At 57.8% G+C, this 115,343-nt stretch carries 97 protein-coding genes, 3 tRNA genes and 1 pseudogene (1 of these 101 running past the window's edge); 28 read left to right on the top strand and 73 right to left on the bottom strand.

Features of this window, described 5'->3' with window-relative positions; genetic code table 11:
* The 5 genes from DYI22_RS00505 to DYI22_RS00485 all read right to left on the bottom strand — a co-directional run.
* Window positions 1-417 carry the 5' end (the start) of a formyl transferase gene (locus tag DYI22_RS00505; protein WP_213476075.1) on the bottom strand. The gene continues 492 nt to the left of window position 1, outside the view, so only the first 417 of its 909 coding nucleotides appear in the window; its start codon is at window positions 415-417; its stop codon lies off the left edge, out of view.
* 22 nt (window positions 418-439) lie between these two features.
* Entirely contained in the window at window positions 440-1,516 is a 1,077-nt protein-coding gene (locus tag DYI22_RS00500; protein ID WP_213476074.1) for a GNAT family N-acetyltransferase, read from the bottom strand.
* Window positions 1,517-1,612: 96 nt separating this feature from the next.
* Complete coding sequence (locus DYI22_RS00495; RefSeq protein WP_213476073.1) at window positions 1,613-1,840, bottom strand: hypothetical protein; 228 nt, start codon at window positions 1,838-1,840, stop codon at window positions 1,613-1,615.
* Between the two features lie 67 nt (window positions 1,841-1,907).
* Entirely contained in the window at window positions 1,908-2,762 is an 855-nt protein-coding gene (locus DYI22_RS00490; protein WP_213476072.1) for a cupin-like domain-containing protein, read from the bottom strand.
* A gap of 172 nt (window positions 2,763-2,934) precedes the next feature.
* Window positions 2,935-3,567: a hypothetical protein gene (locus tag DYI22_RS00485; protein ID WP_213476071.1), complete on the bottom strand. Its 633-nt coding sequence runs from the start codon at window positions 3,565-3,567 to the stop codon at window positions 2,935-2,937.
* A gap of 26 nt (window positions 3,568-3,593) precedes the next feature.
* Here DYI22_RS00485 and DYI22_RS00480 point away from each other — a divergent pair, with 26 nt between their 5' ends.
* The 7 genes from DYI22_RS00480 to DYI22_RS00450 all read left to right on the top strand — a co-directional run bounded on the left by DYI22_RS00480 (window position 3,594) and on the right by DYI22_RS00450 (window position 22,035).
* Window positions 3,594-4,274: a 4'-phosphopantetheinyl transferase family protein gene (locus tag DYI22_RS00480; protein ID WP_213476070.1), complete on the top strand. Its 681-nt coding sequence runs from the start codon at window positions 3,594-3,596 to the stop codon at window positions 4,272-4,274.
* A 112-nt stretch (window positions 4,275-4,386) separates the two neighbouring features.
* Complete coding sequence (locus tag DYI22_RS00475) at window positions 4,387-11,019, top strand: polyketide synthase (RefSeq protein ID WP_213476069.1); 6,633 nt, start codon at window positions 4,387-4,389, stop codon at window positions 11,017-11,019.
* Window positions 11,020-11,025: 6 nt separating this feature from the next.
* Complete coding sequence (locus DYI22_RS00470; RefSeq protein ID WP_213476068.1) at window positions 11,026-17,478, top strand: non-ribosomal peptide synthetase; 6,453 nt, start codon at window positions 11,026-11,028, stop codon at window positions 17,476-17,478.
* Between the two features lie 53 nt (window positions 17,479-17,531).
* On the top strand, window positions 17,532-18,347 hold the full coding sequence (locus DYI22_RS00465) for an alpha/beta fold hydrolase (RefSeq protein WP_213476067.1): 816 nt from the start codon (window positions 17,532-17,534) through the stop codon (window positions 18,345-18,347).
* Window positions 18,332-19,186, top strand: coding sequence for a hypothetical protein (locus DYI22_RS00460; RefSeq protein ID WP_213476066.1), 855 nt, complete (start codon window positions 18,332-18,334; stop codon window positions 19,184-19,186). The genes DYI22_RS00465 and DYI22_RS00460 overlap by 16 nt, the downstream gene beginning before the upstream one ends.
* Window positions 19,183-20,286: an acyltransferase family protein gene (locus DYI22_RS00455; RefSeq protein ID WP_213476065.1), complete on the top strand. Its 1,104-nt coding sequence runs from the start codon at window positions 19,183-19,185 to the stop codon at window positions 20,284-20,286. Before DYI22_RS00460 ends, DYI22_RS00455 begins: the two co-directional genes overlap by 4 nt.
* A gap of 192 nt (window positions 20,287-20,478) precedes the next feature.
* Window positions 20,479-22,035, top strand: coding sequence for a hypothetical protein (locus DYI22_RS00450; RefSeq protein ID WP_213476064.1), 1,557 nt, complete (start codon window positions 20,479-20,481; stop codon window positions 22,033-22,035).
* Between the two features lie 42 nt (window positions 22,036-22,077).
* On the opposite strand, the gene DYI22_RS00445 is transcribed toward DYI22_RS00450, so the two are convergent.
* The 4 genes from DYI22_RS00445 to DYI22_RS00430 form a co-directional block, all read right to left on the bottom strand.
* Window positions 22,078-23,241 (bottom strand): DegT/DnrJ/EryC1/StrS family aminotransferase, encoded by a 1,164-nt coding sequence (locus tag DYI22_RS00445; RefSeq protein ID WP_213476063.1) that lies wholly within the window; start codon window positions 23,239-23,241, stop codon window positions 22,078-22,080.
* A 21-nt stretch (window positions 23,242-23,262) separates the two neighbouring features.
* Complete coding sequence (locus tag DYI22_RS00440; protein WP_213476062.1) at window positions 23,263-24,393, bottom strand: glycosyltransferase family 2 protein; 1,131 nt, start codon at window positions 24,391-24,393, stop codon at window positions 23,263-23,265.
* Between the two features lie 88 nt (window positions 24,394-24,481).
* The gene (locus DYI22_RS00435; protein ID WP_213476061.1) at window positions 24,482-25,810 is read right to left on the bottom strand and encodes a phenylacetate--CoA ligase family protein; all 1,329 of its coding nucleotides are present in this window, start codon (window positions 25,808-25,810) and stop codon (window positions 24,482-24,484) included.
* A 14-nt stretch (window positions 25,811-25,824) separates the two neighbouring features.
* Complete coding sequence (locus DYI22_RS00430; protein WP_213476060.1) at window positions 25,825-26,748, bottom strand: glycosyltransferase; 924 nt, start codon at window positions 26,746-26,748, stop codon at window positions 25,825-25,827.
* A 406-nt stretch (window positions 26,749-27,154) separates the two neighbouring features.
* Between DYI22_RS00430 and DYI22_RS00425 the strand changes: the two genes are divergently transcribed.
* Entirely contained in the window at window positions 27,155-28,024 is an 870-nt protein-coding gene (locus tag DYI22_RS00425; protein WP_228300718.1) for a polysaccharide deacetylase family protein, read from the top strand.
* Window positions 28,021-29,151, top strand: a complete 1,131-nt coding sequence (locus DYI22_RS17605; RefSeq protein WP_213476059.1) for a glycosyltransferase family 4 protein — start codon at window positions 28,021-28,023, stop codon at window positions 29,149-29,151. The genes DYI22_RS00425 and DYI22_RS17605 overlap by 4 nt, the downstream gene beginning before the upstream one ends.
* Here the strand turns inward: DYI22_RS17605 and DYI22_RS00415 are convergent.
* The 5 genes from DYI22_RS00415 to DYI22_RS00395 form a co-directional block, all read right to left on the bottom strand.
* Entirely contained in the window at window positions 29,121-30,125 is a 1,005-nt protein-coding gene (locus DYI22_RS00415; protein ID WP_213476058.1) for a hypothetical protein, read from the bottom strand. The genes DYI22_RS17605 and DYI22_RS00415 overlap by 31 nt on opposite strands.
* Before the next feature lie 82 nt (window positions 30,126-30,207).
* On the bottom strand, window positions 30,208-30,933 hold the full coding sequence (locus tag DYI22_RS00410; protein ID WP_228300717.1) for a sulfotransferase family 2 domain-containing protein: 726 nt from the start codon (window positions 30,931-30,933) through the stop codon (window positions 30,208-30,210).
* A 20-nt stretch (window positions 30,934-30,953) separates the two neighbouring features.
* Complete coding sequence (locus DYI22_RS00405; protein ID WP_213476056.1) at window positions 30,954-32,756, bottom strand: ABC transporter ATP-binding protein; 1,803 nt, start codon at window positions 32,754-32,756, stop codon at window positions 30,954-30,956.
* A gap of 33 nt (window positions 32,757-32,789) precedes the next feature.
* Window positions 32,790-33,593, bottom strand: coding sequence for a polysaccharide pyruvyl transferase family protein (locus tag DYI22_RS00400; RefSeq protein ID WP_213476055.1), 804 nt, complete (start codon window positions 33,591-33,593; stop codon window positions 32,790-32,792).
* On the bottom strand, window positions 33,586-34,728 hold the full coding sequence (locus DYI22_RS00395; RefSeq protein ID WP_213476054.1) for a glycosyltransferase family 4 protein: 1,143 nt from the start codon (window positions 34,726-34,728) through the stop codon (window positions 33,586-33,588). Before DYI22_RS00395 ends, DYI22_RS00400 begins: the two co-directional genes overlap by 8 nt.
* Window positions 34,729-34,907: 179 nt before the next feature.
* On the opposite strand from DYI22_RS00395, the gene DYI22_RS00390 reads away from it, so the two are divergent.
* A complete protein-coding gene (locus DYI22_RS00390) occupies window positions 34,908-36,056 on the top strand; it encodes a glycosyltransferase family 4 protein (RefSeq protein WP_213476053.1) in 1,149 nt (382 codons plus the stop codon).
* On the opposite strand, the gene DYI22_RS00385 is transcribed toward DYI22_RS00390, so the two are convergent.
* The gene (locus DYI22_RS00385) at window positions 36,028-36,921 is read right to left on the bottom strand and encodes a sulfotransferase (RefSeq protein ID WP_213476052.1); all 894 of its coding nucleotides are present in this window, start codon (window positions 36,919-36,921) and stop codon (window positions 36,028-36,030) included. The two genes, DYI22_RS00390 and DYI22_RS00385, sit on opposite strands and share 29 nt — an antisense overlap.
* A gap of 325 nt (window positions 36,922-37,246) precedes the next feature.
* Between DYI22_RS00385 and DYI22_RS00380 the strand changes: the two genes are divergently transcribed.
* Window positions 37,247-38,164, top strand: coding sequence for a hypothetical protein (locus DYI22_RS00380; RefSeq protein ID WP_213476051.1), 918 nt, complete (start codon window positions 37,247-37,249; stop codon window positions 38,162-38,164).
* A 216-nt stretch (window positions 38,165-38,380) separates the two neighbouring features.
* Here the strand turns inward: DYI22_RS00380 and DYI22_RS00375 are convergent, their stop codons facing one another.
* Both DYI22_RS00375 and DYI22_RS17660 read right to left on the bottom strand, forming a co-directional pair.
* Entirely contained in the window at window positions 38,381-39,460 is a 1,080-nt protein-coding gene (locus DYI22_RS00375; protein WP_213476050.1) for an O-antigen ligase family protein, read from the bottom strand.
* A 205-nt stretch (window positions 39,461-39,665) separates the two neighbouring features.
* The gene (locus DYI22_RS17660; RefSeq protein ID WP_416234536.1) at window positions 39,666-40,190 is read right to left on the bottom strand and encodes a low molecular weight phosphatase family protein; all 525 of its coding nucleotides are present in this window, start codon (window positions 40,188-40,190) and stop codon (window positions 39,666-39,668) included.
* A 164-nt stretch (window positions 40,191-40,354) separates the two neighbouring features.
* Here DYI22_RS17660 and DYI22_RS00365 point away from each other — a divergent pair, with 164 nt between their 5' ends.
* Together DYI22_RS00365 and DYI22_RS00360 are read left to right on the top strand one after the other, a co-directional pair.
* Window positions 40,355-41,530, top strand: coding sequence for an ATP-grasp domain-containing protein (locus tag DYI22_RS00365; RefSeq protein WP_213476048.1), 1,176 nt, complete (start codon window positions 40,355-40,357; stop codon window positions 41,528-41,530).
* Window positions 41,531-41,537: 7 nt separating this feature from the next.
* Window positions 41,538-42,707 (top strand): hypothetical protein, encoded by a 1,170-nt coding sequence (locus DYI22_RS00360; protein WP_213476047.1) that lies wholly within the window; start codon window positions 41,538-41,540, stop codon window positions 42,705-42,707.
* Here DYI22_RS00360 and DYI22_RS00355 read toward each other — a convergent pair.
* The 22 genes from DYI22_RS00355 to DYI22_RS00250 all read right to left on the bottom strand — a co-directional run bounded on the left by DYI22_RS00355 (window position 42,668) and on the right by DYI22_RS00250 (window position 70,158).
* Complete coding sequence (locus DYI22_RS00355; RefSeq protein ID WP_213476046.1) at window positions 42,668-43,708, bottom strand: polysaccharide deacetylase family protein; 1,041 nt, start codon at window positions 43,706-43,708, stop codon at window positions 42,668-42,670. The two genes, DYI22_RS00360 and DYI22_RS00355, sit on opposite strands and share 40 nt — an antisense overlap.
* Window positions 43,709-43,768: 60 nt before the next feature.
* On the bottom strand, window positions 43,769-44,890 hold the full coding sequence (locus DYI22_RS00350; protein ID WP_213476045.1) for a glycosyltransferase family 4 protein: 1,122 nt from the start codon (window positions 44,888-44,890) through the stop codon (window positions 43,769-43,771).
* Between the two features lie 7 nt (window positions 44,891-44,897).
* Window positions 44,898-45,875, bottom strand: coding sequence for a GNAT family N-acetyltransferase (locus DYI22_RS00345; RefSeq protein ID WP_213476044.1), 978 nt, complete (start codon window positions 45,873-45,875; stop codon window positions 44,898-44,900).
* Complete coding sequence (locus DYI22_RS00340) at window positions 45,875-47,182, bottom strand: FemAB family XrtA/PEP-CTERM system-associated protein (protein ID WP_228300716.1); 1,308 nt, start codon at window positions 47,180-47,182, stop codon at window positions 45,875-45,877. The genes DYI22_RS00345 and DYI22_RS00340 overlap by 1 nt, the downstream gene beginning before the upstream one ends.
* A 27-nt stretch (window positions 47,183-47,209) precedes the next feature.
* On the bottom strand, window positions 47,210-48,079 hold the full coding sequence (locus DYI22_RS00335) for an XrtA system polysaccharide deacetylase (RefSeq protein WP_213476042.1): 870 nt from the start codon (window positions 48,077-48,079) through the stop codon (window positions 47,210-47,212).
* Between the two features lie 41 nt (window positions 48,080-48,120).
* On the bottom strand, window positions 48,121-49,359 hold the full coding sequence (locus DYI22_RS00330; RefSeq protein ID WP_213476041.1) for an outer membrane beta-barrel protein: 1,239 nt from the start codon (window positions 49,357-49,359) through the stop codon (window positions 48,121-48,123).
* Window positions 49,360-49,399: 40 nt separating this feature from the next.
* Window positions 49,400-50,365 (bottom strand): polysaccharide biosynthesis protein, encoded by a 966-nt coding sequence (locus DYI22_RS00325; protein WP_323132839.1) that lies wholly within the window; start codon window positions 50,363-50,365, stop codon window positions 49,400-49,402.
* Window positions 50,296-51,825 carry an XrtA system polysaccharide chain length determinant gene (locus DYI22_RS00320; protein ID WP_213476040.1) on the bottom strand — a complete coding sequence of 510 codons (1,530 nt, stop codon included), beginning with the start codon at window positions 51,823-51,825 and terminating at the stop codon, window positions 50,296-50,298. Before DYI22_RS00320 ends, DYI22_RS00325 begins: the two co-directional genes overlap by 70 nt.
* Before the next feature lie 47 nt (window positions 51,826-51,872).
* Window positions 51,873-52,514: an XrtA/PEP-CTERM system exopolysaccharide export protein gene (locus tag DYI22_RS00315; protein WP_213476039.1), complete on the bottom strand. Its 642-nt coding sequence runs from the start codon at window positions 52,512-52,514 to the stop codon at window positions 51,873-51,875.
* Window positions 52,515-52,572: 58 nt separating this feature from the next.
* Complete coding sequence (locus DYI22_RS00310; protein ID WP_213476038.1) at window positions 52,573-53,985, bottom strand: TIGR03013 family XrtA/PEP-CTERM system glycosyltransferase; 1,413 nt, start codon at window positions 53,983-53,985, stop codon at window positions 52,573-52,575.
* Between the two features lie 177 nt (window positions 53,986-54,162).
* Window positions 54,163-54,846: a PEP-CTERM sorting domain-containing protein gene (locus DYI22_RS17390; RefSeq protein ID WP_228300715.1), complete on the bottom strand. Its 684-nt coding sequence runs from the start codon at window positions 54,844-54,846 to the stop codon at window positions 54,163-54,165.
* A 133-nt stretch (window positions 54,847-54,979) separates the two neighbouring features.
* Window positions 54,980-56,464 (bottom strand): bifunctional 2-methylcitrate dehydratase/aconitate hydratase, encoded by a 1,485-nt coding sequence (locus DYI22_RS00300; RefSeq protein ID WP_213476037.1) that lies wholly within the window; start codon window positions 56,462-56,464, stop codon window positions 54,980-54,982.
* Between the two features lie 96 nt (window positions 56,465-56,560).
* On the bottom strand, window positions 56,561-57,748 hold the full coding sequence (prpF, locus tag DYI22_RS00295) for a 2-methylaconitate cis-trans isomerase PrpF (protein WP_213476036.1): 1,188 nt from the start codon (window positions 57,746-57,748) through the stop codon (window positions 56,561-56,563).
* Window positions 57,745-60,357, bottom strand: coding sequence for a Fe/S-dependent 2-methylisocitrate dehydratase AcnD (acnD, locus tag DYI22_RS00290; protein ID WP_213476035.1), 2,613 nt, complete (start codon window positions 60,355-60,357; stop codon window positions 57,745-57,747). The genes prpF and acnD overlap by 4 nt, the downstream gene beginning before the upstream one ends.
* Window positions 60,354-61,484 carry a 2-methylcitrate synthase gene (prpC, locus tag DYI22_RS00285; protein WP_213476034.1) on the bottom strand — a complete coding sequence of 377 codons (1,131 nt, stop codon included), beginning with the start codon at window positions 61,482-61,484 and terminating at the stop codon, window positions 60,354-60,356. Before prpC ends, acnD begins: the two co-directional genes overlap by 4 nt.
* Before the next feature lie 124 nt (window positions 61,485-61,608).
* The gene (prpB, locus tag DYI22_RS00280) at window positions 61,609-62,496 is read right to left on the bottom strand and encodes a methylisocitrate lyase (RefSeq protein WP_213476033.1); all 888 of its coding nucleotides are present in this window, start codon (window positions 62,494-62,496) and stop codon (window positions 61,609-61,611) included.
* A 64-nt stretch (window positions 62,497-62,560) separates the two neighbouring features.
* On the bottom strand, window positions 62,561-63,241 hold the full coding sequence (locus DYI22_RS00275; RefSeq protein WP_213476032.1) for a GntR family transcriptional regulator: 681 nt from the start codon (window positions 63,239-63,241) through the stop codon (window positions 62,561-62,563).
* 133 nt (window positions 63,242-63,374) lie between these two features.
* Window positions 63,375-64,961, bottom strand: a complete 1,587-nt coding sequence (locus DYI22_RS00270; RefSeq protein ID WP_213476031.1) for a glucan biosynthesis protein — start codon at window positions 64,959-64,961, stop codon at window positions 63,375-63,377.
* Window positions 64,962-64,998: 37 nt separating this feature from the next.
* Entirely contained in the window at window positions 64,999-67,110 is a 2,112-nt protein-coding gene (gene mdoH / locus DYI22_RS00265) for a glucans biosynthesis glucosyltransferase MdoH (protein WP_213476030.1), read from the bottom strand.
* Complete coding sequence (locus DYI22_RS00260; RefSeq protein WP_213476029.1) at window positions 67,103-67,357, bottom strand: hypothetical protein; 255 nt, start codon at window positions 67,355-67,357, stop codon at window positions 67,103-67,105. Before DYI22_RS00260 ends, mdoH begins: the two co-directional genes overlap by 8 nt.
* Before the next feature lie 7 nt (window positions 67,358-67,364).
* Window positions 67,365-68,918 carry a glucan biosynthesis protein G gene (locus tag DYI22_RS00255; RefSeq protein WP_213476028.1) on the bottom strand — a complete coding sequence of 518 codons (1,554 nt, stop codon included), beginning with the start codon at window positions 68,916-68,918 and terminating at the stop codon, window positions 67,365-67,367.
* A gap of 124 nt (window positions 68,919-69,042) precedes the next feature.
* Window positions 69,043-70,158 (bottom strand): ShlB/FhaC/HecB family hemolysin secretion/activation protein, encoded by a 1,116-nt coding sequence (locus tag DYI22_RS00250; RefSeq protein ID WP_213476027.1) that lies wholly within the window; start codon window positions 70,156-70,158, stop codon window positions 69,043-69,045.
* A 350-nt stretch (window positions 70,159-70,508) separates the two neighbouring features.
* On the opposite strand from DYI22_RS00250, the gene galU reads away from it, so the two are divergent.
* Window positions 70,509-71,345, top strand: coding sequence for a UTP--glucose-1-phosphate uridylyltransferase GalU (gene galU / locus DYI22_RS00245; RefSeq protein WP_213476026.1), 837 nt, complete (start codon window positions 70,509-70,511; stop codon window positions 71,343-71,345).
* A 13-nt stretch (window positions 71,346-71,358) separates the two neighbouring features.
* Here the strand turns inward: galU and DYI22_RS00240 are convergent, their stop codons facing one another.
* Window positions 71,359-71,775, bottom strand: coding sequence for a helix-turn-helix domain-containing protein (locus tag DYI22_RS00240; protein WP_213476025.1), 417 nt, complete (start codon window positions 71,773-71,775; stop codon window positions 71,359-71,361).
* A 157-nt stretch (window positions 71,776-71,932) separates the two neighbouring features.
* On the opposite strand from DYI22_RS00240, the gene DYI22_RS00235 reads away from it, so the two are divergent.
* On the top strand, window positions 71,933-72,811 hold the full coding sequence (locus DYI22_RS00235) for a RibD family protein (RefSeq protein ID WP_213476024.1): 879 nt from the start codon (window positions 71,933-71,935) through the stop codon (window positions 72,809-72,811).
* On the opposite strand, the gene DYI22_RS00230 is transcribed toward DYI22_RS00235, so the two are convergent.
* From DYI22_RS00230 to DYI22_RS00215, 4 genes are read right to left on the bottom strand one after another with little or no spacing between them, the layout of a single operon-like run.
* Window positions 72,786-73,736: a lysylphosphatidylglycerol synthase transmembrane domain-containing protein gene (locus DYI22_RS00230; RefSeq protein ID WP_213476023.1), complete on the bottom strand. Its 951-nt coding sequence runs from the start codon at window positions 73,734-73,736 to the stop codon at window positions 72,786-72,788. The genes DYI22_RS00235 and DYI22_RS00230 overlap by 26 nt on opposite strands.
* Window positions 73,729-75,654: a glycosyltransferase gene (locus DYI22_RS00225; protein WP_213476022.1), complete on the bottom strand. Its 1,926-nt coding sequence runs from the start codon at window positions 75,652-75,654 to the stop codon at window positions 73,729-73,731. Before DYI22_RS00225 ends, DYI22_RS00230 begins: the two co-directional genes overlap by 8 nt.
* Window positions 75,641-76,039 (bottom strand): 6-pyruvoyl trahydropterin synthase family protein, encoded by a 399-nt coding sequence (locus DYI22_RS00220; protein WP_213476021.1) that lies wholly within the window; start codon window positions 76,037-76,039, stop codon window positions 75,641-75,643. Before DYI22_RS00220 ends, DYI22_RS00225 begins: the two co-directional genes overlap by 14 nt.
* A 38-nt stretch (window positions 76,040-76,077) precedes the next feature.
* The gene (locus tag DYI22_RS00215) at window positions 76,078-77,124 is read right to left on the bottom strand and encodes a zinc-dependent alcohol dehydrogenase (RefSeq protein WP_228300714.1); all 1,047 of its coding nucleotides are present in this window, start codon (window positions 77,122-77,124) and stop codon (window positions 76,078-76,080) included.
* Window positions 77,125-77,255: 131 nt separating this feature from the next.
* Between DYI22_RS00215 and DYI22_RS00210 the strand changes: the two genes are divergently transcribed.
* The 6 genes from DYI22_RS00210 (at window position 77,256) to DYI22_RS00185 (ending at window position 82,195) form a co-directional block, all read left to right on the top strand.
* Window positions 77,256-77,981 carry a CDP-alcohol phosphatidyltransferase family protein gene (locus DYI22_RS00210; protein ID WP_213476020.1) on the top strand — a complete coding sequence of 242 codons (726 nt, stop codon included), beginning with the start codon at window positions 77,256-77,258 and terminating at the stop codon, window positions 77,979-77,981.
* Window positions 77,978-78,583 carry a YceI family protein gene (locus DYI22_RS00205; RefSeq protein ID WP_213476019.1) on the top strand — a complete coding sequence of 202 codons (606 nt, stop codon included), beginning with the start codon at window positions 77,978-77,980 and terminating at the stop codon, window positions 78,581-78,583. Before DYI22_RS00210 ends, DYI22_RS00205 begins: the two co-directional genes overlap by 4 nt.
* 139 nt (window positions 78,584-78,722) lie before the next feature.
* Window positions 78,723-79,793 (top strand): hypothetical protein, encoded by a 1,071-nt coding sequence (locus tag DYI22_RS00200; protein ID WP_213476018.1) that lies wholly within the window; start codon window positions 78,723-78,725, stop codon window positions 79,791-79,793.
* Between the two features lie 83 nt (window positions 79,794-79,876).
* Window positions 79,877-80,965: a hypothetical protein gene (locus DYI22_RS00195; protein WP_213476017.1), complete on the top strand. Its 1,089-nt coding sequence runs from the start codon at window positions 79,877-79,879 to the stop codon at window positions 80,963-80,965.
* Between the two features lie 148 nt (window positions 80,966-81,113).
* Window positions 81,114-82,064, top strand: a complete 951-nt coding sequence (locus tag DYI22_RS00190) for a DMT family transporter (protein WP_213476016.1) — start codon at window positions 81,114-81,116, stop codon at window positions 82,062-82,064.
* A gap of 54 nt (window positions 82,065-82,118) precedes the next feature.
* Window positions 82,119-82,195, top strand: a tRNA-Val gene (locus DYI22_RS00185).
* A 57-nt stretch (window positions 82,196-82,252) separates the two neighbouring features.
* On the opposite strand, the gene DYI22_RS00180 is transcribed toward DYI22_RS00185, so the two are convergent.
* Window positions 82,253-82,777, bottom strand: coding sequence for a lipocalin family protein (locus DYI22_RS00180; protein WP_213476015.1), 525 nt, complete (start codon window positions 82,775-82,777; stop codon window positions 82,253-82,255).
* 133 nt (window positions 82,778-82,910) lie between these two features.
* Here DYI22_RS00180 and DYI22_RS00175 point away from each other — a divergent pair, with 133 nt between their 5' ends.
* Window positions 82,911-83,732: an RluA family pseudouridine synthase gene (locus tag DYI22_RS00175; protein ID WP_213476014.1), complete on the top strand. Its 822-nt coding sequence runs from the start codon at window positions 82,911-82,913 to the stop codon at window positions 83,730-83,732.
* A 49-nt stretch (window positions 83,733-83,781) separates the two neighbouring features.
* Here DYI22_RS00175 and DYI22_RS00170 read toward each other — a convergent pair whose 3' ends face one another.
* The 5 genes from DYI22_RS00170 to dapA are packed head-to-tail and all read right to left on the bottom strand — an operon-like array spanning window position 83,782 to window position 88,347.
* A complete protein-coding gene (locus tag DYI22_RS00170) occupies window positions 83,782-84,789 on the bottom strand; it encodes an NAD-dependent epimerase (RefSeq protein ID WP_213476013.1) in 1,008 nt (335 codons plus the stop codon).
* 14 nt (window positions 84,790-84,803) lie between these two features.
* Entirely contained in the window at window positions 84,804-85,544 is a 741-nt protein-coding gene (locus tag DYI22_RS00165; protein ID WP_213476012.1) for a TIGR04219 family outer membrane beta-barrel protein, read from the bottom strand.
* Between the two features lie 34 nt (window positions 85,545-85,578).
* Window positions 85,579-86,292 (bottom strand): phosphoribosylaminoimidazolesuccinocarboxamide synthase, encoded by a 714-nt coding sequence (gene purC / locus DYI22_RS00160; RefSeq protein WP_213476011.1) that lies wholly within the window; start codon window positions 86,290-86,292, stop codon window positions 85,579-85,581.
* Window positions 86,293-86,336: 44 nt separating this feature from the next.
* The gene (gene bamC / locus DYI22_RS00155; protein WP_213476010.1) at window positions 86,337-87,434 is read right to left on the bottom strand and encodes an outer membrane protein assembly factor BamC; all 1,098 of its coding nucleotides are present in this window, start codon (window positions 87,432-87,434) and stop codon (window positions 86,337-86,339) included.
* 34 nt (window positions 87,435-87,468) lie between these two features.
* Complete coding sequence (gene dapA / locus DYI22_RS00150) at window positions 87,469-88,347, bottom strand: 4-hydroxy-tetrahydrodipicolinate synthase (protein WP_213476009.1); 879 nt, start codon at window positions 88,345-88,347, stop codon at window positions 87,469-87,471.
* 74 nt (window positions 88,348-88,421) lie between these two features.
* Between dapA and DYI22_RS00145 the strand changes: the two genes are divergently transcribed.
* Entirely contained in the window at window positions 88,422-88,889 is a 468-nt protein-coding gene (locus DYI22_RS00145) for a peroxiredoxin (RefSeq protein ID WP_213476008.1), read from the top strand.
* On the opposite strand, the gene DYI22_RS00140 is transcribed toward DYI22_RS00145, so the two are convergent.
* Both DYI22_RS00140 and DYI22_RS00135 read right to left on the bottom strand, forming a co-directional pair.
* Window positions 88,886-89,965 (bottom strand): AI-2E family transporter, encoded by a 1,080-nt coding sequence (locus DYI22_RS00140; protein ID WP_213476007.1) that lies wholly within the window; start codon window positions 89,963-89,965, stop codon window positions 88,886-88,888. The two genes, DYI22_RS00145 and DYI22_RS00140, sit on opposite strands and share 4 nt — an antisense overlap.
* Window positions 89,966-90,011: 46 nt before the next feature.
* Window positions 90,012-90,239 (bottom strand): sulfurtransferase TusA family protein, encoded by a 228-nt coding sequence (locus DYI22_RS00135; RefSeq protein WP_213476006.1) that lies wholly within the window; start codon window positions 90,237-90,239, stop codon window positions 90,012-90,014.
* A 213-nt stretch (window positions 90,240-90,452) separates the two neighbouring features.
* Here DYI22_RS00135 and DYI22_RS00130 point away from each other — a divergent pair, with 213 nt between their 5' ends.
* A complete protein-coding gene (locus tag DYI22_RS00130; RefSeq protein WP_228300713.1) occupies window positions 90,453-91,871 on the top strand; it encodes a M48 family metalloprotease in 1,419 nt (472 codons plus the stop codon).
* A 15-nt stretch (window positions 91,872-91,886) separates the two neighbouring features.
* Here the strand turns inward: DYI22_RS00130 and nadA are convergent, their stop codons facing one another.
* The 14 genes from nadA to aspS all read right to left on the bottom strand — a co-directional run bounded on the left by nadA (window position 91,887) and on the right by aspS (window position 103,054).
* Window positions 91,887-92,948 (bottom strand): quinolinate synthase NadA, encoded by a 1,062-nt coding sequence (nadA, locus tag DYI22_RS00125; RefSeq protein WP_213476005.1) that lies wholly within the window; start codon window positions 92,946-92,948, stop codon window positions 91,887-91,889.
* 115 nt (window positions 92,949-93,063) lie between these two features.
* Window positions 93,064-93,139 (bottom strand) — tRNA-Lys (locus DYI22_RS00120).
* Window positions 93,140-93,190: 51 nt separating this feature from the next.
* A tRNA-Lys gene (locus tag DYI22_RS00115) sits at window positions 93,191-93,266 on the bottom strand.
* Window positions 93,267-93,349: 83 nt separating this feature from the next.
* Window positions 93,350-94,129, bottom strand: coding sequence for a tol-pal system protein YbgF (ybgF, locus tag DYI22_RS00110; RefSeq protein ID WP_213476004.1), 780 nt, complete (start codon window positions 94,127-94,129; stop codon window positions 93,350-93,352).
* 22 nt (window positions 94,130-94,151) lie between these two features.
* A complete protein-coding gene (gene pal / locus DYI22_RS00105) occupies window positions 94,152-94,721 on the bottom strand; it encodes a peptidoglycan-associated lipoprotein Pal (protein ID WP_213476003.1) in 570 nt (189 codons plus the stop codon).
* A gap of 75 nt (window positions 94,722-94,796) precedes the next feature.
* Complete coding sequence (gene tolB / locus DYI22_RS00100) at window positions 94,797-96,122, bottom strand: Tol-Pal system beta propeller repeat protein TolB (RefSeq protein ID WP_213476002.1); 1,326 nt, start codon at window positions 96,120-96,122, stop codon at window positions 94,797-94,799.
* 18 nt (window positions 96,123-96,140) lie between these two features.
* The gene (gene tolA, locus DYI22_RS00095) at window positions 96,141-97,106 is read right to left on the bottom strand and encodes a cell envelope integrity protein TolA (RefSeq protein ID WP_213476413.1); all 966 of its coding nucleotides are present in this window, start codon (window positions 97,104-97,106) and stop codon (window positions 96,141-96,143) included.
* Window positions 97,107-97,190: 84 nt separating this feature from the next.
* Window positions 97,191-97,637, bottom strand: coding sequence for a protein TolR (tolR, locus tag DYI22_RS00090; RefSeq protein WP_213476001.1), 447 nt, complete (start codon window positions 97,635-97,637; stop codon window positions 97,191-97,193).
* A gap of 40 nt (window positions 97,638-97,677) precedes the next feature.
* Window positions 97,678-98,370: a protein TolQ gene (gene tolQ, locus DYI22_RS00085; RefSeq protein WP_213476000.1), complete on the bottom strand. Its 693-nt coding sequence runs from the start codon at window positions 98,368-98,370 to the stop codon at window positions 97,678-97,680.
* Window positions 98,371-98,373: 3 nt separating this feature from the next.
* Entirely contained in the window at window positions 98,374-98,841 is a 468-nt protein-coding gene (locus DYI22_RS00080) for a YbgC/FadM family acyl-CoA thioesterase (RefSeq protein WP_228300712.1), read from the bottom strand.
* Window positions 98,834-99,862 (bottom strand): Holliday junction branch migration DNA helicase RuvB, encoded by a 1,029-nt coding sequence (gene ruvB, locus DYI22_RS00075; protein ID WP_213475998.1) that lies wholly within the window; start codon window positions 99,860-99,862, stop codon window positions 98,834-98,836. Before ruvB ends, DYI22_RS00080 begins: the two co-directional genes overlap by 8 nt.
* 158 nt (window positions 99,863-100,020) lie before the next feature.
* The gene (gene ruvA, locus DYI22_RS00070; protein WP_213475996.1) at window positions 100,021-100,653 is read right to left on the bottom strand and encodes a Holliday junction branch migration protein RuvA; all 633 of its coding nucleotides are present in this window, start codon (window positions 100,651-100,653) and stop codon (window positions 100,021-100,023) included.
* A 30-nt stretch (window positions 100,654-100,683) separates the two neighbouring features.
* Window positions 100,684-101,208: a crossover junction endodeoxyribonuclease RuvC gene (gene ruvC, locus DYI22_RS00065; RefSeq protein WP_213475995.1), complete on the bottom strand. Its 525-nt coding sequence runs from the start codon at window positions 101,206-101,208 to the stop codon at window positions 100,684-100,686.
* 19 nt (window positions 101,209-101,227) lie between these two features.
* Window positions 101,228-103,054, bottom strand: a complete 1,827-nt coding sequence (gene aspS / locus DYI22_RS00060; RefSeq protein ID WP_213475993.1) for an aspartate--tRNA ligase — start codon at window positions 103,052-103,054, stop codon at window positions 101,228-101,230.
* A gap of 184 nt (window positions 103,055-103,238) precedes the next feature.
* Between aspS and fabR the strand changes: the two genes are divergently transcribed.
* Window positions 103,239-103,862 carry an HTH-type transcriptional repressor FabR gene (fabR, locus tag DYI22_RS00055; RefSeq protein ID WP_213475991.1) on the top strand — a complete coding sequence of 208 codons (624 nt, stop codon included), beginning with the start codon at window positions 103,239-103,241 and terminating at the stop codon, window positions 103,860-103,862.
* Here fabR and DYI22_RS00050 read toward each other — a convergent pair.
* The 7 genes from DYI22_RS00050 to guaB all read right to left on the bottom strand — a co-directional run bounded on the left by DYI22_RS00050 (window position 103,859) and on the right by guaB (window position 111,064).
* Window positions 103,859-104,383, bottom strand: coding sequence for a hypothetical protein (locus tag DYI22_RS00050; protein ID WP_213475990.1), 525 nt, complete (start codon window positions 104,381-104,383; stop codon window positions 103,859-103,861). The genes fabR and DYI22_RS00050 overlap by 4 nt on opposite strands.
* Before the next feature lie 231 nt (window positions 104,384-104,614).
* Window positions 104,615-105,040 carry an HIT family protein gene (locus DYI22_RS00045; protein ID WP_323132838.1) on the bottom strand — a complete coding sequence of 142 codons (426 nt, stop codon included), beginning with the start codon at window positions 105,038-105,040 and terminating at the stop codon, window positions 104,615-104,617.
* Between the two features lies 1 nt (window position 105,041).
* Window positions 105,042-106,385, bottom strand: a complete 1,344-nt coding sequence (locus DYI22_RS00040) for a UDP-glucose dehydrogenase family protein (RefSeq protein ID WP_213475989.1) — start codon at window positions 106,383-106,385, stop codon at window positions 105,042-105,044.
* A 40-nt stretch (window positions 106,386-106,425) separates the two neighbouring features.
* Complete coding sequence (gene galE / locus DYI22_RS00035) at window positions 106,426-107,421, bottom strand: UDP-glucose 4-epimerase GalE (protein ID WP_213475987.1); 996 nt, start codon at window positions 107,419-107,421, stop codon at window positions 106,426-106,428.
* Window positions 107,418-107,939, bottom strand: a complete 522-nt coding sequence (gene tadA / locus DYI22_RS00030) for a tRNA adenosine(34) deaminase TadA (RefSeq protein WP_213475986.1) — start codon at window positions 107,937-107,939, stop codon at window positions 107,418-107,420. The genes galE and tadA overlap by 4 nt, the downstream gene beginning before the upstream one ends.
* Before the next feature lie 18 nt (window positions 107,940-107,957).
* Entirely contained in the window at window positions 107,958-109,535 is a 1,578-nt protein-coding gene (gene guaA / locus DYI22_RS00025; RefSeq protein WP_213475984.1) for a glutamine-hydrolyzing GMP synthase, read from the bottom strand.
* A gap of 65 nt (window positions 109,536-109,600) precedes the next feature.
* Complete coding sequence (gene guaB / locus DYI22_RS00020) at window positions 109,601-111,064, bottom strand: IMP dehydrogenase (protein ID WP_213475983.1); 1,464 nt, start codon at window positions 111,062-111,064, stop codon at window positions 109,601-109,603.
* Between the two features lie 214 nt (window positions 111,065-111,278).
* Here guaB and xseA point away from each other — a divergent pair, with 214 nt between their 5' ends.
* The 3 genes and pseudogenes from xseA (at window position 111,279) to DYI22_RS00005 (ending at window position 115,152) form a co-directional block, all read left to right on the top strand.
* Window positions 111,279-112,637 carry an exodeoxyribonuclease VII large subunit gene (gene xseA / locus DYI22_RS00015; protein ID WP_213475982.1) on the top strand — a complete coding sequence of 453 codons (1,359 nt, stop codon included), beginning with the start codon at window positions 111,279-111,281 and terminating at the stop codon, window positions 112,635-112,637.
* Between the two features lie 80 nt (window positions 112,638-112,717).
* Window positions 112,718-114,622: pseudogene (locus DYI22_RS00010) on the top strand (propionyl-CoA synthetase); the annotation flags it as partial.
* Window positions 114,623-114,942: 320 nt separating this feature from the next.
* Window positions 114,943-115,152 carry a cold-shock protein gene (locus DYI22_RS00005; protein ID WP_091853604.1) on the top strand — a complete coding sequence of 70 codons (210 nt, stop codon included), beginning with the start codon at window positions 114,943-114,945 and terminating at the stop codon, window positions 115,150-115,152.
* Window positions 115,153-115,343: the final 191 nt, after the last annotated feature.

The following is a 115,343-nucleotide window of genomic DNA, read 5'->3' as shown; positions in this document are numbered from 1 at the left end:
GAGCAATTCTGCCCGCAAAATGGACGCGCCGCATACGGCGATGACCTGTGGCTGCAGCCGACGAATCCACTCAACGTTTTCTGGATCGTTGATCCCGTTGACACCCCTGGTGTGAAGCACAGGCAGATCGTAGGCGGTGTTCAGGGCCCGCCCCTCCTCTCCGAAATCCAGGCTGTTTTCCGGGCGATTGTAATCCTGATGCTTGTCGATAAGGCGCCTGTCCAACACCTCGAATACTTTGCGGACAAAGACGCCCGGCTGTGACAGGTATTTGAGTGATTTTTTTGCCAGTGAGGATCGGTCCCGCGGTGGGATCTGGTTCTCGACCACAATGCCGACCACATCAAGAGACTTCGCCAACTGATTGGCAAAAAAGATGTCCGATTTATCCTGGCTGACTATAACCAGCGTTCGCATGGATGGTTTCTCCGGTAGGGGGTCAGGCCGCCCTGTGTGTGCGCGGTTTCTTGCCAAGCAGTCGTTTCACAACAGGAATAACCCGGTATTCCAGATAATAGAGCGCTCTCAATGCCGCGCTGCTGCCAAACACCTCGATCGTGCAGAACTCGGCGTACTCGGAGGTCCAGTTGCTCAGGTACCAGTAATCGTCAGCGCAGGTGTAGTACTGACGTGCCGACTGGCTATCAAACAGATGCTTGAGCACGGTGTACTCCAATACCGAACCTGGCGAGAAGGCTTTGAAGGACTGATCGTAATCCGCCCGGATCGGATAAACCACGCCGCCATCGGCAAGGTGCAACTCGAAGGCGACCGGCTGCCCGGCCCGGCGCATAATCCAGGCGCTTAGTCGTCCGGAGTTGCCGAAGGTTTCGGTCAGGCGCAGAAGGAACTGGCGGCTTCGATCATTGGATTTAAGGTCGTTACCAATGCCCGCTTTCCAGCTATTGGCGGAGATGGTGACCAACTCGTCGATCACCGGCTGGTCGGATGAGGTAATCACTTCCTGATCAACCTGGAAGCCGCCGTCTGCATGATAGCGATTGAGCTTGTGCCGCAGGCTCCGTTTCAGTTTTTTGGGTCTGGCACCGAAAAATGCCTGCCAGTCACCGTTGATGGGAATCACCGGGGTGAGCAGGCTCGGCTTCTCGCCGACATACTCATGCCCTAACCCGCTCTGATCCAGCAGAAACGCCCGCAACTCACTGTGCCTGGGGATCTTGAAGAACAGGCCGACTTCATTCGGTTCCACACGGGTCAGCAGCTCAAGGGCGCGGCGCTTCTGGTCTGCACTCAGCTGCGGGTGAACAACCACCATTGAGTACGGACTGTGGCCGTTGGCAGCCAGCTTCAGCAACGTTACCGGGATACCGCGGTAACTTTCCCGGCCTCTCAGGAGGGGGGCTACGCCAACCAGTCGCTCGTTGTGGAAAACACATCGGAATTCCATCTGCTCTCTGGCAGCAAAGGCATTCAGCCAGGAACTCAGCCACGCGTGAGAGAGCGGAACCGGAACCGGATCCAGTACCCCAATTAACTCATCCCACTGGGATTGCATGTTGCAGAACTCATCCAGTGTTCTAATTACTCTAAGTTCCACAGTCGTTAACGTTCCCGGGTTTCGATGAAGGCATTGAGTATTTTTGCCAAGGCTTTAAAGCGATTTGCGCTGCAGGTTTCTGCTTTTATTGATCACTTTCCAGAAGTTGGCTTTAGTTCGATCTCGCCGCTCATACCGGCTAACCGGGGTTAGCTTGAGGAAGTGCATTTGCGCGAGCGCCTCCAGCTGAAGCGACGGATGCTCCTCAAGACCATGCCTCACCGTGAAAGCACTGGAATCCAGTTGTTTGCAGTCAATTCTGTCCTTGAACACCATAACCATGGTTCACTCCTGTGTAGGCCCCTGTCATTAACGCACCGTTACCCCGCGAACCCCGGCGTTTCTGTCCTTACGCCGCCGACAGTTTGTGCTTCACTTTGCGAAGCTGATCCAGCACATCAATGGCTCGCCGCTTGATCCAGAAGTTCAGCAGGGGTTGTTGCATCCAGTCAGACACCCGATTCTGCAGCCAGAAATAATTGACCGATACATTCCTGCCCTCGGCTTCAATGAAGTGCCAGGTCCCGGCCGGGATGAACAATGCCTGCCCTTCTTCCAGCCAACCGGTGATGCCCTGCGCCTTTCGTAATTTCGGGTGTTGTGCAAAGTCCGGGTGCTGACAATCGACGCGGCTATCAACCACCCGGTTCTCCAGCAGCGCCCGCAGACTGAAGGGGCTGTAGGCATACATGCAGTCGCTCTGGTCCGGGGAGAACAGGATGAAGCGTTTGCGCCCTTCCAGCATCATCAGCAGGCTGTGCGTCTCGTCGTAGTGCAGCAACGATTTATTCTGGCCTGGGCCGATGTACAGGTTAGACACACGGAACCCCGATTCCGGCACGAACGCCGGGAGGTTGACCGCGATGGATGACGGCAGGTCCTCTGAAACCCCCCGCCCCCGCAACGGCTCCAGTGCATAACCGTCATGGGTCGTTTCCATGACATCGTCGAAATCCGTTATCGGTATGCGCTCAAAGCCAAGGTAGTGAAAAATCCCGTCGGCGGACTTGCGCTGGATTCGTATGGATTTCAAGGCGTTGCGGAAATAGTCGTAGTTCCATTCCCGGGTGAACGGCAAAGCCTCCCGGATGCCGCTGAGCAGCACCGGCTGACGGCGGCGAAGGTAGGGAGCCAACCCGTCTTCTCGAGTCGGAAAAGGGACCGTTTCGATGGTTTCCGGGCCGGAAAGATCAAATAGGCTCATCGTGAATTCCTTTTTCAACGATTTATTGCGTCCGATTCTGCCCGTGTAAAAGACTGCTCCTGCTTTTACATCCAATGGTCAGTTTAACGTTAACAATATGTCATGGACGAAAAAGCTGCAAGCATCGTCAGGCCCTGCAGAATAAGAGTTTTCACCCATGACGGAAGAACCGTCAAACTTGCGGAAATTCATCTCCCAGACGATCAAATTCCCGTTGCGCAGCGACTATTTTTCCATTGCGCCAAGCCAGGCTGAAGAGGCTGCGGTTCAGAATGCGGGCGCTCAGGTAAGAAAACTCTCGCTGAAAGCCCGCCTTGGCCAGAGCCTGGCGTGATGCGCCGTTCCCGGTATCCACGGCCACCAGCGCCAGCGTGGCATCCGGGTATCCGCCATGGATGATCCCGGTGAGCAGTGTGCGGAAACACCCCCGGCCGCGGAAAGCCGGGTCCGTTGCGCAATCCCAGATGTAGAAACCACAGTGAGGGACCACCAGCCTGAGGTCGTGCAACACGCCCACCCGCGTGCCGGACTCCGCGACCCAGCCATAACACACTGGCTGCTCCTGAATGAACAGCTCGTACAGGGCATTGCCATTACCGGTACGGCGAAGAAACTCCTGTTCCGACCACGGCAGATCCGTCCGATACCGGTTGGTTCTGCGAATTACTTCGCCGCCGCCTTCATGCCCCGAACCCGGCTGCGACGAGCCATTGGCAGGCTGTGCCAGCAGAATCCCCGACTTCACCTCAATCAGGCGGTTCAGTCGTCGCTTGAATACACGTGCCCACCGCCGTAGAGTTTTCAAGGCCGTTGCGTCTCCGGGAAAAATTCATGACATTCCATATCTGTCCTCAAAATATAGCCATTGAAAAACGTTTGCGAGCATTTACCCGCATCCCGGTGTATTTTTCCGCCGGTGGCCTGACGCAGTCCGGATCGGACTTCCCGGCGGAACGGCAGTTGATGGCACGGGCCAGCGAAAAACGGCAGCGGGAGTTCTATTCTGGCCGCCACCAGGCAAGGCTGGCGATGCACCGGGCGGGCACCCCTCCAACCGCGGTGCTTCGCGGCGAATTGGGTAATCCGCTATGGCCTGCCAATGTCGTGGGTTCCATCACCCACGACCACTCGCTCGCTGCCGCCATGGTCTGCCCCGCAAACGGCGTGAGAGGCGTCGGACTGGACCTGATTGAGGATCCCGACCAGGTCACGGACAATCTCGCCGAACAGATCATGCACCCCAATGAAGCGGCGCTGCTGCAGACACTTTATCCAGACCTCCCTGCAGCCGGCGTCGCCTTCAGCATCAAAGAGTCGGTGGTCAAAGCCGTTTCCCTTTTCATGGGCCGCTATGTGGACCTGCTGGAGATTCGTCTCTCTCGCCCGGGCGATACCTTGCTGGCAGAAGTGGATGGCCTGCCGGACGTTCTTCCGTGCGCGGTTTTCCCCACTGAAATAGGACTCATTACCAGCTGCATTTACATCTCAAAACCCGGCTCCAGACCCCGGTAAATATACCTTTCGCGGTTTTCAGATCTTCCTAGCACAACCCGGGGGGCTATGCTAATTTACATAATGTAACAACTGCCCCATGTATGAATCTCTATCTAAGGACGGCAAAGAGATGAATGCAACCAAGTCTTCCGATGCAGTGCCGGGTTTTTTGGCCAGTTTCCAGCAGACAGTCGAAGCCTTCCCAGAAGCAACGGCAATTTCCTGTGGAGCGGAGTCCAGCGGTGGCCCCAACATCAGCTACTGTGAACTGGATCGTCGTGCCCGGATTCTTCAGGCAGAACTGGCAGGCTATGGGGTAACGCCGGGCTCTCCCATCGCTATCCACACTCACGACCGGGCATTGGCCATTACGGCCATGATTGCCATTCTCCGGCATGGATGCCCGTATCTACCGCTTGATCCGCTCTACCCTCAGGACCGTCTTGAATACATGGTCAGCCACGCTGACGCGGCGCTGACGATTACAGACAACGACGATTTCCGCTCGCCTGTCGGTGACCACCTGGATCTGCGCGACTTCTCGTTTGAGCTAACCCGGGAACAACCGCCCTGCCCGCCGATCACGCCGGAGAGCAACGCGTACGTCATCTATACCTCTGGCTCCACGGGGAAACCCAAGGGTGTGTTGATGAATCACGGCACCCTGGACAACCTGATCCACTGGCAGAACCGGCGTTACAGCGACGGCACCTGCTACCGGACGCTTCAGTTCTCTGCGCTCGGTTTCGATGTCTCGTTCCAGGAAATCTTTTCCACCCTCACTCAGGGCGGCACCCTTTACCTGATCAACGATGAGATCAAGCAGGATTTTCACCGTTTGCTCGATTTCATTGATGAGCATCGGATCGAGCGTATTTTCCTGCCTTACATCGCGCTTCTTCAGCTGGTGATGTGGGCCAACCGCCTGCAACGCTATCCGTCATCGTTGCGCGAGGTGATCACTGCCGGAGAACAACTGGTGGTGAGCACAGAGCTGCGAACCGCGTTCAATGCCCTCGAGAAGGTGGTGCTCTGCAACCAATACGGCCCCTGCGAAACCCACGTGGTCAGTGAGCACGTGTTGAATTGGCCCGCCGATCACTGGCCGGCGCTGCCGCCCATCGGCAAGGCCATTGATCGGGCCCGGCTGCTGATTCTGGATGAACAACAGCATCCGGTGCCCGCCGGTGAAGTCGGCGAACTTTACATCGCCGGGCCGGTACTCGCCCACGGCTATATCAACAGCCCCGATCAGACCGCACAACGGTTCGTCACGGTACCGGACGACGACAGCGATCAACCGATACGGGCTTACCGCACCGGTGATCTGGTGAGTCTCGATGAATCCGGCGAACTGCTCTACCGGGGCCGGATCGACAATCAGGTGAAGATCAACGGTTACCGGGTAGAGCTCAGCGAAGTCGAAGCCAGGCTGCTGGACACCGGTCTGGTGGATGAAGTTGCGGTGGCGGTACGCGACCTCAGGGGCCAGAAAAAACTGGTAGCGTTTGTTACCGGCACTGCCGGAGCGACCAATTCAGATCGGGCGCTGCGCACAGCCCTGGAAAAGACCGTGCCGGCCTACATGATCCCCTCGCAGTACCATTGGCTGGAAGCCCTCCGCAAAACGCCTTCCGGAAAAATCGATCGCAAATCCATGGTTGAAGCGCTTGAGCAGCCCTCGCAAGCGGCGGAAACCGGCACTGAGACAGCCACCGAAACTCTGCTGGCGATCATCCGCGCGGAAATGGCGATCCCGGGTCTGAATGCCGAGGACAACCTGCAGGATCAGGGGATGGATTCCCTGGCCGCGAACCGCATAGCCGCAGCCTTTCATGAAAAGCTCGGCCTGAGCGTACCGGTCTACGCCCTGTTTCAGTACCGCACCTTGGGACAGTTTCTCGATTACGCAGTCTCCCGCGCTGCGGTCCGCGTGCCGCAGCAGCAATCGCATAATGATGCCAAGGGCATCTCACCCTCGTCGCGGGCTGTCGCCATCATCGGAATGGCAGTGCGGGTGCCCGGCGCCAGCTCGCTTGAAGCTTTCTGGCGTAACCTCGTGGAAGGTCGTGAGAGCATCACCTTCTTTGGCGCGCCGGGCCAGGCCGAAGAGATCGTCAATGCCCGCGGAATTCTGGACGACCCGCTCGGGTTTGATGACCGCTTTTTTGGGGTCAGCCCCATTGAAGCGCAATTCATTGATCCGCAACAGCGCCTGTTGCTGGAACTGGCCTGGCACGCGCTGGAGAACGCCGGCTGCGACCCCGAGCAGTTTGCCGGACGCATCGGTGTCTATTGCGGCACCGGCAACAACAGCTATTACCTGAACCATGTTCTGAAAAACCCCGAGAAACTTGAGGACTACGGCCCCCTGCAGGCCATGGTGGCCAACGAGAAGGATTATGCCGCCACGCGACTGGCCCACAAGCTAAATCTGGTTGGCCCGGCGCTCAGCATTCATACCGCCTGCTCCACCTCTCTGGTCGCCGTGGCCGAAGCGGTCGAAGCCATTCGCCATGGCCGCTGCGACATCGCCATCGCCGGCGGTGCATCCCTGACCTTCCCCCAGCAACAGCCCCACACCCACCAGGAAGGCAGTATCTACACCCGTGACGGCCATACCCGCCCCTTCGACCACAACAGTTCCGGCACAGTCTTCAGTGACGGGGGCGGACTGATCGTGCTCAAACGCCTCGAAGAGGCGCAGAGGGATGGCGACCATATCTACGCGGCCATCAGCGGCGTCGCCGTCAATAACGACGGTGCCGAAAAAGGCAGTTTCTCCGCCCCCAGTGTTCAGGGGCAGAAATCCGTTATCCTCGGCGCTATCCGGGACGCCGGCCTCGACGCCGCCAATATAGGCTATGTCGAGGCCCATGGAACAGCCACGCCGATTGGCGACCCCATCGAAGTATCGGCGCTGAGCGCAGCCTTTGCCGAATTCACGCCCAGCACCGGGTTTTGCAAGCTCGGGTCGGTAAAAAGCAATGTCGGCCACCTGACCGCAGGGGCCGGCGTGATCGGTTTGATCAAATGTGCCTTGGCGATTGAACACGGCAAAGTACCTCAGTCGATCAATTTCGAGACGGCGAACCCGGAACTGAACCTGCCCGACACCCCGTTTGTCATTGCCAACAGCACCAGTGACTGGACTGATCCGGTTTCACAACGGGTCGCCGGCGTCAGCTCTTTTGGCATCGGAGGTACCAACGCCCACGCCGTTCTGCGAGGTGTGGAACCCGCCCAGTTGCCGCATCGCGAGTCAGCGCCAGGCTGGGTGCCACTGTGTTTCAGCGCGCAGTCGGGCAAAGCACTGGCTGATCTGCTGGCATCATACGAACCGGTATTCAGTGAGATGGACAGCGAATCCGCCAGGTCCGATCTTGCCACCGCGCTTATTCACGGCCGTCGCAGCTTCCCATTTCGCCGGGCCCTGGACCAGTCTGCATCGGTTGATGACCTGAAGTCCGCTGCACAGGAGGCGGATGACACCGAACCGGCCATGAAATCTCCAACTGTGGTTCTTGCCTTCCCCGGTCAGGGTTGCCAGGTTGCAGCAATGGGGCGGTCTCTTTACCGGCAGGTGCCGGCCTTCCAGCAGGCGATGGATGAATGTGCCGCGATCCTTAATGCAGAACACGAGCTGGACATCCACACCCTGATGTTCGAATCCGGCGACTCTCTTAAAGAAACCAGCAAGACGCAGATCAGCTTGTTCTGCATAGGTTATTCCCTGGCCTCGGTTCTGACCCGCCTGGGCATACAGCCCCGAGCGGCCATCGGGCACAGCATTGGCGAGCTGGTTGCGGCCACGGTGGCCGGCGTGTTTGATCTGGCCACAGCTGTGCGGGTGGTGATGACCCGGGGCCAGATGATGCAGGCCCAGCCTTCCGGTGCCATGCTGGCGGTACGGGCCGGGCGTGAGCAATTGATGCCACTACTGACCGAAGACGTGGTGCTGGCCGCAGAGAACACCCCCGATGCCTGCACACTGTCGGGGCCACACGAGGCCATCGAGGCGTTCCGCGCCACGCTTGAAGAACAGGGTATAAAATACAAGGCCCTGAATACCTCCCACGCGTTTCATTCACCGTCCATGGGCGCGGCAAGCAAAGGCTTTGCGGAAGCTCTCAGTGATATTTCCCTGAAACCACCGCGCTTCCCGTTTATCTCCTGTGTCACCGGGGACTGGATCACCGAGGATCAGGCGACCGACATTGGTTACTGGGCCAACCAGATTCGCCAGCCCGTACAATTTCGCACCGGTGCCCAGACCATCGGCCAGCTGAAACAACTGGTTTTGCTCGAGTGCGGCCCCCAGGCCACGGTTTCGGGCATGGTTATGCAGACCCTGGATGACAAGAGTGATCTAGCCCTGATACCGCTGCTTCCGGAGGCCGGAACAGCGGACGTGGAACTGACATCTTTCAGCCGCGCACTTGGCCAGGCCTGGTGTTCCGGGCTGCCTGTCGAATGGCCGTGCGGGAAGCGTGCCCCGGGCCTCGCCGCGCGATTACCGGGGTACCCGTTCCAGCACCGGACCCATGTAATAGAACCGTTGGGTGATGCGCCGGTGCAGGACACAGTATCTCAGCCTCTGGCCGCGGCAACGGCGCAGCACCAGCTCCATCAGACTTCGTTGCTCACAGACCCCGAATCCCAACCGACCCCCTTGGCAGGACCCGCCATGAAAGACGCTATTAAGGAACAATTGCGCACGCTGTTTACCGACATTTCCGGTATTGATCTCAGCCAGGCTGACGGCGAGGCCACCTTCTTTGAGCTGGGGCTGGATTCGCTGTTGCTTACCCAGTCCACCCTCAAGCTCAAGAAGAAGTTCAAGGTGAGCATTACTTTCCGCCAGTTGCTCAATGACTGCGGCAACCTGAACAAACTGACTGACTACCTGATCGATCAAGGCGTGCAGGCTGAAGGCACCGCCGCTGCATCGCCTGCAGCAAATACGGCGGCTGTGGCCGGCGCAAGCCAACAGGCACCACTGGCCGCGCCAGTGCATGGACTTACCGCGACCACCGGATCCCTGCCAGCGGTTTCCGGTGACGTCCAGGCTTTGCTCCAGCAACAGATGCAGTTAATGCAGGGGCAACTGGCGTTGCTGTCGTCACTCTCCGGGCAGGCAGCTCAACCTGGGGCAAGTGCCGGTAGCAGGGGCAATCAGACGACTGGTGACAGCCATCCGGCGAAACACGAGCCAACCACCGCCCTCAAGCCCTTTGGCGCCGGCACCCGGATTAACGTCAAACGCAGCAACGACATGACGGACACCCAGCGGGGAAATTTCCAGACGCTTTGCGACCGTTACAACCGCCGATTCGCAAAATCAAAGCAGTTTGCCCAGGACAACCGGAAACACCTGGCGGACCCGCGGGTCGTATCCGGTTTTCGTACCGTGATCAAGGAAGTGGTCTACCCCATTGTGGTCGAACGCTCGGAAGGCCCTTACCTCTGGGACATTGATGGCGGCAAGCTGATCGACGTGACCTGCGGATTTGGCAGCAATTTCTTCGGCAATTCAGCGCCGTTTATCAAGGATGCCATAGCCCGGCAGCTCGACATCGGCTACGAGATTGGCCCGCAGCAACCCCTGGTAGCGGAAGCCTCCCGCCTGTTCTGCAAGATCACCGGTAATGAGCGGGTAGCCTTCTGCAACACCGGCTCCGAAGCCGTGCTTGGCGCCATGCGGCTGGCCCGAACCGTCACTGCCAAGGAAAAAGTGGTGATCTTCGAGAACGATTACCACGGCATTCACGACGATGTCATCATCACCCGCGGCGCCAATGGCTATGCGGTTCCGGCAGCGGCCGGGATTCCCGAATCCGCTGCGGCCAACATGATTGTCCTCGACTATGGCAGCGACGCCTCGCTCGATTATATCCGTGACCACGCCGACGAAATCGCCGCAGTATTGGTTGAGCCGGTACAGAGCCGCAACCCGGACCTGCAACCCAAAGCCTTCCTGGAAAAGGCCCGCAGCCTCTGTACCGACCAGCAGATCGCCCTGATTTTCGATGAGGTCATTACCGGATTTCGCATTCATCCCCGCGGCGCCCAGGGCTACTATGGCATCGACGCCGACATCTGCACCTACGGGAAAATCGTCGGCGGCGGCATGCCTATTGGCGCCATTTCCGGCAAGGCCCGTTTCATGGACGCTCTGGACGGTGGCCAGTGGCAATTCGGAGATGACTCGACACCGGAAGTGGGCGTGACCTATTTCGCGGGCACATTCGTTCGTCACCCGCTCACGATGGCAGCCGCCGTCGCGGTATTGGAACGTCTGGAATCCGAACCGGGCCTGCAGGAGGCGCTGAATCAGCGCGCAGATGAGATGGTCGGCGAGATCAATCAATACGCCCGGATGGTCGGTGCACCCCTGAAAATCGAGCACTGTGGATCCATGTGCAAGATCAAGATTCCGCAGGATATCGCCTTCGAAGAACTGATCTACATCCTGTTGCGCGAAAAAGGCATCCATGTCTGGGACGCCCGCCCGATGTTCATTACCACCGCCCACAGCGATGAAGACCTGGCAGCCATCACCAGGGCGTTCAAGGAAGCGATGGATGAAATGATCGCCATGGAGTTTTTTCCGGTGACCGGCAAATCCCCGGAAGCCAACGCCACCCCCGGGCTGAAACCGCCCGTCGCCGGAGCCCGGCTCGGACGTGACGAGTCTGGCAAAGCGGCCTGGTATATCCCCTCGAAGACCAATAACAATCAATTCGAAAAGTGGGCAGGTTGAACGCTTATGAATACAGCCGTATTGACTCACGTTAGCCGTCACGATCCTTTCAGATTCGGTGAACTGGAAGGCACCATCGAAACCACGGAGTCCCAACGGGAGGTATGGCTTGCCGCGCAGTTTGGCTCGGATGCCAGTGCGTCCTTCAATGAATCGGTTTTCCTGCGCTTGCGCGGCCCCGTCAATGAGCAAGCCTTGATGGCCGCCCTGACGGCACTGTGGCAGCGCCATCAGGCCGTTCGCGGGTGTTTCAGTGACGACGGCGAGGAAATGGTCATCTATCGCGATCGGCCGACGCCTGTTCATCTGCACGACTACGTTGCGTTGCCGGTTGGCGACAAACAGGCAGCGCTGGAACAGATTGCCAGGGACGCGGTGACCGAACCGTTCGACCTTTTTGATGGCCCCCTCGCCCGCTTTGATGTTATCCGTTTTGAAGCTACCGACACCCGCGTGCTACTCACGCTGCACCATTCGGTGTGTGATGGCTGGTCCCTCTATATCCTGGCCAGCGAACTGGGCGGTCTCTACAGCGGGGCGTGCGATCCGTCCCAATCAACGGGTCTGGAACCGGCACCATTGTTCAGCGACTACGCGCAGTGGGAGAGAAGCGAAGAGACCCGGGCCCTGAGGGAAGAGAGCATAGCCTACTGGACCCGGCGTTTCGCCGGCGGCATCCCCAGCCTCGAACTGCCCTGCGACCGGCCCAGGGCTCTGAGCCGAAGTTTCTCTGCCTATCGGCTCGACAAACCGATGCCGATGGACCTGCTCGGTGACCTGAAGAAACTGGCAGCGAAAAACAGCAGCACCATTACCACGACTCTGCTGGCCGCGTTTGCCGCCTACCTGAACCGTATATCCGGCAGTGAAGATATCGTGCTTGGCATCCCCTTCGCCGGACAGATGGCGAAAGAGGAACACAGCCTTGTCGGCCACTGCGTCAACATCATTCCGCTGTACCTCACCGTAACCGCGGAGGATTCGTTCAGCACGCTGCTCGCCAAAGCTCAGAAGAGCATGCTGGAAGCGTTCGAACATCAGTACCTGACCTACGGCACACTGTTGCAGACACTGGGGGTGGCGCGGGACCCTTCCAAGCCCCCGCTGGTTTCCGTGCTGTTTAACGTGGATCAGGCGAACGAATCGGATTTCCGCTTCGCTGGCCTGGATACACAGTTCGAATCCAACCCGCGTGCCTTTGAGAACTTCGACCTGAACCTGAACATCACCCTGTCCGATCGCGCAGCAATCATGGAGTGCACCCACAACCTGCAACTGTGGAATACCGGCACCATGGACCGTCGGATGGACGAGCTGTTGTTGCTGCTGCGCGAGGTGCTGGAACAGCCCTCGGCCAATCTCCAGCAGCTCGACCTGCTGACCGAACGGGATCGAGACCTGTATCAATCGCAATGGCAGGCGGTTCAGCGCGATTATGATCTCGCCAACACGAGCCTGCATGGCCTGATTGAATCCGCCGTTGACCGGTTCCCGGACCGAACCGCGCTGGTGTTTGAAGATACCCGGATCACCTACCGCGAGCTCGACGAGCGCGCCAATCGGTTGGCCCACTGGTTGATCGCGCGGGGCGTGGGTTCGGAGACCATCGTGCCGATTCTGATGGACCGTTCGCCGGAAATGCTGGTGGCCATCAATGCCATACTCAAGGCCGGTGGCGCGTATCTTCCTCTGGACCCTGAACACCCGCAGGATCGCCTCGCGTTTATCATTGATGAAGTGAAAGCGGCGTTTGTACTCACGCTCCAATCCCTGAGCAGCCGCACCCCGGCCACCGTTGAGGCGATTCCGATCGACGCCGGCGCACTCGACCTCAGCGCCATGCCCGCCGATCGGCCGCTACGGCCCTGCGCACCGGACCAGCTGGCCTACGTCATATACACCTCCGGCTCCACCGGCAACCCCAAAGGCGTGATGCTTGAACATCAGTCCATCTGCAACCACATGCTGTGGATGCAGGACACCTTTGACCTCGGTGAGTCCGACGCGGTCATGCTCAAAACGCCCTACACCTTTGACGTGTCGCTGTGTGAGCTGTTCCTGCCCCTGATGACGGGGACACCGCTGGTGATCGCGAAACCCGGCGGTCACAAGGATCCGGAGTATCTGGTGGATCTGGTGAACCGCCAGGGCATCACACACATTCATTTTGTACCGTCACTGGCCTACCTCTTCCTGGATGTCTGCGATCAGGCACGCTGCCCTACCCTGCGTCGTTTCCTGCTTACCGGTGAAGCGGTCAGCGCCGAACTGGAATCCCGGTTCGTCAGTAACTTCCCCGAGGCAGAATGCTGGAATCTCTATGGGCCTACCGAAGCCGCAGTCCATGCGAGCAGTTGGCTGTGCGGCCAGGAAGCGTCGAACCACTCGGTGTCGATCGGTAAAGCGCTGCCCAACACCCGGCTGTATGTCGTCGACAGCCAGATGAATCTGCTCGGGCCCGGTCTGGTCGGCGAATTACTGATTGGCGGCGTCCAGGTCGCCCGCGGTTATATCAACCGGCCGGAGCTGACAGCCGAACGGTTTATAGACGATCCGTTCTCCAACGAACCCTTCAAAGCGTACCGCACCGGCGATCTGGTCAAGCTGCGGGATGACGGCGCGCTGGAATACATCGGCCGCAATGACTTCCAGGTGAAGCTGCGGGGCCTGCGCATTGAACTCGGCGAGATCGAATCGGTGATCCTCCGTTACCCGGGCATCACACAGTGTGCCGTGCTTGCGCGAGAAGACCGCAAAAACGATCAACGTCTGGTGGCGTACATCGTCGCCAAGCCGCAACTGGCCAACTGGCTGTCGGACCTGAAAGCCCACATCGCCCAGTCGCTCCCGGACTATATGATGCCGCAGCATTTCATACAGCTGCCGGCGTTACCCCTGACCTCAAGTGGCAAGGTAGATCGCAAATCCCTGCCGGCACCGGACCTTACCATCAGCGAAAACAGCCGTTACGAAGCGCCCCAATCCCGACTGGAAGCCTCCCTGAGCGAACTCTGGGCCGGCATACTTGGCGTGCAGTCCGTTGGCGTAACCGCGAACTTTTTTGATCTTGGGGGCCACTCCCTGCTGGGCACGCAGATGCTGGCACAGGTGAAAACCCAGCACGGCGTCAGCCTTGGCCTTGGCAAACTGTTTGAAGCGCCAACCGTGCGCACCATGGCCAGGCTCATCGAGCAGAACCAGGCCAGCGGCCAGCAGGCCAGCGCCGTACAACCGGTCGACAGGGACACCGTGGTCTACGCCACGCCCCAGCAACAGGTCTGGTACCTGTACGAGAAAATCGTTCCGGAATCCTTTGCCTTCAACCTGCCCGCGATTTTCCGCTTCCAGGGTAACCTCGATGTCGCAGCGGTGGAACGGGCACTCGATACCATCATGCAGCGCCACGACATTCTGCGAGCCAACTTCCTCAATCAGGACGGTCAGGTTCAAATCGTCACCAATGACGAACGATCCCTTGCGCTGCCCGTTCAGCCGCTGTCAGCTTTTGGCGTGAATGAGGTGAGCGAGCTCGAAAAGGCCCTGAGCGATCAGGTGGCCGTGGGGTTCGAAGTAGAAACCGACGCTTTGTTCAACGCCCGGCTTATTGAGGTGAGCGAGCAGGATCATATTCTGTTCATTATGGTTCACCACCTGGTGTTCGATGGCTGGTCCTTCGATTTGCTGCTCAAGGAAATGTGTACGCTCTACAATGCCTATACCAGGGGGCTGTGCAATCCGCTGCCGCCGTTGCCCGTGCAGTTCCGGGATTATGCCCACTGGCAGCATCAATGGCTCGAAGGTGATGCCCTGGAGGCTCACCTGACTTACTGGAAAGAAACCCTCGGTGGCGAACTTCCCGTGCTGAACCTGCCACTGGATTTTGAACGGCCCTACGTTCAACCCCACCGCTGCAAGGGCGTCAAATTTTCGATTGATCAGGCGTCCGTGGAATCGCTTGAGGGCATGGCGGTGCGACATCAAACCACCGTCTTCATGGTTCTCATGGCCCTGTATGTGCTGATGCTCCACCGCTTCAGCCGGCAAACGGATCTGATTGTCAGCCTGCCAGTGTATGCCCGCAACCAGGAAGAGCTCAGCGGAGTTATGGGCCCACTGATCAACGCCCTGGCCTGCCGATTAAACCTCCAGGGCGTGCATACGCTGGACGGGCTCATTCGCCACGTGAAGGAAACCCTGCTCGGCGCCATGGAACATCAGGAGGTGCCTTTCGAATCAATCGTCCGCGCCATCAATCCGCCGCGTGACTCGTCTCGCAATCCGGTTGCGCAAACTCTGTTTAACTATCAGGACGTCCGCAACCGGCAGGACCAGATGGACGATATTCAGCGCTCCCAGATCAATCTCGACCGGGTGGGCGTCGAAACGGATCTGGACGTCTGGTTCAAACGACATCTGCACGGCATCGAGGCGGGCTTTGAGTACCCGGTAGAACTCTTTACACGTGAGACAATCGAGGCATTTGTGACCAGCTTTACCAACAGCATCAAGGCCATCGTCGACGCGCCGGAAGCCGCCCCCCTCGAGCGGTTCACCGGTGCAAGTGAGCATGAGCTGGCGTCGATTTCCGAATGGAATCGGACAGAATCGAAGTACCCGTTTGAGCAGGGTTTTCTGTCGGACTTCCAGCGCCAGGTCAGCGACAACCCGGACAACACCGCCTGCATTGCAGGGGAACACAGTGTCACTTACCGCCAGCTGGATCAGCGTGCCAATCAGCTGGCCCGTTATTTTGCCGACCATGGTATCAAACACGGAGAGATCGTCGCCCTGCTGCTGGAACGAAACCGGGACCTCCCTGCCACAGTCATCGCTTTATGGAAATTGGGCGCCGCCTATGTGCCGCTTGATCCCGCCTATCCCCAGGAGCGGATCAAGGCCATTCTGGACGTTGCCGAAGCCAGGACACTGGTGACCCATAGCGGGCACGCAGGTGCCTGTGAGGCGGTGGGGGTTCAACTCCTGGTTCTCGATCAAGACGCCGACGACATCAACAACACGGACTCCAGCGCCCTGGCAACGGCGCTGACACCCGAACAGTTGGCCTACGTTATCTTCACGTCCGGCTCCACCGGCGTGCCGAAGGGCGTCGAGATCAGCCACGGGGCACTGCATAACTTCCTCCGTGCCGTTGCGCGGGAGCCCGGCCTACAGGCGGACGACAGGCTTCTCGCCATAACCACGCTGGCGTTTGATATTTCCCTGCTGGAACTGTTCCTGCCATTGAGCGTAGGGGCGACGCTGGTGCTTGCCACACAGAATCAGAGCGCTGATCCCGGCCAGCTGACGCAATTGCTGGAACAGCACAGCATCACCACCCTGCAGGCCACACCCGCCACCTGGCGGCTTCTGGTCAATGCAGGATTCCAGCTTCAGGCTCCGTTGAAAGGTCTTATTGGCGGTGAAAAGCTGCCGGGAGATCTGGCCCAGCATCTGCTCGCGCAGGGGGTTGAGCTGTGGAATATGTATGGCCCCACAGAAGCAACGGTGTGGACAAGCTGTTTCCGGGTTTTACCCGATTCCGGGGGCGCTCTTCCCCGAATCCTGATCGGCCGCCCGCTCGACAATACCCAACTGCATGTGATGGATGAGCACGGCAACACCCTGCCAGTGGGTGTCTATGGCGAGCTCTGCATCGGTGGCCTCGGCCTGGCCACGGGCTATCGCAACAACCCTGCGCAGACCGCGGAGCGGTTTGTTCAGCATGCCAGTGGCCAACGCCTGTACCGCACCGGTGATCTGGCTCGCTGGACGCGGGACGGCTACATCGAGTTCGGCGACCGCATCGACAACCAGGTGAAAGTTCGCGGCTACCGGATTGAACTTGAGGAAATCGAGATACACCTGCGCACTCACCCGGCCATCGGAGACGCGGCCATGGTGGTGCAGGATCTAGGGGCGGATGACCATCGCCTGGTTGCCCATATTGTCTATCGCAGCCAGGAGCGCCCCACCAGCAGTGAACTGCGCAAGCATCTGCGCCAATTCCTGCCGGATTACATGATGCCCCAGCAATTCACCACCCATGATCAGTTACCCCTATTGCCTTCGGGCAAGGTGAACCGCAAGCACCTGGCGCAAATGACCAGTGGCCCGGCACCGGCCCGGGTAGCGGACCGTGCCCCCACGGAGACAGAGAAGCAACTGATGGACATCTGGAACAAACGGCTCAAGCGCGATTCAGTCGCGCTGGAAGACCAGTTCCTGGATGTTGGCGGTCACTCCCTGCTCGCCCTTCAAGTGATCATCGATGTGGAGCAGGCCCTGGGTGTTCGGTTGATGCCGCAGGATCTGTGGGTGAATACCCTTGAGCAGCTGGCCAACCTTGTGGAGCAGAAGCTGCCAGAGCGGACGGCGGATGGAGCAGCCTTGCCGGAAGCGGAAGACGCCCACCCCAAATCCGGAAGAACACTGTTCCGGCGACTGTTTGGCGCCCGTTAATAGGAAAACACGTTGATGGCCTGTCCGTCTGCCGGGCTCAACAGGAGTTGATATTGGAAGCGTTTTATTTCGGACCGTCTGAAAGCTACCTGTTCGGGGCGTTCCACCCGCGTCAGGGTGTCAACCGCAATGAAGCGGTGGTGCTGTGTTACCCGTTTGGTCAGGAATACATGAGAGCCCACAAGTCAGTGCGCCGGCTGGCGATCAATCTCTCGAGCCTGGGCTACCCGGTATTGCGGTTCGACTACCGCGGCACCGGAGACTCTGCCGGAAATATGGATCAGGTCAGTGCCGACCATTGGATCGAGGATATCGGCCACGCCATTCAGGAAGTGATGGATATGGCAGCGGTCAGCCAGGTTGCGTTGGTCGGTTTGCGTCTTGGCAGCCTCCTCGCCGCTCAGGCGGCCGCACGGAATTCTGCGGTGTCGCGACTGGTGCTCTGGGATCCGGTTACCGACGGTGGCGGTTATGTCGCGGATATCCGCAACGCCATTGCCGCCGCCGAAGGCGAAGGCAGTCGGTCCCGGATCATTACATCCGATGGCGCGCTGCACTTTAACGGCTTTTCCATGCCGGTGCCGTTTCAGGATACGCTCTCCGCGCTTCGGCTGGAGGATATCGCTCCCGCCCTGAACGTTTCCGTCGCCCAGATCGTTTCTCACGAAAATGATGAGTTTGCGTCATTAAGAGATCGGCTTGCTTCGCGCCGGGACTTTCACTACGAACTGGCGCCCGCGCCCCATAACTGGAACTACGTTGACCATGTGGGTGGCATTCTCTGGCCCAAGCCGGTGATCGATGCCATCGAACAGTATTTCGCCGAGGCCCATCTTCAGCACAAGGAGAGTTCATGCGTGAACAGGTAGTCATGGTCGGCGACGAACTTCCTCTGGTGGGTGTTTTAAGCGAACCCGAGGCCGACAATAACTCCGCGCCCAGGGTTGCGGTCGTTCTGCTGAACTCCGGGGTTATCCACCGTGTCGGATCCTGCCGGCTATCGGTCACACTGGCAAGAAGCCTGTGTGAGAAGGCGGGGCTGACCACGTTCCGCTTCGATTTTTCCGGCATCGGCGACAGCGACGCACGCAGAGGTACCCTGACAGCCGCGCAAGCGGCGGTTGATGAGGTTCAGGAAGTCATGGATTACCTCTCGGACTGGAAGCAGTTCGATCGTTACATACTGTATGGGCTGTGCTCCGGGGCGTTTGCCTCCTACCGTACTGCACTCAACGATTCCCGGGTCATGGCCACGGTTCAGCTGGACGGGTACTGCTACATGACCTGGAAAAGCTACGCGCTGTACTACGGGCCGAGATTGCTCTCGTTCTCCCGCTGGGGGCATTTCGTTCTGCGCAAACTGGGCCTCAGGAAGCAGAAAAAAGGAGTTGAGGTGTCGGGTATCGAAGAACGCTACTTTGAAGTGCCCGGGTTCGCCGGCTACCCACCCAGGGACGAGGTCCGGGACGGCCTACAGAAACTCAACGACCGCGGACTGCAAATGCTGTACGTGTTCTTTGGCAATGAATACTACGTGTACCAGAACCAGTTCGAGGATTGCTTCAAGCCGGTGGCTTTCGGGGACAACCTGACCGTCATCCACCGCCCCTACGCAACCCATATTCTCTCCGAGCCGGAAGACCGGGCCTCCGTGGTGGAATCCATCACCCACTGGGCCCAGGAGCTTGTCCGCCAGCCAAACCGATGATTCACCCGCCCCGCTCCGAGTTGACCGCACTGACCTCGCTGCGCGGTATTGCCGCCGTTCTGGTGATGTTTCACCACTTCATGAATGTGGTTCTGAAAGATCTCATTGATGCGTCGCCCACGCGGCTCATCGAAAAGTCATACCTTTGGGTGGACCTGTTTTTCATACTGAGCGGATTCGTGCTGGCGTACGTTTACCACACAACGTTTCAGCACGGTGTGAAAGGTCGTCTCTACCTTCGTTTTATCCAGGCCCGTTTTGCGCGGATATACCCGTTACACCTTTTCACTCTTGCCTTATTCGTGGCCTACGAGACCCTGCAGTGGTACCTCGACCAGTTGGGGGTGGCGGGCATGGACAACCTGTATGAACCCTTCACCGAGGGTCAGAGCCGATACACCCTGCTGACCAACCTGCTGTTGATCCAGACCATTCACTGGCGAGCCTACTGGAATGAACCGGCGTGGTCGATCAGTGCCGAATGGATGATCTATTTCACCCTGCCCCTGATGATTGTCCTGCTGTTGCGCCTTAAACCCCTATGGCTCGGGTGCCTCGCCGTGGGAGCGCTTATCCCACTGATCCTGATTGAATCCCATTTCGGGGATCTTGGGCTTTATTTCGCCGGCTGGCCGATGCTAGTCCGATGCTTTTGCGAAGCGCTGCTGGGCATCATCATTTTTCGCTGTTACCAGCAGGGCCTGCTCCTGAAGGTCGCGTCTTACCGTTTGCTGACGCCGGTTTTCCTGCTGAACCTCCTGATACTGGCGCTACCTGGCCCTGGTGTTCCCTCCGTAGTCGGTTTCGTCTGGCTGGTGCTGTGCGCTGCACGACTGCCGCAGAGCCAACCCCACCTACTGACCGCCCCGCTGTTCGTTTATCTCGGAAAGATCTCGTATTCGGTGTACCTGACGCACTGGCTGATTCTCGATATTGTCCGTGACGGCGCTCTCTTTCTCAGCGGCATTCCTGCCCACGACCTGCTCTCGCCCGCGGCCCAGGCGAGTACGTTCGTACTCATGGTGATCATCGTCATCGGCCTTTCGGACCTGACCTACCGCTACGTTGAGGCGCCGATGCGCGCCAGATTAAAACCGTAAAAGCCCAGGAAATGAAACCAGCATTAATCCATGCAGAGCCTGCATTCTGTCCCGTTTAAACGAATAAAAAATAGTTACATATAATCACAAAAACTAACCGACTGGCTTTGAATCCCGACGCTATATGCCATGCTTAAATGGCATGGGCATACTTTATTTCCGCGCTATACAACCACTGCAGAGGACGCTGTCATGGTCATGGTCAGATCCAATACGGTAGTACTTCTGTCATTAGCGAGCACCTTCATTGCCGGCTGTGCCACCCGCCCGGCGCCCGATGTGGGGGATTTTCCGCCGCCGGCGGCCGGGGATTACATTGAACACGTGATCGACAACAACGATCCGGCGTTTTACCTCGACGGAGAATGGAAACGCTCGACGGCTTCAGACGGTTTTGAAGGCCCTGACTATTTTGCCGCTCCCTCCGGCGACGGAAGTCTCGTGGCGACCTGGAACCTGAACCTCATCAAGACCTTCGACGTATACGCAAAGTGGACCACGCACCCGAATCGGGGTTCAAACGTTACTTACGTGATTCACCACCTGGATGACCGCGACAATCTGGTGACCGACTCGGTGACGGTGGATCAACGTGAGAACAACGGGCAGTGGTTCAAGCTGGGGACCTACCGCATGTCTGCCCTTACCGGCCGGGTCACGGTGAGCAATGATACTGACGGGTACGCCATAGCCGATGCCATTCTGTTTCGGGAACTGGGTGCCGTCACCGACGGAGAAGACGTACCCGACACCGGAGATTCCGACGGCGATGGCCTGGCAGACGAATGGGAAGTCCGCTTCGGGCTGGATCCGAACGATCCGTCTGACGCCGATGCGGATTTCGATAATGACGGCGTATCAAACCGCGACGAGTTCCTGCTGGGAACCGATCCTACGGTCAGCGATTCAGACGGGGATGGATTGCCCGATGGTTTTGAGGCCCAGTATGGCCTGGATCCCAGCATCAACGACCGCGACGACGACCCGGACGGTGACGGCCTGACCAATTACCAGGAGTTTCTGGCCGAATCGAACCCCAGTGATGAAGACAGTGGCCTTACCGGTACCAGCGTACTTCTGACCTGGGAAACGCCGACCGAACGCGAAGACGGAACGCCCCTGGGAGACGACGAAATCGTTCAGTATGAAATTGCTTACCAGCAGGCCACCGGCGCAAGGGAAACCAGCATCGACAACGAATCAGACCGTTTCGTCTCATATGGGAGTGACGGGTTTGATTCCAGCAGTACCGATGGATACCAGGGCGGAAACTATTTCACCATGCCCGCCGGTTCGGGTGAAGTTTCAGCGGAATGGAGTGCGGGGAACCTTTCCCCGGGCCTTAACTATGACCTGCATGCGAACTGGACGTCCCACCCCAACCGGGCGTCGAATGCCACCTATCAGCTTACTTACACTAACAGTGACGGTGCGCAAACCACCGAGCGCTTCACTGTGGACCAGCGAGAGGGCGGCGGCTCCTGGCAGGAGCTGGGGTCCTTCGAGACTGGAGACTCATCGCTGGTGGTGCGCATTAACAATGATGCGGACGGATATGTCATCGCCGACGCCATCCGCCTTACCCCGGTCGCGGGTGGCGGAGAATCCATCGTGGTGGAACGCCCCATCGACAACAGTTACGTGATCAAGAATCTCGCCGAAGGTCAGTGGGAATTCAAGATACGGGCGATCGATTCCGCTGGGCTAATGAGTGAGTACTCGGACGTGGAAACCCGTGCGGTAGAGTGACAGAGGCGGTGACGCGCTGTACCGAGACTGGTAACCCCGAATTCAGCCGGGGGACAAATCGCCGACGGCTCTTAAAATTCCGGCTATCCGCCTGACATCGGCCCCGGTTACATCCTCGTGGCAGGGCAACGTCAATAATCTCGCGGCGAAATCTGCGGCTACCGGGAACTCGTGTTGGGGTTTAGACAGCGGTATACCGTCCACTCCTGGCAGTGCCACTTCGTATAGGCCATTCGCCCCGACACCCGCTGCGTTCAGCGCCCTGACTACCTCGTCGCGCATTGCCGCGTCCGGTGCAAGTAAAGCGAATCTGAGCCTTGGGTTTTCAGCGATCATGCCTGCCACTCGGAAACGTTCTCTTCCCAACAACACCCAGCCCGCTCGCTCCAGGCACTGCAACTGCTGTTCGTATAGCACATGGGGAGATGATCTTACGGATTGATGTTTTAACCCTGCAGACAGCACTCCAGCTGGAATCTCTCGACGGGTCACTACGCCGTGAGGTTCGAAACGCGTTTTCCCCAGCCCCAGCCCGGGAACTCTCTCTAACAACAGGTAACCAATCCGGCTCATCAACAGGTTAAACAGCACCCGCTTTACCCGCCACAGAAATCCGGTTTGAATCTTCTCCTTGGGCAGGCCTTCGAGGTAGCGCTGCTGCTCGCCCGTCAGACTGCCGCGATGGAGCATGGCGCCCCCACCCATCAGATTAATCGGTTTACCGCGACCAAAACTCAGCACCACAAAGTCGGCGACTCGCTGTCGGGTGCTGTGTGGAGGAAAGCATTGGGCGGAATCTTCAATCAATGCCAAGGAGTGGTCGTTACAGATTTCAGCCAGCTCCTCCAGGCGTTCCGGAATGCCGAGAAGGCCAACACCAACGACAGCAACCGTGCGGTCGGTGACCGCTTCGCTCAGTTGGTGAAGGTCCATAAAGGGCGTTTCAGGGACCAGATCGACCAGGACGGGTTCAGCTCCCTGGGACACTATCGCTGCCACCAGGTCCGGGCAGCCATAAGCCGGGATAATCACCTCGGGTTTTTCAACACCCGGCCGTGCCAGGATGGCAAGGCCTATTGCCATAGCTAACGCATCCGTACCGGACGCGCAGTATTCAGCCTCATAGGCACTGTCCCAGGGCATGGATACCGCAACGGAAGACGGAAGCGGGACACGACTGCCAACCGGTCGCAGTTTACCGTGCATAGACATCATCTCCCGGGCCGGTCAGCGCTGGGATGGCGCCCACACTGTCATACGCTTTCCCGAAAAAAAGCTGATGCAGGCATGGGCGACAGCAAGGTTAACCTGACAGAAAAAATAGGGAATCTTCACCAGCGTATAACGCTGAAGCGTGGGCGACAAATGACCACTGATGGCCAGTCCGTAGAAGACCAGCTGCCCCGCCAGCACCAGCCCGTAGATTCCGCCGTTGCCCGCCAGCAGCACTGAAGTCAGGAGCAGTAACACCTGAAACCATGGTACCGACCAGCGCATCACCTTGTGGCCGAACACCTGAAAGGCAAACAGGCCAAACTTGGCAGGATTCAACACCTCCAGATGCCGACTCAACGCCGTTAGCCCCCGGATAATGGTTCTCACCTTGCGCTGGTACTCTCTGGCGGCATCTGCCACGTCCCGGTAGTAGCCAAGCACGTCGGGCGCGGTGACAGCGACCAGCCCGAGCCGGGCGCAACTCAGCGCGGTGTTGAAATCACTTGGGGAATAGATATCCCACGCATCGCAAACCGAACGGCGGGCCGCGAAAAAGGAGCCACTCAATCCCACCAAGCCGGCCTTACTGGATTCCAGGCCCCGCAACCACATTTCATACCGCACATAGGCCCCTTCACCCGCGACACTGCCGTCCCGGCTGATAAAGCGGTCCTCACTGGATACCGCACCCACGGCGGGATCGTCGAAGTAGCTGACCATGCGCCCTATGGCATCCTCAGGAATAGACGTCGCCACATCCGAAAAAACAAGAATGTCGCCGGTGGCCCGTGAAATCGCCTGTAACTGTGCGTATTCCTTTCCCTTGCGCTCATCGGCCCTGGCAAGCATTACCCCTTTGGAAGCATATTCCTGAACGATCTGATCCGTGCCATCGCTCGATGCATCCGAGGCGATCAGGATCTCAAGATTAGGGTATTCCAGCGCCAGGCAGTTGTTGATTTTTTCGCGGATCCGCTTCTCCTCGTTATGAGCAGTCACAATAAGCGTAACCCGGGGAGACGAAGAGGGAGACGGCGCTTCCGGCCTTCCCCGGCGGGAGGGAGAAAACGACAGAATCAGGGGGTACAAAAAATAGCTGAAAACAGCACCGAGAAGTGACAGCCAGAATACGGTAATGAGCATATGTTCGTTCCCTAAACATCAACCACATAGATCGGGGGTCTTTCCAGACCCGCCTTGATTGCCCTCAAATATTCTGAGGGGAACCACCTCAAATTTTACACTTCACCAGACGCATTTTTCCCGACGGTTCTCTGTCAATAGAGTCTACCAGATTGACGTCAAACGTGATCTGATCGCTGATGTCCCGCCTCAGATCCTCCACCAGCTTTCGGTGCGTCGTTTCTGACCAGTGACTGTTGGGTATGAGGTTGACCGTGATGCGTTCCAGAGACTCCTGAACCACCTGGAATTGCTTAAACGCATTTAAATGTGACTGAATACCCTCAAAGACATAAATAACAGCCTCCGGATGCACCTTCTGCCCTGTTGGTAACGAAATGATGTCGTAGGCACGGCCATGGATACTTTCGATTACCGGTAATGATCGGCCGCATACGCAAGGTCGCTTCGACAGAGTTCCATAGTCTCCCAGCCTGTAACGAATCAATGGCGTGGCCTTATTAAAAAGGTCGGTGACTATCAGTTCGCCGGAGCTGCCCTCATCACTATTCACCTCAACCAACAGATTGTCAGCCATCAGATGCATACTGCCGTGCTCGCATTCATGGGCAATCGAACCGACCTCCCCACAGCCATATTCATTGAAGACCTTGGCACAGAAAGCTTCGCTAATGGTGGATCTTGCACCGTCGGAGAGGATCTCGGACGTGGTTATCACGGAGTTAACTGAAGGGATGGGCCTGAGCCCGTTCTCCAGAATGAAAGCCGCGAACTTCTCGACAACACTTACATACCCATAGATGTAGCGTGGCTCAAACTTCAGGGCAAGTTCATAATATTCCCGCAGGGTTTTGTCGGTAATATCAAATGCCGAAATTCGTTTACGGTTGGCTACTAGGTCGATGAGGGCAGCTTTCCGGCTTCCAAGCTGTGAATGGGGAACCCCCCAGAAGCGCAATTGTGGATCACCGATTCTGACACCTGCCCATTCATACGATCTGGCCGTTGCGCAACGCTCTCTTGCTAACGCAAAGGCATTCTTGAAGAGCTTGACTGGCTCGCCCGTAGATCCCCCGGTAGTCTTGCTGTCGGCAATGATACGGTGTTTTCGAACCGACATGGTTTCCAGGTTTTCAATTAGGTCTCTCTTGCTAATGACTGGAAATCGTTGCAGATCATTCACAGAGCGAAGATCACCGGGATCGATACCGTGTTTCTCAAACAGTTCTCTATAGAAGCTGCTGTTCTCGTAGGCAAAGCTTGTTATTTTTTTTAGATGGTGCAGCTGATATTTCTGAAGATCTGACTCACCGATCCATTGGCGCGCTTTATATCCGGAAAGAAAAAAAGGTATGGGCTCGCCCTTAAGTACGGTGGCGGGATAAAAGAACAATGACTGCGACAACAACCTATTCATAAACCTATCCTCTTTTACCCCAGCGCACGAAAAGCAGAAATCGACCTTCCCACAAAGTATAAATAGGCGACTACAACTTTAAACAAAAAATCCCGAAAACCGTCGTAACTAAATTTCTTTATCACCGATACTGCAAGGAACAAAAAAATAGATCCCAAAGTTACAAAAAACGCAAAAGAAGAGTGGGCGAAGGCGTGATAAAATAAAAATATATGAAGAAAAACAAACAAAACGGACATCATTGCGATCTTAGAATTTAAAAAATACTTCATTTTTTTGAAGTCTGAGATCCCATGCCAAGACTCTCGGGCAATAAAGCTGAACACACCATCCGGGTAGCCCATGTGGTATACCTTTAACTTTTCGTTGCCTTTTATGGTCGCTCCTTTCAAGCGAGCTCTTTGGCAAAACTCATAATCCTCACCAGACGTCATTGATTCATCAAACATCCCTATGTCGCGAAAAACGTCTCGATGGACTATTAAATGGCCAGTACCTAGATGAGTATTCCTTACATCTTTTTCAATTCCTTTATACCACGAAAAAAATGGCTGCCTGAGGTTCTCAGGGACAGAACAGTGAGACCCGGTTATTACTCTATTCACCCTAATATCATTTACGATATTGAGAAATACGCCTCCCCATTCATCACCCAATACAACATCTGAGTCTAAAAAAACAAGTATCTCACCTTTAGATCTTTTAAATCCATGGTTTCTTACTTCTGCTACAGTCTTACCTTTGCTGCGAATTGGGTCTATATTTAACTTCTTAACCTCCTCAAAGCTTCCATCAGTCGACATATTGTCGACAACAACTATTTCATAGATCAGGTTGTTTTTATCAGCCTGTTCCATTATTTTTTTTATAGTGATAGGTATGATCGAAATTTCATTAAAGCAGGGTATGATAAATGACACTTCGATTCTTGGGTTCATAGCTTATCGCTTCATCCTTGCTTACGGTTCAGTCCCTATTGCAAAAGTAGTCTAGTCGAAAATCAATGACAAATCTGCTACCCGGCTAGCGTTTTATTGCGTTTACTCAATGTGCTGGAGCCTGAAGGTAATCTGAAAAATCGAGAGATGACAGCGAAATCCATTACTGGCAAAATCAATCTCGCCAGGGCCTGGGTAAAAAAGGATTAATCAGAGCCGATGATTAGCGCTACGGAGGGATGACGTGGCAACTTTAAGATCCATACTAAAAATAAGTGCTCAAAGCCTTCTTGCGTCGTTTGGTTGGTTTCGGGTCAGGTGCTCTCGCGAGCCCAGACTCTTAATCCTGACTTACCATCGAATCCTACCGATCGACCATCCCCACAGAAACCAAGAACAGCCGGGAATGGTGACCTCCCCGGACGCCTTGCGTAATCATATCAAGCTGATAACAGGCCTCGGCGCCAATCCGGTCCACCTCGACGAATGGCTTGAGAAAAGCTCCAGAGGTGCGGAACTACCACCACTTTCTGTGGCATTTACCTTTGATGACGGATGGCAAGACAACTTCGAACACGCCTTCCCCGTGCTTCGTGCCAACGACATTCCTTTTACGATCTTTCTTGTCTCAAAACTGATCGATACTGACAGAACATTCTGGCCGGAACAGGTACTCCAGCTGCTGACAGCCGACAATGTCCCCTGGGAGGATGACTGTTTTCAATGGCTGACGTCCGCCATGGACGCCGTCATCAATCCACCCGCGCGCTTGCCACTTGAGCTCGCGGATGCCGACAGTGTGATCGGAGAGCTGAAAGCTCTGGATGACGAAACCATCTACCGGAATCTGGCTCTTGTTTACCAGGCACATCCGCATCTGGCGCCCCCACACCACTCCCGGGCCATCCTGAACACTGCTGAACTGGCCGACATGGCGGCCAGTGGGCTTGCCCGCTATGGCGCTCATACCCAGCACCATTATCGCCTGAACAGGCTCGCTGATGAGAGCCAGCTCGAGCGGGAAATACTGGCATGCATGGATGACATACGGTCGCTGGGCACTGCTCATACGGACATATTCTGTTATCCGAACGGAGATATAACGCACAAGGGCAAGGATCTGGTCAAATCCCGTTACAAGGCAGCGTGTACGACCAAGACCGGCTGGAACCGCGAAGGCTGCGATCCCTACGATCTCCATCGCTTCAATCTGCATGACGGAAACAGTTACAGTCCACAGCGGCTGCTGGCGACCATTGGGCGCGGCTTGCTGTGAATCAACCTTGTCAGAATCCTGTCGTCACCCACATCATATCCGGGGATCTCTGGGCGGGCGCAGAAGCCCAGGTTTTTAACCTGTGCGATGCGCTTCAAGCCTCCGGAAACGTCAGCGTTACCGCCGTGGTTTTCAACGCCGGTATCCTGCAGGAAAAGCTCCTCGCGCTCGGCATCCCGGTATCTCTGGCCGACGAGACACTGCTTGGGCCCCTGGCAATCGCCAAAGCCATTGCCAACCACTGCCGAGAGCATCAATCACAGGTGGTGCATACCCATGGCTTCAAAGAGAATGTCCTCGGCATTGTAGGCAAAGAACTTTCCCGTACCCCCGCCTCGGTTCGCACGGTACACGGCAACCCCGAAACTGCAGCGTCTTTTCTCAAGCCTCACAGATGGCTTGTCAATAAGCTGGATATCCTTCTGGGCCGCAGCCGTCAGCAGGCGGTGATTGCCGTTTCCAGCCAACTGGAACAGAAGCTGAAGACCCTGTTTCCCGGCAAGGTGCAGAAAATCTCCAATTTTCTGGACGTTGAAAGCCTCAGACGTGCGTGGGTAGACGGCGCCGCAGGCGAGAAAACCGGCTTAAGGATTGGTATCGTGGGGCGCCTGGTGCCGGTGAAACGCGTGGATTTGTTCATTGAAACCATCGCCCAACTCAACGAGCGGGGAATCGCCTGTGAGGGCATCATTATCGGAAATGGGCCGCTCGAAGCCCGTCTGCGGGAACTGGCAACCACAAAAGGAGTGGCGGACCGTATCACCTTCCGGGGATTTGTCGATCCGATACATCCGGAACTGCAAACCCTCGATGCCCTGCTGATGCCCTCCGATCACGAAGGGCTGCCTATGACCCTGATCGAGGCCCTGGCACTGGAAGTGCCGGTGGCGGCCCATAACACCGGGGGCATACCGGAAGTGCTGGCGGAGGGCGCGGGCGGCTGGCTCGTGGACGATCATTCACCCACCGGCTATGCCAACGCACTGCATACCCTGCTCACCTCGCCCCAGCTCACGGAAGAACGAAAACGCACAGGCCTTGAAACCGTCAAGCTCCAGTTCGACCGAAGCGCCCAAACCGAAAAATATCTGGAAATCTACAGCGCCCTGGCTAACAGGGATCGGTAAAGGTCCTCATGCTGTGTGGCGACATTTTCCCAGGCGAGCTCAGTTGCCGCGTATTCTCTGTTTTCTGCACCCAATGACGTGTTTGCCAACCGAATTGTATCCAGAACCGCTGCCTTCAGGGAGCCGTGATCGAAGGGGGTAAACACCGGATTGCCCCGCCGGCTCAGTTCTTCTCCGATCACACCGATATCCGGCCCCATGACAACTTTCCCGAAAGTAAAGCCAAGGGCGACATTGCCCGAATTCAACGTATCGATCCGCGGAATCAGCAAGGCGCTGCTATCGGAGACAATCGCCGCGACGCGTTCGTCGGGAATTTTTCCCGGGATCACGCGTATGTTCCTGCGGACGAAGAGCGGCGCCTGCATCTGGTAGTAACGCAGTTTTCTGCGTGAACCTGAATTGATTCTACCTGCAATGACCAGGTCTCCCCCCAGAGCTGCCAGCGCATCGGCCACACGGCAGATCAGCTTCACTTCCGCGGGCTTCCTTACGGCTCCGAAACACAACAGGGTGAAGCGCTTGCGCTTCGTTATGTCGATAGCCTCGCCGCTACTCAAGGCCCTGAATACGTCGTAGTTGCCGTGGGGAATCACGCAATGCCGGGCCGAATGGGTGGCCTTTCCGGTCGCTTTCATAGCAGGAATGGAGGCATGGCCGAGATGAACGAAGGCATCCAGATTCCGGTAAACGCAGTCGTAAAGCCTGGAGGAGAGTGCATTCGCCAGAACGTGTGGTGATTCGTTATGAACGGTTCCTACCAGCTGAATTCCGCGGGTACGGCAGTATGAGAGCCGTTCATTCAATTGCTGCAGGCCTTTCGCCGTGCAGTCCGCATTCCAGCCAAAAATGGCCTCGGGCCATTGGAAATGGACCACATCGTAATCCAGAGTATCGTCGTCCAGGAACGCCTTATGGCTCTGTACACAGGTTAGGCCTGGACGCTCATTGAGCGACCTGACCAGCTCGGACACGTAAGGATTACCGGATCGAGGGCACGCAACGAGCACTCTGAGAGGTGTTGTCATTGGTTTCGCAAGCTCCCGGCTCAACCGTTCAAAATGCGTATCCGAACGCCTTTAAAACACCTTCTTTGTACACTTCCACTTTACGACGGGTCTTGGGCGTATACAGGGATCGATAGTCCTTTCCGGATCTTGCTTTGGTGGTGTTGATCTTCGGTATGACCGGAGGATTCTGGACACCCGCAGCTTTCAACACCCTCGAGAAATCGTCCTGCAGTTGCTCGAACCTCATGACATGATCGACACCCTGAACGAAGGAGTCTTCCACCTGGACCTGCCTTCCCATAAGGCGCCGGGCGAGGCTTCGCGCCTTATTCATCGGGCGGTTTTGCAGATGAAAAGGCAGGTCGGGATAAAAGCGGTTGATCCATTGATCAAACGTCATGTTGCGGACCAGCTTGAGGTCGTCTGCATAGCCCGGAACCTTGTATACCCAGGAGTCCGGATCATCCAGCTCCTCCTGGTAACCCCGGTGCAATTTATAGTAAAGGGAGACCAACGAGTCGAACGGGTTTCTCACCGCGGTAAACGTAACCAGCTGCTTCCGCTCCTGCTCCGTGAGGAGATTGTGCTGGAGCAATTGCTGCAGGGTGCAGTGCTTCTTTTGCACAACAAAAAGGCCGTTCTTGTCGAGCAGGTCTTCATGGGGTAACCATTCGCCTCCGAGCTCTTCCATAAGCACGCTGCCGATAGCCGTACACCCGGTGCGCGGTGCCATCAGAAACAACAGACCGTGCTCCCTGCAAATAATCGCCATGCCAAGTTCCTTCTTAATGATCAGATATGGGAGGTCATTTCCCGAAATACACTGTTGCTTTCCACGAGTTCGTCGTAACGGCCGGTCGCTGAGATTCGGCCCGCTTCCATCAGCACAATCTCGTCACAGGCCTGCACGGTCGAGAGCCGGTGTGCAATCAGAATGATGGTTTTCTTCTTGCTCAGCCGGTTAACCGCATCCATCACCGCCCGTTCCGTCAGATTATCCAGCGCGCTGGTCGCCTCATCGAGAATCAGTACTCCTGGATCATGGTAAAGGGCACGGGCAATGCCAATTCGTTGTCGCTGGCCACCGGAAAGCCGTACCCCTTTTTCGCCAATGCGGGTCTGGTACCCCTCCGGCAATTCGCTCATGATGAAGTCGTGAAGGTTTGCAATCCTCGCCGCCTTCTCGACAGCGGCCTGGTCGATATCAGTTTCCTCGATTCCGAACGCAATATTGCCGGCCACGGTGTTATCCGTCAGGAAAATCTGTTGTGGCACATAACCGATCTTATCCTGCCATGAGCGGATGTTTGCGGAATCGATAGCGACCCCGCCAATGATCAATTCGCCCCGTTCTGGAGACAACAGGCCCAGCAGCACGTCTACCAGCGTGGTCTTGCCCGAACCGGTGGGGCCGACGATACCCACTGTCGAATACGGACGGATGGTCAGATTAATGTCAGCAAGCGCCTTTCTGTCGGCGCCCGGGTAGGCATAGAAAACCTGTCGGAACCGGATCTCTGGTTCTTCCAGGCCCGGCCATTTCTTAACGTCTGCCCCTCTCATCGGTCGCGAGGTTTGTTCCAGCCGTCTCAAATCGTTGTAAACGGAATCAAGAACAGATTCCGTTACGCGAATTTCAGTCAGGTGCCGATAGACAGCCTGCAATTCAGGCATCAGCCGGTAGCCCGCAAGAGCAAACAGTGACAGTACTGGCAGAGCATTCTGGACACTGCCGTAAACTCCCAGGAAGTAGATCACGATGGCAATCATCCCGGAGAAAATCAGGCCCTGCATTGCCAGAGGGGGAAGCTCGGCGGTTACTCTGGCCCTGGCGATATGTTTTGCCATGTTCTGTGAGGCCAGCCGGAATCGTTCAACCGCCTGGGCCTCGCGCCCGATAATAAAAAGGTCCTTGATGCCTCCGAAACTTTCCTGCACTACCCGGTACCGCTTCTGATTGGCTCTGTGCCGCCGCTGGCCAAGAATCGACAGTGTTTTCCGGGACAGCATGTAGATGGCTCCGTAAGCAAACCCGATAACAGTCACTGCAATCAGGGCCAGTGCCGGGTCAGTCACCACAAGCAGCCCAAACAGCGACAACACAATCAGCAACTTGGTGATCATTTGCATGGCCGGGAACAGAGCACCGTTGATAACCTGGGCCGCTTCCGAGAGCACGCTGGTCGACATGCGTGCGGTGTGCTGATTCAGGTACCACTGATACGGTTGATGGAGATAGGCCTTCATCAGCCGGTAACTGACAGAATGACTGCGTAAGGTGGAAAACTTTACCTGAACCCAGATGCCAATGGCGCGCACGGCCAGTGAGGTCAGCAAAAGCGCGATTACGCCCAGACCAAGGGCAATAATGAACTCCTCATCGTCGAGAAAGCCAAACCATTCACGCAGTGTGGCAAGAAAGGGGTTTTCGGTTACCGACTCCGGATTCGACACAGCCGACATGAAGGGCAGAATAGATGCCACCCCGACCACCTCTGCGCCGGCCACAACGATGGAGAACAGAAAAACGAACACGGCCTGAATGCGCTCTCGCCGATCCAGTATGCCGAAAAGTTGCCGAAAAGTTTTGAGCATTGGGCACCTGTGCGCTGTAAAAAAACGTGAGTTCTAGGCTTTAGTATAGAAATCAACGGGGAAAACCTCCTCCAGTTTCTCCGAAGAATAGTTCGCTGGCAGTGCGCTCCCTTTCATTCTGATGGCCTGCTCAAAACTTGTCGCAATGTCTACCTGACTTCTCATGGTTCCCTCATAGTAATCCAGGTACTTGAACTGTTTTTTCTCATCCGCCTTTGGCAACACCAATACCGCCGGAACGCCATACGCTTCGGCCAGAATGACGCCATGAAGTGATGACGAGATAACTTTCCCGGCCGAAACGATGTTCCTCAGAACCTGGGTATAACTCTGCAGTGGTGAAACCAGATTGTCCGCCCCCTCGAAGTGGGCCAGATCGTGATAATGGGGTATGACAATGAACTCTTTGCTCACCGAAAACGGCCGCGGCGGTTTCAGGTACCTGGGCGCCAACAGCGCTGGATCGCCATAAATCGCCGGGCAGTCTATTCCCCTGTCTAAAAGAAACCCGCGGGTTCGAGGCCCCCGAACGGCCCTGACATCCAGTGAAGAGAAGCGGTGTGAGGCATCCGCGGCCTTGCCGTTGACCCCGGTGCCCCAGATCACATCATCGTCCTGGGCGAAGTGCATGATCGACCCGATCGCCAGCATTTTTTTCTGCCCCCGGGGCGATCCCCAGTCAGCCTGCGGAAATCGGGTGCGCAGGATGGCAGCAACCAGCGCGGGCGATAACTCGTCGCCGAAATTGCGGAACCGGAAATTCCGTCGGTAAAAGTACAGGCCGGGCGGCCGGCGCCGGGCCAGAAGCAGCACCTTGTCTTCAAGACGGCTAAGCATAGGCAACATCCGCACCGAGAGACGCTTTAAACACACTCAGCGTGCGGTCGACATTGTGCGGCCAACTGAACCGGGTCTGGATATCCTGCCAACCTTGCCGGCCAATCCGGGATGCCTCCTCGCCGTGATCCCGCAGCCAGAGCAACTGCGCGAGGATATCTTCCGGCGCATCCGAACACAGGAGCCCATTCTGGCGATGGGCGATCAGTTCGGCCATCTGGGCCCGATTGGACGTCACCACCGGCACCATGCAGGCCATGTACTCGAAGAGTTTCATGGGTGAGTTGTGAAACCCATACGGTGACCAGGGATAATCCGGGTGAAGCGCCACACACGCATCCGAAGCGCAAACGGCGTCGATTATGCCCTGGCGATCGAGGTGCTCGCGGATCTCGACATTTGGGCCGGAGGGCAGTGACTCGGTACGCTGATTCACTGCCAGCACAAAGCGGATGTCCGGGGCGAGTTCCCGGGCAAGCGTGATGGCGCCGGACATCAGGTCCATACCCTGCCATGGGTAAATAGCGCTGCCACTGTAAAACACCGTGAAGGCATTATCTTTTCGCATTGAGCGGCGGGCCTGAATATCCTCTTCGGCGATCAGCGGCCCCCCGTTGGGCATGACGACCGCGTTGCGGATGCCCAGCCCGTGCTCTGCATAGCGTCCCAATGCCGAAGATACGCAGATGGCGGCACTGACTTTCCGTGCCAGTGACTTACGCAGTAACTCTTCGCGAAAGATGCCGAATTTCTTGCGGTTGGCGTGGACCCACCGACGGGCGATCCGTATCGGGGATTCCGTTTCACCTGCTTGACGGCCACCCAGCCAGGAATACGCCAGCGTTTCATTTGCTGGTGAGTTGATTTCCCATACCACGGGAATGTCATCGGCCAGTGACATGCAGTCAATAGCCTGGGGCCAGTCAGACAGGAAGCGGGCGTCGATCCGAACGTAGAGTACGTCGATGGCTTCGATAAAAGCCCGGATTGCTCCAGAATCACCACTGGAAAAGTTCCTTGCCCCGGGTGCTGTCGGGTCGTCGAGAACGCACACCTGGTGACCGGCGTTGAGAAAACCCTGTGTCAGTTCAAGGGCGTGGACGTGATTACCACCTTTCGGAGGAAAGATGTTCAAGTTATAGAGGTACCCTATATTCAAGTCTGATCTCCTTATCAGAACCCTGCCCGCAAACCGGTGGTTGGCGGCTCGCCATTCTGGCATGATAACGCTCGCCGGGCAGACACCAAATGCTATCATCAGGCCAGCAATTTGTCTGCAGTACAACGTGATGTGATTCAGCAACGGAAGCTAAAATGACCGCAAGAACAACCGGAAATCTGCTGTTGGTATCCAATTATGCCTCTGATGTTGGATACGCCTGGTGGCTGATGGAACATTTCTGGGTTCTGCTCGCAGAACACGTCGCGAAGAAAGGAAAAAGCGCCTATCTTGCCTACCCGGAAATCAACACCCTGCCCTCAACCATACAGAACAGCCCGATTCACGTTGTTAAAATGAGCGTACCAGGCTCTTCCCGCGACCAAAAACAGTCACTCCGAGCCTTCATCAAGGCTAACCGCATTACCGATATCTATTTCACCGACAGACCATGGTTCAGCCCGGATTATCTGTTTCTACGGCAGTGCGGCGTCAAGAATATTGTGGTGCATGACCACACGCCCGGTGACCGACCACCAGTAACCGGTTTGAAAGGGTTCCTGAAGGCAGTTCGCCACCGGCTACCGTGGGTTTGCGCCGACACCCAGTTTAACGTGTCGGAGCACATGCGAAACCGAAGCATCACCAACGCCCGCATTCCTGCCGAAAAGTGCATTGCGGTCCAGAATGGCACACCACCCGTGCAGAATGCACCCGATCAACGGCTGCTTTCCCGCTCTTTGCTCAATCTTCCCGAAGACGCCTTTGTGTGTATCACGACCGGGCGTGCTCACCCCTATAAGCGGTTCGATTTTGTCATCGAGACCGCAGAGGCCCTCACCCGCCGGAATCCGGATCTTCCAGTGGTTTTCCTGCTGATCGGTGATGGCCCTGCGATGGACAGCCTTCAGCAACTGGTGCAGCACAAAGGTCTGGAGAATACTGTCCGATTACTCGGGTTCCGATCTGATACCAGAAAACTGCTTCCCGCGGCGGATGTTGCAATGCATGCCGCTCTGGGAGAAGGTTTCTCGTTATCCATCGTTGAATACATGAGCGCCTCCTTGCCGGTGCTGGTGCCCAATATACCGTCCGTCAAGCAGGCCATTGCTCATGGTGAATCCGGCTATGTGTTCGCCAAAGACGACCCGGACGCCGCCGCCGGTTACCTGAGCACCCTGCTCCACAACGCCGAGTTAAGGGTCAGACTGGGCGCCAACGCACACCGTATAGCCGACGCCAATTACACGCTCGACACCTGTGGCGAAAAATTTCTCAGGGCCTGCGAACAGGCATTCGAGTAACCACAATGTCATCGCTCTCTGCCTGATAGCCTTTCTTCAGGAGTGTTGGCCGTAATACCTCATCCAGAATCTGGTGCTCATCCTCGGATATTTCCTGCAGAAGGTGCCTGGTCAGATCCTCCTTCGGCCCCGGAAGAACCGAATAATCAGGCGGCGAAAGGCCCAAAAATTCAGCAGCTTCCCGCACCATAGGAGCTGGGTGCTGCCACCAGTCTTCGTACCGCAGCTCAAGCACCGACCCCGGCATGGTCTCCGCCAACAAATCCATACGCTGCATCGTCCAGACCCAGTACTGCGCCATTTTTCTGAGAACGTCGCGGAAGTGTATTGGGCAGTTGAATTCAATGTACTTCGCCGGTGAGCGGATTATCCTGCTCCACTCGAGCCGGGCGGTAATATAGCTAGCCAGCCTTCCGTCACGAATGAAATGGATAAACCTGGCATCGGGAAACGTTAGAGAGATGTCCGGAGCCAATGCTGCCAGCATGCCACTGTCATTCAGCAGGTTCTTCCCGCCCGTCAGCCATTGGTAAGCACCCAGCTGCGCTCTTGCACGCTCGAATGTATGACCATATTCATCTTTGACACTTCGGATAAATTCGTCGGGGGATACCCAGATGGGTGGAACGGGCGCATGGGAGGAGATCCAGGGAAAATGCCCACGGAACCACAACTCGCCATTGCCTTCACCTGGATAGATGGAGAGGTCAAGATTCCCCAAGAGCTGGACTGCAGTAGATTTCCCGGAATTATTGAACCCGACAACGAAAACCGGCTCTTTGAGAGACCTAGAAAAATACCCCTGATGAACGAGGCCAAATTTTCGAGCGAAGCCGACCTTAAGATGCCTATTCCTAAAATGCATACAAAAACCATCCTTGCTTTTAGGAATTGTAACCCCTTTGGAACACTCTGCAAATATTTGTGCCGAAACAGTTAGCTAGCGAGATTTCTCAATTTCTGCTCGGTACCACTTAATGGTTTCCGGATAACCTCCAACTCAATGGATCATATATATCATTTTGGAATATAAGCGCCGACAAAATTCAGAATCCTGATTTACGCTTTACTTTCATAGTTTTGAGGATCCCTTCACGTAAAAAATAACTAAATTTAAATTACCCGACAAAGTAAAATTTAGTTAAATGGGCTAGACTCGTAAGAGCATTTACTCATGCGAGGCCATCATCATGAAGATCAAGGTTCACAATGTCGCAACAGCTGCTGGCGTAGCTCTTGCCATGTTGTTCGCAACGCCCACTCACTCCGAAATTTTGCTTCAGGATTCCTTTGAGTCCGGCAATATGTCCGCAACCAATAGCGAAGGTTTCCGCTGGTCCAGAAACAATAGAACCTCTATCGTAACGGAAGAGGCAGCTGTCTATAACAATGGTGAAATATATAACCCACCACCTCACAGTCCCGATTGGACAGCAAAACACGGAGATCACAGCCTGCGTTTTAGGTACCCTGCCGGCCAACCTATGTCCGAACAACGCTTTTCATTAGGCGGAAGTTATAAAGAAATTTGGTTTAGGTATTGGATCAGAGTGCCGGATAACTACAACCACCCGAGTTCGTCTCCTTCAAACAACAAGTTTTTTGCGGTGTGGATGGATGAGTATTCCTCTAAGGGGGACGGACCAACTGCGTTCTGGAACCTGATAAGTGCGGGTTCAGGTGATAGCACTATCGCTTACTCCTATAGTGAAGGGTCGTATTCCGTTGCGGGCCCTCAGAGCCAATTGAAACAGTTCATCAGTGTGCCCGAAGACCGTGGAAGATGGATGCAAGTGGTAATTCATGTGAGAGCGTCCACCAGGTCCGATCGCTCTGACGGTGTAATCGAGCTCTGGCGGCGTTGGGAAAATGAAAGTAAGTTCACCAAGTACCATGAAGACACCAGCGCCAGGCTCCCAATTCCTGGAGGTGGCCCGCAAGGCTGGAGTGCTGGCTATATTATGGGCTGGGCGAATGCCGCTTATAGAGAAGACACCGAATGGCTATTGGATCAGTTTACAGTTTCAACTACTTCATTGCTCGACGGAGGGGAATCCGCCGCTCCGGAGGGGGCACTGCCTAATCCGCCCGAACTCAATGTCAACTAGAGTTGCCGGCGAGTGCTGACTGTAACAGAAGTCAGTTAGCACTCGCAGCACGATTGCGGTAACAACAAAACCCTTCTACGGCCAAAAATCACTGGTACTCTTTACCCCCATACCGTAGGCCTCCCTCTTTGCACTAGCACGACAACCGATTTACTATATTCTCTAAAAATATCGACATTGTAATAATGTTTACATTATTTACAAATAGTCTAAAAATTATTCCTGCCTTAGTCTCCGTCCATTCTTTATTTTTTGGATGCGGAAGCCGTTCATCATCGAAACTAGGAGTGCAAGATGAATCCAAAGAAACGGGTAGTAGGCCACCGTAACAAACTGACCAGCGACCAAAAAACCAATCAGAGAAAGATTAGCGCAACGTCCCACAAGTTTTTCGTCAGCGCCATCGCAACCCATGAGCCTGAAGCCTTTTGCTTTTCTCAGCGCAATTACTATGACTCCAAGAAACACAACCAGCCCTAAAATACCTGCATCCGTCCCCACCTGAACAAAAATATTATGGGGAAGCTCAGCCTTTCCAATCAAAATATCGTCCGGGTAATACTTTTCATAATATGGGGCGAAATTATAGAAACCCACTCCCAATAATGGATTGTCTTTAATCATATCTAGGCCATTTTCCCAATATAACATCCGTTGCCTAGAGGTCGTATCTTCGCCAATAGAGGAAAATCGATCCTTTTGCTCTTGCGGAAGAAAAGACCACATCATTAAAAACGCAAGTGCAACTGCAATAAAAACTTTTGGTTGAAAAAGTGTTCTGTAATTCATTATCAGAAGCTGACAGATGAGGGCTAGCTGTGCCCCTCTTGAGCTCGCTCCCAGAATGACCATTATTGCAGTGACTGGCATGACCATAAGGGCCCAATACCAGGCTCGGCTGATTCGGGGTTTAAGAACATGGCAAAAAGCCCAGGCAATCGGCCAAAAGACGAGCATTTGTATGGCAAGTTCACCGGAGTTTTCAAAAAAACCAGGCGGCCCTTTCAGTCCCCAATTCGTGAATGAGAACCCTCTTTTTGCCCACACCATCGATAAAGCAAGAGAAATCTTGAATGAGGAAACAAGAAAAATACAAACAAATATAAAGAATCTTCGCCTAGAATTTACAATATTTATTATTAGAAAATAAACCACAACCCAAAGGTAGTATTTATCAATATTTTCAAAAGCAATATCCGGAAAATAAGCAAGATAACTTGAGGCTAGAATCACCAACAGAAAAAGGATCAGCAAAACATTGACTGGAGAAGAAACCCATCGAACGGTCTTATCCATGAAGCAGCCCAGAAGAGCGCCCAGCACCACCAACTGAGTCCAGGGTAGAAAATCAATAGCGGGATAAATTGACTGAGGCCTTACGTACTCAAAAAACAGGTACGCACAAATCATCCAGAACGCGAAACTTTCTCTCTTGAAGTGATGCCAAACCGGCGCCACTCTCAAGGAGTAAAATTCCTCGTCAGTGACTTCCCTGTTTCTTCTACCCACAAATCCCCCTAACCGACTCCATTACCCTCTGTTCGCAATGAACAAAAAACTCGTCGCAACAATTATAGGGATCATGGATGTACGGATTCCGGCTTTTACAGTAGTTTCCTGCTAAAGCTATCGAATGTTGGTGGCCAACCTTGGCCCTGAACGATGCGATGTGGGACGGCTCCATGACCACGATAAAATCGTCGTCCCGGAACGAGAAGTCATGGACATTTACCGTTGTATGGCCATCCAGGGTAAGGCCCTGGCTTTGTGCATACTCGCGGGCCCTGGGATCTGCCGGGAAGCCGTCCCCACAGTTCAGGCCGCAGGAGGCAGCGTCTCTGCCAAGGCTCCGGGCATAGGCCTCCGCCAGCGGACTTCGGCAAATGTTGCCACTGCAGATGAAAACCAAACGTCGACTGTGATCAGGCCTTGCGGGTGTGAATTGCCGATAGACTCCTATTTGTGCCAGGCACCAATAGGCGAAGAAACGAACAAATCCTTGTCGCGAGCCAAACCGCTCGTACACCAACCGGTTCAACGATAATCTCCCTTTTTGTAGACCTCGTGGGAGTCCCCCTGGACATGCCCACAACAGATTTTAGATCACTTCGATAGAATTTACTCTGCTTATCAACGATAATCGAGCAAGCTTTTCTTCAAATATGCGACAAATTCAGGACGTTGCTGTAAATGGAACCGCGAATTCTGGTGCTGGATGGTAATCAGCGGGCCGCCTTGGCGGCTGTCAGATCCCTGGGATCCAAAGGGCTCTGGGTTGCCGTCGGCGAAAGCACGCCCAATTCCCTTGCGGGGTTATCGCGATTCTGCAGCGAAACTATCCAGTATGCGGATCCCTATTCCTCCCCCCGGCAGTTCTTTTCAGACGTTCTCCAGCAGGTAAAGGCACTTCGAATTACCTTCCTGCTTCCGATCACTGAGGCAGCCACGTACGTGTTGCTGGCCTACCGCACAGAACTGCCGGAGGAAGTGATCCTTCCTCTCCCCCACACGGAAGCGGTTGAGCAGCTGGCCAACAAGAACAATCTGTTCGGCCTCGCCCGGGACCAGGGCATCCCCATTCCGGATACGGTAATTTGCCAGAATGCAGCGGAAGGGCTGGCGGCACTGAATGACATCCGGCAGTACCCGGTGGTGCTCAAGCCCTTCAAATCCAATATGCTTCAGGACAATGCCATCGTCGCTACCCAGGTGGTCATCGCCAAAACCGCAGAGGAAGCGAAAAGAGCCCTGCACACTCATGCTTTCTTCGAATATCCGTTTACGCTGCAGTCGTTCATTGAGGGCACCGGACAAGGCATTTTCGCGCTATTCGACCATGGCAAGCCGATCTGCTATTTCGCTCACCGCAGGCTTCGCGAAAAACCGCCCGGCGGCGGTGTCAGTGTACTCAGTGAATCCGCTCCGGTTAACGAAAAGTTAAAGGTATCAGCAACCAGGCTTCTGCATACTGTGCAATGGCATGGCGTGGCGATGGTTGAATTCCGGGTGTCGGCAGACGGAACGGGTTACCTGATGGAGGTCAATCCGCGATTCTGGGGTTCATTGCAGCTTGCGATCGATTCGGGTATCGATTTCCCGTGGTTGCTTTATCTGGTCAGCACAGGCGCTGAGCTGCCTGACATTCACTGGCGGCATCGACGCGTACGGTGGCTCCTCGGAGATCTCGATCGCCTGTATCTGGTGCTTAAAGCGCCCTCATCAACGTATTCGGTGGCGGCCAAGTGTATCGAAATACTGCGTTTCCTGAAGCCCGGGTTGCGCACACGCCATGAAGTGAACCGATGGCGAGATCTTCGTCCCTTCTGGTTCGAAGTGAAGCAGTACCTACTCGCACTCAGGAATTGATGATCATATGCAGCAGCCTTATGTCATTATTCTGGCCAGCGGATTGAATGGTCTCGGCGCGGTGCGCTCTGCTGCCCATGCCGGATTAAGGACCTATACGCTGCTGACCGGTCAGGCCGACCTGAGCGCCTACAGCCGCTACAGCCAGTACAGGTTTTTACTGCCACCGGCACCCACCGCCAACGACCTGCGACCGATACTCGACAACCTTTACCGAACCGAAGGTGGCCCGGGTGTTTTGCTGGCTTGCTCTGACCATGCCGCGGAACTGCTTGGGGAACTGAAAACGTCCGGCTACTCCCTGCATCATCTGATTCTACCCTGCGCGGACACCACCGAAATCCTGAATGACAAAAAGCTGGAATACGAGTACATGGAGCGAGGCGGGATTACTCTGCCGAAAACCTTCTACTCGCTGGCCACCGACACCCCCGACAAATTTCCGCTGATCATCAAACCCAGAACCTTTCGGGAATACGATCTGCTCGGGGCAAAAAACGAGATCGTCTATTCCCAGGAAGAGTTTGATGAGTTTCGCCAGCGCTTCGCCGGCAGTCTTGATCGATTTATCGCCCAGGAGGTGATCGCCGGGCGGGATCATAACCTCTGGGTCTGCAACGTGACCTTCGATCAGAATAAAAAGTTGAGCGCCTGCTTTATTTTCAAGCGTCTGGGCACCATGCCCTCGCACTACGGCGTTACATCACTGGCAATGAGCGTCGATAATGAAGCGTTGCGAGAAGCCTGCCGCAACGTGGGTCGCGTGCTGAATTACTCCGGCCCGGCGATGATCGAGTTCAAGAAGGACCCGGATTCCGACCGGTATTATTACATTGAAACCAACCCGCGGCTTGGCATGTGCAACTGGTTTGACACTCGCTGTGGCGTCAACAATATTCTGGCCTGCACCCAAGCTGCCTACGAAAATGGCGTGGCCTTCCCTCCCCAGAAAAACCACCAGGTGTATTGGAACTTTTTCGGTGACCTGATTGCCCGATTGGAAAACCGGGAGAGCCTTTTTTCTGTTCTTCGGCTGTACCTGAGCTTATTGCGGCACCCGCGAATTGGAGCCTTGTTCTACTGGAAGGATCCCTACCCGGCATTACAGTATGGCTGGACGTCGATTCGGAATATTCTTTATCGGGTAGGAAGAAGACTGACCGGCAGTTCCGGCTGACGATGCAGCTTTTCCTTGAGCGCCTCGAACCGGTTTACGATCTGAAGAAAGTCCGCCATGGAATCCGGCAGTGAGAATCTGGCGAGCTCAAAGGGTGTCTGCCCGGCACGAACGTAGTCCGGAACGGTATTGAAGGCGAGCCTGATACCGGCCGACTTCAGAATCTCGATGTCGGTTTTGTCGTAGTCGATCCGCCGCCCCGTGGGGTAGGCAAAAACCTCCGGGTGGTAATCAAGCTCCGTCGTTACCCGCTCCAGTGACTGACGAATCTCTGCCTCTTTTTCCACCGGCGACAACGTAGACAGTATTCTGTGGGAGTAGGTGTGAGGATATACGCCATGACCTCTGGCCCGTAAATCTCGTGCGTCATCCCAGGTCATTGGCCGGTAGTCTTCCGGTATCTCGCCCGGGTAGCTGACCGCCAGTTTCGGGTAGAGTTCGTTCCTGAGCCAGTCATAAATATGGCCCTGATTCTGTCTTTTCAGGGTATTGCGCAAATCTCGGGTTATCTCGCGCAGAGACTGTACCGAGAAATCCAGTCGGTAACGCTCGCCACCAGGCAACAGGATTTCGCTTTGCTGTTGCCTGGCTTCAGTCAATGCGTAACTGATCTGGTCATCCCAGGGCCAGAGCCGGCGATCCAGAAGGCCGGTTATCACGAAGAAATTCAGCGGATAGCCGAACTCGTCAAAAACACGGGCAGCCACGTCGAAGTGATCCCGGAAACCGTCGTCAATGGTGAACATGACCGACCGGAGCGGAATGGAGTTACCGTCACAGAGCATCCGCTGCAGCTGGTCCATGGAGATTACCTGATATCGGCGGCGAGCGAGATACGCCAGATAGCGGCGCAGAGTGTCGGCGCTCATGGCGCCCGCTACCCCTTCATCGGTATCCGTAACCCGGTGCAACATGAAGACAGGCAGTCGCCCCGGGGTGAGGAACTGAAACAGTCCGGTTTCACCCACCAGGTTCGCCAGTTTGATGATCGCTGTTTTCACCCTCTCACCTCCGATTTGTGAGCGGCACTCCCGGTGCGCCTGTACATCCCGGGCACCGGCTCAGTCCTTTATCAGCTTGTTGTAGAGCGTCATATAACGCTCCAGCATACTGGAAAGGCTGAACTGCTCATGAGCCCGCAACTGTCCCTTTTTAATGATTTCAGCAGACCGTTCACCGCCGTCAAGTTTCTCAAGCGCGGTAACCATCGCCTGCGGACTGCGTGCCGGAATCAAATAGCCGGTTTCGCCATCCGTGATAATCTCTTCGGGGCCGCCGCTACGCGTGGCAATCACCGGTACCCCCGCCATCAATGCTTCAACGGTCGAGATCGAAAAACCCTCGGATACCGACGGCAGAAGAAACACATCCGCCTGTCGTAAAAGCTCCGAAACGTCCTGGCGAAACCCGAGCCAATGAATGTTGGGGCGGCGCGGCGCAGCTGAGACCCGTTCCTGCAATTTCCCGAAAAGCACCGGCTTCTGGTGCCCGACCACCACAAAATGGGTGTCAGGCTCAGTCTCTGCCAGGCTGATCGCTGCATCCACAAGATATTCGTAACCTTTGGCCGGACGAATATTACCGATGGATATAACGAGTTTTGCTTCGGAGCCCAGGCCGAGTTCCCCACGCAGATCGCCGGCGCAGTCACCGCTAAAGCGGGCCGGATCGACGCCATTGTAGATAAGCTCAAGCTTATGCTGAGGCAACGCGCTTCGCTCGCCCAACTGCGTCTGAAGCCCCTTCGATACGCACACTATCGACGATGCCCCCCATCCCACGAGGGTGAACTTCGCCCTCAGAAAACGCTCGCCGGCCGCCACATCGACCGCTCCGTGAAAGGTCGCAATCATCGGTTTTCGGCAGGCAAGTGCCAACAGTGCCCCGTACACGTTGGAGCCAAGCAGGTGGGCATGAATCAGGTCAACGGAAAAGGACGCAACCAGCTTTCGCAGTGCAAGGACGTAACCGAGATTAAAGCTACCCTTCGAATCAATAATATGCGGTGTAATTCCGAGACTGCGAACCGTGTCCGCTACCCAGCCCTCCCCCCGCAACACCACTACGTTGCGGAATTCAGTAGCCTGCAACTGGCTCAGCAGGCTCGTGAACACCGTCTCGGCTCCCCCCGGTCCGGTGGTGTCAATCAGATGGAGTACGGTCTTCTGATGATTCGCTGACATACCCGGTTTACCCTCTCATCCAGTAGAGTGCCCGGAACATCAGGCTTTTCACCAGCATGACTGAAATAAACTGATAGTTTTCATTCGCAAAACGGGATTTGTAATCCTCATTCTTTCCCTCGCCGGCAAGAAAATCGAATCGTCTGGTTTCCGGGTGCTCGAAGGCGTCTTCGATGGCGTACCCCAGATGCAGCGACCCAAGCGACAGCTTCTTGTGAAAAGCCTCTTGAAAACCCGCCTGGATGTTGTAAACCACGCCGTCATACCAGACGTTGTAAAGCACCGACACGATGTCTCCGTCACAGGTCAGCAACGAAAGCTGCGGCCTGCCACCTTCCTCCACGATTCTGGCCAGGAACTTCAGGTGAAAGCCCAGACTTCGCTCCGTGACACAGTCTTTGTGCCATCGGCTACGGTGGAACCGGTTGAGCGCCTCGAAAAACTCTTGCGGCCGGGCTGGCCAGGCATTGTCCAGACGCACTTCACCCTGGGCCTCAAGAAGCTTTCGGCGGTTGTATAGTCGCAACCGGCTGTTGGGACCCAGGGCAGCGAGATAGTCCCGGAAGTAACCGTCGGTGGCCACCGCGTATCCCTCATCAGCGGCATGGATGCGAAATGCCCATTTATGGGTCGCGGCGATGGTCACCAGGGCCGAGAGCTCTTCCGAGCCGCTGAGCAGGTCATTGAAAACCACTTCGGTCCAGGGCTGACGTTCCAGCACCCGAACCATCGCCGCGATCAGCTCCTTTCCGGTCTGACCCTGCGGACAGAAGCGATTGTATTCGGTTCTTGGCGTGCGAAGTTTTCGGTAACTGGTGCCGACAAATTGCAGCGACCGGACCGGCAGAATCCCTTTCAACCGGTAGCGCGATTCATACAGGCCAGAGGTACCGCCATGCCATCGTCGCACCAGCCGGAAACCCGGCTCACCGCCCCAGGTTTCCCACCAGGCACTTTGCCAGGCGTGGGACTGAAACAGACTCATTACGGCAGAACCTTGATGATATGAGGGCCGAGAAGGTTGGCAATGGGGACGGGCAGGCGCTGCCAGACAGCGATCAACAGCCGGAATTTGGGGTTATCCGGATTGAGCGCCGGTAATTCTGCGCCCTCCGGCAACACATAATCCCAGTGCAGCCGTAACGGTTGGGCACCCCACTGTTGCTTGAACCGGTAGGTGCCGGCCGTTTCACTGCAGCGACCGAAATCGAAAACCGCACAGCCTTTTTCAATGGCAAACCGGAGAATGCGCCAGTACATGGCCATGTTGACCGCTGTGTGGCTGTGGGAACGCAACGTGGATGCCCAGGGAATCTCCATCCGCCCGCCGTGGACGGTCAGAAAGGCGCACCCCACTGCCTGTCCGTTGACCCGGGCGACAACCAGCCAGGCCTGGTCAACCAACGTCTCTAACAGGTTGCGGAAAAAGACCTTGCCGTAAACCGGCGTGCCAAGGTCACGCATGTTGATGGAAAACACACGGTAAAACTCGTCGAGAAGTTCCACGCCACCCACGGAGAAATCGGTCAGTTCCCGCTCCCCCCGACGGATCTGGGCGCGTAGTTTGGGTTGAAAGCTTTGCCAGAGAGTCTCCTGGGTGTCGGGCAATGGCAGCCAGAAGGTGACTTTGTCCGTTCGCTGTGGACGCCCTGCCCCGGTGTCCCGGCTGAAGCGCAGTTCCAGATGCCCGGCCATCAGTTCGCGCTGCCAGCGCGAGGCCGCCTTGACGAGATCTTCCGCCACCTCCGGGCTGTCTGCCAGGGCGCCGCCGTAGTTGAAGTAAGGCACCGAAACCAGGTAGTTGCCAAAAAGCCGACTGTTCAGTTGCACAACCGGCAGCACCCCAACCACGCGCTCAGTCACGTCGAATGCGCAGAAATACACGGTACGGTGCCCATATGTCTCGCGAACAAAGTCTGCAACTTTTGGCCGGTGCCAGATCGACCCACCCGGATGGGCGGCCACATAAGCATCCGCCTGCGCCACTGTCTGGGAAGAGCATGGGCGCACGGTTACCGGCCCGCTTACCGCATCGCCTTTGATCGCGGAAGGTAAGCTAATGGTCGGTGGCGTCCATCGGGTTTCTGCGGTGGCATTGTTGCGTTGCTTCTTTAGCTCTTTCTGCAGTTTCTTGAGCGCTGCCGAAACCTGCTGCAGCTCACGGATGAGCGCGTCAGGGTCGCCCCCCGCTTTTCTGGCTTCGGCCACATCCCGACCAAGCCGGCCCTTCTCGGCCTTCAGTTCCTCTAGCCGTGACGACGCATCGCGCTGATTGGCTGCTGGTACATCCATTCCCATGAAACAGTCCCTTGCCGACTTCTACACAGCCACCGCCTCGGATGGCAACGACATGCCTGTTAAAACATCGGATACCGACCCGAAACGGAAATCGCCCAGCAATCTCTCAAGACGGCCCATGCACTTGTCGAGATTGTTGTAATGGCGAAAACGCGAGAACGCTTTCACCTTCAGACGGGGCTGCCCCGTATCTATTTCCCAAGGGTGAAGGTAAAAGATGAATGGCTGTCCCGCCCGGTTGATTCTGCCAAGCCCCCAACGGCTCACCCCATAGGGGAACAGCCTGAAGTAGCCCCCGCCAGCGATGGGCAGGCGATACTGGCCGATCGGGCACGTCGACAAGGGAAATTCGGTCAGGGTGCCGCCATTGGGCGCCTTCAGCAGGTACGGCTCATGGGGTGTGCCTGGCATGCCGTAGCGATCGTGATGGACCGGAAAAATCGACGAATCCCAGGTGAAGCCTTCCTCGCAAAGAATATCCAGGGCCCACCGTGACTTTGAGGTAATCGAGTAGCTCGCCGCCCGATAACCGGTGACCGGCTGCCCGGTGATGTCCTCAAGAATCGTTTTTGATTTCCGGGTTTCCTCCTGAAAAACCGCCGGTGTCTGGGTGTAGATCAACTGATGGCTGTAGCCATGGCTGGCGATTTCGTGACCGGCATCGCGAATACGGCGGATCAGTGCCGGTGATCGCTCTGCAACCCATCCGAGGGTAAAAAAGGTGGCTCTCGTATCGTGTTCCTCAAACAGGGCCAGAAGCCGGTCGGTGTTGGCTTCCACCCGATATTCCATCGAAGACCAGTCATCACGGTCTACTGCCTCAGCCAACGCCGCGACCTGGAAGTAATCCTCTACATCAATGGTCAGTGCATTCCGGATAGTACTCTTCATCACTCTCTTCCCTGGCTGACGAACACGTTGGACTGTCAGGTCTAGCGGAACTGATAATTCACCCCGATTGACACCCAGTTTTCGTCGAATTCCCTGAAGTCCACTTCGCTGTCTCTTCTCTCGTGGCCGACTCTGCCAAAGAACGACATCGCCCTGTTGAGCTGGAAATCGATGCCCGCATTGATCCTGAACAGCACATCCGCCGTGTCTTCATCAGCATAATTCAGGTACTCGTAGGCAGTCAGAAGTGTTGCGGTCATTTGCGGGGTGACCGGACGTCGGTAATTCAGGTCCACACCGGTCCGCTCTTCCTCAAGATCCACATCGATGTAATCCGACCTGTTAGCAAACACATTGAAGCCCAGCGTTGACCCTCTGGTGAACTCGGTCGACACACCTGCGCGCACCGCTGACACCTCCACAGCGCTGGTCTGCTCCAGGTTGAACACGAACTCGCCGAAACGAACATCAAAGTCTGACGTCTGATCCGTCAGCTCCTGGCTCGCTTCGATAATCAGCTGAGTGGTCGGATTGATATCCCGCTCAAGGTCCAGATTACCGACGAAACCGTCCGCTTCCTGGGACCCCGTGATCAGAGAAGTTTCAATCCGACTGAAGCCGGCGGACCCACTCACCCGGGTTGCGGGCCATGCCTTACTGAACGTGACCACTCCGCTTTCACGATCAATTTCCTCATCGGTATCGAGCTCTACCCGGTCCGCCGATGCCCTGAGCCCTGCGGTAAACGACGGACTGAAAAAATGATCCCAGCCGGCCGTCCCGATGTAGCGCTCAGAATCCTCGTCTTCCGGTTCACTGAATTCCGTGTTCTCGTACTCTGCCGCCAACACCAACTGGTTCACTGCCCCCAGTCGGATCGTCCATACCGGGCCGGTGCGGAAGATGTTCTTTCGGGTTTTGTTGGTTGGCGTTTCATTGGCACGACTGTCCTGAGTGACATCGCGCAGATAATCCGATGCCTGCCAGACGAGGCCGCCGCCAATGGCGCAATCGCCAAAAAAATCGGCACTGGCATAGGTTTCCGGATCGAATGTCTCTTCCAGCCAATAAGAGTATGCGACTCTGGCACCCAAATCGGAATTACAGCGACCGGGATCGGTCGTGTGATCAACCCCCAGGGTTATCTGTGACTCCAGATCGGTCTGTTCATTCGTTGAACTCTGCCCCGCGTTATCACTCAGCGTTGAATCGAATCCGGTGGAAAAGCGTATCGGTTCCGCTATCGCGTTGAAGGAAATGGACACTGCCGTTGCTATCATGCACGCACACAACGAACGGATCCTCCGTGATCCCGTATCTTTAGCCATTGATTACTGCTCCAACAAACTTTTCAGAATGGAAGGCCATCGCGGCCTGGTCGGCCAACCCGGCCGACACACGACCATGGGGGACAACGAGCATAGCGTAGTCACACAGCTCTGAAAGAATTCTCGCATCGGGCGATTCTGAGATCGGTGCCGTGTCCAGAATAATGAAACGGTCCGGATAACGGCGCCTGACCGCCTGAAGAAACTGCTTCATGCGGAACGAGGTAAAAAATTCGCCGGGTATTTCCCGCCGGCTCCCGGAGGGGATCAAACGCAACCGCGGAATACCCGTTGGGTAGATAATCCGTGAAATATCGTAATCCGGTTCGTCGAGAAAATCTGTCAAACCGGTTTCCGGCATGATATCGAGCGTGGTGTGCAGCGAGGGTTCCCGCAGATTACAGTCGATCACGAGCGCCGTTTTCGCCTGATCAAACGCAAATGCGGCGGCCAGATTCAAGGCCACGAACGAGCATCCGGCACCGGCGGAAGCGCCACTGACCACCATAGTGAAGTTGTTGCCGCCGGATTTCTCGAGCAGTTTGGTGCGCAAATCGCGAAAACGGTTCACCATCGGCCGATTGGAGGATTCCGGATAAATGATTCTCCGTTCGTCCATATCCTCCGGCGTTAATCGCCGCGGTTCCTGCATCCGCACAATCTGCTTGCTGATCACATACCGGTCGACAGCACCCGGCCCGAGCTCCAGTGAGCTGGGGACAAGCATGCGCGAATCGTCCCATTCCGAGTAAGGGACACCGTCAGCATTCAGTTCATTCTTCTTCTTGAGCCAATAGCTGTCGTCTGATTGACTCAATTCATCACTGCGGGTGCTCAACTGATCCTGCACGTCCTCGGCAGACGCATCAATATCGTTTTTTTGATTGGTCATCCGATAACCCCCATCAACGCGGCCCCGGCCAGTGACAGATACACAACAACCGCGACGATTGCGCACACACCCACCAGGAACGTTACTTTTTTATCCCGCCGCACCTCGAACGGTGTCTTTACGTGAGGCAACTGGACCAGCACCGGGAAATCAAACTCGTCTTCGAGCTGCTCACGAACTCGTATCCGCGGATCGATCTGCAGCAGTCCCGCCACCAGCCCGAAAGGCGCCAGCAGTCCCAGAAACAGTCCGGCGACGGCAAAGGTGGCGAATTTCGGTCCGGAGGCACTGTTCGGATACTGGGCGTTCTCGTTAATCCGGTAGTTCAGGCCCTGCCCTTCCACGTCCAGGTGCATGGAAACACGCGCCCGCTCGCGGCGCTTCAGCAAATCATCGTAAATCTGCTTGTTTACCTCCATGTCACGGGTCAGATCCGAATACTGCGCCTTATTTTCCTGAATCCGCTCCATGCGGTTGTTATGGTCGGCCAGCAGTTTCTTGAACGATTCGATCCGTGTATCCACGGTTTGCATGTTTGCCCGGGTCCTGGACAGCTCGGCCTGGAGCTCCTGGTAGACCGGGTTCGAAATTTCGTCGCTGGTCAGCGTTGCCGGCTGCTCCTGTGGATTGGCCAGGGCCCGCTCGCGCTGCCGGCGCAGTTCCTGGATCTGCTCCCGCAGACTGACAATGTCCGGGTAGGTGTCGTGATAACGCAGGCGCAGGTTGTCCAGCTGAGCCTCAAGGGATGAAATCCGGGTCTGGTAGGTATCCGCGGTCCTGCCCTGAACCAGCGTCGGACTCACCCGGTCCAGCTCAGCTTCGAGAGAGCGTGCGCGGGTTTCCAGCTCCGAGCGCTCCAGCTGTGCCAGTTCGAGTTGGCTTCTCAGATTCGCCAGGCGACTGTTGGCTTCAGATTCGGTGCCATCCACGTTTACCGACAGGAATTCCTTCAGACGCTCTTCGACTTCCGCCAGCTGTTGTTCGTAGCTCTTGACCTGATTGTTGATGAATTCATACGCGTTTCGGCTTTCTTTACGTTTGCGCTCGTTGCTCTCGGAGATAAAGAGCTGTCCCATCCGCTGCGCCACCTGGAAAGCCTGGCGAGGCGACTCCGATCGAAATCCGATCGCGAAGTAATTTTCACCTCGGGGTGTGACCACCATATTGGTTCGCAGATAGCCTATTCGGGCATCGAGCCTCTCATCATCAACGTTCGGGGCGTTGCTCCCGAAAATGTCAGGGTCTTTGGCAATCTTCTCCATCACTCCACGGCTCCAGAGCAGTTCCGTCGCTGAGGAGGCTCGTTTGTTGATTTCCGTGGTCACGGCACTGCCTTCCATCAGCGGCCGGATGATGTTCCGGTCATCAATGAAAATCACCGTTTCCGACTGGTATTTATAGGGCCAGATAAACCCGGCAAGAAGAACGCCAAAACTGACAACGACGAACAGTGCAAGCGCAAGCCATTTTCTTGCGCGGACTTCCCTGAGAATCTCAGTAGGCAGGTCTGATAAGGGCAGTGCCATAGCGCTCTCCCACTAAAGTTTGCCAGTAGTAATCGGTTTTCGAAGGATCAGAAGCTTCGCTCCGGAACGCTCAGAATGTCCCCCGGACGGATCGCGTAGTTGGTCCGTACATCGCCGTCATTGAGAATGTCCTCCAGACGCACCGGTATGGCCACCACTTCGCCATCGACCTTCCGATACAGCATGGCTTTATTAAGGGCTGCGAAGGGAGTGGCGCCACCGGCACCCAGAACCACGTCGAGCACCGTCATGCCCGCCCGGTGAGGAACCGAGACCGGCTGTTGAACCGCGCCGGTAACGCGAACCCGGTCATTGTATTCGTGGCTCCCCATGGAGGTGACAACAATGCTGACCTGTGGCTGGCGGATGTATTCTGAAAGGCGCTCCTCAATCTCGTCAGCCAACCCCGTGGGAGTCCGGCCACTCGCCTGCACATCGCCCACCAGGGGAACGGAGATTTTGCCGTCTGGACGCACCGGGACGCTGACACTCAGGTCCTCGTTCCTCCAGACCGACACTTTGACCACGTCGGTTGCGCCGAGGACATACTGATCGACACTGGTGGAGGTGTTCACGCTCAGCGCGCGGCGGATATCGTCTTCTGATGAAGGGCCCCCGGCACAGCCCGTAAAAAACGTGACCGAGGCAAACAACAGAGTGATCCCTGGGAGGGTGTACTTCCGTGACATTGTGAATCCTCTCTACATGTCCTTGCTTTATTCCATGTTCCGGTACAGCAACCCGGAACTACCTTGATCCTTTTTTGAACAATACCACTTCTACTGTCTGAATTATAATCAATAAATCCAGCAACAAACTCTGGTTCTTGATGTAGTAAAGGTCGTAGCGAAGCTTTTCCCGCGTATCTTCCTCGTTGTCGGCGTAGGCGAAACAAAGCTGAGCCCACCCCGTCAAACCGGGCTTCACCCGATGCCGCTCACTGTAAAAGGGAATTTTTTCGGTCAGCTGTTCAACAAACACCGGCCTTTCCGGGCGGGGACCAACGAACGCCATCGTGCCGTTAAGCACATTGAAAATCTGGGGCAACTCATCGATACGCACTTTGCGGATGAATTCACCGACCTTGGTCACCCGGCTATCATTCTGCCTGGCCCAGACCGCGCCGTTCTTCTCCGCATCGGTGATCATCGAGCGGAATTTGTGCACGCTGAAAATCCGGCCATTAAGACCTACCCGCTCCTGACTATAGAACACCGGTGCCTTGATGCCATCTTCGATCTTGATGGCAATGGCGGTAAGAACCATCAGCGGCAACCCCACCAGCAGCAGCGTGCCGGCCGCGAGCACATCCAGCAGTCGCTTGCCATACCCGGAAACCGACGACACGCTGAAGCCGTCAGAAAAGACCAGCCAACCGCGGGTCACCATTTCCAGTGCCACTTTCCGTGATTCCCGTTCGTAGAAGCTGGCGCCATCGACAATCCGCACCCCTTCCATCTTGCATTCCAGCAGGTCTTCCATGGGCAAGCCTTTGCGGCGGTCATCCACGGCGACCACGATTTCCCGCACCGGATGACGGAGAATATACCGATACAGACTGGATGGGCGCAGCAGCAGGGTTTCATCCCGGATCTGGATCGGTTCATCAGGCAACGGAACAAATCCGGCAATAATGAAGCCCTTGCGGTTGAAGGGTGTTCGCAGATCCTCCAGCAATTGCCTTGCTTTCGCCCCGGCGCCCAGCACCAGCACTTTTCGTTTGAAGGCATCTTTACCGGCCACGCTGAAGAATATCAGCCGGAAGATCCCCAGCAGGAACAGGCCGACCACCGAGGCAGAGGTAAGGATATCGCTGAAACCGAGATACCAGAGCCAGTCGTCACCAAGGATGAAGAGAAAGCCGCAGGCCGGTACCCCGAGAATGAGGGAAAAGATGGTCCGCAACATCATCCCCGACATGCCTTCTTCCAGTTTGGACTGATGCACCCCGAGGGCGACCATGACCAACAGGTTTACAACACCGAAGCCGATGGCCGATGGCAACAGAAACTGGACATTGTCGAGAAAGAAAGAAACGTCACCGAAGTGGCGGAAAAATACGGCAATACAGAAGCTGAGAGCCAGCACAACAAGGTCGATAAGGCCCAGAATAACGAAAGGAACGTGAATGTAGTGCCTGAACAATCTGACGTGGGCCACGCCAACTCCTTTTGTTGCTCACCATTGAACCATCTGCGCATCCACTGCGAGAGATCTGACATTGCCCAAAGTTTACTGCATTTCTGCGATACTGCAACGAACTGTTAAGAATTTTGACATACTGAAATGTAAATTAAGTTGACACCCTGACTTGCGATGAAATCAGGGTGTCTCAAATCACGCCGCCTTTCTGCGACGATTCACACCAAGCCCCAACAAGCCAAGTCCGAGCAACGCCAGAGTGCCTGGCTCCGGTACGGCCTTGACGTCAGAAATGCCCACGAGCATATCGTTGTAATCAAAATCGCCGTCGATAAGATCCTCGAACCCGATGATCAGGGAGCTACTGAAGAACGCCAGGTTCTGGCTTCCTGTAACATCAAAGATCCGTGCCATATCCACCCCGCCGTTCAACTCTGCATCCGAGTAGAAGACATCGTCTCCACGCTGCAGATAGAACCCGAAGGTGCTGCCAATGTTTGCCGTGTTGCCGCCGGCCGTGGCCGTTCCCGCTGCGAGGTCAAATTCCACGTCCCGGCCGCCAGACGACGTTGCGCCCGAGAACACCTGCAGCTGTTCTCCGGGATTATGGAAATCGTAGATACCGAAACTGTTAACGCCTGCGAATCCGGCAAATTCGAAAAGCAGGAAGGCGCCTGCCGTGTCGCGTTCACCGTCGGTATCGATCAATGATGCATAGGATGCCCCCTGATCGTAAAACCCGCCCTCACCCATGGTATCGGTAAACACCGGGGTACCATTGTCTGCTGTCAGGTCGAACACGCTCATCGGCGCTGCCTGGGCCAGAGATACCGTCCCGGCCAGCAACCCTGCTGCGGCCAGTTTGGACATTGTCTTCATGTTACTGCTCCCGTGTAACGTAATTTAAGGTCGTGCGCGTTACACGTAGCGAACACCATGCCAATATTTTTTTACCTTAAATACAATGCCTTATCGACCTTTACCCGGGGACATGTAAATTTATTCGACAAATCTAGATTACAAACCAGTCGAGGAATTCGTGAACCGGGGTAGCTTCCAGTGCCGCCTGATCACTGAAGATGGCCAATATCCGCTCACATCGTCCGCGCGGAAAACGACTCGCCAGGTTCTCACGGAATTTTTCCTGCAGTAGCGGGAGGCTTTCCTCGCGCCTGCGCCTGTGACCGATGGGATACTCAACCTCCACCTTATCCGTGCTGCTGCCGTCCTTGAAGAATACCTGGATGGCATTGGCAATCGATCGCTTGTCTTCCTCAAGGTATTCCCGGGTATAGCGTTCGTCTTCGACCACGTCCATTTTCGAGCGGATTTCATCGATCAACGGATGGGCCTCGTGAAACCCGTCTTCATAATGCTCTGCCTGCAGACTCCCAAAGATCAGGGGCACGGCCGCCATGTACTGGAGACAGTGATCCCGGTCGGCGGCATTGGCGAGCGTGCCCTCCTTGGAAATGATGCGAATGGCGGACTCATGGGTGGTGATGACCACGCGGTCGACCTCCTGCAGACGCCCGCTGACCTGAGGATGCAGGGTAACAGCGGCCTCTGCCGCCGTCTGGGCGTGGAATTCCGCCGGAAACGACACCTTGAACAGGATGTTTTCCATCACGTAGGAGGCGAACGGACGTGGCAGAGAGAAGCGCTGCCTTTCCTGCGGTTTCAGTTTCTGGTCCCGGTTGGTTTTACTGAAGAGCACATCGTAAAAGCCCCATTGCGGAGCCGTGAGCGCGCCAGGCACCCCCATTTCACCGCGCATTGCAATATCCGCGAGCCGCACTCCCCGGGACGTCGCATCGCCAGCGGCCCAGGATTTGCGGGAACCGGCGTTGGGCGCATGGCGGTAGGTTCGCAGTGCCTGCCCATCCACCCAGGCGTGGGACAGTGCCGAGAGCATCTGCTCGCGGTTCGCCCCCATCAATTTGGCCGTTACCGCCGTCGATGCCACCTTCACCAGAACAACGTGGTCCAGCCCGACCCGGTTAAATGAATTTTCCAGAGCCAGAACACCCTGGATTTCGTGGGCCTTGATCATCGCTTCCAGTACGCTGACCATCGTCAGCGGCGGCTTGCCAGCAGCGACCCGCTTCTGGGACAAATGATCCGCGACCGCGAGAATGCCGCCAAGGTTATCAGACGGATGACCCCATTCTGCAGCCAGCCAGGTATCGTTGTAATCCAGCCAGCGCACCGCGCAGCCTAAGTCCCAGGCCGCCTTTACCGGGTCGAGGCGAAAGGAGGTGCCCGGCACCCGGGCGCCATGGGGCACCACCGTACCCTCTACCAAAGGCCCGAGGTGCTTGGTGCATTCTGGAAACCGCAGCGCCAGTAACCCACAGCCCAGGGTGTCCATCAGGCAATGCCGCGCGGTTTCCCAAGCCACGTTGCTTTTAATGTGCTCATCCAGCACGTACGCCGCAATTTTCTGCAGCACCTCGTCGTAGTCCGGCCGGACATTCTGATCGACGTTGGCACTCATCCCGGTCTCCTCCTGTTCATCAAGCCTGATGCATTGATTTAAAGGTAGCCGCAATTAGGGCCGACACAAAAGCAATGGGAGATCACCAACCGGAAGTTACTTAACGTCTAGAGCATCGCCGGGCACCCGCACCCGGCCTTCCATCAGAATCCGCGCACTGCGACTCATGATGGCTTTGGTGGCGGTCCATTCTCCGTTCACTTCTTTTGCTTCTGCCCCTACCCTGAGCGTTCCCGACGGATGCCCGAACGTAACGTGGTTGCGATTACCTCCGCCAGCGGCCAGATTGACCAGGGTTCCGGGAACCGCCGATGCCGTGGCAATGGCCACTGCAGCCGTCCCCATCATGGCATGGTGAAGCTTGCCCATGGACAGAGCGCGGACCAGTACATCCACATCCCCTGCCCCGATGTTCTTGCCGCTTGAGGATACGTAATCAGACGGCTTCGCCACGAAGGCCACTTTCGGTGTGTGCTGGCGATTGGCGGCTTCTTCGATGTTCTGGATAAGCCCCATTTTCACCGCCCCGTGGGCCCGAATGGTTTCGAACCTGGCCAGGGCGCTGGGATCGGAGTTGATGTCGTCCTGCAGCTCCGTGCCTTTGTACCCGATGTCTTCAGCGTTCACGAAGATAGTCGGGATGCCGGCATTGATCATCGTGGCTTTCAAGGTGCCGACACCGGGCACTTCCAGGTCGTCCACCAGATTGCCCGTGGGGAACATGGAGCCCTCGCCATCGGCGGGGTCCATGAATTCCACCTGCACTTCAGCGGCCGGGAAGGTCACGCCGTCCAGCTCGAAATCGCCGGTCTCCTGCACTTCACCGTTGGTGATGGGCACGTGGGCGACGATGGTTTTCTTGATATTGGCCTGCCAGATGCGCACGGTGCAGGTGCCGTTCTCCGGAATCCGGTCCCTGGTGACGAAGCCGCTGTTGATGGCGAAAGCGCCCACAGCAGCAGTAAGGTTGCCGCAGTTACCGCTCCAGTCCACAAACGGCTTGTCGATGGAGACCTGCCCGAACAGGTAGTCGACATCGTGATCCGGCTGGGTAGGCTCCGCCAGGATGACGGTTTTGCTGGTGCTGGAGGTAGCACCGCCCATACCGTCGATTTGCTTCTGGTACGGGTCCGGGCTGCCAATGACTCGCAGCAGGAGCTGGTCCCGGGCTTCGCCCGGGCTCTGGCAGGCTTCCGGCAGATCCTTCAGCCGGAAAAAGACGCCTTTGCTGGTTCCGCCACGCATATACGTGGCGGGGATCTTGATTTGAGGCTTGTGTGTCATGCAGCACCTTCCGATTGCAGGAAATCCTCCGCAAACCGCTGCAAAACACCACCTGCGCTGTAGATAGACACTTCTTCAGCAGTATCCAGGCGGCAGATAACCGGGATGCGTTCGGTGCTGCCGTTCTTCCGGTGGATGACCAGCGTAAGCTCAGCGCGCGGCGCCGGGGTGCCTTCCACGTCGTAGGTTTCGGTGCCATCGATGCCGAGCGTCTTGCGGGTGGTGCCTTCCTCGAACTGCAGGGGCATCACGCCCATGCCGATCAGGTTGGTACGGTGAATCCGCTCGAAACCTTCAGCCACAATGGCTTCAACACCCGCCAGGGCGACGCCCTTGGCGGCCCAGTCACGGGAGGAGCCTTGCCCGTAGTCGGCACCGGCGATGATGATCAGCGGCTGCTTGCGCTCCATGTAGGTTTCAATGGCTTCCCACATACGGGTGACCTTGCCTTCCGGCTCGATCCGCGCCAGGGAACCCTGCTTCACGTTGCCGTTTTCGTCCCGGACCATTTCGTTGAACAGTTTCGGGTTGGCGAAGGTGGCACGCTGGGCCGTCAGGTGGTCACCCCGGTGGGTGGCGTAGGAGTTAAAGTCTTCCTCAGGCACACCCATCTTGTGCAGGTACTCACCGGCGGCGCTGTTCATCAGGATCGCGTTGGAGGGCGACAAATGGTCCGTGGTGATGTTGTCCGGCAACACCGCCAGCGGGCGCATGCCCTTGAGGGTTTTCTCGCCGACCATGCCACCTTCCCAGTAAGGCGGGCGGCGGATGTAGGTGCTCTGCGGTCGCCACTCGTACAGCGGATTGGTGTTGGCCTGCGCATCCCGGGTGATGTCGAACATCGGGATGTAGGTGCTGCGGAACTGTTCCGGCTTCACGCTGGATTTCACGATGGCGTCGATTTCCGCATCATCCGGCCAGATGTCCTTCAGGGTGACGGGGTTGCCGTCCTGGTCGTAGCCCAGGGCATCTTTCTCGATGTCGAAACGGATGGTCCCCGCGATCGCATAGGCAACCACCAGCGGCGGCGACGCCAGGAACGCCTGCTTGGCGTAAGGGTGAATACGGCCGTCGAAGTTCCGGTTACCGGAAAGCACTGCGGTTGAGTAGAGATCCCGCTCGATGATCTCCTGCTGGATTTTCGGGTCCAGGGCACCACTCATGCCGTTACAGGTGGTGCAGGCAAAAGCCACCACACCAAAGCCGAGTTGTTCCAGCTCAGGCAGCAGTTTGGCTTCTTCCAGGTACATCTTCACGGTCTTGGAGCCCGGCGCCAGGGAGGTTTTCACCCAGGGCTTGCGGGTCAGCCCCAGCTTGTTGGCGTTGCGGGCGATCAGGCCGGCCGCCACCATATTGCGGGGGTTACTGGTGTTGGTGCAGCTGGTGATGGCGGCGATGATGCAGGCGCCATCCGGCATCTTGCCCTCTTCCTGTTCCCACTCACCGGCAATGCCGCGTTCTGCCAACTCGGATGTGGGCAGATGTGCATGGGGGTTGGAGGGGCCAGCCAGGGTACGGGTCACTTTGGACAGGTCGAACTTCAGCACGCGCTCGTATTCGGCGTTTTTCATGCTGTCGGCCCAGAGACCAGTTTCCTTGGCATACTTTTCTACCAGGGCGACCTGATCGTCTTCACGACCGGTCAGTTTCAGGTAGTCGATGGTCTGGCCGTCGATGTAAAACATCGCGGCGGTGGCGCCGTATTCCGGGGTCATGTTGGAGATCGTGGCACGATCGCCGACGGTCAGGCTGTCTGCACCCTCGCCGTAGAATTCCAGGTAGGCGCCAACCACGCGCTCCTTGCGCAGGAACTCGGTGATAGCCAATACCATATCGGTACCGGTAATACCCGGCTGCAGTTTGCCAGTCAGCTCCACACCCACAATATCCGGCAGGCGCATCATGGACGCCCGGCCCAGCATAACGCTCTCGGCTTCCAGACCACCCACGCCCACGGAAATAACGCCCAGAGCGTCTACCATCGGAGTATGGCTGTCAGTGCCAACACAGGTATCCGGAAAGGCAACACGTTTGCCTTCACCGTCCGGGCGGTTCTGAACCACCGGCGACATCTTTTCCAGGTTGATCTGGTGCATGATGCCGTTGCCGGGAGGAATCACATCCACGTTCTTGAATGCGGTCTTGGTCCAGTTGATGAAATGGAAGCGGTCGTCGTTGCGGCGATCTTCAACCTGACGGTTCTTCTCGAACGCGTCCTTCTCGAACCCGGCGTGCTCAACGGCCAGGGAATGATCCACGATCAGCTGGGTGGGCACTACCGGGTTGACCTTGGCGGGATCACCACCCTTCTCGGCGATGGCATCACGCAGACCCGCCAGATCCACCAGCGCGGTCTGGCCCAGAATGTCATGGCACACCACGCGGGCCGGATACCAGGGAAAATCCAGGTCGCGCTTGCGTTCAATCAACTGCTTCAACGAATCCGTCAGCATGTCCGGATCGCAGCGGCGGACCAGTTGTTCCGCCAGGATTTTGGAGGTGTACGGCAGTTTGTCGTACGCGCTGGCCTGGATGTCCTCCACGGCCTGGCGGGTATCAAAGTAGTCCAGGTCCGTGCCTGGCAGGGGTTTGCGGTATTCGGTGTTCATGGGCGCTCCTCAATCGGGACCCATTTGGCATCGGCCGGGCCAGTGTAGTCAGCGCTGGGACGGATAATGCGGTTGTTCTCGCGCTGCTCTTTTACGTGGGCGGTCCAGCCGGATACCCGGGACATCACGAAGATCGGGGTGAACAGCTCAGTCGGGATGCCCATGAAGTGGTAGGCCGAGGCGTGGAAGAAATCGGCGTTGCAGAACAGCTTCTTCTCGCGCCACATCACCTCTTCACAGCGCACCGAGACCGGATACAGAACGGTATCGCCGACTTCATCCGCCAGCTTCTCCGACCACTGCTTGATGATGGCGTTGCGCGGGTCGGATTCCTTGTAGATCGCGTGGCCGAAGCCCATGATCTTTTCCTTGCGCTCGAGCATGCCCATCAGTCCCTTCTCGGCCTCGTCCGGCGTCTGGAACTTCTGAATCAGCTCCATGGCTGCTTCGTTGGCGCCGCCGTGCAACGGTCCGCGCAAGGTGCCAATCGCGCCGGTGACGCAGCTGTGGATGTCTGACAGCGTGGAGGCGCAGACCCGAGCCGTGAAGGTGGAGGCATTGAACTCGTGCTCTGCGTACAGAATCAGCGACACGTTCATCACTTTCTCGTGGAGCTCACTTGGCTTCTTGCCCAGCAGCAGCTCGAGGAAATGACCACCGATGGAATCCACATCGCTTTCGGTCTCGATGCGCACGCCTTCATGGGCGAAGCGATACCAGTAGGTGATGATCGACGGGAACACCGCCAGCATGCGGTCGATTTTGTCGTCCTGCTCACTGAAATCCTGCTCGGTTTCCAGATTGCCCAGCATGGAGCAGCCGGTGCGCATCACGTCCATCGGGTGTGCGTCTTTGGGAATCTGCTCAAGCACGGTTTTCAGGGCCGCTGGCAGGCCGCGCAGGCTCTGTAGCTTCTTCTTGTAGGCATCCAGCTCCTGGCGGTTCGGAAGTTTGCCGCGCAGCAACAGGTAGGCGATTTCTTCAAACTGGGCTTTCTCAGCCAGATCCGCAATGTCGTAGCCGCGGTAGGTCAGGCCCGCACCACTCTTGCCCACGGTACACAGGGCCGTTTCACCCGCTACCTGGCCACGCAGGCCTGCGCCGCTCAGTTGTTTTGCTTCAGCCATTGTTATCTCCCATCTTTATCTTGTTTGGGGTGTCGGATTACGGCTTCGCCTAATCCGACCTACTTAATTGATGCCGGAATTTTTGTAGGTTGGATTAGGCGAAGACGTAATCCAACAAACCAGATTAACCCTTGCTCTGCTGGAACAGCTGATCCAGCTTCTGTTCGAAATCGTGGTAGTTCAGAAAATCATACAGCTCCATGCGGGTCTGCATCAGGTCAACCACGTCTTTCTGGTCGCCTTTTTCCAGAATATTCTCGTACACCATCAATGCCGCCTTGTTCATGGCGCGGAAGGCACTCAACGGGTACAGCACCATATCGGCGCCGGCGTCGCCAAGTTCCTTGCGGTTGTACAGCGGGGTGGCGCCGAACTCGGTGATGTTGGCAAGAATGGGAACATCCAGGGCAGCGGAGAACGCCTTATAATGCTCAAGTTCGGTAACGGCCTCGGCGAAGATCCCGTCGGCACCGGCTTCAATGCAGGCTTTGGCGCGTTCAATGGCTGCCTCCAGCCCCTCTTTCTGGAAGGCGTCGGTACGGGCCATAATAAAGAAGTCGTCGTCTTCACGGGCGTCCACGGCGGCCTTGATACGGTCCACCATCTCCTCCTGGGTGACAATTTCCTTGTTCGGGCGGTGACCACAACGCTTCTGGGCAACCTGGTCTTCGATGTGGACCGCGGCTGCGCCGGCTCGTTCCATCTCACGGATGGTGCGAGCGATATTGAAGGCGCCGCCCCAGCCGGTGTCGATATCCACCAGCAACGGCACATCCGTGGCCGCGGTAATACGACGAACATCCTCAACCACGTCGTTCATCGAGGTCATACCCAGATCCGGCAACCCGTAAGAGGCGTTGGCCACGCCACCGCCGGACAGGTAAATGGCCTGATGCCCTACCCGCTCTGCCATCATTGCGGAATAAGCATTGATGGTGCCGACAATCTGCAGGGGTTGGTTGTCCTTGAGCGCCTTGCGGAAGCGGGCGCCGGGGCTGAGTTTGCTGGACATGGTGTTGACCTCTCTCTTGTGGAATCTTTTTGTCGGATTGGCCTTCGGCCAATCCAACCGACGGTTAAATGGTCAGTTCGCCTTCCTGGATCTTTTTCTCGATGTTCTGTCGTGCGGCGTTGATATGGCGCTTCATGAGAAATTCAGCCAGTTCGCCATCCCTTTGTGCAATGGCTTCGGCAATCCTGCGATGCTCCCCCAACGCCATATGTGGGCGCCCCGAGGAGGTGCTGAGCCGATACCGGTACATCCGCACCATGTAGTAAAGGTCACCCAGCAGCATTTGGGCGAGCTTGGTGTTGCGGCTGCCGGTGGCGATGCGGTGATGAAAATCGTAATCCCCTTCGGCCTGGTAGTACGCCTGGCCCTGTGCCTGCTCAATCATCGTCTCATGGCTATCAAGTGTGGCGTGGAGATCGGCAATTTCTTCATCGGTCATGCGGTCGGCAGCCTGTCGCGCCGCAAGGCCTTCCATGGTTTCGCGGATGCGGTAGAGCTCCATGAGCTCTTCGGCGCTGACCGACACCACTTTCACCCCCGCGTGGGGCCGACGCACCAGCAGGCCCCGGGATTCGAGGCGACCCAGCGCTTCCCGCAGAGGGCCGCGGGTCAGTTGGAAACGGGAGCACAGCTCCACTTCACCGATTTTCTCACCGGGCGCAAGGTCACCTTTGACGATAGCCGTTTGCAGACAATCAAAGGCTTCATCAGCGCGCGTGTAGGTTTGAGCTAGAGCTTCTGCCATATTTTGTCGACAATGTGGAGTGGAATTAGCCGAAATCTACGCCTCGGCAATATTATTGTCAACAATCATCCGGTCAGGCGAGCGTGGATTGTCGACATCCCATCCCAAACGGGCGCTTACTGAGCCGCAACAATCAGTAGAGTGAACGCTCCTCCTCCGGCGGCGGCGTGTACTGGTACAACCAGGTTTCTGTCAGTACCTGGTTGCCAAGCTTCAGTTGCAGCCGCAGGTCGATGGGTTCCAGGGAATCGTCCGGCACCAGATCGAACATCGCGCGGTAACCACCGATGGATGCCAATGGACGCGCCGAGGTAATCTCCACCCGCCCTCGGCTGGCAGAGATCACCGCTTTTACCTCTGCGTCGTCAGCCAGCAGCGGCAATGGCCCACCGGCGAAATCCACGGCAAACCGCCATGAAAAGTACTCCCGCTTCTGGCCAACCACGCCGCCAAGGCCAGTGCGCGTTGCCCGGGCTGTCGCCAGTTCAGTTGGCTTGTGAGGTGGCTCGCCACCCCAGCTCAGCGTGTAGCCGTACAGGTATTCATTGCCTGGCTCCAGCGGCTGTTCCGGGTTCCAGAAGGCAACAATGTTGTCGAAGGTTTCATCCGTGGTGGGGATTTCCACCAACATGACGCTGCCAGCTCCCCACTCCCCGTGTGGCTCGACCCAGGCACTGGGGCGCTGATCGTAGAACACGCCATCGTCCTGATAGTTGGCAAAGTCCCGGTCGCGCTGGAGCAACCCGAATCCTTGGGGGTTATTGTCAACAAAACTGTTCACCCGCACTGCCCGCGGATTAACCAGCGGTCGCCAGAGCCACTCCCCCTGGCCGTTATGGATGGCCAGGCCATCGGAATCATGAATTTCGGGCCGCCAGTCGTAAGCCATGCGGCGATCGTTCTCGCCGGTCTGGTACATGCTGGTCAGCGGCGCAATCCCGACCCGCTCCATCGGTTTGCGCGGGTACAATGCCACATCCACCGTCATCACCATGCTTCGCCCCGGGGTCAGCGTGAACGCATAGGCCCCGGTGGTACTGGGAGAATCCAGCAACGCGTACACCACCACCTGATGACTGCCAGGCGCCGGCTTCTCGAGCCAGAACGACGAGAACCGGGGAAATTCCTCCGGCTGGTCCAGACCGGTATTGATCGCCAATCCCCTGGCTGAGAGCCCGTACTGCATTTCACCGCCTACCGCGCGGAAGTAACTGGCCCCGAGGAAGGCGGCCAGATCTCTTTCGTAGTCGGTGTGGAAATGCACCCTGAAACCGGCGTAACCCAGATCTTCCGGCAGCTCCCCCAGGGGCTGCTCTCCACGATACCGGAAATATTCGGGCCGATAGGCCAATTCCCGTGCCTGGCCGTTTTCCACCTCATGAATACGAACCGGTGATTTGAAGTACAGGCCGAGGTGGAAGAGCTGAATCCGAATGGGGTTGTCATCGTCACGCCATAAGGCCTGGTCAGGGCGGAACAGAATCGCCTGGTAGTCGTCCCAGGACAGATCCCTGAGAGATTCCGGTAAATTTCCTTCCTCTGACTGCCACGTCTGAGACGCAAGATAGCGGGCGTGCCCCTTGAGCCAGCCGTAGCTGAACGGCCTGGTTTCGCCCACACTCGCTGTTTCAGCAGCCTGCCCCAATGCCAGCGCGGAAAGGGGCAGTGCGCCGGTTCCTGCAAGGGCGGCCAGCGCTTTCATCAGGTTACGTCTGTCCATGGTGCGTTCCTCTGCTACAACGATAATCGGGCTTCCTTTACTCGCTTCGGCTCAGCAAATGGATGCGCCGGCCCCAGAAACTGTCAGGCGGCGCCTTCCAGGCAAGATGGTGCAACTCCGCAAGAGATTGCCGGTCGCGGCAAAGCTGGCTCAGCTCGCTCCGGCTCAGAGAACCCGGCCCCTCTCTCCCGCACCGTGCGACCAGGGGCGATAACAACTGTGCCCGGCGGGGAAGGCGCGTACTGCGAGCCAGGGCCTGATGAAGTCGGTTGAGCCGTGGCCGAACCACGGCCGCTTCCAGTGCGCTGAGTGCAAATTCGTCGTTAGCGGCACGTCTGGCCGAGCGTGCGTCTTCCAGCACTTTCACCGGCTCACGCTCTTCCGGGATCAGCAACACCCCCCATGTGCGCAGGGTCTGCCCCGGAGCCACCCGGCTGAGCAAGACCGACGTAGGGGCCGCGAGAACCAGCGGAATGGCCACCGGAAGCGACCACAGGAAGAACATCGGGTCCAGCTTCCAGGCAAACGCCGACCAGCCCCCGCCTATCAGCATGCCGGGTAGCTGAGTGACGAAGGCGTCCCGCCAGGAAGTCTCCTGAGTGCGGTTCTGGCCGGCCCAGGTCAGTGACACATTGAGCAAAGCGCCAAGAACGTAACGGCTGTGAGCCATCATCCGTACCGGGGCCAGAAGCACCGAAACCACGATTTCGACCAGGACACTGACAAGCAACCGCAGAAAACCGCCGAACTGCTTCGCTGAACCGTGGATTACCGCATCCAGTATGGCCAGAAACTTCGGTAGAAACAGCAATGACAGCGTACTCAAGGCAAGACCCAGGGCCCATTGCGGACGCCATTCCGGCCACAGGGGAAATAACCCCTGGTGACCTTCCGGAAAGTAATCGATGCTGCCCACGGTCATCTGCACCGCCTCAATGGTGGTAAGAATCAGAAACGCCAACCACAAAGGAGACGCCAGATACGCCATGATCCCATTCAACAGGGCCATCCGGTGCGCAAGCCGTATCCGGCGCCCGAACAGCAGGATCCAAAGATGCTGCATATTGCCGCGAGACCAGCGGTTGTCCCTCGATAACTCGTCGGACAGGGTCGGTGGGGATTCCTCGAAACTGTTGCCAAGCCCCGGCTCCAGCCAAACCTCATAGCCCGCTCTGCCCATGTAGGCCGCCTCGACAAAGTCATGGCTCATAATGGGCCCGCGAAACAGGCCGAACCCGCGAAGCTTGCGCAGCCCGCAATGTTTCATGAAGGGCTGCGTGCGAATGATCGCATTGTGGCCCCAGAAGGCGGCGTCGCCCATCTGAATGGCCGCAAGCCCGGTTGCGAACAGTGTGGAATACAGACGGTTGGCGAACTGCTGGATCCGGGCAAACAGAGATTCACCGTTAATGATGGAAGGGGCCGTTTGCAGTATGCCAACCCGGGGCTCCCGCTCCATCAGCTGCACCATACGCACCAGGGTATTTGCACTGAGCAGGCTGTCGGCGTCCAGCACCACCATGTAGCGGTACCGCCGCCCCCACCGGCGCAGAAAGTCCGCGACATTGCCACTTTTGAAGTTGAGGTTCACCCACCGACGCCGGTAGAAGAGCCGACCCTCTGCCCCAAGTTCCTGACACAACTGATACCAGGTGGCCTGTTCTTCGAGCCATACATCGGGGTCGCGGCTATCAGAGAGAATGTGGAACTCGAAATGATCCAGGTGGCCGGACCGCTCCAGATCCTGGTACACCGCTTTCAGCCCGCTCAGCGTCCAGTACACGGGCTCATGGTACACCGGCATGACGATCGCGGTCCGGGCCAGCGTCGTGGCGTCGAGCTGCCCGTCCGAGTGCTGCCGGAGCAGGCTGTGGCGGTCGCCACCGGTCAGCCTGAGGATGAAACCAAAAATCGCCGTCCAGAACCCGACGGCAATCCACATGTAGAGCAATGCAAACAGCGCCAACAGCCCCAGCTCGAGCGACGTAGCCCCGTGATAAGGCAGTATCCAGAGCAGAAAGTAACAGGCAATGAGGGTCTGACCCACCACGAACAGCGTCATCAGCAGCCGCCGGATCACGGCGATCCTGCGCCACCGCCCGGATTGGCGCCGGGTCGGATTAACCACGGCCCCGGCTGCGTCATTCATAGCCGATATGCCCGCGGATCAGCGGTGGATGTGCCACCGGATAAGACACCGGTGTCCGGTCAAAGTACTCAGGCACAGCGGCAATGCAGCGGGCGGGAAGATCCGGGACTGCCCCCCTGCCCATAACCGTCTCCACCAGACGAAACGCCCGGCGGCAGACGTCCGTTGTCAGTTCAACGCCATCGTCCTGCAGGTAGGTCAGCACACGCTCCAACGCCTGCTGGCAGATTATCCCGGTCTCGTTCATCCTTCCCTCACGAACCATTCGGGCCGGCCCGGACAGATTCCGAGAACGGGTAGGACCAGACCTCCGTTAGGGGTTCATCCCCCAGCAACAACTGCCCGCGGAAGATGGGATCCGAACCGCTGCCCGGGCGCACCAGCATGGACAGGCGCCATCTGCTGTCGGCTTCGACAAACTCGACAAAATGCTCAAGGATCTCTGCATCCTCGCTGCCCCCGCCTTCGGTCACCTTGCTGATCACCGGAGCCTGCGGTTCAAGTTCAGCCAGTGGTCCGCCGGTAAAATCGACAATCACACGATACGCGTTCTCGGCATTGCCGCCCCCGGCGCGGTCGCCTGCTCCCACAAACGTCTGGACGACATGCCCTAACGGCTGGCCGGCCACATCGGGGCCGCCAAAACTGAGCGTATAGGCGAACGTGCGATGCTCTCCTGCGCTTGCCCCCGCCTTCGGCTTCCAGAAGGCGACGATGTTGTCATTGGTTTCCGCATTGGTCGGGATCTCCACCAGCACCACTTCACCGTCCGACCATCCATTGCGCGGCGACACCCAGGCACTCGGGCGCAGATCGTAGCGGGCCTCGGCATCCTCGAACTGATGAAAATGGGTGTTTCGCTGAATCAGTCCAAAACCACCGAGGCGAGTGACCTGAAGATAACTGAGACTGAGGCGGGACGGATTAACGAGCGGGCGCCAGAGCCATTCACCCGTGCCCTGGTCATGAATCAGCAGCCCGTCCGAGTCGTGAACCTGGGGCCGCCATTCTCCCGCAGGTCGCGCGGTGTTCTCGCCGTAGTAGAACATGGAGGTGAGAGGAGCAAAGCCGGGTTGCTTCAGGCCGTTACGGAAAAACAGCTCGGTGGTCACATCTATCCGGGTGTTCTCCCCGGGCTGAATATCGAAGCGGTAGGCGCCAGAAACACTCGGTCCGTCCAGAAGCCCGTAGACCCGCATTCGGTCGCCCCCGCCACCCGGCCGCTCCAGCCAGAACTCCACAAACGAGGGAAACTCTTCTCCGGAAGGCAGGCCGGTATCCAACGCGATGCCCCGCGCAGACAGTCCGAACCGGTTGCCGGTGCCCACACCCCGGAAATAACTAGCGCCGGCGAACACCAGGAACTGGTTTTGCCTGGTGCCATGCCCCAGAGGATAGGTAAGCTTGAACCCTGCATGGCCAAGGTCCGCGGGCACCCGCTTGGCAAGGTCGTTGTTGGGAAACGAGTAGGCGGTTTTGTCGAAACGGATGGGGCGCACACCGTTGTCATCAATCTCGTTGAGCTTCACGGTGTGGGAAAAATAGTTTCCAGGCGGCACCATCATGACCTGGAACTGGGAACCCGCGTCCCGCCAAAGACTGGCTTCGGGATTGAAACGAATCGCCTGGTACTGCGGGTAATCCAGCTCGGCCAGAAATTCCGGCACGGGCGGAGGCGCCTCATATGGCTCCTGTGCCAGGGCCCTGGCCCTGTCGACCACATCCGCAAATTCAAAGGCTTTCGCCGGAACGGCAGTGAGAAAGCACGGCAGAAGAAGGCCCGCAAGCAATCCTGTCCCTGTGCGCATGGTTCTACGACCCCGAAGTATGTCCCTGAGTACTTTAATGTAGCATCTGCGGCCACACCTTTCTCAAGTGACAGATTATTCAGGTGTCGCGGACAAGCATCTCCCCGCAAAAAGCAGGCGGCGGTCAGATGCTCAGGGTCAGGGAAAAACGGACATCCGGATGGTCCGGTATGGTCATGGCGGTGGTAGAGGCGCTCATCATCCTGCCTACGCTGACATTGGCCGTGAACGCCCTGCCCTGCATTTTGAGGGAAACTTCACCGGCGCAGGCCTTGCCGTCGCGATCGGCCTGGGCACCGGAATATGGCACCCAACCCTGCAGCATCGAGAAATTGATGCTGGACAGGACCCCGCCCACGAAGGGCATGGGCCATGCCGGGCTCGCCGTGTTCATCCGCAGCCAGCCCCCCTGGTGGGCGTAAACCGATTGCCCGTTGAAGCCCGTGAGCATGGATGATCCCGCCACCATCAAATATTCCGAAGAAGGCAGATCCTCCGGCGCGAACTGATACCGCCCGGTCAAATCCCACTGCCAACGGAAAAGCTCCCGCCCCACCGTTGCTGAAATTGCCACCTTGTAGAACTCTCCCTCTTCCACAACGTCGCTCTGTTGCGCGTAATCAGACGCCGAAAACTCCCGGCCTCCGATAGCTGAAACGTCGCTTCGGGCATACAGGCCGCCGACCAGTTCTTCGCTCCATTGGCCTTTCACCCCCAGTGCGGACTTTTGGTAGGCACTGTCTGAAACCAGGTCGCCCTGCTCAAAGGACTGTGTGTCGCGGGCCACATGGCGTACCAGCCCATTAAATCGTATGCCGTAGCGCGACAGCAGAAAGCGCGAACCGTCCAGCCCCATGACGCGGGATTCGCTACTGGCGTCAATTCGCTGGTCACTGAGGTGTTTCTGGTACTCGGAATGGTGGTTCCCGGCGCGCAGGCTGAGGTCAGCGGAACCGACCGGAAAGCTGTAATCCAGATCAAGGGCCTTGGACCCGTTGGCGTTACGCTGGGACTTCGCGTTACGGAAGCTCATCCCCAGCGCGTGGTTCTCACCCATCAGATTGTCTGCGGCCACGCCTAGCTGGCCATCCAGCCCTTCCCGGGACATGGATGAGCGACCGGAGAACTTGAGCTTGGATCTCAACCAGTGCTCGCGAATTTCGCGGTCAGACATCTCGCTGCCGGACAGCTGCTCGCGCCAGCGCTCGGAAGGGCTGGCCGCAAGGCTTTGGCTGAGCATGCACCCAATCAGTGCAACGAGAAATAAACGGATCAAAACCTGATCACCCACGGTTACTGAGAATTCACGAGGGTGCAATGTAGGGGAATCAGGGGGGCAAATCCATGCGCTGTTGCTAAATTTTACAAACCGAATAAAACGAAAAATCAGATGCTTAGGCGCGTTTTTGTAGGTATTTTATATAAAAATCAAGGCGTCATGGGAAGCGGGCCGAAAACGGCAGGATTACCAAATTCTACATAAGCTCACAGGGCTCTCCATTTAAACCATTAACTTGGTTACACTTGGCACACTTCGTGACTGACTCTTTCGTGCAGGCAGCGAGTCACAGCAGCAAAAGGACGAATAACATGATCAAAAAATGCCTCTTCCCGGTTGCCGGGTACGGCACCCGCTTTCTACCCGCAACCAAGGCAATGCCCAAGGAAATACTGCCCATTGTGAACAAACCCCTGGTGCAGTATGGGGTCGAGGAAGCCGCAGACGCCGGCATCCACGAGTTTGGTTTCGTGACCGGCCGCGGCAAACGCGCGATCGAAGACCACTTCGACATCAGCTACGAACTGGAACACCAGATTGCCGGCTCCGGAAAGGAAGGCCTGCTGACATCCATCCGCGATCTGATCGACCACAACTCCTTTGCCTTCACTCGCCAGAACGAGATGAAAGGTCTCGGCCATGCGATTCTCACCGGCAGGAACCTGGTGGGCGACAACCCGTTCGCGGTCGTGCTCGCCGATGATTTCTGCGTTGCGGACGGCGCCGGTGACGGCGTTCTGACCCAGATGGTCAAACTGTACAATCAGTTCCGCTGCTCAATCGTCGCGATTGAAGAAGTGCCGTCGGACGAAACCCACAAGTACGGTGTGATTGCCGGTGAGTCGATGAAAGACGGCCTTTACCGCATCACCGACATGGTGGAAAAGCCGGCGCCTGAAGATGCTCCCAGCAATCTCGCCATCATTGGTCGCTATATCCTGACGCCGGATATTTTTGACATTATCGAACGCACACCCGCTGGCAAGAATGGCGAAGTCCAGATTACCGATGCGCTGCTGGAACAGGCCAAGAACGGCTGTGTCCTTGCCTACAAATTCAAGGGGCGCCGGTTCGACTGCGGCAGCATTGACGGCTTCGTGGATGCCACCAATTACGTTTACGAGAATATCTACAAGAAAGGCAAGTAACGACGGGGCGGGATCAGCGCCCCAGTATCTGCAGAATCATGCGCCGGTTTTCGTCCGAGGCTTTGCGGAACCGGCGCAGCAGTTCCGTTTCCTCTTCCGAGAGTTGCACCCGGTTCAGTTCCTTTTCAAGTTCCGCCAGCGCCACACCAAGATCGTCACTGTTACTGAACGCCAGACCGGGTAACTGCAACTGACCGGTTTCACCGTCTGCATCCAGATCAAGCAGATGCTCCAGCGGCGTGTCCGTGCGAAGACACAGGTCCAGTAACTCCGTCACCCCGGGGTAGCTGCGCTGCCTGACGTCCGTCATCTCCCAACTGCTGACCCGGGCCTCATCGACGCCGCACATAGTCGCCACATCTTCACGGGACAGGTGCCCTGTTTCCCGGATCTGCCGCAGGCGACGATGGAAAGTTTGCAGGTACCGCATAATGCATTGCCTCTGCCTGGTCAGCACACGTTGGTCAGGGGTACCGCTTGTCCCCTCAAAAGAACCGTCAAAGTGAATCAATCTGGAAATGTAACGTACATATAGCTTTATACACAATCTGCCTATACTGAATCCATCGGCAACGGACACGAACCTTATGGCGGCCCGACTACTGGACACAGACTCTGCCTGGCATCTGGTGCTGGAAGCAGTGAATCGCACCAATGTGACACTCTCATTGCCGGATCAAACCACGCCGGCACTCGAACTCAATGGCACCCACTGGCGGCTGTTGCAGCCGGCGACGGAAGCGGCAGACAACCTGTTGCGGGTTTTTCTACCCCTGTGCCGACCACTTCCGGGCACATCACCCTGCCGGGTGGTCGGTCAACTGGGCCAGAGCCTGGACGGGAGGATCGCCACGGTGACTGGGGCCTCCAGATTCATCAACGGTGAGGATGGCATTACCCACCTGCATCGCATCCGGGCCGTGTCCGACGCAGTCATTGTGGGGGCCGGCACCGCCACCGAAGACAACCCCCGATTGACGGTCCGAAAAACTTCCGGCAGCAATCCCGTGCGAGTGGTCATTGACCGGCACCGGAGGGTGCCGGATGACCACCACCTGTTCACCGACGGTGCGGCGCCGACCCTGCGACTGGTTGCCGGCGAGTATCAGGCCTGTCCCCGCGCTCACCCGGTCGAGGGCCTGCTGGAGGTGCCCTGTCTGGGTGACGAACATGCCGACACGCCCGTATCTCCGGCAGCCATTCTTCGGGTTCTCGCGGATTTCGGCCTGCGCAAAGTGTTCGTGGAAGGCGGGGGGCTGACGGTTTCAGCATTCCTGAACGCCGGCTTGCTCGACCGCCTTCACGTGATGGTGGCGCCGATGATCATCGGCAGTGGGCGGCCGGCATTCTCGTTACCGGAAATCGACCTGCTCTCGGACGCGCTGCGGCCAAGGGCTCAACTGGTCAATCTGGGATCAGACATGTTGTTCGATCTGGATTTCAGCGAGCAACGGCCGCCGAACTGAAAGTGAACGCTGCGCCGGGGAGGCTAGACACCAGAACCACCAGCCCGTAACCGATGCTCAGAGCAACCCCCTGCTCGGCTGGCAGCCCGGCCATCGGCCACAACAGCGCTGCGGCGCCTTCCCGCACCCCCCAGCCGGCCACCGTCACGGGAATCACCATGCTGATCAACAGGCCGCTGCACAACGCCAGCAATACAAGGATGGAACCATCGCCTGCAAGCAAGCCGCCTCCCCACGCCAGAACCACAAAGACCGCCAGGTAACTCGCCACGACCACCAGCGAAGACAACAGCTGTATCGCCCACACCGGCCAGCTCAGCAGCCCCGCCCGCAGGTCGGTGACGAGCTGCTGGCCATACCGGAACCGACGCGCGCGATAAACCAGAGCGGCGGCAACGATGGCCACAACACAAACACTGCCGATCACCGGTAAGCTTGCGGAGGCCAGGCCCTGCCAGCGGCCAGTATCAGGCGTACCAACGTGACCGTCCGCCAGCACAGCACTGAACAACACGACGCTGAGCAGCACCAACGCTAACTGCCCGGAGAGCCGTTCGATAACCACCGCATGGGCCGACGCAACCCGCGAAGCCGTACCAAGGCTATGGCGCCAGGCGCGGTTAACGTCCCCCATGACGCCGCCCGGCAACACCTGATTCAGAAAGGTGGCAAGATAGTACTCTCTCACCGCAACGGCGTAAGGCATCGTGAGCGCGAGGCGGCCGGCGGTGAAACGCCACCGCCACGCCGACAGGCAGATCTGTACCAGCGAGAACACAAACGCCGGTACCAGTACCCAGGCGGGAAACCGGGCCAATTCCGTCATCAGCCCGGGCACATCCAGCCAACCAAGCAGCGCCACCAACAGGACAGCCGTGGCTACCCAGCGCAACAGCGACCGCTGCCCTGGCGCTAACCTAGCCATGCCCGGTCTCTCCCGGTAACGCCAGCAAATCCTCGTGGCCGACCTGTACGGTCAGCTCACCAGCTGCCGCCTGTTGCTGCCGCTGCTGCAGCCACGCACCAATCCGCTCTGCCGCCTCGGGAGCCTGCTCCATCGCCGCCGTGCACCAGCCCTGCAGTAGCGCCAGCTGCAGCTCGGATTCCGCCGCTCCGAGCTGCCAGGGGCTGTCGGCGGTGGTTACCTGATAGCCTCGTGTAACCAGCAACCGCTTTAGTTCCGGCGACGCGTCCGGGCCCAGTGCCGCCCCCGCCCCCTTGTTGCCGTGCTGGTGCTCATTGACCAGGCGCAGAATGAGGTCGTCGTCCGCCAACGCCGGGGACAGGTTAAAGCGACCGCTGTAACTCAGCACAATCAACACCGCGGCGCGCCGGTCGCGGGCACAGTCCGCCAGCGCCTCCAGCCAGGGCGTGGAGACCAGATCGATCAGCGCCGACGCGGTGATCACCGACACCTTATCCGGAATGTGCCTGGCCAGCGTATGCGCCGACAGATCGGCCGTTACCGCGTCAATCGGCACGTCCAGTTGGGCCAGGCGCTTTTTGGCCAGCGCTAGTAAATCGGCATCCTGATCCAGCAACGTCCAGTGCTGGGGAACACCGATTTTCGGTGCCAGGTAGCGGGTGTTTGAGCCACTGCCACAGCCCAGATCCGCGATGGCCAGGGGTTCACCAGACCCGTCGCAACGATACCGTTGATCCAGCCAGCCGGTCAGCGCGGCGGTGAGCTCGCGGCTGCGGGCGCGGTGATCCGCCGGCTCCCGCAACGTCAGCCAGCCGGCCTCGAAGGTGGTCCCACTGTTGCTTTGGGTCAGTTCTGCCAGCGCCGCCGAGAACGTCTGTGCCGTGTGAGCCCAGGATCGTACCCGCGAGCGGGCGGCTTGCGCCTCCTGTTTCAACGCCTCCAGTCGCTGGGGCTGAGCCATCAGTGCGACCAGTGCGTCTACCAGTGCCGGCACATCGCCGGCCGGGTAGGTTCTCGCCCCGGCCATGCCCGCGACCCGCGCGAGGGCTCCCCCGTCTGAGGTTACAACGGGAAGCCCGGCCGCCAGCGCTTCATCAATGGCCATGCCATACCCTTCGTACAGCGACGGAAAAACAAACAGATCGGCATTGCGGTAAGCATCGTCCACCGCCTGGCTTGCCAGCTCACCAGCAACGGTCACCCGACCTTCGAGGCCGTGGCGGGCAACGGCTTCTTTCACCGCGGTACCGTAATCGGCGTCTCGCTGATCGGAACCGATCAGTGTGCAGTGCCAGGGCAACTGGCGTAATTCAGCCAGCGCTTCCACCAGATGCAATTGCGCCTTTCTAGGGGACAGATGCGCCACACACAGCAATTCAAGAGTGTCGTCGTCCCTCTGCGCCGGCTCGAGAGGATCCTCCCGCGGTGCATCAACGCCCGGGTTGGCCACCCTCACCCGCGAGGCCTCAACGCGGAAATCCGCCAGCCTGGCCGCGGTGTAATCGCTGGTCGCAATCACGCCGCAGACGTTGGCCAGCGCCCGCATCTCGGTGTGCAGAAACCAGGCTCTGCGGGTTTGGTCGAGCCCGGTTTCATCCGCCAGCGGATGGTGGACCAGTGCGATCAGCATCAATCGACGGCAATGACGTTCGACGATGTCCGGCAATCCGCCCATGGCGAGGCCGTCGAGCACCACCACTGACTGCTCCGGCAAGCTCGCCAGCAGCGAGTCCAGAGCCGCCCGCGCGGTATCGTCGGGAAATGGAAACGTTCCCTCAACCCCCCGGACAACCGCAGGGTTCCCGAGTGCGTTGAGCGCCCTGACCAGTTCCCCGACGTATCGGTAGCCGCCGGTCGCCTGGTCGGGGTCACCCGGCACAACGAAGGTCAGACCTACGTCGCCCTCACAGGCTGCCATGGTAGCTTGCCCAGGCCGTATGGGATTCACCAAGGGTTACCTTCATACCGGTCAGGCCTTCTCCGGTACCGCCGAGTCGGCCCGCTGCAATTGCTGCCGCCATACGGTCAAACACTTGCCGGGCCATAAACTCGGTGGTGGTGTTGCGGCCCTGAAACGCTTCGAGGTCATCCAGGTTCTTCATATTGAACTCGGCCAGTACGTCCTTCAGTACCGTAGCGGCCAGGCCGATGTCCACGATCAGGTCATCGCTGTCCAGTTGCGGCCGCTCAAAGGTGACGTCCACCACATAGGTGGCGCCATGAAGCGCCTGAGCGGGTCCGAAAATTTCGCCGCGAAAACTGTGGGCAATCATCATGTGGTCCCGGACGGTCAGGCTATACATAGAAAAATCCTCTTGGGCGTACTGGTGTTAATGGAGTGTCAGCTATAGCGAATACGATGGCACAGCTCATCGGATGAACCGGCCAGTCTTGCCATCGTCAAGGGCAGATCCTCAAACGCTGTTTCTCCGGAGATCAGGACATCGAGCGCGTCGTTCTCCAGCAGCGACAATGCCAGCTTCAGGCGGTCAGAGTAAGCCCAACGGGGTCGCTGGACGGCACTGACCTGGCCCACCTGGCTGGAAATCAGTCTGAGGCGCCGGGAGTGGAATGCACCACCGAGGGCAACCGACACCTCCCCACTCCCGAACCAACTCATTTCGACGATCCGCGCTTCCATGCCGGCCAAAGACAACGCCGTATTCAGACCGGCGGGATGACCACTGGCGTGGATGACCAGATCATGATCATCACGTTGCTCCCGACTGTCGAACTGCAGCCCCATTGCCTGCGCTATGTCGGCTCTGGCGGGATTGACGTCGATGGCGGTAACGCGGGTGCCCGGTATCCGATTGGCGAGCCACGCCACCAGCAGTCCCACCACGCCAAGCCCGACAACCGCGATCCGGTCACCCACCCGGGGCGCAGCATCCCACAACCCGTTCACGGCGGTTTCCATATTCGCGGCGAGAACCGCACGCTCGGGTGACACCCGCTCCGGCACCGGTATCACCGCGCTGGCAGGCAAACGAAAGCGGCGCTGGTGGGGGAACAAAGAGAACACCGTTTGCCCGTTCAGTTGCTCGTCACCTGATACCACCTTGCCAACGTTGCTGTACCCGTACTTCACCGGGTAGGGGAACTCCCCTTCCTGAAACGGCGCACGCATGCGTTCATATTCCTGTGGCGGCACGCGGCCGGAAAATATCAGCGACTCGGTCCCGCGACTGACCGCCGAGTACAATGTTTCAACCTCGACCACAGACTCGGCAGCCTCTGACGCCGCCACGGCCGCTCGGGTAAGCACGTCGGTCGCGCGGATCTGGCCACGCTCCGGCCCCGTTATCCAGAATGCCTCGGTTTCCGGTTCAGCACCCGCGAGAGGATCGTCAGAAGCGCGTTGGGATGCGGAATCAGGGCGGGACATAATGCCTCCATGCGACAATGGGGTTCACGATGAAGGTCAGGTCTGGATGGGAGCCTTCAGCGTAAGGAACTAAATACAATCTCAGCAACTATAGTTGAGAAAGGCCTGTGGAAATACGACGAGGTTGCGGCATGGATTCCCCGATTCGCTCAGAATATGCGCCTTACGCACCGGTTCCGGACCTTGTCTGGACCGGGGCGCTGACGGCGTTATTGATGTTGGGCGCGGATCTCTTGGTGGAGGGCGGCCTGGCCATGCTGGTGTTAGCCACTGCCCTGTTCGCGATCATGGCGAGCCTGTTGATCCGTTACTGGCCGGCAGGCCGTGACTTCGGCTGGGCGAACCGGGCAACGTTGCTGCGGGGGTCGCTGGTGATCAGCCTGATCAGCGTGGCGCCCTTTGTCAGCGGGCTGGGAAACTGGCTCTGGCTTTACGGCGCGCTCAGCTTGCTGGCGCTGATTCTTGACGGGGTCGACGGCACCATCGCGCGTCGGACCGGATCGCAAACCGCCTTCGGCGCGCGCTTTGATATGGAACTCGACGCACTGTTTATCCTCGGCCTTTGTGTGGCGGTGCTGGCGCTGGGTAAAACCGGCCCGTGGGTCCTCGCCCTCGGTTTCATGCGCTACGGGTTTGTGGTGGCAGCGCGGGTTCTGCCCTTTCTGAACCGATCGTTGCCCGACAGTTTCCGCCGCAAGACCGTCTGCGTGTGGCAGGTCGCCACACTGATGATCGCGGTGCTACCGATGACCAGTGCGGCGTTTGCCACCTGGACACTGGCCATCGCACTGCTCCTTCTGACCTATTCTTTCATTACGGATATGCACTGGCTTTACCAAAGGAGAATCACGACATGAAAACCACCCCGCTGAAAGCTGCATTGCTCACCACGTTTCTTGCCGGTGCGGTTACCAATGCGTACGCCGAGCCAGAAAAATTCGTGGTGGACGACGAACACTTTTCCATGGCTTTCGAAGTCATGCACATCGGCTACGCCCCCGTCATCGGGATGTTTCGTGACATAGAAGGATCGTTCGAGTTCGACGAAGCCACCAACGAACTCAGTTCCGGGCAGCTGGTGTTCCGCAGTGACAGTGTGTTCACCAATCACGAAAAACGTGACGAACATCTGCGGAAGCCGGACTTTCTGGACAGCGAACAATACCCGGAAGTGCGCTTCGAGCTTACCGACTTCGAGAAGACGGGCGACAACACCGGGATTGTGACTGGCGACCTTACTCTGCTGGGTAAAACCCGACCGGTGGAGGTCGATGTCACACTCAACAAGTCGGACAAATACCCGATCGGACACAAGGATTTCACCCTGGGCATCAGTGCGGAAACCACCATACGCCGCAGTGAATGGGGCATGACTTATGGCCTTGATCCCGCACTGGTCGGTGATGAAGTAAAACTGCGCTTTGGTTTCGAAGCGATCAAGGATTCCGGCTTCTTCTGACTATGAGACTTTCATCACAGGCCTGAAACATTCTGTTACGTTTTCAGGCCATTTTTTTGCCTGCCACGACAGTCCAACGGTATGTTTGTTGAACAATAAAAACTGACGCACACGTCATCGAAATGCCGGGGGATAGATAATGCCGTTCAGGGCGCTTCTGGTCGCAATCCTCACCATCGCTGGTGTTGCCGGTATGGGCCGGTTGCTGGCGGTCGACAATACCGGCCTGTTCACCTGGTTTTCGGAAGCCAGCGACCGCGGATCAGCGGCAACAGCCCTGAACGCGCCGGACCTCGCCCCCGACGGGCTTTCGAATGCCCGAAAACCAACGGCGCCTGCCGATAATGCGCTGGGTTTCATGCTCGCCAGTGTTGCAGACAGCTACGAGCAGACCATTCGCTATCCCGAATACTCCGTCCCCCTGACCCGCGAACAGGCGCTCGCCTACCGGGGCAACCGCTACCAACCGGTCTCGCTGCCGTTGAATGGCGACGGCGTGTTTACGGTCACCCTCGAAAAATACCGCTATACCCAACACGAAGAGATTCTTGTGGTGGCCAGCCTCAGTGGCCCACAGGTCGTTGGCAACCGTCTCGAGGCGCACCTGGAAGCCACTGCAACACGAACCAAAGCCGCCACCACCACGCTTCAGGCCACTGACGACAACGGCTATTTCCAGGGCACACTGCAGGCCAACGGCGAGCCCGGGGAATACCGGTTGATCGTTGAAGCCACCGTGGATGGCCGCCCCGTGCGCCATGCGTCCACCCTGACCATCGAACCGGATCTGGGGGATTTCGAGGGTGTGGGCGAGGCCAGCATCCGTGGCAATGACCTGGTGATTCCCGTCAGCTTCGAACCCCGGGAGTCCGGTTACTACGCCCTGTCAGCGCAACTGATGCATAACGGCAATCCCATTGCACACCTGCAGGCCGAAAAACGTCTCGCCGGGAGCGGAAGTGCCATCGAACTCAGAGCCCACGGCACGGTTCTGGCAAACCGCGACATCACCGGCGCTCTGCAGCTGAAACATCTTCAGATTCAGCGGTTGCCGGCACGACCCGGTGACCGAACCGACTATGCCTTTGGCCCTGAGGAGGGCTATACCTTTACCCCGCCGGCGCTCGATAGCCTGACCGACACGCCAGCAGGGAATCCCGAATCGGAACAGCGGGCCGCGCTGCTGCGACAGCTGGCCGAGAAGTTCTGATAGCGGCGCGACGCCGTGCAGTTCCGGTGCCTGAACCGGAAAACGTCTTGTCATAACAACAATCGAACAAAGACGGAGCAATCATGAAAACATTAACGAAAGGGAAAGTCCGACTGGCTGCGCTGGCGGCCACTCTTGGCAGTGTTGTCTGTGCTGGAACCGCCCAGGCCCAACTGGCGGGACACAACGTCATTCTGGTTCACGGTTTCCAGCAGGAAGACCTAGCCAATCCACCCGCCAATCTGCAGGCGGTCAAAGCTGCCGGTGAGGACTACTGGCGAACTTTCTGGCTGTCCCGCTCGGACGCCCGCATTGACTGGGGCAGCGACGGCCGGGTCGAAGGCAACATCGCGCAGCAGGCTTACCAGCAGCTCAGGCAGATCAGCCAACAGGGGCTGTGCAACGATTACTGCATCGTGGTGTCCCATTCCACCGGGGACCTCGTCACCCGCTACCTGCTGGCGAACCAGGCGCGTTGGCTGCAGGCAGACGGCCTGCAACCGCTGAAGATCCTGGCCTCGCTGGATTATTCCGGAGCGGGCGGCGGTACCGAACTGGCCGATCTGGCCATGAGCATCGCCTATAACGACAGCTGGTATAACTGGCCCCTGAAGCGGGCGGTCAAAGCCTTTACCGGCATCACCCCGGAGCCGGGCAGACTGGGCGTGGTTAACGATCTGCAAACCAACGCCGCGCGCAACCTGGCCGTCAGCCCCAACAGCATTCCGCGGTTGCGGTTTGTTGCCGGTGGCTCCTCCTATGGCGGTATCACCAAACCGTTTATTTCCGGCACCGACGATGGCGTGGTTCCCACCCACTCAGCCTGCGGCGCCACCTCCAGCAAAGGCATCGATTCCTGCTCCGGCAGTATCAGCCTCGCGGGCAAGGTGTCGAACCAGAATGGTCCGTCTGGTCTGTACTACAACCACTACCCGGTGTTAATGAACGAAGGCGTCTCCCACAGTGGGGTACTGGGATCGGAAACCGGCAACACGTCGGTCCCCGTAGTCAACAACACCACACTGAATGGCCTGCGGGTGGACTTCGCCAGCCGCACCTATAACCAGCGCGCCTGGTGGCAATGGTGGGGCGCAGGCGATCAGTACGTCGAGGTACCGGGATCGGCACAGACCGACATGTCGACTTTGGTCTATAACACCCTCAATAACTGACAGCACGGAACGCCCTGACATCAGGGCGCATCAAGGCTCAGGGACGAGCCACCCCCTGCCTTCGTAATTCCCCCAACTTTCCTTTTTAGTTCGCAAACTATACATTAGCCGCTTACCCTGACCCGTTCACTCCTCAAGCGGACTGACCATGACCGACGCGCACAAATCCGATCTGTTTCTGGTGATGGTGACACTGCTCGCGGCAATCAGCTGGATGTTTTCAAAAGAGGCGGTCTTGCTGATGCCACCACTGCTGTTCATGGCGGTGCGCTTCCTGCTGGCCGGAAGCCTGCTTGCGGTAGTCGCCCACCGTTCATTACGCCGCCTTAGCGCCGACCAGCTGCGGCGTAGCGTTGGTGTCGGCCTGGTTTTCGGCATTGCGATGAGTTGCTGGATCATGGGCCTGTTCCATGCCAGCCACGTGGGCGAAGGGGCCTTTCTGACAAGTCTCGGTGTGGTGATCGTGCCCATTATAGCCCGCGTGGTCTTCAAGGAGCCCCAGCCCGCCAGTACCTGGATTGCCATTCCCATCGCCGTGGCCGGCCTTGCCTTGCTGTCTCTGAAGAACGGTTTCCGCCCGGAACTCGGCCAGTTGTTCTTCGTCAGCGCGGCGTTCATCTTTGCCCTGTACTTCACCCTGAATACTCGCGCGGCCAATCAGCGCACGGTCATCAACCGTCGCGGCGAAAACATTCAGAAACACCGCGTACCCGCGCTTCCGTTGACCGCTATTGCTCTGCTCACCGTGGGCACCGTGACCCTGATCGAATCCCTGGCGCTGGAATCCTGGGGCTCGCTCAGAGGCAACGTTTCCCTGGTGCTGGTGTGGTGGGTGGTGGCCAGCGCCGTCATCGGCACCGCCGGCCGTTTTCTGTTACAGACCTACGCCCAGAGCCTCTCCGCCAACAGTCACGGCGTGGTGATTCTGGTTCTGGAGCCGGTTTGGGTCGCGCTGTTTGCTGCCGGCTGGTTTGCAGAAACCATGGTGCTGTCCCAACTGGCAGGCTGCGCACTGATCTTTGCCGCGTTGCTGGTCAATCGCTGGGGCGTTTTGAGCAAGGCATTAAGAGGCTGGCTGCGGGGCCAAAGCCGGGCATAAAAATGGTTGACCCGCTCCGTCGGAATCAGTATATTTCCACCCCGTTGCAGAGACAGGACCATAGCTCAGTTGGTTAGAGCGCTACCTTGACATGGTAGAGGTCCCCAGTTCGAATCTGGGTGGTCCTACCAACTCTGCCAGAAAAGTCAGTCACTTACCGGAAGGTAAGCACTGGCTTTTTTTATGCCCTACTCTTTCCTCTGCTGATCAACCACGATCAGCTCGTCCAGATCAAAACCTTCTGCTCTGGCCCGCGCCCTGAACGCCTGTAATGCCTCATCACTTACCTCCGGCGTTCTCGACAGGAACCAAAGATAATCGCGGTCGTACCCGGTCACATAGGCGTAGGAATAGTCTTCGTCATCCAGCTCGAAGACCACATAGGAGGCGTAGAAGGGGCCGAAGAACGACACTTTCAGATGCCCGGTGCTTTCGTCTTCCACGAATACCGCACGACCGTCTGCCTGCTCCCATTCCCCCGATTCGGCATTGTAGCCACGATTGATGACTGCGAGGCTGCCGTCGTCGTTGCGACGATACTCAGCGCTCACATTGCTCAGGCCACGCTCGAAAGAGTGATCCAGCCTGGCAATTTCGTACCAGGTACCAAGATAGCGGTCGGCTTCGAAGCCGCTCACCGGATCGATGCCATCGGGCAAGCTGGTGCATCCAGCAAGAAAACCGAGCACGGCCACCAAAGCCCATTTTTTCATAACCAACTCCCTTTACTCGCACCTGACAGCAAATTAAACCGGAAATCCGGCCCGTATGGGCGTACCCGGGAATAAGTACGAGTATAATCCCCGCATCCGATTAGCCATTTCTCCATCCGGAACCCGACGCCTTATGCGCACCATTGTAGACATAACCCTGAAATCCCCCCAGATTGCCGTGGATGCCCTCAGCGAGGCCACCGGGTTATCCAAGCAGCGCATCAAGGACGCCATGGCCAAAGGCGCCTGCCGCTGGACCCACAAGGGCAAGCAGGTACGGCTGCGCAAGGCCAAGCGGGAGGTGAAGGCCGGCACCCGGTTGCAGCTGTTCTACGATGACATTGTCCTGGCCCGCAAGGCCGAGCCGGCGGAACTGCTGACCGACTTCGGCCGGTACAGCGTGTGGTTCAAACCCCACGGACTGCTGGCCCAGGGTTCGCAGTGGGGCGACCACTGCAGCCTGCTGCGCGAAGCCGAGGTTCGTCTGAGTAAGCCCTGCTTCCTGATTCACCGGCTGGATGCAGATGCCGCCGGGCTGATGCTGATCGCCCACGACAGCAAAGCGGCGGCCGCCCTGTCGGAGCTGTTTTCAGGGCGCGCCCTGCGCAAGGTTTACCACGCGCGGGTCACAGGTCATCTTGAGGCGCAGGCGCTGTCGATTACCACGCCCGTCGAGGAGAAGGAGGCCATCAGCCACGTTACTACGCTGGTTCATCTCGCCGAGGCAGATACCACGGTGGTGGAAGTGACCATAGAAACCGGGCGTAAACACCAGATAAGACGGCATCTCGCGGGGCTTGGCCATCCGATTATCGGGGACCGGCTTTATGGCAAGGCAGACGCAAAGCCCCTGCAACTGATCGCGGCGGAACTGGAGTTCACCTGCCCGCTAAGCCGGAAGAAACGCCTGCTGCAGCTGCCACCGTCGCTTGACGATGTACGGCCGGGCGCCTGAAAAAACAAAAGGCCGGCATGTGCCGGCCTTTTGGTGGTAACGGATACCGCTATACCTTGTAGAAATCCCGGTACCAGTCAACGAAGTTGGCGATGCCCTCTTCCACCGGCGTATCCGGTTTGTAGCCCACGTCGTTGATCAGGTCATCCACGTTGGCGTAGGTGGCCGGCACATCCCCGGGTTGCAGCGGCAGCAGGTTCTTCTCGGCCTTTTTGCCGACCCGCTCCTCAATAATCTCGATGAAACGCGACAGCTCCACCGGATTGTTGCTGCCGATGTTGTAGATGCGGTACGGGCCCTTGCTGGTGCCAGGGTCCGGCTGCGCGCCGCTCCAGGCATCATTGGGTTGCGCCACATTGTCGAGGGTGCGGATCACACCCTCGACGATGTCATCAATGTAAGTGAAATCGCGCTTGTGGTGGCCATGATTGAACACGTCAATCGGCTCGCCGGCCAGAATCTTCCTGGTAAAGATAAACAGCGCCATATCCGGACGTCCCCACGGGCCATAGACCGTGAAGAAGCGCAAACCGGTGGTGGGCAGGTTGTACAGATGGCTGTAGGTATGCGCCATCAGCTCATTGGCTTTTTTCGACGCCGCATAGAGACTCAGAGGGTGATCCACGTTGTCATGCACGGAGAACGGCATGGCTTCGTTGGCCCCGTAGACCGAACTGCTGGAGGCGTAAACGAGGTGCTTGACGCCGTTGTGGCGACAGCCTTCCAGTATGTTCATGAACCCGACAAGGTTGGCGTCCACGTACGCGTGGGGATTCTCCAGCGAATAGCGCACACCGGCCTGTGCCGCAAGGTGAACCACGCGCTCCGGCTGGTGTTCGCGGAAGAGAGCTTCCATGGCTTCCCGGTCAGCCACATCCTTGCGGACTTCGGTGAAACCCTGCTTACCGGTCAGGCGCGCCAGGCGTGCTTCCTTCAGGCTAACGTCGTAATAATCGTTGACGTTGTCCACGCCGATCACCTCGTCACCGCGATCCAGCAGGCGGTGCGCGAGGTGAGAGCCAATAAAACCGGCAGTACCGGTAACCAGGATCTTCAAGTTATCTCTCCTTGTCAGAATCGCAGGCCAGCGCTCACGAACGGCCCGCCCAAATCGATATCCAGCTCATCATCGCCGTCTTCATAATCGATCGCGATCTGGCGGTACCCTGCCCGCAGCTGCAGCAGCGACACCTCAAACTGGCCGTAGGCGTTGTAGTCGTAGACTGAGTCGCCGTCAAAACTGATGACGTTGGCTTCACCGCCGACCGATACGCCGGTGAACGGCAGATCAAACCGGGCCGCGAGGTAACCCATGGGAATAACGGCATCCACCTTGGTTTCGCTGACTGCGGCACCAGCCACTTCCTGCACCGTCAGTTCGCCATCCAGATCCCGCGCGGTCAAACCCAGATCCAGGTTCGCCCAGTTATCCAGCACCTCATAATACAGGGTCAGGTCCAGCTGGGTCAGATCGAGGTCGGACTGAACCTCTGTGCCGCCAACCGCCACGGGAATATTGTCAAAATCTGCGGTCAGCTCGCCCCGTCCGCTCTGTTCAATCTTCGTGTAGTTCAGGCGCACATTCGGCAGTAACGGAATTGGGTGCTCAATGTAGGCGTTCAGATTGGCGTTGGAATCACTGCTCAGATCCAGATCGTCCTCGACGTCAACCACGTCGCCGTCGTTACGAACATCGCCGGACAGATCGGAATCCCAGTAGCTCACGTTGGCACCCAGGCCAATTACGTCAGCGTGGACCATTGGCGCTGCCAGGACCGCTGCACCACCCACTGCAATCATCAGTTTACGCATTAAACACCCAATCGTTTTTGTATGGTTTTTTCGCTCAGTCGAACTGGATACCCAGACGACGCCCTACCTCTTCATAGGTTTCGATCACCTCGCCCAGACCCTGGCGGAAACGGTCCTTGTCCATTTTCTTGCGGGTTTCCTTGTCCCAGATCCGGCACCCATCGGGGCTGAATTCGTCACCCAGCACAATGTCGCCGTTAGCGCGACCAAACTCCAGCTTGTAGTCCACCAGCAACATACCGGCGTCGTCAAACAACGCCTTGAGCACGTCGTTCACCTGATAGGTGAGCGCTTTCATCCTGGCGAGCTCCTCTTCCTTCGCCCAGCCAAAGCTGACGGCAAGGGATTCATTCACCATCGGATCGTGGAGGGCATCGTCCTTGAGAAACAGCTCATAGGTGGGAGGCGTCAGATTCTGCCCTTCTTCCACACCCAGACGGCGGCACAGGCTGCCGGCAGATACATTGCGAACCACACATTCCACCGGAATCATGTCGAGCTTTTTCACCAGCGATTCGGTCGGTGACAGCAGGCCCTCAAAGTGTGTGGGCACACCCGCCGCTTCCAGCCTTTCCATGATGAAGGCGTTGAATCGGTTGTTGACCATGCCTTTACGGTTCAACTGTTCTTTCTTCTCGCCATCAAACGCCGAGGTGTCATCACGGAACACAAGTACAAACCGTTCGGGATCATCCGTACGGTAAACAGATTTCGCTTTGCCCGCGTACAGTTCGTCGCGTTTTTCCATGTCAGATCTCCGGAAATGCCGGGGCCTCGCCCGGCACCAGGTTATTAATAAAGGTATTCAAACAGTTCCGAAAGCAGCTCGGAGGAACGGTTGTCACCGTCGTAGTCGGCAGTGCGGGACGCGGTGACGATCACTACGCCGTCCGCCTCTTCCAGCTGCAGATCGAAGGTGTGGCGGGGCGCCTCGTCGTCACCAAACCAGTCGAACCAGCCTGCGTCACGCTCGGATTCGGTGCGAAAGTCCACGTTGAACCAGCCTTCGCTGCGGTTCAGATCCACTACGGGGATCCCGGCTTCGTCCAGCGCCCGGCTGACCTCAGACCAACCCCGCCCGTAATCGAGATCCATTTCGATGGCAACCGGTTGCTCGTTCTCGGAGTTAAGACGCACAAGCGGCTCGCTGACCATGCCCAGAGCCGCACGGGAATAGGATTTGCTTTCCTCCCGTCCGCGCAGGAAGTCCCCCATGTCTGTCAGCAGACGTTCACTGGTGGCGAGGTCCGTCCGGGACGGCTCCGCCCCACTCTGCCAGGCAAGGAGCTGATCCGGGTTGCTGGCCACATCGTGCACCCGCAGCTGGACCTCGGTGGTCTTGCGCCGGACGCCGGGAGCAACCCGGGCCTGTACAACCAGAAGCTGCTCATCGGAACCTGGATCACTTTCCAGTTCCAGCAGTGTCCGCGCCTGCTTGCTGAAGTTGACCAGTTCACTCTGCAACAGCCCGAGCTGCGGGCTGTCATGGGCCACACCCAGGCCGCGGTTATTCATATAGGACGACACCGCCGGCCAGACCCGCCCGGGCACATCGTTGATCAGCAGCCACATCTGACCGTCAAGTTCCTCGACCACATAGTTCTCCTCGAGAATTTCCGAGGTCATATCGGGCGGCTGGGGTATTGTGGAACGGTACATACGACCGGAATCAGCCGTAGTCACGTCACGGACCGGCATTACCTGCCCGAAGCGGGATTCGTCCGCCGTTTCAGGAAGCTGGAGCGGCTCCCCTTCACGGGCGTTTACGTAGCGTTCGGAACGGTCCTCGAGAAGGCTGCAACCGCTGACTGCGAGTGCCATAGCCAGCCCGGTGAACTTGGCGGCGGCGCCGGCCGTGCGTTTTCTTTGTATCCTGAACAGGAAGGCCATCAGGCTACTCCAGGGTTTTGGTGGTACGACAAACTCAGAGTACACCTGAGGCCTTGAGGGCATCTTCAACTTCGTTGTGGAACTTCTCGCTCAACGGCGTGAGCGGCAGACGGATACCTTCGCCGATCATCCCCATGCGCTGCAACGCCCACTTGACGGGGATCGGGTTCGCTTCCAGGAACAGCTTGCGATTCAAAGGCATCAGCAGCTCATTCAGCCGCGCGGTTTCCTCGCGGTCGCCGTCAATGGCGGCCTTGCACAACAGGGCCATGTCACGGGGGGCAACGTTGGCAGTGACCGATACGTTCCCCTTGGCCCCGGCCAGCATCAACTCGGCCGCCGTCGCGTCGTCACCGGAGTACACGGCCAGGCGCCCCTTGACCGCTTCAATCAGCTCCGCGCCGCGGGGGATGTTGCCGGTGGCGTCCTTGATACCGATGATATTGGGAATATCCGCCAGGCGCTCAACCGTTTCGTTCAGCATGTCGCACGCCGTGCGACCGGGCACGTTGTAGAGCATCTGGCTCATGCCGGGGACGGCTTCGGCAATCGCCTTGAAATGCTGATACAGGCCTTCCTGGGTCGGCTTATTGTAGTAAGGCACGACCAGCAAACAGGCATCTGCGCCGAGCTTGTGAGCTTCAGTGGTCAGCTCGATCGCCTCGCGAGTACTGTTACCGCCGGTACCGGCGATCACCGGAATACGACCGTCAACCCGCTTTATGATGTGACCGATAACGCGACAATGCTCTTTGGGATCCAGTGTCGCGGACTCACCGGTGGTACCTACGGCAACAATTCCATCGGTGCCGTTTTCAATGTGGAAGTCCACCAGTTTGTCGAGATCCTCCCAGTGGATATCACCGTTTGGATGCATGGGCGTGACCAGTGCGACAAGGCTACCCGTAATCATAAAAGCTCCGTCCGAATAAAACCGATATGGTAATGTTGGGTGCGAACTGACACAAGGGAATTAAAGGAGATGTCATGCCCGCCATTGAAGTAAACCAGCCCGTTACGGATTTTGAAGTCGCCGCCACCGGGGATCAGACCATCCGCCTGTCCGACTTCCGGGGCAGGAACGTCGTTCTCTATTTCTACCCCAAGGACAACACCCCCGGATGCACCACCGAAGGCCAGGATTTCCGTGACCGCATGGCCGAGTTTGAAGCCTGCGACACCGTTATTCTGGGAGCTTCCCGCGACGGCCTGAAAGCCCATGAAAATTTCCGCGCCAAACACGGCTTTCCTTTTCACCTGATTTCAGACAAAGACGAAGCCCTGTGCAACCTTTTCGAGGTGATCAAGCTCAAAAAGCTTTATGGCAAGGAATACCTGGGCATCGATCGCAGCACGTTCCTGATCGACCGGGACGGCATCCTCAGGCGCCAGTGGCGCGGCGTCAAGGTCAAAGGCCACGCCGACGAGGTGCTTGAAGCGGCGAGAAACCTCTAGAATTCCTCACCACTATCCAGTTGCAGACTGTCCTTGACCGGCCATGCCGAGAACACTGCCTTGAGCATGGTCGCCAGGGGGATGGCGAAAAACACGCCCCACAACCCCCAGATACCACCAAAAAACAGCACCGCAATAATGATAGCCACCGGGTGCAGGTTGTTAACCTCCGAGAACAGCACAGGCACCAGCACATTGCCATCCAGCGCCTGGATGATGCCGTAGGCCACCATCACCCAGATAAAGTGCGAGCCCCACCCGAACGCAAACAAAGCGATCATCGCCACCGGAATGGTCACCACCGCTGCGCCGATGTAAGGGATTACCACACTCAAACCCACCATTAGCGCCAGCAACGCCGCGTACGGCATACCCAGCAGCTTGAAAGTCAGGTAGGTCACCCCGCCGACAATCAGGATTTCCACCGCCTTGCCGCGGACGTAATTGGCGCACTGAAGGTTCACTTCGTGCCAGATTCTCAGCATCATCGGCCGCTGCGGCGGTAACAGCCGGGAAATGGACGTCAGCAGCAGGTTACGGTCCTTGAGAAAGAAGAACACCAGGATCGGCACCAGCACCATGTAGATCAGCAGCGCCACAAGATCCGGAATACTGGACAATGAGAACGACACCAGCCACTGGGTCAGGTGCCCCGCTTCGGTACTGATCTGCCGATACATGGTATTGACTGCTTCCATGGAGATCAGCGTTGGGTACTGTTCCGGCAGCAGCTCCATGTAGGACTGCATTTCGCGGATGATGCGCGGTGCCTCACCCGCCAGAGCGGAGACCTGGGTCCAGATCAGGGGCAACAGGCCAAAGATAAAGGCCACCAGAATCCCGAGGAAGATAATGAAGACCCCGAGGATTGAGATTATTTCCGGCACGCCCTTGCGGGTCAGCTGGGTAACCAGGCCCTGGAGAATGAACGCAATGATGACGGATGCGATGGCCGGCGCCAGCATGGCGCCGAACAGGATAATAAAGACCGTGCCCGTGACAAGAAGCAGGAAGAGAATGACGGCTTCTTCATCTGAAAAGTATTTGTGGGCAAGACCGCGTAAAATTCTGACCATGTACATCTCCGGAGAAACACGGTGTGGAACCGTAAGTGCCTGAACGTTAACCGCCGCACTTTATCACAAACCGAAAGCGGCCATCGGTTTCAGCCGAACTGACCAGTTCGTGCCTGGAAAGCCTGAGGAAGGCCGGAATATCCCGGGCTGAGCCGGCATCGGTGGCGATCACTTCAAGCTCGTCACCCGGAGCCATACTGTTGAGTTCAAGTTTGGTTTTTAACAGCGGCATCGGGCAGCGTAACCCGGATGCATCCAGAGTTCTCTGAGCCATGGGGTAACGGAACCTGCATAACGAGTATTGATGAGGCGGCATTATGACGACACCTTACGGCGATTGCACCTCAATCGTTTTTAATGAAGAGTACAAGAACTTTTAGTGGCAAAATACGGTCTTATCAAGCGAACTGGCCATAGGTAACAAACACTGATGCGCATGTATTTTCCTGACACAATGCCGGGCCGGAAGTGGCTGATACGCAGCGTTATGCTGTTGCTTGCAATGCTTCCAGTGTCTACGGGCCACACTCAGGAAAACACCCTCCCCTCCATTGGCGGCGCCGGCGGCGGACTGATATCCGAGCAGCAGGAAGCGGAAATCGGCCGGCAGGTCATGATCTCCATCCGCCGCTCTGCGCCTCAGATCACCGACCCACTGGTCTACGACTACCTGAACGACGTGATCTACCGCCTGGTACCCTCGGCGCCACTGAAGAACCGTGACCTGACCCTGACCATCATTGACAGCCCGGACATAAACGCCTTCGCGGTTCCCGGCAGCATCGTGGGCATCAACGCCGGGCTCGCGCTAAATGCCAGCAGCGAGCAGCAGTTTGCCTCGGTGCTGGCCCACGAGCTCGCGCACCTCAGTCAACGGCATTTTGCCCGGCGCATGGAGCAGCAGGAAACCAGCGCGCCGCTGACCATCGCCGGCATGCTTGCCGGCATTGTGCTCTCCGCGGTTACCCAGTCAGACATTGGCATCGCCGCGATTGCCGGTACCCAGGCACTGTCGGTGCAAAACATGCTGGCCTACAGCCGCGCCCACGAGCAGGAGGCGGACCGGATCGGCATGGAAATTCTCGCAGACGCGGGTATGGATCCCCGCGGCATGCCGGAAATGTTTGAAACCATGATGAGACAGAACCGGCTTCAGGGAAATCGCCCCCCGGAGTACCTGTCCACTCACCCGCTGACCCAGAGCCGGGTATCCGACACCCGCAACCGCGCCGAACAGTATCCGGAACGCGACGTCCGTGACACGCAGGAATACCATCTGATGCGCTCCCGCCTTCAGGTTTACTATGCCCGCTCGGCCAAGGTCGCGGTGGAGACATTCCAGGATTACCTCAACCGGTCAGACACCGAGAAAACCGACGCCATCCGTTACGGTCTTGCCGTCGCCCACCTGCGTAACGACGACCCGGCCAGTGCCATAAACGTGCTGGAGGAACTTCTGGCGACCAATCCCGGGCGCATCACCTACGAGGTGACGCTGGCAGAGGCCCTGTTGAAACAGGGCAACACGGATCAGGCACGAAACCGGCTCCGGGAAGCACTGGCCCGCAACCCGGGCAACTACCCGATCACCTACCTGCTGGCGGAAACCGAAACGGCCGATGGCAACGGAGAAGCGGCGGCAGAATACCTGAAGAGGCTGACTCGCGAGAGACCGCGCGAGGAACACTTATGGAATCGATTGGCCGAAGCCGAAGGCATGGCGCGCAACATTGTCGGGGTACACCGGGCAAAAGCCGAGTACGAAGCGCTGATGGGCAATCTCGAAGCGGCTCAGCGACAACTCCGCCAGGCCCAGGAAAAGCTGCCCGCCGGAGCGCCCATGCGCCAGGTTGTTACCGAACGACTGGCTGAAATAACAGACCGGCTCAACGCCCAGCGAAGCTAACGCCGACGGGCCTTATCAGGCGTTCCCGGCCGCCTTGAGGTTCATGCCCGCGGTAAAATCCAGCATGCGCTCAAGCGGCTTCAGGGCGCGCTCCCGCAAGGCGTCGTCCACCAGCACTTCCTGGTCGCCGTTTTCAAGTACATGCAGCAGGTTCTCGAGACCATTCATCGCCATCCACGGACAGTGCGCGCAACTGCGACAGGTGGCGCCATTGCCGGCGGTGGGCGCTTCAATCAGCGTCTTGTTGGGGGCCAGCTGCTGCATCTTGTAGAAAATGCCGTTGTCGGTCGCAACAATGAACTGCTGATTGGGCAGGGTCTGTACCGCATGGATAAGTTGCGAGGTGGAACCGACCACGTCAGCCATTTCCACCACCGCATCGGGTGATTCGGGATGCACCAGTATCGCCGCGTCCGGATAGACGGCTTTGAGGTCTTCCAGGCCTCGATACTTGAACTCTTCATGCACGATGCACGAGCCGTCCCACAGCAACATGTCGGCGCCCGTGGTTTTACGGACGTAATGACCCAGATGTTTGTCCGGCGCCCACAGAATCTTCTCTCCCTTCGCATCGAGCGACTCGACAATGGCCTGGGCACAGCTGGAGGTGACGACCCAATCCGCCCTGGCTTTCACTGCCGCAGAGGTATTGGCGTACACCACCACCGTGCGGTCCGGATGCTGATCACAGAAGTCGGAAAATTCATCCGTGGGGCAGCCCACGTCCAGTGAGCAGGTTGCTTCCAGAGTGGGCATCAGAACCCGCTTCTCGGGATTCAGGATTTTAGCGGTCTCGCCCATAAAGCGGACGCCGGCCACCACCACGGTCGAGGCGGGGTGCTGATTGCCAAAGCGCGCCATCTCCAGAGAGTCCGCGACACATCCGCCCGTCTCTTCCGCGAGTCGCTGGATGTCAGGATCGGTGTAATAGTGCGCCACCAGCACCGCATCCTGCTCCTGCAATACCTGTCGGATGCGATCCTCGAGCCGGGCTTTCTCGTCGTCGCTCAGCGGTTTCGGTTCGGCCTGATGCGCCAGGTGCTCCTGAACCAGAATACGGTCTTGGGCTTGTGTCATTACTGCGTCTCTGTGTTGCGATGGCACTTGCAGTATACCATTGGGTGCGGACGGGCAAAAAAAAAGAGCCCGGAGGCTCTTTTTCGGATCAGAAGCCTGGCGCTTCCTCTCTAATTGGTGGGTCGTGAAGGATTCGAACCTTCGACCAATTGGTTAAAAGCCAACTGCTCTACCAACTGAGCTAACGACCCAAAACTGGACCAAGCACCGCAGCCACTCAGCCTGCTGCCATGCTTCAAATTTGGTGGGTCGTGAAGGATTCGAACCTTCGACCAATTGGTTAAAAGCCAACTGCTCTACCAACTGAGCTAACGACCCAAACGAGGCGCATATAGTAATGATTTTTGGGCGCTGATCAACCCTTTTTTCAAGGTTTCTCAACATTCTTTCGGAACCGGTTATTAACTACCCACCGAGTTCAGATACTTCTGTGCAAGCGAAGCTGCGTTGGAATCCGGATAGTTGCGAACGACCGATTCCATCCGATCTTTTGCTTCGCTTTTCTCACCCAGCCGATCAAGCGCCACACCCAGTTTGTACACCGCGTCCGGAGCTTTCCTGTGGTCCGCGTACCGGGTCGCGACAATGGTAAAGGCCTGTTTGGCCTGCTCCAGTTGCGGCTTGACCAGGTACACCTCACCCAGCCAGTAATAGGCATTGACCGACAGGTCGCCTTCCGGATAGGTGTCAACAAAATCGTAAATGCGGTTGATGGCTTCGTCGTATTTCTTGTCCTTATGAATCAGATCCTGGATCTGCTCATAGGCCTGCCGCTCTTCTGCACTCGGTTGACGGTAGACTTTCGCAACCGTGGGCTCCGGCTGCGCAGCTGAGGTGGAGGTCGGGCCTGCCGCCGCATTCGCACTTCCTGCACCGGATGACACCTTCTCGGAGAGATCAAGTATCCGCTGGTCAAGATCGATGTATCGATCCCTGGACTGCCGGGTCAGGCGGTCAATCAGATTACGCTGCTCCTCCACTTCACCCTGGAGTCGCCGCACCTCACCCTGAAGTTGCTGAATCATGTAAAACAGCTCGGCGTTGGCCTGACTGCTTCCAGCATTCCGGCGTGCTTCGGAGGCGTTATCCTGAAACACCGGAGTGGAAGATTGCGCCAGTGCGCCTCCCGCTGGCGCAAACGCCAGCGAGAGTGCAACTGTCGCCATGAGGGACTGTCTCATGGGTAAATCCTGTGGTTAGCTGTTATTCGAAAACGAGCTCAACACGGCGATTCTGGGCCCATGCGCTCTCATTGGAGCCCATCACTGCCGGCTTTTCTTCACCGTAGCTTACGGTTTCCAGCTGTCCACGGGAAGCACCATTAACGATCAGGAAACGCTCAACGGCATTGGCACGACGCTCACCAAGGGCCAGGTTGTATTCCTTGGTGCCACGCTCATCGCCGTGACCTTCCAGGCGAACCTGCTGATTCGGGTTGCTTTCGAGATAGCGCGCGTGGGCAACCAGCACTTCCCGTGCTTCCGGCTTGATTTCTGCGGTGTCGAAATCAAAGTAGAAGGTGGTGATGTTGCGCATGGCTTCCTGTTCAGCGCGCTCTTCACGCTCACGCATCTCCTCATCGGTCAGGCCTGTAGAAGATACACCGCCGTCCTCACTGCCACCGTACACAGTGCTGCCGCCGTCCTGGTCAACGGCTTGCACGTCAGAACCGTACTCATCCTCGCCCATGGTATCGCCGGTGGAGCTACAGCCCGCAACCAAGCCAAGGGAGAGAACCATTGCAAACGCTTTCTGATGAGCTGAAATATTCATAACACTTCCTTCCTTTTGGTTTACTGCTTAGTGATGAGATGAATTGAACGGAGAACCATCGTCAATGGTTCCGGATTAACGAAGAATCGGCGACCACGCCGGTTCCCGGACGTCGCCCTCGGAGGCTGGCAGGCTGTATGCTGCGCCGCCGTCCGCCGAGATCACGGTTAACACACTGCGGCCACTTTGTTTGGTGGCATAGATCAGCATGCGCCCATTGGGTGCGACGCTCGGAGACTCGTCGGATTCGGTACGGGTCAGAACGGTTTCCTCCCCATTGCTCAGGTTGGTCCGCGCTATGTGGAATGCGCCGTTGCGCTGATGGACGTAATAGACGAACTTTCCTTCAGGATCGGGACGCGGGCGCGCGTTATAGCGGCTGCCGAAGGTGATGCGCCGGGGTTCAGCGCCTTCGCTGCTCTTATGATAAATCTGCGGGCCTCCGGAGCGGTCCGACGTAAAGAAGAACCCGTTGCCGGTATGATCCCAGCTCGCCTCTGTATCAATAGACCAGTGATTGGTCAGGCGCTTGAGATCCTTGCTGGCGATATCCATGCGGTAGATTTCGGCGTTGCCGTCCTTGGACAGGGTCAGCAGGAGTGAGCGGCCGTCATCGGACCAGGCCGGCGCCGAATTCAGGCCGCGGAATTCCGCGATACGGGTGCGATTCCCGGAGCTGAGTTCGTGGATGTATACCGCCGGTCTGCCGGTTTCAAACGACACATAAGCAAGCTTCTTGCCGTCCGGCGACCAGGCCGGAGAAAGAATCGGCTCATCGCTCTCCAGCCGGATACTGGCTCGCTTGCCATCGACATCGCTGACCTGCAGACGATAGAGGGCCTCGCTCCCCGACCGCTGCAGGGTAACGTAAGCAAGCCGGGTGGAGAAGGCGCCCGGCACACCGGTGATCGCCTCGTAAACCTTGTCACTGATGTGGTGAGCCAACGTCCGCATACTGTTGATCCCGGCACTGGCAGACTCGCCAAGAATGCGCTCTTCGCGATTCACGTCAAACAGCTCGTAGCGGGCCTGAACCCGGTCACCACTGCGCGTCAGCTCGCCGACCAGCACATAGCGCTGCCCCAGCAGGCGCCAGTCCCGGAAATACACTTCGGAACGTTTGGACGGCAGGCTCAGCATTTTCTCCGGCGCAAGCGTGCGGAATTCACCCGTCATGGTCAGGTCGTCCTGCACGATGCTGCTGATCTTGTCACCGGTCGGAATACTGCCGCTCTCCGCGAAAGGCACCACCGCCACCGGTATCGCCGCGTCGGCGCCTTCGGTAATGCGGATGGTGAGCTCGGCGTGTGCTGTCGTGCTGCCGACAAGAGCCCAAACGAGCAGCGAGCAGACCAGGTAAAAGGCACTTAGGGTGCGGGGTGTTCTGGTGCGATTCGTCATCAGTTTTCCCATTGATCCTTATTGCAACCGCCGTGGATTGAATTCAATCGTGAATTGCCGGAAATAACGCTCGAACGTCGCACGATCATCGGGGATCGGGTAACGGCTCAATGATTTCACCGCTCCCAGCGCCGAGTTGTCGAACGCCGTATTGCCACTGCTACTAACCAGTTTAACCGACTGCAATTCGCCCGTGGGCAACAGCGTAATCTGGAGCCGTGCGGTCATTTCCTCGGTTGCCGACGACGGCGGATACCAGGCCTGACTGAGGCGCTCACGGATCAACGCCTGATATTTCTGGCTCTCCGACATCATTTGCGCTTCCCGGGCTTTCGCGGCGGCCGCTTCTCGCTGTTGCCGGGCTTCAGCCTCGCGCTGGCGGTCAGCTTCTTCCGCGAGCGCCTCGAGTTGCTGCTCCCTCAGGCGGCGCTCGGCCGCCTTGCGCTTCTCTTCCGCTTCGCGCCGGGCCTGTTCCTCACGCTTGCGCTTTTCGGCTTCTTCCCGCTGGCGACGCTCTTCTTCCTGCTTGCGGCGCTCCTCTTCGGCTTTGCGCCGGGCCTCTTCCTGGCGGCGCTTTTCTTCCTCCGCTCGCTGGCGCTCTCGCTCTTTTGCCTCGGCTTCCGCCTTCTGGCGCGCAGCCTCTTGCTCTCGCGCCCGCTGCTCTTCTCGCTTCCGGGCCGCTGCCGCTTCCTGGCGCTCACGCTCCCGTTCCTGCTCCAGCCGTTGCGCTTCTTCTCTGGCCCGCTGTTCTTCCGCCGCCTTGCGCTCGGCCTCTTCGCGACGCTGCTGCTCTTCCTGCTCCCGACGGCGCTCTTCGTCCCGGTCCGGCTCATCCACCTCCTCAACCACCCGGCTGGGCTCCGGCTCCTGCTGGGTAATCAGACGAGCCGCAATGCTGCGGGGCGCCGGATCATCTTTCGGGGTGATCCAGGACCAGCCTGTCAGCGCCACCACCACGATAAGCCCGTGCAGTAGCAGTGACATGGCAACGGGGGATTTCCAGGGTTGCTGCCCGGTACTGGTTACATCACGATCCTGACCTGTCACAAAAACCTGCCCGCTTTATGCTCAGTTTTCGGTGGATGGCGCTTCGGTAATCAACCCCACGCTGGAGGCGCCGGCACCCTGAAGCTCTGCCATCAGCCGCACCACCGTGCCGTACTCTACGTGTTCATCTCCGCGGACCAGTATTTCGCGGCTGCTGCGTTCGGACAGAATTTTTGCGACCTGGGCCCGCACCTCGCCAAGGGACATGGGATCACTGTCTTCGTCGCCGATCTCCAGAAAGTACGCCCCGTTGGAATCCACCGACACGATAATCGACTCCACATCCTTGTCAGACTGTATAGGGTCGGAGGTTGTCTCCGGCAGATCCACTTTTACTCCCTGAGTGAGCATCGGCGCGGTCACCATAAAGATCACCAGCAACACCAGCATCACATCGATGTAGGGCACCACATTGATCTCTGACATTGGCTTCCGGCGGTTCGCCGGCATCATCCCCATGCCTTTCATGCCTTTACACTCCTGCCCGCTTTATTCTGGCTGATGAATTTCACGCTGCGGTTGACTGTTCACTGTTGTGAACGCGGCGATGGAGAATGCTGGAAAACTCGTCGGCAAACGTTTCGTAATTCTTCAGGAGCGCGTCCGACATGGCCGAGAAACGGTTGTAGGCAATGACCGCCGGTATCGCCGCGAACAGGCCCATCGCGGTGGCGATCAGTGCCTCTGAAATGCCCGGCGCAACTGTGGCCAGGGTGGCCTGTTGAACCTGCGCCAGCCCGCGGAACGAATTCATGATGCCCCAGACGGTGCCGAAAAGGCCGATGTATGGGCTGGTGGAGCCTACCGTGGCCAGGAACGGCAAAGACGCTTCGAGCCGCTCCTGTTCGCGGGAGAACGCCACCCGCATGGCCCGTTGGGTACCCTCCATCACCGCGTCGGCATCACGGCTCTGCTGGCGCAGTCGGGAGAACTCTTTGAAACCCGCCCGGAACAGCGACTCCATGCCCGAGAAGGGTGTCGGATCGCTGTTCACCTCCCGATAAAGCTGGCCCAGATCCATACCCGACCAGAACCGCTCTTCGAACGCGAGCTGCGCCTGGCGGGCTTTGCGGAAAACCTGAAAACGCTGAAAGATCAGCGCCCAGGAAACCACGGAAGCCAGAACCAGTAACAGCATGACCAGCTGAACCAGCACCCCGGCGTTGGCGATGAGATACCAAACAGAAACTTCTGACTCCACCTTTTACTCCTGGCTTGTTCCGGTTTTCAGTTGGTTTTCGTGAACCCCTTCCAGCAGTTCACGCATGTTATCCGGCAGCCGCTTCGGCCGTCCGCTATCCAGTGCGATGCAGGCTACCCGAACATCGGCCGAGGCCAGCAGGGCTTCTTCCCCGGCCTGTGCTCCTGCCCGCATTACCCGCTGGCGAAAATCCATCCACACCCTGCCAAACCCGATCGGCTCGGCGGTTACAAGCAACTGGTCGTCCAGCCGGGCCGGCACCGCGTAGTGGATCGACAGTCGCTGCACCACATAATTGACGTTGTCTGCCAATCCGGCCCGCAGGCCTACGCCACAGGTACGGACCCACTCGGTGCGGGCGCGTTCCATGTAGTGTAGATACTTGGCATGGAAAACGATGCCTCCGGCGTCGGTATCCTCAATATATACCCGCACCGGCAGCCGGAACTCCTCCCCTCGGCGTTCAGTCAAAGAGATCCTCCTTACCTGACTGGGCCGGCACGGCACCAAAATGCTGGTAGGCACTCGATGTCACCATGCGCCCCCGGGGCGTGCGGATCATGAAGCCCTGCTGTATCAGGAAGGGCTCGAGCACATCCTCGATCGTCCCGCGCTCCTCGCTGATGGCTGCCGCCAGACTCTCAACGCCGACGGGTCCGCCATCAAATTTCTCAATCATCGCCAATAACAGTCGGCGATCCATGTGATCAAAACCCTGGTCATCCACTTTCAGCATGTTCAGGGCCTGATCGGCTACGGTGTCACTGATGCGTCCGTCGGCCTTCACCTCGGCAAAATCGCGCACCCGACGCAGCAGGCGATTGGCGATCCGGGGCGTACCGCGGGAGCGCCGTGCAATTTCAAAGGCGCCGCCCTCATCTATGTCCACCGACGACAGGCGCGCCGACCGGAGGATGATATTGGTCAGGTCCGCGGTGTTATAAAACTCAAGGCGCTGAACGATGCCGAACCGGTCCCGCAGTGGCGATGTCAACAGCCCCGCCCGAGTGGTGGCGCCCACCAGGGTGAACGGCGGCAGGTCGAGCTTGATGGACCGGGCTGCCGGCCCTTCCCCGATCATGATATCCAGCTGGTAATCTTCCATGGCTGGATAGAGCACTTCTTCAACCGCTGCACTGAGCCGGTGGATCTCGTCGATGAAAAGAACGTCGCCCTCTTCGAGATTCGTCAGCATGGCGGCCAAATCGCCCGCCTTCTCCAACACCGGCCCCGACGTGGTCTTGATGGCCACGCCCATTTCATTGGCGATGATGTTGGCCAGTGTGGTTTTACCCAGCCCCGGCGGCCCAAAAATCAGTACGTGATCCAGCGCCTCGTCCCGACCCCGGGCGGCAGAGATGAAAATGTCCATCTGCTCGCGCACCGCCGGCTGGCCGACATACTCGGATAACAGCGTGGGCCGGATCGCCCGATCCTGAACTTCCTCGTATTGCCCGGCCTGCGCCGAAATCAGTCGATCAGATTCAATCATCGCTCTACCTGAACGTTTTACCCGAAAAAGGGAATCCAACATCATGCCTGTACAGCGTTTTCGGGTTAAAGGTGACCCAATTGTACAAACGGCTCTGTGGCTGTCACGTTACGCTCTATACAGATTAGGCGCCAGACAGGTCGTAAGTTACGGCATATTCATCCGGCGGGAATCATATTGCGAAGTGCCAGTCGGATCAGATTCTCGCTGGACATCCCGTCTTCCGCTACCTTGCTTATCGCCTTCGCGGCCTCCTGCGGCTTGTAGCCAAGAGCAATCAGCGCCGCTTCCGCTTCGTCTTTCGGGGCGTGAACCGTGGTAGGCGAAGCCGGACCATTACCCGCTCCATCTGTCGCCCCAGACGACACTGGCGTGAACTGACCCTCAAGTTGCCCTATCCGATCTGTCATTTCAATAAGCAGGCGCTCAGCGGTTTTTTTGCCCACACCCGGCAGCTTGACCAGCGAATTGGCATCACGGCTTTCCACACAATGGATGAACTGCTGCGCGTCCAGCCCGGACAGAATCCCCACGGCCAGCTTCGGGCCGACGCCATTAACCCTGATCAGCAGGCGGAAAAGATCGCGATCCAGGCGTGACGCAAAGCCATAAAGGCTCTGGGCGTCCTCGCGAACGGCGAAATGAGTATGCAGAGTAATTTCCTCGCCCGGTTCCGGGAGATGGAAGAAGGTGGTGAAAGGAATATCCACTTCGTAACCCAGCCCTGCGCATTCAACCAGCGCCTGACCCGGTGACTTTTCGACGAGCGTGCCTCTGATTCGGCCTATCAACGGGTTACTCCTTTGGCGCTGCTGCGCCGGTTATTGTTGTCGGACCCGCCCGCTGCGAACCTTGCCGCCCGCTGAGAGCCGGGCAACGCTCTGGCTCATATGGGCGTGACAAAGGGCAATGGCGAGCGCGTCGGCGGCATCCGCCTGAGGTTTACGGGAGAGAGAAAGAAGCGCCTGCACCATGTGCTGAACCTGGGACTTGTCGGCACCGCCCTTGCCAACGACCGCCTGCTTGACCTGCCGCGCAGAATATTCGTGCACTGGCAGACCGCTGTTGGCGGCACTGACGATGGCAGCCCCCCGCGCCTGACCCAGCTTGAGTGCCGAGTCAGGGTTGCGGGCCATGAAAACCTGTTCGATGGCAAACTCTTGCGGACGGTACTCCCCAATGAGCGTGGCGAGGCCATGAAAGATCGCCTGCAGCCGTTCCGCCATGGGTTTTTCACCCATCCGGATACAGCCACTGTCGATGTATTCGATGTGGCGCCCTTCCGCCCGGATAATACCGTATCCGGTGATTCGGGAACCCGGATCAACCCCGAGAATGATCGCCACGTTCGCTTCCTCTGGTGGACTAGCCCTCAGCCTGGTTTTCTTCAGCCGAGCTGGCGTCCGCCTTGTTACCATCCGCGGCCTTGCTTGCAGGCTTGCGGCGACGGATGTGCAATTCGCGAAGCTGCTTGTCGTCCACCTCACCCGGCGCCTGAGTCATCAGGCAGGTCGCGCTCTGGGTCTTGGGGAAAGCAATCACGTCACGGATTGAGGAGGCGCCAGTCATCAGCATCACCAGGCGGTCCAGGCCGAAGGCCAGGCCACCGTGGGGCGGGCAACCAAACTTCAGGGCATCGAGCAGGAAGCCGAACTTGGCCCGCGCTTCCTCTTCACCGATTCCGAGAATGCGGAACACCGTCTCCTGCATTTTCTCATCGTGAATACGGATGGAACCACCACCCAGCTCGGTGCCGTTCAGCACCATGTCGTAGGCACGGGACAACGCTGTAGCCGGATTCGCTGCCAGCTCCTCGGGCGTGCAGGACGGCGCAGTGAACGGATGGTGAATCGCAGTCAGGCCACCGTCCGGGGTTTCTTCGAACATCGGGAAATCGACGACCCACATCGGTGCCCATTCAGCGGTGAGCATGTCCAGATCGTGCCCGACCCGGATGCGCAACGCACCCAGCGCCTCGTTCACCACATTCGTTTTATCGGCGCCAAAGAAGACGATGTCGCCGTCCTCTGCGCACACCCGCTCGATAATGGCCATGGCAACGTCGTTGCCGAGGAACTTGATGATCGGCGACTGCAGACCATCAACACCTTTGGCCAGTTCATTGACTTTGATGTAAGCCAGGCCCTTGGCGCCATAGATGCCGACGAACTTGGTGTAGTCGTCGATCTGCTTACGGGTAAGCTCTCCGCCTTTGGGTACCCGCAGCGCAGCGACACGGCCTTTGGGATCATTCGCGGGGCCGGCAAACACCTTGAAGTCGACACCGGCGACGAGGTCGCCCACGTCCATCAGCTCCAGCGGAATCCGCAGGTCCGGCTTATCACTGCCGTAACGCTGCATGGCCTCGGCATACGGCATGCGGGGAAATTCCGGGAGATCAACGTTGAGCACGTCCTTGAACAGCGACCGGATCAGGCCTTCGTTCAGTGACATCAGCGATTCTTCATCAATGAACGACGCCTCGATGTCCACCTGGGTGAATTCAGGCTGACGATCGGCCCGCAGATCCTCATCACGGAAACACTTGGCAATCTGGTAGTAGCGATCAACACCGGACACCATCAGCAACTGCTTGAACAGCTGCGGCGATTGCGGCAGCGCAAAGAAGGAGCCCTCATGCGTCCGGCTTGGAACCAGGTAGTCCCTGGCCCCTTCGGGCGTGGCGCGGGTCAGAATCGGCGTTTCCACATCCATGAAGCCGTTGCTGTCGAGGTAGTTACGGATGTAGCTGGTTACCCGCGAACGGAAACGCAGGCGGTTCAGCATTTCCGGACGACGCAGGTCAACAAATCGGTACTTCAGGCGTACGTCCTCACCCACGTCCACGTGCTCATCCAGCGGGAACGGCGGGGTGGCGGCGGCGTTGAGAATGCTCAGCTCCTTGCCCAGCAACTCAACCTGTCCGGTGGGCATGTTGCTGTTCTCGGTGCCGGCAGGACGACGGCGAACGCGTCCGGTCACTTTGACCACAAATTCACTGCGAACTTTTTCCGCCAGGGCAAAGCTCTCGGGGGTGTCAGGGTCGACCACTACCTGAGACATGCCATCCCGGTCCCGCAGGTCCAGAAAGATGACCCCGCCGTGGTCGCGGCGCCGGTGGACCCAACCGCAAAGTGTTACTTCCTGATCAATGTGAGATTCGTTGATACCACCGCAATAATGACTGCGCATACCGGTTCCCGTTGTTTCAGATGTGTGCATAAATGTGTGCAAATATGGATTTGGCGGACACTACTGGAAAAGCCGCCCATTATAAACACAATGCGCGTGAAAATCAGGCTCCGATCACGATGGGTGACGCCTAGGCTGCAGCCCGATAGAATGGTGCGCCCTAACCGCAATCGGAGCCGTTGTCTTGTCGTCCCGAGCCGAGCAAAAACTGAAGACCCGCCGCGCCCTGATGGACGCCGCTCTCGCCCAGCTCAGTGCTGATCGCGGGTTCGGGAGTCTCAGCCTGAGGGAAGTGGCGCGTGAAGCCGGCATCGCCCCGACCTCTTTCTACCGCCACTTTGCAGAGCTGGACGAACTGGGGCTGGCACTAGTCGACGAAGGCGGGGTCGCCTTGCGGCAACTGATGCGTCACGCGAGAAAACGCATTGCCCGGGACGGCAGCGCCATCAGCACCTCAGTTGAAACCTTCATGGAGTACCTGGGCAACAACGCCAACCTGTTCCGGCTGATGTTGCGGGAGAGGACCGGTGTATCGAAACCGTTCCGGACAGCCATCAAGGCGGAAATTGACCACTTTGTCACCGAGCTGGCAGACGATCTGCGACGCTTTGCGGAAGAGCGAAGCAAACCGGTTGCCGATGCGCGGCTGGTCGCCGAAGCTATGGTCACCCTGGTGTTCAATCAGGGCGCCGAGGCGCTGGATGCAACCGCGAAGGAACGGGAAGAACTGAAGGCCAAGCTGAAAACCGAATTGCGGATGATTCTGGTGGGCTCCCAGACGTTGGCGAGCCGACCAGCCAGGCATTAACCTGCGAGTCGCGTGCGACCTCCAGGCTGATACCCACGGGGCAATGTGTAACCGGAGGCGACCAATCGCTCCGCATCGGAACGGTGACGTTCGAGGTACCTCTCCATTTCAATAGCCCGGCGCCTGACAGGCTCGGCATCCTCACGACTCGCGGGATATTCCAGCTGAAGCCCGGCGCGAAGCACCCCCTCTTCATCATGAACGTACCGTACGTTGCCACTCACAAAATCGATGGCTGGCTCCCCCCGGCCTCGCCCGGTACCGTGCTTCCGCGCTAAAGACAGTCTCACGATCTGTTCCGGCGCGAGACAGGGTTCGGGAAGAATCAGCGCAACACCCTCACGGTCAAAATCCAGTACCGCGCACTCGCTGATCAGCTCGGAAGCGTTGCTGGTATATACCCGAGCAGATAACAGACCCAACGCCAGATACCGGTAATTTACCGCCGGATGATCACAAACTCCCGGATGTTCACCCGTGAGCTGCCGCCATGTCGCCAGATCCAAAGACTTTCCCAGCATAATGTTCCCACCCTGTTATTTGGCTTTTTTGAGACCTGCGTCACAGTTTTTAGGAATCTGCTCCATAGTACACACAGCGCATACGTGAATCCCCTTAGCCGGGGACCATCGCGCTGCGAACCGCCGTATTTGGCCCGGGAAGAAAGGATACGGGGGCCGATCAGGCCACCCGTCACAGGCTACTGGTATATGTGGTAAGCGAGATAGGAAGCGCCTCAGTGCAGAATGCACTCAGGAAAGGGACGCAATCACCGGCTGTAGCTTTTGAAAGACGGTCTTTCGATCACGTTCGCCGTAAGGCACCGGCGCTTGCTTGCCCCAGACAGGGCCGGGCCATGCAGGGTCCGACTGGTAACGGACGATGTGATGCAAATGCAGTTGCGGTACCATGTTGCCCAGCGCCGCCACGTTCATCTTGTCGCCTTCAAACAGCGTCATCATGCGCCGGCTCAACTCCGACGATTCCGCCAGCAGGCGCTGTTGCTGCTCCTCCGAAAGCTCATAGATTTCTCGGATACCGGGCACAGAGGGCACCAGAATGACCCAAGGCCAGGTGCAATCGTTCATCAGGCGCACCTCGCACAGGCGGCTTCGACCGAGACTCAGGGTATCGGCCGCCAGCCGCTCGTGGAGACGGAATTCCAGAGGCTCGCCCACGTTAATCAAACCGGAACTGATTACGCCCGCGCCCGATGGCGTAGTAGATCAGACCATGACGCTCCAGCATGTCCGGCTCATACAGGTTGCGACCGTCGAAGACCACCGGCGCCCGCAGCGCCTCGGCGATGCCCCCGAAATCCGGGGAGCGGAACTCTTTCCACTCGGTGCAGATAGCCAGAACATCAGCACCTTTCAGCGCCTGCTCTTTGGTGCCACAGAGCGTAAGCCCTGGCTGGTCGCCATACAGGCGCTGGGTCTCCTCCATCGCCTCAGGATCGAACGCCTGGACCGTTGCGCCAGCCTTCCAGAGGTCCTCCATCAGGGTGCGTGAGGACGCTTCGCGCATGTCATCGGTGTTCGGTTTGAACGCCAGCCCCCAGACCGCCACCACCTTGCCCTGGAGATCGCCGTTGAAATAGTGACTGATCTTGTCGTAGAGGACGTGTTTCTGGGCGTAATTGACCGCCTCCACCGCATTCAGCAGACGGGCGTCGTAGTCACAGTCACGCGCGGTCCGCGCCAGCGCCTGCACGTCTTTCGGGAAACAGGAACCACCGTAGCCACAACCCGGGTATATGAAGTGATAACCGATGCGCGGGTCGGACCCGATACCGCGGCGCACCGCCTCGATGTCCGCACCTAACCGTTCTGCCAGGTTTGCAATTTCGTTCATGAAGCTGATCTTGGTGGCCAGCATGGAGTTTGCGGCGTATTTGGTCAGCTCGGCGGAGCGAATGTCCATGAAGATCATGCGATCGTGGCTGCGATTGAATGGATAGTAAACCTCCCGCAGCAGATCGGCAGCCTGGTCGCTGTCGGTGCCCACCACGATACGATCCGGCTTCATGAAATCATTGATCGCCGCCCCCTCCTTGAGGAATTCGGGGTTGGAAACCACGTCAAATTCCAGCTCCAGCCCGCGACGGTCCAGTTCGGCCCGCACCGCCGCTTTGACCCGGTCTCCGGTACCAACCGGCACCGTCGATTTGTCGACCACAACCTTGTAGTCCTCCATGTGTTCCCCGATAGACCGGGCCACGGCGGTGACGTATTGCAGATCCGCCGAACCGTCTTCATCGGGCGGCGTGCCCACCGCGATGAACTGGAGTACCCCGTGCTTTACCGCCTGTGAGGTATCTGTCGTGAACGACAGGCGGCCGGCTTCGGTCGTATGTTTGACGATACTGTCCAGCCCCGGCTCATAAATGGGAATCTGACCGTTCCTGAGTTTTTCGATCTTGCCCTGATCCACGTCCATACACAGCACGTCGTGGCCCACGTCCGCCAGACAGGCGCCGGTGACCAGCCCGACATATCCGGTACCGAATATCGTTATCTTCATCCGCTCAATCCCGCGTATCTATCGTTAAAAATGAATTGGCTCAGGCGTTGTCGCCGGCCTGCCGGTGATGCCATATTTCTTCCCAGGCGAGCGCTGTACCTACAATCGTATCGAGATCGTCGTACGCCGGCTGCCAGCCGAGCACCTGACGGATCTTGCCGTTGTCTGCCATCAACGCTGCCGGATCTCCGGCCCGACGACCGGTTTCCTCCACCGGGAAATCCACACCGGATTGCCGCTTCACCACATCAATCACCTCGCGCACGGTAAAACCGCGCCCGTAGCCGCAATTCAGCACTTGCGATTCGCCACCACCGGCCATGTAATCCAAAGCCATAACATGGGCTTTTGCCAGATCCTCCACGTGAATGTAATCGCGGATGCAGGTGCCGTCGCGGGTCTCGTAATCGGTCCCGAATACGCTCATGCCGTCGCGCTTGCCGGTAACACATTCGCAAGCGACCTTGATCAGATGTGTGGCCTCGGGTGTTGCCTGCCCCAGCAGGCCGTCGGGATTGGCTCCCGCCACATTGAAGTAGCGCAGAATCACGTAATTCAGCGGTGAAGCCGCCGCCAGATCCATGATCATGCGCTCGCTCATCATTTTCGACGCGCCGTAGGGGTTGATCGGCGCCAGGGGCATGCTCTCGGTCAACACCGTGTCATCCGGCATGCCGTACACGGCAGCGGTTGACGAGAACACCATGTAGGGAACGCCGTGCTCAGACACCGCCTTCAGAAGGTTGAGGGTATTCCGGGTGTTATTGCTGTAGTACTTGAGAGGATCGGCTACGGATTCCGGAACCACTATATTCGCGGCAAAATGCAGCACTGCTTCAAATTCGTGGCGGGCGAACACATCGGCAATGGCCGCTTCGTCCGCGAGGTCACCCACCACAAGCTCGCCACAGGTCACCGCCCAGCGATACCCCGTGGACAAATTGTCAAAAACCACAATATCGTGCCCTGCGGCACCCAACTGGCGAACAACGTGACTGCCAATATAACCGGCTCCGCCGGTAACCAAGACTTTCATAGCGCGCTGGTACCCTTCCCTGAATTCAGTTGCTGTTGTTGCCGTTGGCGCCGGATCGCGGCGCGACGACTGCTGAAGAATGCACTGATGGCTTCGCTGCACTGGTCGGCGAGTACCCCACCGGCACATTCAACCTGCCAGTTAAAGTGCGGTTCGTCCAGTGTCCGCCGCGCGGATTCTACCGCACCGGCTTTTGGTTCTGTCGCACCGTAAACCAACCGGCTGACACGACTGTGCACGATGGCCCCCACACACATGGTGCAGGGTTCCAGCGTTACATACAGGGTAGCACCTGAGAGGCGGTAATTGCCGACCCGGCGCGCGGCGTCCCTGAGCGCCCGGATCTCGGCGTGTGCTGTCGGATCACAGCCGCTGATGGGGGCATTGAAACCGGCACCGATTTCCCGGCCATCGAGCACCACCACCGCACCGACGGGCACCTCACCCTGCGCCGCCGCCTGAGACGCCAGGGCCAGGGCACGGCTCATCCATTGATCGTCATCGGAGCCTGTGGTCATGTCCGGATCAGCGCCCGCTTATTCCCACTCGATGGTTGCCGGCGGCTTGGAGGATACATCGTAAGTAACCCGGGAAACCCCGGTGATCTCATTGATGATCCGGTTCGACACGGTTTCGAGCAGCTCATACGGCAGGTGGGCCCAGCGCGCGGTCATGAAATCGATGGTTTCCACCGCCCGCAGTGCAACCACATACTCATAACGGCGGGCGTCGCCAACCACACCCACCGATTTTACCGGCAGGAAAACCGCAAACGCCTGACTGGTCTTGTGATACAGATCGGCACGGTGCAGCTCTTCCAGGAAAATGGCATCAGCACGGCGCAGAATATCCGCGTATTCCTTTTTCACCTCACCCAGAATCCGCACGCCCAGACCGGGCCCCGGGAACGGATGGCGATACACCATGTCGTAGGGCAGCCCCAGCTCCAGGCCAATGCGGCGTACCTCGTCCTTGAACAGCTCCCGCAACGGCTCCACCAGCTTCATTTTCATCGTCTCGGGAAGGCCGCCGACGTTATGGTGGGACTTGATGACGTGCGCTTTACCGGTTTTGGACGCGGCAGATTCGATGACGTCCGGGTAGATAGTGCCCTGGGCAAGCCAGTTCACATCGCGGATACTCGCGGCTTCCTCGTCGAACACATCAATAAACGTGTTACCAATGATCTTGCGCTTCTTTTCCGGGTCTGCCTCGCCCTTGAGCTTGGACAGAAACAGATCTTCCGCATCCACACGGATCACTTTCACGCCCATGTTGCTGGCAAACATGTCCATGACCTGATCGCCTTCGTGCAGGCGCAACAGGCCGTTGTCCACGAAAACACAGGTTAGCTGTTCGCCGATTGCCCGGTGCAACAGCGCCGCGGTCACCGAGGAATCGACCCCGCCGGAGAGCCCCAGCAACACCTTGTCGGTACCCACCTGCTCGCGGATCTGGCGCACGGCGTCGTCGACGATTTTGGCGGGGGTCCACAGCGCCTCGCAGCCACTGATGTTCAGGACGAAATGCTCGAGAATGCGCTTACCCTGCAGGGTGTGGGTTACCTCGGGATGGAACTGCACCCCGTAGAGGTTACGTTCCCGATCCTGCATAGCCGCAATGGGCGCACTTTCGGTGGACGCCAGCAGCTCGAAGCCGTCGGGCATGGCCACAACCTTGTCACCGTGGCTCATCCACACATCCAGCAGCGAGTCACCCGTTGCCGTCAGGTGGTCGGTAATATCCTGCAGCAGGGGGCCGGCGGCGCGCACCTTGACCTGCGCATAGCCAAACTCGCGCTTTTCGGAGCTGGCAACGCGGCCGCCGAGCTGCTCCGCCATGGTCTGCATGCCATAGCAGATCCCCAGAACCGGAATGCCGCGATCAAACAGGCCATCCGGCGCGCGGGGCCCGCCCAGTTGTGTTACCGATTCCGGGCCGCCGGCAAGGATAATGCCCTTGGGGTTAAACGCGTCGAGCTCTTCAGCGGTGATATCAAAGGCCCTGATTTCACAGTAAACGCCAATCTCCCGGACGCGACGAGCGATCAGTTGCGTGTATTGGGAACCAAAATCGAGAATCAGAATGCGGTGGTCGTGGATGTTCTGGGCCATGGAGTCCTCGGATCAGAAATAATAGGCGCGGCTCAGCCCCTGAGCCGCGCCTGAAACGGCGTAGCTTAACCGACGCGGTAGTTGGGTGCTTCCTTGGTGATGGTCACGTCGTGAACGTGGCTCTCACGCATACCCGCGTTTGTAATGCGGACAAACTGGGGCTTGGTGCGCATCTCTTCCATGGTGGCACTGCCCGTGTAACCCATGGATGCCCTCAGGCCGCCCATCAACTGATGCACGATGTTGCGCATCGGGCCTTTGCAGGCCACCCGACCCTCGATACCTTCCGGCACCAGTTTCTCGATACCCTTGCTGGCGTCCTGGAAGTAGCGGTCGCTGGAGCCCTGGCCCATGGCGCCGATAGAGCCCATGCCTCGGTAGGCCTTGTAGCTACGTCCCTGAAACAGCTCCACTTCACCGGGCGCTTCGTCGGTGCCGGCCAGCAGGCTGCCGATCATGACACTGTGCGCGCCGGCGGCGATGGCCTTGGCAATGTCACCGGAGAAACGCACACCACCGTCAGCGATCAGTGGCACGCCGCGATCCTTCAGGGCAGCGGCCACATTGGAGACGGCGGAAATCTGAGGCACACCGATGCCGGCGACGATACGGGTGGTACAGATCGAACCGGGGCCGATACCCACCTTGACCGCGTCAGCGCCGGCGTCCGCCAGGGCAATGGCCGCTTCGGCAGTGGCGATGTTGCCGCCGATCACCTGTACCTCGGGGAAGTTCTCTTTCACCCAGCGCACCCGGTCAATCACGCCCTTGGAATGACCGTGGGCGGTATCCACCACGATCACATCAACGCCAGCTTCCGCCAGCGCGGTTATCCGCGCATCGGTGTCACCACCGGTGCTGACCGCGGCGCCCACGCGCAGGCGACCTTGCTCATCTTTGCAGGCCAGCGGATAGTCCTTGGCCTTCTGGATATCCTTGACGGTAATCAGGCCCTTGAGCTCGAAGTCGTCGTTGACCACCAGTACTTTCTCGATGCGGTGGCGGTGGAGCAATTCCTTGACGTCGTCCAGACTGGCGCCTTCCCGGACCGTCACCAACTTGTCTTTAGGCGTCATGATGTCAGACACCGGCGTGTCCATCCGGCTTTCGAAACGGATGTCACGACCGGTCACGATGCCGACCAGGTCACGCCCATCGACGACCGGCAGGCCAGAAATATTGTTGGCCATGGTGATATCCACCAGCTCACGGACGGTGGTGCCGGGGGTGACCGTGATCGGGTCTTTCACCACGCCGCTTTCAAACTTCTTGACCTTGCGAACGGCTGACGCCTGTTGCTCAACACTCATGTTCTTGTGCATGATACCGATACCGCCTTCCTGAGCCATAGCAATGGCCAGCTCGGCTTCAGTCACGGTATCCATGGCTGATGACACCAGCGGAACGTTCAGGGTGATGCCCTTGGTCAACTGGGTTTTCAGGCTCACCTGGTGGGGAAGAACTTCCGAAAATCCTGGGATCAGCAGAACATCGTCAAACGTGAGGGCTTCTTCGGCAATTCGCAGCATTGGGATCCGCCTTTTGATCATGCTAAGTTGGGAATTCACACGTCCTGCCCGCCGTGACCTGACAGTGCGAAAACCTTAATCGGACTATTATAAATGGGCGTGGGTATACAGTAAACCGCGGCAGTTTTAAGGTTCGATTGCATCTTTTTGAAATTCCGCTATTTTTGCCCTTCTTTTTTCGGCTATTGCGTATATCAGGACCGGGAGCCAGAACGTGCACACCCCATTTCAGGATTCACGCCCGCCGGCGCTGAGCGTCAGCGAACTGAACCACCAGGCAAAACGCCTGCTGGAAACCAGCTTCATGCAGGTGTGGGTGGAGGGCGAGCTATCCGGCTTCTCCCGCCCGTCATCGGGCCACTGGTACTTCTCCCTCAAGGACCGTAAAAGCCAGGTTCGCTGCGCGATGTTCAAGGGCTCGAACCAGCGTATTCGGGAACTGCCCAAAGAAGGCGATCAGATACGCATTCGCGGCAAGGTCACGCTGTATGAGAACCGGGGTGACTTCCAGATTATCGTTGAGCACCTGGAGCCCGCAGGACTGGGCGCACTGCAACAGGCCTACGAGGAGCTGAAGCGCAAGCTGCAGGCGGAGGGGCTGTTCGACATGGCCCGCAAGAAACCCGTGCCGGCCGTGCCCCGCCACATCGGGGTGGTTACCTCGCCTACGGGCGCCGCCATACACGACATACTGACGGTACTGGCGCGCCGCTGCCCGGCCATTCCGGTAACGCTCTATCCCACCGCCGTGCAGGGCAAGCCGGCCACCGCCGACATTGTCCGTGCGATCACCGCCGCACAAGCCCACGGCGTGGCCGACGTACTGATCATTGGTCGTGGTGGCGGCTCGCTGGAAGATTTGTGGTGTTTCAACGAGGAGACCGTTGCCCGCGCCATCGCGGACTGCTCGATTCCAACGGTGAGTGCCGTGGGTCACGAAGTGGACGTCACCATTGCCGATTTCGTGGCGGATCTGCGCGCGCCAACCCCCTCCGCCGCCGCGGAGAAAATCTCCCCGGACCAGCAGGAGTGGATACGGCAGGTCGACGACCGGCGAAGACGGCTAGCGTCGGCGTTCGCCCGGGTATTGCAGGGCTTTCATACCCAGACCGGCCATCTGGCCGCACGCCTGCGCGATCCGCGCCGCGAACTGCTGGACAAGGCCCAGCGCATGGACGAACTGGACATAAGACTGGGCAAGGCCATACAGCAGGCTGTGCAGCAGCACCGGCTTCGTACGAACCATCTGGCCCAGCGACTGACCACCCAGTCACCGCGCCGGCAGCTCGACCAGAGCCAGAGCGCGCTGGAGCATCTGCAGGAGAAACTTCTCACCGCGATGGACCGGAGGCTTGCCAGTCAGCGGGACCGTCTCGACCACACCGGGCAGACGCTTAATCTGGTCAGTCCCCTGGCGACGCTGGGGCGTGGCTACGCCATAGCACGGCGGGAACCCGACGGCGCAATCATCCGCGATGCGGGGGAGATGCACACCGGAGACACCATCAACACCCGTGTCGGGCGGGGCAGCTTCACCTCGACCGTGATCTCGGTCAACTCCGGGAACGATTGATCCGCAACCAGCAACCCACTAAGCCTATGGTCTAGTAGTCCTTCCCCTCAAAGTGCCTACAGTTGTGATTATCTCCATTAAAACAACAACAGCATCACGAGGTGGATGGAATGGGTTACAACTCTGAATTCAGACGCTCGATCGACCATCCAGAGGAATTCTGGCGTGATCAGGCGGCGAACATCAATTGGATCAGGCCTCCTGAAACCATCTGGCAGGCAACCGACAATGGCCACGGCCTCTGGTTTCCTGACGGGGAGCTCAACACCAGTGACGTCGCGCTGGACGCCAATATCCGCGCCGGGCGCGGCGAACAGACCGCGCTGATCTATGACTCGCCGGTTACCGACACCACCCGCTCCTTCACCTACAACGAATTAACCCATCAGGTCGCGCTGTTTGCCGGTGTTCTGCGGGACCGGGGGGTAAGCAAGGGCGATCGCGTCATTATCTACATGCCGATGGTTCCTGAAGCGGTCATTGCCATGCTTGGCTGCGCCCGCATCGGCGCCATTCACTCGGTGGTTTTCGGAGGTTTCGCCGCCCACGAACTGGCGGTACGCATCGACGACGCCAAACCCAAAGCTCTCGTTACGGCTTCCTGTGGCATCGAAGTGGCCAAGGTCATCGAGTACAAGCCACTGGTCGACACCGCCATTGAACAGGCCCGCCATAAGCCCGATTGCTGCATTCTCTTCCAGCGCCCCCAGGTTACGGCCGGGATGCTGAGCGGTCGGGATTATGACTGGAGTGAGCTCATGGCAAGTGCCAAGCCGGTGGCTCCGGTGCCGGTGAAATCCACAGACCCGCTTTACATCCTGTATACCTCTGGCACCACCGGCAAGCCCAAGGGCGTGGTGCGCGACAACGGCGGTCATGCCGTCGCCCTGCGTTACAGCATGCAGCTCGTCTATAACGCCAGGCCGGGGGACGTGTACTGGGCCGCCTCGGATGTCGGCTGGGTGGTTGGCCACAGCTACATTGTGTATGGCCCCCTGTTTGCCGGTTGCACGACCATTCTGTACGAAGGAAAACCGGTAAAAACACCGGATGCCGGCGCCTTCTGGCGGGTGGTACAGGACCACAAAGTGAATATGCTGTTTACCGCGCCCACCGCCTTCCGGGCCGTTCGCAAGGAAGACCCGGAGGCAGACCAGCTGTCCCGCTATGACATCAGCTCGCTGAAGCGACTGTTTCTGGCGGGCGAACGCCTCGACCCGGCCACCTACGACTGGCTGAGAGAGCAGACCGGTTTGCCGGTGCTGGACCACTGGTGGCAGACGGAAACCGGATGGGCCATCTGCTGCAACCCGGTGGGCATCGAGTTGATGGCCACCAAGCCGGGGTCCGCCACCGTGCCCTCACCCGGCTTCAACGTGCAGGTGGTGGATATGGAAGGAACTCAGGTACCGGCGGGCGAACAGGGACAAATTGCGGTGAAACTGCCACTGCCGCCGGGGTGCATGATGACCGTCTGGGGCGACGATGCCCGCTTCCGCAAGACCTATCTGGAACCCATCAAGGGCTTTTACACCTCCGGTGATGGCGGGTTTGTGGATGACGACGGCTATGTGTATGTTATGGGCCGCACCGATGACGTGATCAACGTCGCAGGGCACCGGCTGTCAACCGGCGAGATGGAAGAGGTGGTGGCCTCCCACCCGGCGGTTGCCGAATGCTGCGTGGTCGGTGCCAGTGACGAAATGAAAGGCCAGATTCCGGTCGGCCTGGTGCTGATCAAGGACGGCGCCACCATCGACCACGATGAGCTTGAGGAAGAGCTGGTTGACATGGTGCGTGAAAAGATCGGAGCCATCGCCTGCTTCCGTCGGGCACTGGTGGTCGACAGGCTGCCGAAAACCCGCTCTGGCAAGATCCTGCGGCGCATCATCCGGCAGATCGCAGACGGTGAGGAATACGCCGTCCCCAGCACCATCGACGATCCAACGATTCTTGAGGACATCAGTAAACAGTTTGGCCGCTGACAGAAAGACCTTTCCGCGTGTCAACCGTGCCCTGAAAAATGGCGCGGTTGACCGGTGACGTTTTCATGACAAGCTCTTGTTTTTTCAGCCTTATAAACGGGCAATAAAGTAGCGAAAAAAGCGTTGACGCCCCCGAAACTCGGTCTATACTGAAATTGCTGTGAAAATACAGCGTTATTTGGTGAATGTGCTTCAACGTCCTGCCACAGTGCTCTTCGTTGCCCCTTCCTCAGTACGCTAGATTTTATGCAGCAGCGGTTCATCCCAAGGACAACCGAAGGTCCCGTGAGGGCAAAATCTCAGGAATACAGGAAAGATCAATGTCTGATACAAAAACCGGCCACGTAAAGTGGTTCAACGAATCCAAAGGCTTTGGCTTCATCGCTCAGGATGGCGGCAGTGACGTGTTCGTTCACTACAGCGCAATTAACGCAAGCGGTTTCCGTACCCTGGCCGAAGGTCAGCAGGTGCAGTTTACCGTAACACAGGGCCCGAAAGGTCCCCAGGCGGAAAACGTTACCCCGGTCTGAGGTAACGCTTCCGCTTTTGCCCCTCACGGGCAATAGCAGCAGTAAATCAAAAAAGCCGGCTTCAGAGGCTGTGTAAAAACTCGATTTACATAGCCCCTGGGCTGGCAAGCAAAATGCCTCGGACATTGTCCGGGGCATTTTTGCTTTGAGTCGGTTTGTATTTCCAAGCAATAAAAACACGGGGAACAGAC

Source organism: Marinobacter lipolyticus, from assembly GCF_018424605.1.
GTDB classification, from domain to species: Bacteria; Pseudomonadota; Gammaproteobacteria; order Pseudomonadales; family Oleiphilaceae; genus Marinobacter; species Marinobacter lipolyticus_B.
The sequence above is the reverse complement of the archived record's forward strand: the minus strand, read 5'-3'. Positions and strand labels throughout refer to the sequence as shown.

Excerpts from the sequence above, each read along its gene's own strand:
- DYI22_RS00500 (WP_213476074.1), bottom strand. The coding sequence starts at position 1,516 with ATGCAATCCCAGTGGGATGAGTTAATTGGGGTACTGGATCCGGTTCCG.
- DYI22_RS00495 (WP_213476073.1), bottom strand. The coding sequence starts at position 1,840 with ATGGTTATGGTGTTCAAGGACAGAATTGACTGCAAACAACTGGATTCC.
- DYI22_RS00490 (WP_213476072.1), bottom strand. The coding sequence starts at position 2,762 with ATGAGCCTATTTGATCTTTCCGGCCCGGAAACCATCGAAACGGTCCCT.
- DYI22_RS00480 (WP_213476070.1), top strand. The coding sequence starts at position 3,594 with ATGACATTCCATATCTGTCCTCAAAATATAGCCATTGAAAAACGTTTG.
- DYI22_RS00475 (WP_213476069.1), top strand. The coding sequence starts at position 4,387 with ATGAATGCAACCAAGTCTTCCGATGCAGTGCCGGGTTTTTTGGCCAGT.
- DYI22_RS00470 (WP_213476068.1), top strand. The coding sequence starts at position 11,026 with ATGAATACAGCCGTATTGACTCACGTTAGCCGTCACGATCCTTTCAGA.
- DYI22_RS00460 (WP_213476066.1), top strand. The coding sequence starts at position 18,332 with ATGCGTGAACAGGTAGTCATGGTCGGCGACGAACTTCCTCTGGTGGGT.
- DYI22_RS00455 (WP_213476065.1), top strand. The coding sequence starts at position 19,183 with ATGATTCACCCGCCCCGCTCCGAGTTGACCGCACTGACCTCGCTGCGC.
- DYI22_RS00450 (WP_213476064.1), top strand. The coding sequence starts at position 20,479 with ATGGTCATGGTCAGATCCAATACGGTAGTACTTCTGTCATTAGCGAGC.
- DYI22_RS00445 (WP_213476063.1), bottom strand. The coding sequence starts at position 23,241 with ATGCACGGTAAACTGCGACCGGTTGGCAGTCGTGTCCCGCTTCCGTCT.
- DYI22_RS00440 (WP_213476062.1), bottom strand. The coding sequence starts at position 24,393 with ATGCTCATTACCGTATTCTGGCTGTCACTTCTCGGTGCTGTTTTCAGC.
- DYI22_RS00435 (WP_213476061.1), bottom strand. The coding sequence starts at position 25,810 with ATGAATAGGTTGTTGTCGCAGTCATTGTTCTTTTATCCCGCCACCGTA.
- DYI22_RS00430 (WP_213476060.1), bottom strand. The coding sequence starts at position 26,748 with ATGAACCCAAGAATCGAAGTGTCATTTATCATACCCTGCTTTAATGAA.
- DYI22_RS00425 (WP_228300718.1), top strand. The coding sequence starts at position 27,155 with ATGGTGACCTCCCCGGACGCCTTGCGTAATCATATCAAGCTGATAACA.
- DYI22_RS00410 (WP_228300717.1), bottom strand. The coding sequence starts at position 30,933 with ATGGCGATTATTTGCAGGGAGCACGGTCTGTTGTTTCTGATGGCACCG.
- DYI22_RS00405 (WP_213476056.1), bottom strand. The coding sequence starts at position 32,756 with ATGCTCAAAACTTTTCGGCAACTTTTCGGCATACTGGATCGGCGAGAG.
- DYI22_RS00400 (WP_213476055.1), bottom strand. The coding sequence starts at position 33,593 with ATGCTTAGCCGTCTTGAAGACAAGGTGCTGCTTCTGGCCCGGCGCCGG.
- DYI22_RS00390 (WP_213476053.1), top strand. The coding sequence starts at position 34,908 with ATGACCGCAAGAACAACCGGAAATCTGCTGTTGGTATCCAATTATGCC.
- DYI22_RS00385 (WP_213476052.1), bottom strand. The coding sequence starts at position 36,921 with ATGCATTTTAGGAATAGGCATCTTAAGGTCGGCTTCGCTCGAAAATTT.
- DYI22_RS00380 (WP_213476051.1), top strand. The coding sequence starts at position 37,247 with ATGAAGATCAAGGTTCACAATGTCGCAACAGCTGCTGGCGTAGCTCTT.
- DYI22_RS00375 (WP_213476050.1), bottom strand. The coding sequence starts at position 39,460 with ATGGATAAGACCGTTCGATGGGTTTCTTCTCCAGTCAATGTTTTGCTG.
- DYI22_RS00365 (WP_213476048.1), top strand. The coding sequence starts at position 40,355 with ATGGAACCGCGAATTCTGGTGCTGGATGGTAATCAGCGGGCCGCCTTG.
- DYI22_RS00360 (WP_213476047.1), top strand. The coding sequence starts at position 41,538 with ATGCAGCAGCCTTATGTCATTATTCTGGCCAGCGGATTGAATGGTCTC.
- DYI22_RS00350 (WP_213476045.1), bottom strand. The coding sequence starts at position 44,890 with ATGTCAGCGAATCATCAGAAGACCGTACTCCATCTGATTGACACCACC.
- DYI22_RS00345 (WP_213476044.1), bottom strand. The coding sequence starts at position 45,875 with ATGAGTCTGTTTCAGTCCCACGCCTGGCAAAGTGCCTGGTGGGAAACC.
- DYI22_RS00340 (WP_228300716.1), bottom strand. The coding sequence starts at position 47,182 with ATGGATGTACCAGCAGCCAATCAGCGCGATGCGTCGTCACGGCTAGAG.
- DYI22_RS00335 (WP_213476042.1), bottom strand. The coding sequence starts at position 48,079 with ATGAAGAGTACTATCCGGAATGCACTGACCATTGATGTAGAGGATTAC.
- DYI22_RS00330 (WP_213476041.1), bottom strand. The coding sequence starts at position 49,359 with ATGATAGCAACGGCAGTGTCCATTTCCTTCAACGCGATAGCGGAACCG.
- DYI22_RS00320 (WP_213476040.1), bottom strand. The coding sequence starts at position 51,825 with ATGGCACTGCCCTTATCAGACCTGCCTACTGAGATTCTCAGGGAAGTC.
- DYI22_RS00315 (WP_213476039.1), bottom strand. The coding sequence starts at position 52,514 with ATGTCACGGAAGTACACCCTCCCAGGGATCACTCTGTTGTTTGCCTCG.
- DYI22_RS17390 (WP_228300715.1), bottom strand. The coding sequence starts at position 54,846 with ATGAAGACAATGTCCAAACTGGCCGCAGCAGGGTTGCTGGCCGGGACG.
- DYI22_RS00300 (WP_213476037.1), bottom strand. The coding sequence starts at position 56,464 with ATGAGTGCCAACGTCGATCAGAATGTCCGGCCGGACTACGACGAGGTG.
- prpF (WP_213476036.1), bottom strand. The coding sequence starts at position 57,748 with ATGACACACAAGCCTCAAATCAAGATCCCCGCCACGTATATGCGTGGC.
- acnD (WP_213476035.1), bottom strand. The coding sequence starts at position 60,357 with ATGAACACCGAATACCGCAAACCCCTGCCAGGCACGGACCTGGACTAC.
- prpC (WP_213476034.1), bottom strand. The coding sequence starts at position 61,484 with ATGGCTGAAGCAAAACAACTGAGCGGCGCAGGCCTGCGTGGCCAGGTA.
- prpB (WP_213476033.1), bottom strand. The coding sequence starts at position 62,496 with ATGTCCAGCAAACTCAGCCCCGGCGCCCGCTTCCGCAAGGCGCTCAAG.
- DYI22_RS00275 (WP_213476032.1), bottom strand. The coding sequence starts at position 63,241 with ATGGCAGAAGCTCTAGCTCAAACCTACACGCGCGCTGATGAAGCCTTT.
- DYI22_RS00270 (WP_213476031.1), bottom strand. The coding sequence starts at position 64,961 with ATGGACAGACGTAACCTGATGAAAGCGCTGGCCGCCCTTGCAGGAACC.
- mdoH (WP_213476030.1), bottom strand. The coding sequence starts at position 67,110 with ATGAATGACGCAGCCGGGGCCGTGGTTAATCCGACCCGGCGCCAATCC.
- DYI22_RS00260 (WP_213476029.1), bottom strand. The coding sequence starts at position 67,357 with ATGAACGAGACCGGGATAATCTGCCAGCAGGCGTTGGAGCGTGTGCTG.
- DYI22_RS00255 (WP_213476028.1), bottom strand. The coding sequence starts at position 68,918 with ATGCGCACAGGGACAGGATTGCTTGCGGGCCTTCTTCTGCCGTGCTTT.
- DYI22_RS00250 (WP_213476027.1), bottom strand. The coding sequence starts at position 70,158 with ATGCTCAGCCAAAGCCTTGCGGCCAGCCCTTCCGAGCGCTGGCGCGAG.
- galU (WP_213476026.1), top strand. The coding sequence starts at position 70,509 with ATGATCAAAAAATGCCTCTTCCCGGTTGCCGGGTACGGCACCCGCTTT.
- DYI22_RS00240 (WP_213476025.1), bottom strand. The coding sequence starts at position 71,775 with ATGCGGTACCTGCAAACTTTCCATCGTCGCCTGCGGCAGATCCGGGAA.
- DYI22_RS00235 (WP_213476024.1), top strand. The coding sequence starts at position 71,933 with ATGGCGGCCCGACTACTGGACACAGACTCTGCCTGGCATCTGGTGCTG.
- DYI22_RS00230 (WP_213476023.1), bottom strand. The coding sequence starts at position 73,736 with ATGGCTAGGTTAGCGCCAGGGCAGCGGTCGCTGTTGCGCTGGGTAGCC.
- DYI22_RS00225 (WP_213476022.1), bottom strand. The coding sequence starts at position 75,654 with ATGGCAGCCTGTGAGGGCGACGTAGGTCTGACCTTCGTTGTGCCGGGT.
- DYI22_RS00220 (WP_213476021.1), bottom strand. The coding sequence starts at position 76,039 with ATGTATAGCCTGACCGTCCGGGACCACATGATGATTGCCCACAGTTTT.
- DYI22_RS00215 (WP_228300714.1), bottom strand. The coding sequence starts at position 77,124 with ATGTCCCGCCCTGATTCCGCATCCCAACGCGCTTCTGACGATCCTCTC.
- DYI22_RS00210 (WP_213476020.1), top strand. The coding sequence starts at position 77,256 with ATGGATTCCCCGATTCGCTCAGAATATGCGCCTTACGCACCGGTTCCG.
- DYI22_RS00205 (WP_213476019.1), top strand. The coding sequence starts at position 77,978 with ATGAAAACCACCCCGCTGAAAGCTGCATTGCTCACCACGTTTCTTGCC.
- DYI22_RS00200 (WP_213476018.1), top strand. The coding sequence starts at position 78,723 with ATGCCGTTCAGGGCGCTTCTGGTCGCAATCCTCACCATCGCTGGTGTT.
- DYI22_RS00195 (WP_213476017.1), top strand. The coding sequence starts at position 79,877 with ATGAAAACATTAACGAAAGGGAAAGTCCGACTGGCTGCGCTGGCGGCC.
- DYI22_RS00190 (WP_213476016.1), top strand. The coding sequence starts at position 81,114 with ATGACCGACGCGCACAAATCCGATCTGTTTCTGGTGATGGTGACACTG.
- DYI22_RS00180 (WP_213476015.1), bottom strand. The coding sequence starts at position 82,777 with ATGAAAAAATGGGCTTTGGTGGCCGTGCTCGGTTTTCTTGCTGGATGC.
- DYI22_RS00175 (WP_213476014.1), top strand. The coding sequence starts at position 82,911 with ATGCGCACCATTGTAGACATAACCCTGAAATCCCCCCAGATTGCCGTG.
- DYI22_RS00165 (WP_213476012.1), bottom strand. The coding sequence starts at position 85,544 with ATGCGTAAACTGATGATTGCAGTGGGTGGTGCAGCGGTCCTGGCAGCG.
- purC (WP_213476011.1), bottom strand. The coding sequence starts at position 86,292 with ATGGAAAAACGCGACGAACTGTACGCGGGCAAAGCGAAATCTGTTTAC.
- bamC (WP_213476010.1), bottom strand. The coding sequence starts at position 87,434 with ATGGCCTTCCTGTTCAGGATACAAAGAAAACGCACGGCCGGCGCCGCC.
- dapA (WP_213476009.1), bottom strand. The coding sequence starts at position 88,347 with ATGATTACGGGTAGCCTTGTCGCACTGGTCACGCCCATGCATCCAAAC.
- DYI22_RS00145 (WP_213476008.1), top strand. The coding sequence starts at position 88,422 with ATGCCCGCCATTGAAGTAAACCAGCCCGTTACGGATTTTGAAGTCGCC.
- DYI22_RS00140 (WP_213476007.1), bottom strand. The coding sequence starts at position 89,965 with ATGGTCAGAATTTTACGCGGTCTTGCCCACAAATACTTTTCAGATGAA.
- DYI22_RS00135 (WP_213476006.1), bottom strand. The coding sequence starts at position 90,239 with ATGGCTCAGAGAACTCTGGATGCATCCGGGTTACGCTGCCCGATGCCG.
- DYI22_RS00130 (WP_228300713.1), top strand. The coding sequence starts at position 90,453 with ATGCTGTTGCTTGCAATGCTTCCAGTGTCTACGGGCCACACTCAGGAA.
- nadA (WP_213476005.1), bottom strand. The coding sequence starts at position 92,948 with ATGACACAAGCCCAAGACCGTATTCTGGTTCAGGAGCACCTGGCGCAT.
- ybgF (WP_213476004.1), bottom strand. The coding sequence starts at position 94,129 with ATGAGACAGTCCCTCATGGCGACAGTTGCACTCTCGCTGGCGTTTGCG.
- pal (WP_213476003.1), bottom strand. The coding sequence starts at position 94,721 with ATGAATATTTCAGCTCATCAGAAAGCGTTTGCAATGGTTCTCTCCCTT.
- tolB (WP_213476002.1), bottom strand. The coding sequence starts at position 96,122 with ATGACGAATCGCACCAGAACACCCCGCACCCTAAGTGCCTTTTACCTG.
- tolA (WP_213476413.1), bottom strand. The coding sequence starts at position 97,106 with ATGTCACTGCTACTGCACGGGCTTATCGTGGTGGTGGCGCTGACAGGC.
- tolR (WP_213476001.1), bottom strand. The coding sequence starts at position 97,637 with ATGAAAGGCATGGGGATGATGCCGGCGAACCGCCGGAAGCCAATGTCA.
- ruvB (WP_213475998.1), bottom strand. The coding sequence starts at position 99,862 with ATGATTGAATCTGATCGACTGATTTCGGCGCAGGCCGGGCAATACGAG.
- aspS (WP_213475993.1), bottom strand. The coding sequence starts at position 103,054 with ATGCGCAGTCATTATTGCGGTGGTATCAACGAATCTCACATTGATCAG.
- DYI22_RS00050 (WP_213475990.1), bottom strand. The coding sequence starts at position 104,383 with ATGCTGGGAAAGTCTTTGGATCTGGCGACATGGCGGCAGCTCACGGGT.
- DYI22_RS00040 (WP_213475989.1), bottom strand. The coding sequence starts at position 106,385 with ATGAAGATAACGATATTCGGTACCGGATATGTCGGGCTGGTCACCGGC.
- galE (WP_213475987.1), bottom strand. The coding sequence starts at position 107,421 with ATGAAAGTCTTGGTTACCGGCGGAGCCGGTTATATTGGCAGTCACGTT.
- tadA (WP_213475986.1), bottom strand. The coding sequence starts at position 107,939 with ATGACCACAGGCTCCGATGACGATCAATGGATGAGCCGTGCCCTGGCC.
- guaA (WP_213475984.1), bottom strand. The coding sequence starts at position 109,535 with ATGGCCCAGAACATCCACGACCACCGCATTCTGATTCTCGATTTTGGT.
- guaB (WP_213475983.1), bottom strand. The coding sequence starts at position 111,064 with ATGCTGCGAATTGCCGAAGAAGCCCTCACGTTTGACGATGTTCTGCTG.
- DYI22_RS00005 (WP_091853604.1), top strand. The coding sequence starts at position 114,943 with ATGTCTGATACAAAAACCGGCCACGTAAAGTGGTTCAACGAATCCAAA.